This is a genomic window from Polynucleobacter sp. JS-Polo-80-F4 (assembly GCF_018881965.1).
In the GTDB taxonomy this organism is placed as follows: Bacteria; Pseudomonadota; Gammaproteobacteria; order Burkholderiales; family Burkholderiaceae; genus Polynucleobacter.
Window position 1 is genome coordinate 708,137 of record NZ_JACVPI010000001.1, and the last position, 114,919, is coordinate 823,055.

Genomic DNA, 114,919 nt, shown 5'->3' on the forward strand with positions numbered 1-114,919 from the left:
TTAAGGCCGTCAGGCCCTACTCTAAAGACTCCCATGCCGCCCATACCATCAAGGGGCTTAATGACAATATCGTGATGGGCTTGATGGAAACGCTCCACTGCGGCCAATTCACGCGTAACCAAGGTTGGGGGAATGAGCTCCGGAAATTCCGTAATCGATAATTTTTCTGAGTGGTCACGAACAGCGCTTGGTTCATTAAACACTTTGGCGCCCTGACGAACTGCGGCCGATAGTAACCAGGTGGTATTGAGGTACTCAATATCAAACGGAGGGTCCGTACGCATTAAGACTGCAGAAAAAAACTTTAGTGCTCGAGGCTCGATTTCACCCAACTCAAACCAATTTGTAGAGCTTGGTGTCATTGCCAAGGACTGACAATCTGCAACTACTAAATCATCCCTCCACAACACGTTTCTACTTTGGCAAAACCATAAGCGGTGTCCTGCTTCTTGCGCGACTCGCATCATTGCGTACGTCGAGTCTTTTTGAATCTTGAAAGATTCAAGAGGGTCCGCAATAAAAAGAAGGTCCATTTTTTTCTATTGAGAGATTATTAATTTATTTATGCAACTTCTGCATTGGGATCGGTACGCTCTAGCTCCAACGATGAGGCAAGCAGGGCAAGACGGGCAACTACGCCATATAGATAGAAGCGATTAGGCGCAGCACTACCTGGCTTAGCCCCTAGATCAGGCATAGAGTTTTGCTCAAAGGCCAGCGGCACAAAGTGCATGCCTGGCGCATTAAGATTCTCATCTGGACCACGATCAGTGTGAACGCGATAGAAACCACCAATCACGTAACGGTCGATCATGTACACCACTGGTTCTGCTACAGCCTCGTTAACCTTCTCAAAGGTATAGACACCCTCTTGAATTAATACATCACTAACTTCAAGACCTTCTTTAACAACACTCATTTTGTTGCGGTCTTTGCGATTCAAACCCTTTAGCTGCGCAGGATCATTGACCACCATCACACCCATGCCATAGGTGCCAGCATCTGCTTTTACAACAACATATGGTTTCTCTTTAATGCCGTACTCGCGATATTTTTTAGCAGTCTTCTTCAAGACTTGCTCTACTGCAGTTTGCAACTCGTCCTCGCCCTTACGCTCGTGGAAATTAATATTCGAGCAACTTGTAAAGTAAGGATTAATCATCCATGGATCAATATCGACCACTTTGGCAAACTTCTTAGCAACCTCTTCATAAGCGGCAAAGTGATTTGATTTACGGCGCACATGCCAGCCAGCGTGCAAGCCAGGCAACAAGTACTGCTCGTAGATATTTTCCAGAATCGGGGGAATGCCGGCAGATAAGTCGTTGTTCAACAAGATTGAGCAAGGATCAAAATCTTTTAAGCCTAGGCGCTGCTTCTTTAGACCCAATCGAGAAAGTGGCTCCATTAACAATCGATTGCCATCAGGCAAATCAATCCAGGTTGGCTTCTTAATTTCTTCAGAGAAAGTGCCCAAACGAACATTTAATCCAGCTTGACGCAAAATTGAAGACAGGCGCGCAATATTCTGTAAATAGAAAGTATTGCGAGTGTGACGTTCTGGAATCAACAGTAAGTTTTTAGCTTCAGGACAAATCTTCTCGATTGCGGCCATAGCAGCTTGCACGGCAAGCGGTAGCATCTGTGGCGAAAGGTTATTAAACCCTCCAGGAAAGAGATTGGTGTCTACTGGAGCTAACTTAAAGCCCGAATTACGCAAATCGACCGAACAATAAAAAGGCGGGGTGTGCTCTTGCCACTCCAACCTAAACCAACGTTCAATCGTTGGGGTCGCTTCTAGAACCTTTGACTCTAATTCGAGCAAGGGGCCGGTAAGTGCAGTGATGAGATGTGGAACCATTTCACCATTGTAAGATTATTAAAAGAAAGACGCGGAATCCGAGGATTCCGCGCTTAAAACTAGGCGACCAACCAGGGCCGCCCAGTGAGGGGTAAATCTACTGATTAAGACTCGTATGCAGTCTCACCGTGTGAGCTGATATCCAAGCCTTCGCGCTCTTCTTCTTCCTTAACGCGCAAACCAATCACGATATCGATCAATTTGAAGGCTACGAAAGAAACTACGCCAGACCAAATTACAGTGGTAATCACGCCTTGAGCTTGGATCCACAATTGGCTAGCAATAGAGTAGTCAGGAGCAACAGCATTAGCCACATAATCCCAAATACCAGAGCCACCTAAAGCTGGATCAGCAAATACACCAGTCAGCAATGCACCAGTAATACCACCTACGCCGTGAACACCAAATACGTCCAAGCTGTCATCTGAACCCAAAATCTTCTTGAGACCAGTCACACCCCAGAGGCAAACTACGCCAGCGATTAAACCGATAATGATTGAACCCATTGGGCCAGCAAAACCAGCAGCAGGAGTAATAGCAACCAAACCTGCTACGCAACCAGATGCAGCGCCCAACATTGATGGCTTACCTTTGAGAACCCACTCAGCAACTGACCAACCCAATACAGCAGCAGCAGTAGCTAAATATGTGTTCACGAATGCCAAACCAGCAGTGCCGTTTGCTTCGAGTGCTGAGCCAGCATTGAAACCAAACCAACCGAACCACAAGAGAGCAGCACCAGTCATTACATACACTAAGTTATGCGGCTTCATTGCTTCTTTGCCGTAACCCAAACGCTTGCCGATAACAAAGGAACCAACCAAACCAGCGATCGCAGCATTGATGTGTACAACAGTACCGCCAGCAAAGTCGAGAACACCTTTTTGCCATAACCAACCAGCACGAGCAGTAATTGCTTCGAGTGACGCAGCATCTTTGATGTCATCTGGACCAGGCCAGAACCAAACCATGTGAGCGATTGGCAAGTAGCTCAAAGTGAACCAAATCACCATGAATACCAAGATTGCAGAGAACTTAGCGCGCTCAGCAAAAGAACCAATGATCAAACAGCAAGTGATAGTTGCGAACACTGCTTGGAAAGCCATAAATACATACTCAGGAATCACAACGCCTTTACTAAAGGTTGCGGCTACTGATTCTGGATTCATTCCACCCAAGAACAAACGATCTAATCCGCCGATGAATGCTCCGCCTTCCGTGAATGCAAAGCTATAGCCATAAATAGCCCATAGCACTGTAATCAAAGAGAAGACCATGAAACATTGCATACAGATAGACAGGATGTTCTTACTGCGCGTTAAACCGCCGTAGAACAATGCCAAGCCAGGAAGGGTCATCAACAGCACTAATGCTGTACAAACCATCATCCAAGCGATATCTGCTTTATTGCACTTTTCAGAGCAAAGTACTGGAGCAGGTTCTGCAGCAGCAGGAGTTGCCGCAGGAGCTGTTACAGCAGGCTTCTTAACTTCATCAGCGTGCGCTGGCGAAGTAACTATTACACCAGTAGCGCCAATGGCCAAGGCCATAGCACCACCAGCAACGAGTCGTTTCATCCAAGTTAACATTTTGAACCTCTCTTTAAAGTGCTGACGCGCCGGTTTCACCGGTACGAATACGAATGACGTGCTCAACCGGTGAGACAAAAATCTTGCCATCACCAATCTTGCCTGTACGTGCAGATTTTTCAATTGCTTCAATCGCACGCTCCAAGATGCCATCTTCAACAGCAGCTTCAATTTTTACTTTAGGTAAAAAGTCGACAACATACTCAGCACCGCGATACAACTCGGTGTGACCTTTTTGACGACCAAAGCCTTTAACTTCAGTGACGGTAATGCCCGAAACTCCCACTTCTGAGAGAGCTTCGCGCACTTCGTCAAGCTTGAAGGGCTTGATGATTGCGGTAATTAATTTCATGTGTTTCTCCGTTCAGAGTGGAAATTAGAAAGTTTTTGTAAGGTTGAGTACGCCTGTTGAACCACCCAAGTTTTTACCTGCTGGACTCTGGTAGGCATATGTACTGCCACTCTTAGCTGCATTGGTACCAATGTATGCTGCAGAAAGAGATAAGCCTCCGCCGAAGTCTTTAGTTAGGCCTAACTTCCAGTCTGTGTAGCTAGCAGTTGGTGTGCCAGCAATAACTTGTTGACCAGCAATCTTCTGGTAACCAACGTGTGCATTTACTGCAAGGCCCCAAATTCCTGTGTCATAGTTTGCAGTCAAATCAGGATAGTAAGAACCACTACTTTGGTTGTATCCGAATGTATTAGTTACTGCATAAGAAAACTTGAAGAAACCTGTAAGAGGGCCGAATGTATAGTTCTGAGCAGCATAGATCTCAGTAGTATTTGGATTTACGTTAGGGCTTACAAAGTTGCCACTAGTTGGATAGTAGTATTGGAGTACGCCGATATCACTAGCAAAACCTTCTGCAATCAACTCTTTCTTAAAGCCGGCATAAAAGTCCATCTCGATACCTGAAGAAACTGAAGGGCTCAAGTTGTTAACCCAAGTAATGGAACTATTCCAGTTACCGATATAGAAGCCACTCTCATGCGCATAATCGAAGCCGCCTTGAATAGCTGGTCTTAAATTTGACTGGGAAATACCACGATAGCGATAGTCGCTCACTAAGGAAACGTTTGCAGTGATTGGGCTAACTTCTACTTCAGCCGCTGGCTCATCAGCAGCAAAGGCCGCTGAGGATGCAAGACCTGTCAACAAAGCTACTGCTGCTGCAGAGATTGCTGTCTTGTGAATGGTTTTCATGAACTACTCCTTGCTGGTTGTAATAAAAAAAGGGTTAAATGCTTAATGCATGGGGTGATATTGAATTGCCCAGCGCTCATGGCTTTGTCACAATTCCCCCAATTAATGCAAATGCACTTTATTGGTGCTTAATATTGCACCTGATGGGTGAATTTAGGGCTTTTTTCGGGTTTTAACCCATTTTGGAGCACTATTACCCGTACAACTTAAAATACGAATGTGTATCTTTTCTGCAACTTTCAATAGAACTGCGAATCCCCATCATGCAAAAACCAGGCGAAATCCTCGAGCAAATCCAGCGCATAGCAAACGATATGCAGAACAAGGTCGGCGATGCGATCCGCAATTCACCAGCTCAAGAGATTGAAAAGAATGTTCGCGCCATGATGAATCAAGGATTTCAGAAAATGGACTTAGTTACACGCGAAGAGTTTGAACTTCAATCTAAAGTGCTTGCTAAGACACGTGAAAAATTAGAAGTGCTTGAAGCTAAAGTAGCCGCCTTAGAAAAACAGTAACTACCTGAGGTTTATTTTCTTCAGACTACTCTGGAGAAAAATCACTAAAAAAGTTTTCGTACTCTTCTTTAGATAAAAAAGTCTTTGCATTATCTGAGCCTGCGCCACCATGCAATACCGAAATTTGATAAATCCAACTATCACCATTCGGTGCAACTCGATTAATCCAACGAACACGCATGAGTTGCTGCGTCTTACCGTTAGCCTTCAAATCCAGAAAGTAATCTTTGGTTGGTAAACGTTGCTTATCAGCTGCTTTATAAAAAGCATCCTCAACAGCGACATCGCCACCAGAAGCTTTTGCTCTATCAATTAAGTTGGCCTGCAATTGAGAAAGTAACTTACTCAGCGAGGCACTTTGATTGACTGGCAACTGAATGGCACTGATTGAATAAATATCATTATCTATTTTGACTGCTTCAAGAGTTTGAAGCAGCTCTTGATCAAGATAAGGGATGCGACGGTCTAATTTATCCGGCTTGCCAGGAAATAAAGCGGAGTATCTTTCTTGCGGTGACTGGACTGTGCGCCAATCCAATTTAGGGCTGCATGCAATGAGAAAAACTAAGGCCGCCAATACAGTAGCGACTTTTAAAAACCTTCTAAACAACCCCTGCTCCATGTGCTTGTTGATCTGCGTGATAGCTTGAGCGCACCATGGCGCCCACAGCCGCATGGGAGAAGCCCATTTCATACGCTTTTTCCTCAAACATCTTAAAGACGTCGGGATGAACATAGCGCGTGACAGGTAGATGATGTCCCGAAGGAGCAAGGTACTGACCAATAGTGAGCATGTCGATATTGTGTTCACGCATATCACGCATGACTTCCAAAATCTCTTCATCGGTCTCACCAAGGCCCACCATCAAGCCACTCTTAGTAGGAATATTTGGAAAGCGTTCTTTAAAGTCCTTCAAGAGCTTTAAAGAATGTAAGTAGTCAGCGCCCGGTCTAGCTTGTTTATATAGACGCGGCACAGTTTCAAGATTGTGATTCATTACATCCGGCAAACCGCTTGGTGAGTGCTCAGAAAAAATATCTAGCGCTTTATCAAGGCGGCCACGGAAGTCCGGCACCAATACCTCAATACGAGTATTAGGCGAAAGCGCGCGTGATTGAGAAATACAATCTACATAATGCATTGCGCCGCCATCGCGCAGATCATCACGATCTACGCTAGTGATGACGACATAGTTCAATTTAAGCGCAGCAATTGTGCGAGCTAGGTTAGCTGGCTCTTTTACATCCAGTGGATCTGGTCTACCGTGACCTACATCGCAAAATGGGCAACGACGCGTGCATTTGTCACCCATGATCATGAAGGTAGCAGTTCCCTTGCCAAAACATTCACCAATATTCGGGCAACTAGCTTCTTCGCAAACAGTCACTAATTCGTTCTCGCGCAAAATCTTTTTGATTTCAGAGAAGCGGGAGTTATTAGAAGCAGCTTTAACTCGGATCCAGTCAGGCTTTTTCAATACCTCTTGAAGAGGAATGATTTTGATTGGAATACGCGCAGTCTTCTCACTGGATTTTTGCTTACGTGATGCGTCGTAATTGAGGTCTTGGCGCGCCTCAATAGCAGGATTGGTGTCAGGCTTATTTGTTGTCATGATGGCATCAGTTGCTTTTGTAAATGCTGCAAAAGCCTTTGGCTAATAGTGTCCATATTGTCCTTGATCCCAAGGGTTTGCATATCAACAGTCTTTAAACCCTCATAACCACAAGGGTGGATGCGCTTAAAAGCCTCTAGATCTGTGGCCACATTTAAGGCGAGACCATGATAGGAACAGCTTTTAGAGACTTTAAGCCCTAGGGCTGCAATCTTGGCCCCAACCCACTCTGGGGGCACTCCAGACTGCTCAGAGACATAAATTCCGGGTGCGCCCAGCTTCCTCTCAGCTTTAATCCCAAAATCTGCCAGCGTATCGATGAGCGCTTGCTCTATACGAGAGACCAATTCTTTTACAAAGATTCCCAAACGCTTGAGATCTAACAATAGGTAGACAACAATTTGACCGGGTCCGTGATACGTAATTTCACCACCGCGATCTACTTGAACCAGTGGAATTTGATTGCTAGGCGCATGTAAGTTTGTTGCATCCCCTGCAAGACCCAAAGTAAACACCGGAGGATGCTCTAAGACCCAAATCTCATCAGGCGTTTCGCTAATACGCTCTTTAGTAAATATTTGCATTGCCTCATACGTAGATGCGTAATCTGCCAATCCAAGATGTTTTACTAAAGCTTGCATGAATGAAATTACAGAACCACACTAACCAATGGATGGGTAGATAGCGTTCTATATAACTCGTCCAGTTGCTCACGACTAGTAGCAGTAATTGGCAATGTGATGCCTAGATAATTTCCATCTTTAGAGGGCCGTTGCTCAACCTTACTCTCATCAAAGGTGGGATCGAATTGTTTTGCAATGTGCACTATCGCCGGCAGATATTCTGGATTTGCTTTACCCATTACCTTAATAGGAAATAGCGATGGGTATTCAATGAGTGATTTTTCTTCGGCCATATATTTTCTCTAGTTTTGATTATTTACGATGATCTGGCATACCTAACCAAGCGCCAGTGATGATGTTGCGAATGCAATGCAAGCGACGATGAAAAAAATGATCTGCGCCAGGTACCACTTGAACAGTAAGCTCTTGAGGACGCGCCCAATCCAAAACATCGATCAAGGGAATGGTTTCATCTAATTCACCATGAATCAAAATCGTATCTGCTGGCACCTGGGCCAATGTCCACTTGCCTGCAGCGCTACCCACCATGACAAGGCGCTCAGCTGGACGACCTAGTTCTGAAAGCCTTTGCACCAAGTGGCTACCAACAAAACTTCCAAATGAAAATCCCGAAACTACCAAAGGTAAAGTGTTCGCGTTTGCTACCCAAGATTGATTTGCAGTTGCTTCAAATTCACCCCAGCTTGAGGGTGTCCGCATCCAATCGGTAACGTGCAGCAAATCTTCTAACTCACCAACACCATCGTCATGAACACCTTCAGTTCCGCCTACCCCACGGAAATTGGGGCGCACACTAACGTAACCCAATTGGTTAAAAGCTCGCGCCATGGTTTGCGCAACTTTGTTATCCATTGTTCCGCCCATCAAAGGATGGGGATGTGCAACAAGTGCTATGCCACGCACTATGAATGCAGGGTCATTTTTTAATTCATCAGGAAGATCAATGGACATTTCCATCGATCCAACAATTCCCTGAATCTGAATTACTTTGGTACGGCTATTCATAAAAAACTTTCAATTCTTTAGATGACTATGTCAACTGCAAGCGCTCTACTGGGCGCCCTTCGATTAAATGGGATTGGATAATTTCTTCAACATCATCTGTATCGACAAAGGTATACCAAATACCCTCAGGATAAATAACCATCACCGGCCCATCAGAGCATCGATCCAAGCATCCAGCCTTGTTTACGCGAATCTTGCCGGGGCCTGCAAGACCAAGCTCTTTCACTCTTTTTTTGGCATAGTCAAACAAAGCAAAAGCATTGTGCTGATCGCAACACTCCTCACCATTACTGCGTTGGTTTAAACAAAAAAATAAGTGGTGTGAAAAACTCATAGAAAAATTATATTCATCAATGTTTTGGTTTAGGGTCAATGGCACTGCGAATCATCCAAATAAGAGCCAGAGGTAACCATACTACTGAAACCCACTGCATCAGCTCATTAAAGTGCAATAAACGACCTTGGTACCAGTGTCGTAGCGTCAAAATGAAATAAGGGTTATCAGGTAAAACATTGACGGCAATTGTGGTGCCAAGCAAGCAAATCAAAGCCAGCCAAAACCTAGCTCTTGGACCCAACTCTAAGGCCCACCTCAACAAGATACTGCCCAACACCATTCCCCATAGAGCGCCTGCAGTAAGCCAAATCAAACTAAACTCAGCACCAAATTGCAGAGCGGTAAACAAAATCTTGATCAAGACTGTCAAACCAAGAAGCCCATTGAGAATCCGCCACTGAGGAGCCTTGGTGCGCAAACCCAAGGACAGCAGTAAGGCAATACCAAGCCAACATAGGGAGGTAATGGCCGTCTCTTGAATAACATGATTAATAACTAAGGTACCCCAATCTACTGAACCAAATATGGCATGCCCCCAGACACCTGTGCCAAGCCAAGAGCTCTGAGGATAAATTTGCGACCAGGGAAATAAGAGGAACAATGCACATGCTGCCCAATTAAGGCCAAACCATTGATCAAAACGCCGACGAATGGCGCTTCCAGACAGCCATTGCGGTCCAAGAGGAATGGCCAATAAGCCTCCCAATAACCCTCCCAAGATATTGGCCCACCAATCCATCTGACTTGGTATGCGGGTAGGCAGCCAAGATTGCAATGTTTCAACCCCCAGCGCCAGGACAGCACTCAAACCCAGAGCCATTCCAAGCGCTACATAGTTACGCCATCTTGGGTAGGCAGCAAACATCACCAAAAATCCAAAAGGAATATAGGCCAAGATATTGACCGATACATCAAATAGGGTAATAAAACGCGGCAAGGGAGCATCCAACCATGCCCATGCGGCTATTCCATTCTGGAAATCAAAGTCGAAGGGGTTTAGGCTCACATAGAGGATCAAAAGCGCGTAACTTAAGCTCATAGCTCTAGCCAATGGCATCGCCTGCAGGGGCCATGCCAACTTTCGAGGTCTTTGATCTTTTTGATCCATCCCACAATTCTAGGTCAGACCTTTCTACAATGGCGGAATGACTGCAAATTGCATCCTTGAGCGCGTTACCGAGACCAAATCAACCAATGATGATCTTTTGGCACGCTGGCGTGCAGGAGAGCTTATTGACCCAGTCGCCCGCATCGCCCATAAGCAAACTGCAGGCAAAGGCCGGGCAGGCCGATCATGGCTTGCCAACCCAGAAGACTCCCTCTGCTTTTCTTTGGCATTTCCATTCAAGAGAACTGTCTCTGAACTTACTGGACTTAGTCTATTAGTTGGCTTAGCAGTTATTAATGGTATTGCGCAGGCTTGCGCTCTGAGCGAAGCAGAGCTTCAAGCAGCAGGCCTTCAGTTGAAGTGGCCTAACGATTTATTACTAAATCAAAACAAACTTGGCGGCATCCTCATTGAGGGCGGTCAAACAAAAGTAGGTGAGCCCACTTGGATGATTATTGGGGTTGGGATTAACTTGCGCAATACAGAAATGATCGAAGCAAACCTGGAAACTGGACTCAAAGTAGGTTCACTTTCTCAGCTTATCAAATCACCTCCTGATTCCGAATATCTCTGGCTCAAATTGCTGGCTTCACTTGAAGACGAGCTCGTCGAATTTGATCTCCATGGATTTAAACCGTGCAAAGAACGTTGGATGAAATGGGATGCCTATCGCAACCAAGCTGTTTGTATTTCTGGTGCTGGTAAAGATTCCATTTACGGCATTGCAAATGGCGTGGATGAAACTGGAGCATTACTATTGCAAGAAGATAACAAAACCATTGCCATTCATGCAGGCGATGTTTCACTACGGATTCAATCATGAGCCTTTATTTATTTTTTGATGTTGGTAATACACGTCTCAAATGGGCTGCGGTGGAGTCCACTCAGAATCCAAGTGCTCAACAAAAAAAATTATGGGCTTACTCTGGATCTATTAGCAGCAGGTCTTTGCAGTCCGCAGAACATCGAGCCGAGCTAGCAGACTATATTGCTAAAACACTACCAAAGCCTACAGCTATTGGCTTTTGCTGTGTGGCTGGCCCAGAGGCAATTACCAATCTCCAATCATTATTCCCTCAGTGGAGCGATGTTCAATGGAAGCAATTACAAGGTAATAGCACTTTTGCGGGGATGCGCAGCTTGTATCAAGAGCCCAGCAAGCTCGGTGCCGATCGATGGGCCGCGATGATAGGCGCACGTGCACTATCAAATAAAAACACTTTAATTGTGAACGCTGGCACTGCTACAACGATCGATTTACTTGGCTCTAATGGCATACATTACGGCGGCTGGATTTTGCCTGGTCTTGAATTAATGCAAACTAGCTTAGCGAACAATACTGCACAACTTGATTTAGCTACACGTTTAGAGCAACATGGTTTTGGCACCTGCACTAATGATGCAATGATTGGAGGCTGTGACGCAGCACAAATTGGAGCAATTCTTTATGGCATGCAGCACGCGAAAGAAATCAATATTCCAGTTGAAAAGATTTGGATCGACGGCGGTAATGCCAAAATCCTAGCAAAAGAAATTGCGCAAACGAATTTACCTGCCAAGCAGCTTTTGGAGACAACTGAAGGATTGGTACTACGTGGTATTTGGGCGTGGTTACTACAAAATCTTTAAGAGCGAATCTTGCCTAATAGGCTTGTAGTTGAACGCTCATACAGGAAAGGTATTGCAACTGCCTTGCCACCCCAACTTTTTACCAGATGGGTTTCGGCTAAGGTGTCGATTTCGTAATCTCCGCCTTTGACGTAAATATCAGGCCGAATTTTTTCAATTAAGCTCACTGGCGTTTGTTCGGTAAACAACACTGCCATGTCTACACTTTCCAGCGCAGCCAATAAAGCCTGGCGATCAGCCTCAGAATTGATTGGCCTGTCATCACCTTTACCCAACATCTTGACTGACGCATCCGAATTCACACCCACTACCAAACTAGCGCCCAAAGCACGTGCCTGAGCTAAATAACTGGCATGGCCACGGTGCAAGATATCAAAGACCCCATTGGTAAATACCAGGGGCCTTGGAAGGCCTGCTAAACGATCTGCAAGCTGCTCGGGCGAACAGACTTTGGCTTCGAAAGAGGGTGGTGGCAACTGACTCATAACTCAATATTAATGGCAATTTTGTAATGCCAGCGATATTACCCAGAATGTCTTAGACTTGGCCTCTATCCAGCGAAATTAAAAGGCGCAATATGCACCGCTATTTGATGAACTTCCTCTTTGGCTTATTTACCCTTTTATCGGGACTTCAGCTTGCTCATGCTGCGACCACTTGCAGCCCTCTGCTATCCCATACTTTTCCACGCTTACAGGATGAAGCCCCACAAAATCTTTGCCAATATCAAGGCAAGGTCATTCTAGTTGTCAATACAGCAAGTTTCTGTGGCTTTACGAGTCAATATGAAGGTCTTGAGAAGCTCTATGCCAAATACAAGGATCAGGGGTTTGTAGTTTTAGGTTTTCCTTCCAATGACTTTGGACAACAGGAGCCTGGTAGCAACAAAGAAATTGCCGATTTCTGCAAAAACACTTACGACGTGAAATTTCCGATGTTTGCTAAAAGTGTGGTTTCGGGCAACAACCCAAACCCCTTATTTAAGATGTTGATTGCCAAAACGGGCACAACCCCTAAATGGAATTTTTATAAATATTTAATAGATCGCAATGGCAATGTGATTGATTCATTTGGAAGCATGACTAAACCGAGCAGCAGCAGCATTACTGGTCCAATTGAAAAGCTTTTAGGAGAAAAAGCGCAGTGAGTAAAAAAAGAATTGCCATTATTGGCGCAGGCATATCTGGATTAGGCTGCGCATATGCCTTAAGACAACATCCTGAATTTGAAATTACCTTATATGAAGCAGGCGACCATATTGGTGGCCACAGCAATACAGTGGATTTCAATTACATCGTCGACGGCAAAGAGCTTGCCCATGGTGTAGATACTGGCTTCCTGGTATTTAACCGTAAGACTTATCCACGTCTCGTTCGACTATTCGAAGAAATTCAAGCGCCAATAGCCCCATCAGAAATGTCTTTTTCTGTATCCATTGATGCCTCTGGAAAATCTGGATTCAACCAAAAAATTGAATGGGCTGGCAATGACATTAATTCTTTTTTTGGACAAAGGTCTAATCTCTTATCTCCATCCTTCTGGAGAATGGCCTATGACATCTTGCGCTTTAATCGCCTTGCTACTCAGTTAGCGCATGAGCAAATTGAAGCCGGTCATCAATACAAAGAGCCTGATGAAAAAATTGCGGATTTTTTAAAGCGCCATCGCTTTAGCCAAAGCTTTAAAGAGAATTATTTTTTACCAATGATTGGTGCAATCTGGTCTTGCTCGGTAGAGCAGATGCTAGAGTTCCCTATTCAAACAATGGTGCGCTTTTGCCATAACCATGGTCTTTTACAAATCCAAAATCGCCCGCAATGGTTAACTATCAAAGGTGGATCACGAGAGTACGTCAAACGGATTGTTGCGGCCCTAGAAAAACATCGGATAGTGATTAAACGTGAGTCTGCCCTGCGCGTAAATACAAGTCACAGTGGCGAACAAGTTGAGGTTGTTAGTCAGTCTGGATCGAACCACTTTGACGAAGTCATCATGGCTTGTCACAGCGATCAAACACTGGATTTAGTGCACGGTATTGATCAACAGGCTAGAAATATTTTGGCAGCCATTCCATATCAAAAGAATCGGGCAATTTTGCACACTGATATCCGTTTCTTACCTGAGGCAAAGCGCTGCTGGGCTGCATGGAACTACACCGCTAAATCCGGTGACAAGCCCAATGTAAAACAACATGTCAGTGTAAATTATTTAATTAACCGCTTGCAGCCCCTGCCAAGCCAGCTACAAGATACACAAATCATTGTTAGCTTAAATCCCTCAGAAGAACCAGATCCAAAACTAGTTCACCAGGAAATTCATTATTCCCATCCCGTTTTTGATATGAGCGCGATACAGGCACAAAAAGAGCTGCCCTTAATTCAGGGCTCAGGGTCAATTTGGTATTGCGGCGCCTGGACTGGATTTGGATTTCATGAAGATGGCTTGCGTTCTGGAGAATTAGTTGCAGAAGCTTTAATTGAAAGCATTCGTCAGCCTATTAAATCTAAACAAGATGTCTAGTTAATGGCGCAAGCAAAGATTAACTTTGGAGTTGTAAAGCACCAGCGCTTGCGGCCGGCTAAGAATGCTTTTGGTTATGGAGTATTTACCGTCTCCATACCTATGCGTGCTCGAGGTGCTAATCCAACACTACTTACGCATCTGGGCTTAAGCGATAACCGTTGGGGTCTTTGTGCATTTTTTGATAAAGATCACGGCCTGGGTGAACCCAATAGCCTTGCTTGGATTGAAAAGATTCTGGCAGAAAATCATGTGCAGCATGTCGATGGCGAAATCTGGCTTCAGACCTTTCCGAGAGTGCTAGGCTATGTTTTTAATCCTGTAAGCTTTTGGCTCTGCACACGGGCTGATGGCAAAGTACAGGCCGTGTTAGCTGAGGTCAACAATACCTTTGGTGAACGTCACTGTTATTTGCTGTACAAAGATTCTGGCGAGGCGCTTCGTTCTGGCGAAACACTCACCAGCAAAAAGGTGTTTCACGTTTCACCATTCTGTGATGTGCGTGGTGACTATCATTTCCGCTTCCTATTTTCGCAAGATAGTAATAGCGGCAATAACAACGTCTGCCGCATCGAGCTGCACGAAGATGGTTTACCCCTCATTAACACCAGTATTAGCGGCACTAGCCGCCCACTAAGCCAAGCCAATGTCATGCTGGCGCTCATTCGCTACCCTCTAATGAGTTTAGGAGTGATTTTCCGGATACATTGGCAAGCATTGAAATTATGGGTAAAAGGTGTACCCTTTCACTCAAAGCCTAAACCACCTGAACTTGAAGTTAGCAGATGAATCGCCCCGGACAATCACTACTCTCTAGACTCAACTTTTCTCGCCCACATAAGCAAGTTGGCGCCTCACCGCAATATCAGATCAGCACTAAGACGCTTCTAACGCTACTGACCCAGCTAGGTAGCGGTCACTTGACGCTAACCATGCCGAACGGTGAAAAGCGAGAATTTGGTGACCTGAGTGATTCCTTACATGCAGAAATTCATGTCCTGGAATGGTCGGTATTCAAAGAGATCATGTCGCATGGCGATATTGGTTTTGCTGAAAGCTACATCCAAGGAAAGTGGAATACTCCCAACCTTAAAGCATTGCTTGAGCTGGCGATACGCAATCGAACTATCTTAGAAAAAGCCATTTATGGCAATTGGTACGGGTCCATCTTTTATCGCCTGAAGCACTGGCTGCGTGATAACAGTAAAGCAGGAAGTCGCAAGAACATTCATGCACATTACGACCTAGGAAATGCCTTTTATACACTCTGGCTTGACCCCACTATGAGCTACTCTAGCGCCTGGTTTTCAGAAGGCGATAAGCAAGCCCTAGTAGATGGTCAGCGTGCAAAGATTGGACGAATTCTTGACTCCCTAAATACAAAGCCGGGAGATCATGTTTTAGAAATCGGCTGCGGCTGGGGCGGCGTGATGGAAGAGTCCCTACGAAGCAATAGGTCGATTACTGGTTTAACACTCTCCACAGAACAAAAAGCTTTTGCAGAAAAACGCTTGCAAGAAGTTCAAGCAATGACCAAAAATTCATCGTCCTTTGAAGTGCGATTACAAGATTACCGTGATTGTCAGGAAAAATTTGATGGCATTGCTTCAGTAGAAATGTTTGAAGCAGTTGGCGAGAAACATTGGCCAGAATATTTTGAAACTATTGCTCATTGTTTAAAAGCTGGAGGCAAAGCATGCATCCAAACGATTGTGATTGCAGAAGATCTTTTTGATCGCTATCGTCGCAATACGGACTTTATTCAACAGTACGTCTTTCCTGGGGGCATGCTGCCATCAAAGGCAAGCTTTAAAGAGAGCGCAGCCAAGGCTGGCTTGCAAATTGAACAAGAATTTGCTTTTGGAGCTGACTACGCAAAAACGCTTTGCCTCTGGAGAGATAGTTTTAATCAAAAACTCCAAGAGGTACGTCAACTAGGATTTGATGAAGCCTTTATTCGCCTTTGGAACTTCTATCTTATGTATTGCGCTGCCGGTTTTACCGAGCGCAATATTGATGTGGTGCAATTCACTCTCAGCCATCAACCCCCACAAGCATCTTCTGATGCGCTCAGCGCATGAAACAACAGGGTATTGATCGCTTCTCCGGAAAAAGAGTCTGGGTTATAGGCGCCTCAAGCGGAATTGGCGAGGCCTGTGCACAGACCCTCCTAAGCAAAGGTGCCAAGGTAGCACTTTCTAGCCGCAGAGCAGAACGATTAAATCAAATTGCCCTGAATGCAAAAGATGGGCAGACTTTAGTTATTCCACTAGACGTTACTGATTACGCACAACTGCAAGAGGGCTACAACACCATTTTGAGCGCCTGGGGCGGCATAGATCTCCTTCTTTTTGTATCCGGAATGTACGTGCCTCTGCGCGCAGATAATTTCGATATCAAAGTTGCAGAAAAAACGATTGATGCAAACCTTTTGGGGCCAATGAGAGCAGTTGCTTTGGTAGTGCCAGAAATGTTGAATGCTCAATCAGGACACATTGCTATTGTTGGTAGTGTTGCAGGCTATAGCGGTCTTCCCAAAGCTTTGGCATATGGCCCAAGCAAGGCTGCCATCATCAATTTTTGCGAGAATTTGTATTACGACTTACTGCCCACTGGAGTCAGTGTGCATATGATCTCGCCGGGATTTGTGGCGACTGAAGCTACCGCTCAAAATGATTTTGAAATGCCAGCCCTCATTAGCGCAAAACAAGCGGCAGATGAGATATTGATGGGTATTCAGAAGGGGGAATTTGATATTCACTTCCCTAAACGCTTCTCAAGATTCTTAAAATTTCTCAGAATCTTGCCTTACCCAATTTACTTTTGGATTGTGCGCCGCTTCGTCAAAATTTAAGCAGCGCCAAAGCACAACCTCTGCTGAGGTTACTGCTTGTACTTGTCTTTACGGATTTTCTCTTCCAAATAATCCATTACAGCGATAGCTTTAGCTTTAGATCCAGCAATCGATGGTGAAGTTACATATTTGCCTTGCATCACAACCGTCGGCACTCCATCTATACGATAGGCTTCAGTCAATTGCTTGGCGGCACGTGCTTTAGAAACTACTGCAAAAGAGCGATAGGTTGCTAAGAAGGTATTGCGATCAACCCCTTGCGATGCAACCCAATCGGCAATTTCCGGCTCTGTTAGAAGACGCTTATTTTCTTTATGCATTGCGTACATCACTTTTTCATTCAGAGCATCACCTTTACCCATGGCCTCTAAGGCATAGAACAATTGGCTGTGCGGCATGAAGTCATCACGGAAAGCAACCGGGACTCTGCGAAAGACTACATCTTTCGGTTGACGCTTTACCCAGGCGCTGAGCTCAGGCTCGAAGTCGTAGCAATGCGGACAGCCGTACCAAAAGAACTCAATAACCTCAACTTTTCCTTTGGTTTCTACCGGTTGCGCAATAGGCAAAATGCGGTAATCAAAGCCCTCTTCAATTTTTTGACCCTGTGCACTAGCAAAGCCACTTAATGAAAGAAGTGCAAATAAAGTAATGAATCTTTTGCTTAATGAAATCATGATTTACTGGATTTAATCAAAGTTGGTTTAATTCCTATGCCGCTCAATTTGTCTCGCACTGAGTTGCTCTCATCAACACTGTTATATGGGCCTACACGAACGCGCCAGAGGGTATTGCCATCACTGGTAACTTCACTCAACTGAGCCTGTATTCCCTGAATAGCCAAATTGGCTTTTTGTGCATCTGCATCAGCACGCTTTGTAAATGCACCCACCTGCAAGAAATAGATAGAGTCTGATTTAACTGCAGGGGGTACATCTGCTGGCTTATCAGCAGCTTTCTTGCCATTTACCAAATCACCAATCGGATCTGCTGAAGCTGGAGGAAGCGTTTTACCCTGAAGTGGCTTATTTAAATCCACCGGCTCAGCAGGAGCGGCTGTCTCACCTTCTGCCGGTGCAGCTGAAGGCTTAATAATTAAAGGTAGATTAGGTGCACGCACCCCGGGTCTTTCTTGGGGGGTATTTTTAGACAGATAAAAGGCAATCACAAAGGCAACGCCGAGGCCAGCACCTAAACCCAAGATGAAGCCGAGAATAGTGCCGCCGTACTGGGAATTTTGCTGATTCGGTGTTTTCATCATTTCCTCATCTTACATCTTCACTTCATGCCTCGCTATTACATCTTAAAAGGTGCTGATACCCCGAGTACTTTTAAGCCATTTTGTAGAACCTGGCGTGTTGCCAACAACAGTGCAAGACGTGCTTGCTTTAAATGTTGATCGTCAACTAAGACACGATCAGCGTTATAGAAGGTATGAAAATCACCTGCTAAATCACGCAGATAAAAAGCCAAAGCATGCGGCGCCAATTCTTCAGCAGCAGCAGTAAGCACCTCTGGATATTCTGCTAAGCGACGCAGTAAATGATCGGATGCCTTGCTTTGTAGAAGTGATAAATCTGCTTTAGCCAATTCCGACGCTTGTCCGCCCCACTGCTGCAGGATTGAACTAATACGCGCATGCGCATATTGAACATAGAACACTGGGTTCTCATCATTTTGCTGCAAAGCTAAGTCAATATCAAAAACAAACTCAGTATCTGCTTTGCGTGAGATCAAGAAAAAGCGCACTGCATCACGGCCGCGCTGCAAAGCAAATTCTCTCTCTTCAGGCGTCATCTCTGGAGTAACGCCACCAGACCATTCAACCAAATCACGCACAGTCACATATGAGCCCGCGCGCTTGGAAATTTTCACTTCTTCACCATGACGCATCACGGTAACCATCTTATGCAAAACATATTCTGGATATGTTTTAGGAATATCCCAACCACGCTTCTGTGCCACGCCCTGTAAGCCTGACCGAACACGGGCAATCGTGCCATGGTGATCGCTACCTTGCACGTTAATAACTTTCTGAAAGCCACGATTCCACTTACTGGTGTGATACGCAACGTCAGGCACGAAGTAGGTAAAGCTACCGTCTGACTTACGCATTACGCGATCTTTATCGTCACCATCATCCGTGCTCTTCAACCAGAGAGCGCCTTCAGACTCATAGGTCTTGCCAATATTTTGCAAGTCGCCAACGATTTGAGCAACACTGCCATCGGTGTACAAAGAAGATTCTAAGTAATAGCAATCGAATTTCACACCGAAAGTTTTCAAATCAATATCTTGCTCATTACGCAAATACGCAACAGCAAATTGACGAATCGCTTCAATGTCATCTTTAAATTCTGGAGAGGCTTTGAATGCTGTAGCAATCTCCGCAATATATTCACCGTTATAAGCTTGCTCTGGCCACTTGGCATCGCCAGGTTTTAAGCCTTGCAAACGGGCTTGAACGGATAAGGCTAAATTCGCAATCTGCACACCAGCATCGTTGTAATAAAACTCGCGATGAACCTTAATGCCTTGTGTCGCCAACAAATTTGCCAAGGCATCCCCAAGGGCAGCCTGTCTTCCGTGACCAACGTGCAGTGGGCCGGTTGGATTGGCAGAAACAAACTCAATCATCGCACTGGTGGCTGACCCATCGCTGACTGCGGACTCACCAAAATGAGCGCCTGTAGAAAGTATCTCTTCTACTACAGCGGTCTTAGCCAAATTACTAAGGCGAAAATTAATAAAGCCAGGGCCGGCGATTTCACAAGATGCAATGAGTTCATTGAAGCCAGCTTGCTGCTGCAGGCGCTCTACCAAAGCTTGCGCTAACTCGCGTGGATTTAACTTCCAAGCTTTCGAAAGCTGGAGGGCGATATTACAGGCGACATCCCCATGATCAACAGCTTTTGGACGCTCTAGACGGGGGGCAGGGGCTTCGCCTAGGTCGCGCTCCTGGGCCAAGGCTGCAAGGGCAGCACTCAGCATTTCAATTAAACGATTTTTATTGGTAGACAACATAGATAAGTGAGTTTATCAGGTGGTAAGCTATCGAAATGATCTATCAATTTCGCTCCAAGGCTGGTCCAGATGTCATCATGCTGGCAGATCTGACTAAGCGAATTTTTGACATCTTAGGGCGCCCCCTAGAACCTCGGGGCATCCTGACGGTGGAACAGCTCCCAAATCTCATTACCGCACTAGAAACTGCCATTCTCAAAGATCTTGAAGAGCGGGCTAAAGCAAATGACGAGACCGAAAGTGGCGCTGAGAAGCCCAAGCTAGCAGATCGCCTTGGGCAGCGAGCCTACCCATTCCTAGAGCTCATGAAACAGGCTAAAGCCAAAGACGAACCCGTTATGTGGGGCGTTTAATCTAGCAAGCTCGCTAGCTGGCGACGGGTATCTTCAACGCTCTGACCACGGCGCTTTGCCAAGTCTTCAACCTGATCATCCGATAACTTGCCTACATTGAAGTAGCGCGCATCGGGATGGGCCAAATAGAAACCGCTTACGCTTGATGCTGGGTTCATCGCCATCGACTCTGTCAGCGTCATGCCAATATCTTCGGATCCAATCACTCTCAATAAATCTTCTTTGACCTCATGGGCCGGACAAGCTGGGTAACCAGGTGCTGGACGAATGCCACGATATTCTTCATTGATCATCTGATCATTAGTCAAAATCTCGTCAGTTGCATAGCCCCAAAGATCGGTACGAACACGATGGTGCATTAATTCAGCAAAGGCCTCTGCTAAACGATCTGCCAAGGCCTTCAACATAATGGCACTGTAGTCATCATGCTTTGCCTGAAATTCAGCAACTTTCTTTTCAACGCCATGGCCAGTGGTAACTGCAAAACAACCAAGGTAATCAGAAACACCAGAATCTTTTGGCGCAACATAATCAGCCAAACACCGGTTAGGTCTACGCACACCATCTACAACAGGACGTTCGGATTGTTGACGCAAGTTATGCCATACAAACAAAGGATGCTCGCGTGCTTCATCGCTATACAGAACAATATCGTCACCCACTGTATTAGCCGGGTAGAAAGCCACCACTGCATCAGCCTGTAGCCATTGCCCCTTAATCAGCTTATCGAGTAATGCTTGAGCGTCGGCAAACACCTTGCGAGCCTCAATACCAACCACTTCGTCATCCAAAATTGCTGGGAACTTACCGGCTAAGTCCCAAGTCTGAAAGAATGGTGTCCAGTCAATATATTTAGCAATATCACTCAATGCAAAGTTTTTAAATACGCGACGACCAATAAACTTCGGCTTCTCAGGAACATAAGCAGACCAATCAATCATCTCGCGATTCTTACGAGCAGCCGCCAAAGAAATGGTTGGTGCAGCTTTCTTATTGGCATGCTGTTCACGGATGCGCACATAGTCATCACGCATATCTTGAATAAATTTTTTGGAACTTTCATCAGAAAGCAGGCTAGATGCAACAGACACCGATCTGGATGCATCCGGAACGTACACCACTGGACCATCGTAGTGAGGTGCAATCTTCACGGCAGTGTGTACACGCGAAGTGGTTGCACCACCAATCATCAAAGGAATTTGACGTTCACGGAACCAATCATCACGTTGCATCTCTTGCGCAACATAAGTCATCTCTTCCAATGAAGGCGTAATCAGACCAGACAAACCAACAATGTCGGCATTCTCTTCCTTGGCACGCTTCAAAATCTCTGCGCAAGGAACCATTACACCCATATTGGCTACTTCAAAGTTATTGCATTGCAGAACTACTGTCACAATATTTTTACCAATATCGTGTACATCGCCTTTAACGGTGGCCATGACAATCTTGCCCTTGGCTTTTGCTTCGCCACCTGCTGCAATATGTTGACGCTTCTCTTCCTCAATGTAAGGAATCAAGATTGCAACGGCTTGCTTCATTACACGCGCACTCTTAACTACTTGAGGCAAGAACATTTTGCCGGCACCAAACAAGTCGCCAACAACGTTCATACCGTCCATCAGAGGGCCTTCAATGACCTCAATAGGTCTGCCACCCGCACCCATGATTTCAGCGCGCAACTCTTCAGTATCTTCTTCAATAAAGGTAGTAATGCCATGCACCAGGGCATGCGTTAGACGCTCTCGCACTGGGGCTTCGCGCCATACTAGGTTCTCAACCTGCTTAGCACCGCCGCCCTTGAATTGATCAGCAATATCGAGCAAACGCTCAGTAGGCGTTTTGCCATCTTTTTCTTTAAAGCGATTGAGAACAACATCTTCAACACGCTCACGCAACTCTGGATCTAAATCAGCATATACGCCCAATTGACCAGCATTCACAATACCCATATCCATACCAGCTTGAATAGCGTGATACAAGAACACCGTATGGATTGCTTCGCGGACACGATCATTGCCGCGGAAAGAGAAGCTCACATTAGAAACGCCGCCACTTACCTTGGCACCAGGCAAATTTTCTTTAATCCAGCGCGTGGCGTTAATAAAGTCCACCGCATAGTTGTCGTGCTCTTCAATGCCAGTAGCGATTGCAAAAATATTCGGATCAAAAATAATGTCTTCTGCTGGGAAGCCAATTTCATTTACCAAGATCTCGTAGCAACGCTGACAGATCTCTGTCTTACGCTTAAATGTATCTGCTTGCCCTACTTCATCAAATGCCATCACTACAGATGCAGCGCCATAACGACGAATTAAACGCGCCTGATGTCTAAAGGGCTCTTCACCCTCTTTTAAGGAGATCGAGTTAACAATAGGCTTGCCTTGAATACACTTCAAACCTGCCTCGATAACACTCCACTTAGAGGAGTCGATCATGATAGGAACACGTGCAATATCAGGCTCAGAGGCAATCAAGTTCAAGAAGCGCGTCATTGCCGCCTCAGAATCTAGCATCGCCTCATCCATATTGATATCGATGACTTGTGCACCATTCTCAACCTGCTGACGCGCCACTACGAGCGCTTCGTCAAATTGATTATTCAAAATCATGCGCGAAAATGCTTTAGAGCCCGTGACATTCGTACGCTCGCCAATATTGACAAAACCAACATTGGCAGTCACATTAAATGGCTCAAGCCCTGAAAGCTTCATTGCTGGTATTACTTTTTTCTCTATCTTGCTCATGACAAAGCCTCTGCATTCTCACGGTAGAAAACACGTGGCTTACGTTTGGCAACTGCGTTTGCAATTGCACGAATGTGGTCAGGCGTAGTGCCACAGCAACCACCAACTAAATTGACCAAACCATCTTTAGCAAATCCATCGACCAAGCTAGAAGTAATTTCTGGGGTTTCATCAAACCCGGTATCGCTCATGGGGTTAGGCAAGCCAGCATTGGGATAGCAAGACACTGCGGCATCGCAGATGCGTGCGAGCTCTGCAATATAAGGTCGCATTAGTGCGGCACCTAAAGCACAATTCAAACCGAATGTCAGTGGCTTAATGTGACGCAAGCTATTCCAAAATGCTTCAACAGTTTGACCAGACAAAATACGGCCAGATGCATCCGTCACTGTTCCAGAAATCATGACAGGCAAGCGTTCGCCAGTCTCTTCAAAGAATTCATCTAAAGCAAACAATGCTGCTTTGGCATTGAGCGTATCGAAAATGGTTTCTACCAAAAATAAATCTACGCCACCAGCAAACAATCCTTCGATCTGCTCACGATACGAAGCACGCAGGGCATCAAAGGTGACATTGCGTGCGCCTGGATCATTCACATCCGGTGAAATGCTGGCAGTCTTTGGCGTAGGCCCAATCGCACCAGCCGCAAAACGTGGCTTATCAGGGGTACTGTATTTTTCACAAGCTGCGCGCGCCAATTTTGCGGAGACTTCATTCATCTCACGGGCTAAGCCAGCCATTTTGTAATCTTCTTGCGCTACTGAAGTTGCACCAAAAGTATTGGTTTCAATAATGTCTGCGCCAGCATCTAAATACTGCTCATGAATCTTGCTAATAATTTGTGGCTGGGTCAAAACCAAGAGCTCATTGTTGCCTTTGATATCTCCAGGGTGATCAGCAAATCGGGTATTTCCTGGTAAGCCGCGATAGTCAGCTTCGGTCAACTTATATTGCTGAATCATGGTGCCCATGGCGCCATCCAAAATCAGGATGCGCTGCTTTAATAGCTCGGGAAGCTTTTGACCGCGGGTATAGGGCTGGGACAAACCATTAGATTGCATTGTTAAACCGGGAATAATCTCTAGAATCCCTTATTCTATTGGAAAAGCTACTTTTCATTTACCCCGGAGCCCTTATGTTTGGAACCATTCCAGAATTCAATCAAAGCCTAGATATGTTGAAAACCATGTGGGGACAAGGTGCCGCAGGTCAAGCTGGACAGTTTCCCTTCACGACAGACGCTTCTAAGGCTGCTGGCGGCTTTGCTTCGGCATTTCCCGGCCTAGATGTAGATGAGCTTGAAAAGCGGATTAAAGACCTTAAAAGCGTTGAAAACTGGCTCAATCTGAACCTCAATATCCTCAAGTCGACTATTCAGGGTCTTGAAGTCCAGCATGCCACCATGATGGCGCTCAAATCCTTTGGCGATGCTGTCTCAGCAGCTAGCTCAGCAGCCAGCTCACCAAGCGCCCCCAAAGAAGAATCTAAGACTAAAACGACTAGTGCTAAACCACGGAAAACCGCAACACGCCGTCCTCGCAAAGCTGGCGATGCAACTTTCCTCGACGAAGTAGGTAATTCAGATGAGCAATAGCCTCACCCATCGCAAACGTGAGTTGATGAATATCTAGTTCACGTTTAAATAAGACCGGCACAATCTCTCTAGCATGTGCTGGTTTTTTACATGCCCCCAAGGTATCGGCCAAGCGATCATCATGATGGGCTTTAAGTTGCGCAACACGCGGCCTGATTCCAGTAAATGGTTTGCCATGCGAAGGCAGTACCAATGCATCCTCAGGTAACGCTAAATATTTTTCAATCGAGTCCAGATATAACCCCAGAGGATCTGCATCTGGGTCAGCATCGTAGACGCTCACATTGGTTGAGATGCGGGGCAATAACATGTCTCCAGAAATTAATACTCCAAGCTCTTTACAAAACAGAGAAGCATGCTCTGGCGCATGTCCATAACCCATGATGACTTGCCAAGAGTGGCCACCAATCAAAATCAATTCACCATCAATGATGCGACGGTATTGACGCGGCACTCCGGGAACCATATTGCTGTAGTAATTAGAACGCCCCCGAATTTTTTCTAAATCTTCAGTGGTCGTTAAACCATGTCTTTGAAAATGATCTGCAGATCCGCCACTACCAGCGCGTGAACCAACTGCAGCACCACCCTCTTTGCAACTTAGCCATTGGGCAGTTAAGTAATCTGTCATGGAAATCCACATCGGGACATTCCATTTTTCACAGAGCCATTGCGATAAACCAACATGGTCAGGATGCATGTGGGTCACGATGACACGCAAGACTGGCATGCCTTCAAGCTGGGTGGCAAACACCTGCTCCCAAGAAGCCCTTGTCTCATCATTGGCAATACCGCAATCCACAATCGTCCAGCCCGTAACACCACCAATTTGATCGCGCAATAGCCAAAGATTAATGTGATCCAAAGCAAAGGGCAGGCGCATTCTGATCCAGCGAACTCCTGGCGCAACCTCAATACTGCTACCCACTTCCGGAAGCGCATCTCCTAATGGATAATGGACAGTAGCTTCTGCACTTGCTAGGTTTTGAGTGTTCATGGCTTCGTGTTATTAATTTATTTTTACTTCTAGGTTGGCTTTGACAACAGCTCCATCGCCCTGCATTAATTGGTGTGACATTGATCCTGAAAATGGTTACTGTCGTGGCTGCTATCGTACCTTGAATGAAATTGCTGACTGGTCAGAACTGACAAATTCTGAAAAGCTTGAGGTTTTGGCCGAACTACCTAGCCGCAATCCCCAAGCATCACAGTAAAACCGATCTTTATTTCTTTTTTATTTATTGACGTCTACGATTAAACGTCCACGAACATTACCTGCCATTAATTCTTGCGCGTATTTGATCGATTCCTCAAGCGTAATCTCATGAGAGATCTCATCTAAAGTTTTTAGATCTACAAGCTTGCTTAATTGCTCATAGGCAGCAATTCGTTTTGCACGTGGAACAGTTACGCTATTAATGCCATACAAAGTAACGCCACGCAAAATAAATGGTGCAACGCTTGATGGAAAATCCATACCCTGAGCCAATCCACAAGCAGCAACAGCACCATCGCTCTTCGTCTGTGCACAAGCGTTTGCTAATGTATGACTTCCTACGCTATCAACCACAGCAGCCCATCGCTCTTTTGCTAACGGCTTACCAGGAGCAGATAAAGTAGCGCGATCAATGACTTCAGCCGCGCCCAATTTCTTTAGGTAATCTGCCTCAGCTATACGGCCTGTACTAGCAACCACAGTGAAGCCCAATTTGCTAAGCAGCGTAATTGCAAAGCTACCAACACCGCCAGCTGCGCCAGTCACCAAAACCTCACCATCACTTGGCTTGAGACCATGCTTTTGTAGTGCCATGACGCAGAGCATGGCGGTATAGCCTGCCGTACCAATGGCCAATGCTTGTTTAGCAGTAAATCCCGTTGGCAGAGGAATCAACCAATCAGCCTTTACACGAGCCTGCTGACCTAAGCCACCCCAATGCCCCTCGCCAACTCCCCAGCCATTGAGAAGCACCATATCACCAGTTTTGAAGTCAGGGCTGGTGCTCTCCATTACTTCGCCAGCAAAATCGATGCCTGGCACCATCGGAAAGCTACGAACCACTGGGCCTTTGCCAGTAATTGCCAAGCCATCCTTGTAATTGAGGGTGGAATATAGGACCTTTACACGAACATCGCCTTCTGGGAGGCTAGCCTCATCCACTTGGGCCAATTCTGCGCGATATCCTTGATCATCCTTATTTACCAATATTGCTTTAAACATGTCTCTTCCTTTTAGAACGAGGTATTTCCCCGCAGCAATTGCTTAATAGGTTTATCCTAACGAGCATTGCTGATTATGGAGGTTTCCATGAAAAAAATTCTACTATTAACTACGATTTCTGGCTTGCTGCTAGCTGGTTGCTATTCCACCCAAATTAATATGTCCATGGGCAATATGCGCTTGATCACTTCCAGCGCCGCACCACAGGATGTCATGGATTTCGCTACCAAGACCTGCAAAGACGATTTCTATGAAGGCGCTAGCTTTCTATCAAAGGCAGGCAAAGAATATCGCTTCAAGTGCGTAAAAGCCGAAGAAAACGAAATCTTGACTCCTATTCCTGGCACAACAATTACCGCTGCAGCAAAAGCTGAAGCCAAATAAGCAAAGACTAATGACCCCATTTACTTCACAAGAGCTACGTAAAGGTTTTGCATCATTTGCAACTGGGGTCACCGTCATCACCTGTTTAGATGAAGAAAATAATCCTCACGGTATTACGATTAGCTCATTTAATACTGTATCGCTTGAGCCGCCACTCATTCTCTGGAGCCTAAAGAAGCATTCCCGTCTTATGCCTTGGGTTGAGCTTGGTAAGAAACACCTCATTCACGTTCTAGAGCGCTCCCAAGAGAATTTGGCAATGCATTTCGCCACAGTGAAGACAGACCAATTTAAGGAGGTCGATCACAAACTGGCGGCCAGCGGACTTACCCAGATTGATCACTGCGTTGCTTACTATGAATGTGAAACTGTTTGCGTTCACATTGGCGGTGATCACAACATCATTGTTGCCAAGGTAATTAACTTAAAAAATCATCCTGAACGAGAGCCGCTCATTTTTGCGCGCAGTCAATTTATTGGCCTTGATTTCACGGAAACTAAAGCCAGCTAATTCGAATTAATTTCACAAGGAAATGCCATGATGCGTTTATGGGGTCGTAAAAGTTCTATTAACGTTCAAAAGGTATTGTGGTGCCTTGCTGAGCTTGGACTAAAAGAAGGCAAAGACTTCGAGCGTGTCGATGCCGGTCTGCACTTTGGCCTTAATGACACACCCGAGTTTCTCAAAATGAATCCGAATGGGCTTGTACCCACCCTTGAAGATGGGGAACTGACACTCTGGGAATCCAACACCATCATGCGTTACTTGGTTTCGCAGTACGACAAAAATGGACGATTCCCAAAAGGTGTTTCAGCTCAATACAACTCTGAAAAAATGATGGACTGGCAATTAGCAACCTTTTGGCCTCCATTGCGCACTGTTTTCTTAGGCCTTACTAGAACACCTGAAAAAGATCGTGATTACGATGTCATCTTCAAGGGCTATCAAACAACAAATAGCACCCTCGGCTTGCTCGATAACATCCTATCAACACAAGATTACTGTTCGGGCAATCAATTTAATATTGGCGATATCGTAGTGGCTCTGGGCGTTCATCGCTGGGTTTTACTAAACGATGCCTTTCCAGAAAAAACTGGCCCACGCAGCGAACTCAAAAACGTTGAGCGCTGGTTAAAGCAGTTGAGATCTGAAACCCATTTTGGTGAGTTTGCCGACAAAGAACTCAATATCGTTAAATAGGTTTTTGTCTAGTTGTTACTGCTGCTTAAATTTTTTGGAATGGTGATCGGCGCCAATAAATAAATACATCGCAGGCACCACAAAGAGTGTGAACAGCGTACCGATTGATAGTCCAGTGAAGATCACGATACCCATGGATTTACGCCCAGCAGCACCAGCACCTGAGGCAATCACCAAGGGCAATACGCCCAACACCATCGCGGCAGTTGTCATCAAGATAGGTCGCAAACGAACACTACTCGCCTCAACAATAGCGTCAAGCTTGCTACGACCGGCTTCTTGGAGCTCATTAGCAAACTCCACAATCAAAATACCGTGCTTACTAATTAGGCCCATCAAAGTAACCAAGCCCACCTGGGTGTAGACGTTTAAGGTCGTGAAACCCAAATTGATAAAGATTAGGGCACCGAATAAGGCCAGCGGCACAGAAACCAAAATCACAATCGGATCGCGGAAGCTTTCAAACTGTGCCGCTAGAACTAAGAACACAATCAGAATTGCGAAGAACATAGTGACTAAGAAGCCGCCAGACTCCGCCATAAATTGGCGGGAAGGTCCGGCGTAGTCCATGCTATATCCATTAGGCGCAACTTCTTTCAAAGTCTGACGCATGAACTCCAATAAATCAGCTTGCGAGATAAATGGAGTACTCACACCAGAGATCGTCGCAGAGTTTAATTGCTGGAAGTGATTAATAGACTGCGGTACTACTCTTTGCTTGATTGTTGCGATAGTGCGTGCCTGAACCATGGCGCCACTTGGAGTGCGAATATAGTAGTCCAAGATTTGGTCTGGGTTCAAACGGTCAACTTGTTTGACTTGTGGAATCACGCGGTAAGAGCGCCCAGCTACTGAGAAGTAATTAACGTAACCACCACCTAGTGCTGCAGAGAGTGCAGCACCAACTTGTTGCTGAGTCATACCTAGTGCCGCTACTTTTTCTCGATCAATTTCTAATACATCTTGTGGTTTATCAATTTTGAGATCGGAATCAACAAAGAAGAAGTTGCCACTACGTCGGGCTTTATCTAGCACTGCTTGCGAGACTTCATTTAACGCCGTATAAGATTCAGTCGTATTAATGACTACCTGTACTGGTAAGCCTTGCGCACCCGGTAAGGCGGGGAACTGAAAGGCTGCCACACGTGCACCTGCAATTGAGTTCCACTTCTGCTGCATATCCTCTTGGAACTTGGTTGCATTGCGATTGCGCTCACCCCAGTCCTTAAGCAAGATACCGCCAAAACTAGAAGTTGGACTCGTAATCTGAAATGCTTGCTCGTACTCTGGTTCTGCAGCGGCAATCGCATAGATTTGATCGGCATAAGTCTGCATTTGATTAACCGTACTATTAGGAGGTCCTGATGCCTGCATCAAAACAATCCCCTGGTCTTCTGTTGGCGCTAATTCTGCCCGCGCTGTTGCATACAAATAGGCAACGCCGCCCAGTAGAATGACGCCCATCACGATGATGACCTGCCAAGTGCTTAACAAATCACGCAAAGTTGTTTGATAGCTGTGATGTACCTTATCAAAAATGCGATCAATCTTTTGCACAAATGGTGAGGCCTCTTGCTCTTCGGTAAAAATTCTGGAGCACATCATAGGTGACAGCGTTAACGCAATTAATCCCGAGACGGCTACCGCACTAGCCAAGGTAAAGGCGAACTCAGTAAATAGTGCACCCGTAAGGCCGCCCTGGAAGCCAATGGGGATATATACCGCAATCAACACTACCGTCATCGCTAAAATAGGGCCGCCTAATTCACGGGCAGCAATTAAAGAAGCCTCTAGCGGAGATTTGCCCTCTTTCATATGTCGGTCAACGTTTTCTACCACGATGATCGCATCGTCCACGACCAGTCCAATAGCCAATACCAGCGCTAAAAGGGTGAGCAAGTTAATTGAATAACCTAGAACTTGCATCAGGAAAAAGGTGCCAATCAACGACAATGGCATTGCAATCACTGGCACAGCAACGGCACGAGCGCTACCCAAGAAGAGGTAGATCACCACAGTCACAATGACCAAAGCCTCTAATAAAGTAGAAACTACTTCGTCAATAGAGCTGGTAATAAATTTAGTTGAGTCATAAACAATCTTGCCAGTCATACCAATTGGCAATTGTTTCTGAATATCCGGCACCACATCACGTACACGCTGGGCTACATCCAATAGGTTGGCTTGGGGCGCAACCTTAATTGCAATGAAAACCGACTTCTTGCCGCTGAAGGCAACGTTAGTGTTGTAGTCCTCAGAGCCCAAAGTAACCGTAGCCACTTGATCTAAGTAAACAATGTTTACGCCATCTTTTTTAATGACCAACTTACGGAATTCTTCAAGCGTATGTAAATCGGTGCCAGCAACCAAGTCAACTGACACCATGTCACCCTTAGTGCTGCCAACTGCAGATAAGTAATTGTTGGCTGACATAGCGCTATAAACATCATCAGCGCCCACACCCAGACCAGCCATCTTCTCGCGATCCAGCCAGGCACGTAAGGCAAATTTTCGACCGCCAGTGATCTCCGCGTTTTGAACACCCTCGACAGAGTCCAGCTTTGGCTTTACAACACGCAGAAGATAATCGGTAATAGCATTGTTAGGAATTTCATCGCTGTAGAAACCCATGTACATCGCAGCAGTCGATTGGCCAACCTGTACTGTCAAAATAGGTTGCTGCGCCTGAGGTGGTAATTGATTCTTTACTGCACTAATTTGAGTCTGTATCTGCGTTAAAGCTGCATTGGAGTCGTAGTTCAACTTTAGCGTTGCAACAATAGTTGAAACCCCACTCACGCTGGCGGACGATAGGTAATCAATGCCCTGTGCCTGAGCTATAGAGGCCTCTAGGGGTTGGGTAATAAAGCCAGCAATTGTTTCAGGATCAGCGCCATAGTAGGCCGTAGTAATTGTCACAATCGCATTTTGCGTTTGCGGATATTGATTAACTGGCAAAGAACCAATCGCCTTCAAACCAAAAATCAATACCAGGGCGCTCACTACCATGGAGAGCACTGGCCTACGGATGAATACGTCAGTCCAATTCATCTGCTATTTATTCCTGCGGCTTTGGATCGGGTGAGTTTGCTGGCTGCACCTTATTATTAATAATCAGTGGCGTGCCATTCTTAAGCTTAAGCTGACCACTGGTAACAACTGTTGCACCTTCATCAACACCCTTCAAAATGGCTACTTGATCGCCACGAGTTAATCCGGTGGTGACAAACACCTGTTGCGCCTCAAGAGCGGGATTACCTTGCTTGTCTTTTTTACCAGTAGGTTTAGCAATAAAGACTGTTGATCCATAGGGGTTATAGGTCACAGCCGTCTGGGGTAAGGTCAAGTACTTCACTTGATCGCCCAGCTTGATATTCACATTAGCAAACATGCCTGGCAGAATTTTCTTATCTGGATTGGCAAGTTGCGCCTCAACCTGAATATTACGAGTATTGGTATCCACCTTTGGACTTACGGCTGTAATCTTGCCAGTGAAACTAGCGTCCTTAAATGCATCCGTTGTCACAACAACTTCTTGGCCAACCTGAATTTGCTCAGCATTATTTTGTGGCAAGTTGAAATCTACAAAAATTGGATCAAGCGTTTGCAATGTGAGCAGCTTATCGCCTGGATTAACGTACTGACCTGGATTAATCGACACAATACCAACACGCCCACTAAATGGGGCTTTGAGATTTTTCTTTGCTACTAATGCTGTTTGCTGCTCAACCTGCGCTTGCTTGGATTTTGAATCTGCGGCACTTGTGTCAAATACATTCTTACTAATGGCCTGTATCGCTAACTGCTGTCTATCACGCTCATTAATGACTTTGGCTAAATCAGACATTGCCTTTAGGGAGTTCAGCTGTGCAACGTCTGAAGCATCATTCAACTTAATTAGGAGTTCGCCTTCTTTAACGTCCTGACCAGACTTTACGGGCACCGTCTGCACCAAACCACCTAGCTCCGTACTGAGTTCAACGCCTCTAAATGCACGCACATTGCCCACACTGGTTAACTTTGGCTGCCATTCAGCGGTCGTAATGACTAGCGTAGAGACTGTTGCTGGCGGCAAACCCATGCCGGCAATGAAAGTCTTAATCATGAACGTCTTCAGCTGATTGAAGGCGAAGATTAAACCCAATAATAAAAATACCCCGCAAAGCATGATGGTCATGCGACGTTGCAGTGGCTCCATTGCCATTAACTTTTCGTGCGCCTTAGTAGTCCGCCACTTTTGACCCATGCGTGACCAAAAGGCTTTTACTTTTGCCCAAAGAGCAATCACTCTCTCACGCAATTTCCATTCAATGGTCTTGCGCTGCATCCATGCCCATAGGGCAAGAATCAAGAGAATGAGCTTGTTCTTAATTTTTTCCAGAAGTTTCATTTTGATCTTTGTTCGCTATGTCTTTTGGTTTAAATGCAGGGCCTTCACGATTCCACCAGCCACCGCCGAGCGCTGCAAATAAAGCTGCCGTATCCGAGAAGCGGGTTGCTTGTGCTGCAACGGATTTCACTTTTGCTTGTTGATACTGATTTTGGTAATAAAGAACTGCCAGATAACTTGCTGTACCAAGCTTATATTGCTGCTGCACTAAATCTAAAGTCTCATATGCATAACGCTCAGCATCAGATGCTGCCTTGAGTGCTTGGGCACCAGTCTCGAGTGCGCGCAATGCGTTTGCCACCTCCTGGAATGCACTTAAGACTGTTGCTTGGTATTGAAATGCTGCTAACTCATAGTTGGCAATCGCACCGCGACGCTGTGCCAATAAAGCGCCACCCTGAAACAGTGGCTGCAAGATTCCACCACCAAGAGTCCATAGAGCAGAGTTCGGCCCAAATAATCCATTCGAAGTTAATGCAGCAGCGCCAATCGATCCAGTGATATTAAATTGCGGTAATAAGTTTGCTGTTGCAACACCCACAAAAGCATTCTGCGCCTTTAACTGGGCTTCGGCAGCGCGGACATCAGGACGTTGGCGTACCAAGCTAGATGGAACGGATAGAGGTAACTTTTCTGGCAATTGTAAATTTGCAAGGTCAAACTTAGCGATGTTGGCATTGCTTGGAATCTCACCTACCAATACCGCCAATTGATTGCGGGCAAAGGCGAGATTTCTTTCATAGTTAAATAGGTCTACTTGAGAATTGGATACCAAGGTTCGCTGTGAAGTGACATCGACCTTAGAAACCGTACCGATAGCCAACTGCTTTTCAGTCACTTCGGCAAGATTGGTTTGGGCTTTCAAAATCTCTTCTGTGGCCTGCATCTGCGCTCGTAGCGCAGCTTCCTTAACAGCGCTCGTCACTACGTTAGCAGTAAGCGAAAGATAGGCGCCCTCTAACTGAAACTGCGCAACCTCTGCTTGAGCTCGAGCACCTTCAACCGCTCTACGAGCCCCACCAAAGACATCTAACCTATACGATACATTGACTGTAGCGTTATAAAGATTATAGGTATCAGACCCATAATTCATGCCATAAATGGCTGATGGCTGTTTCTGCCTGATTGCATTTGCACCAACCCCAATTGCCGGAAAATATTGGCTACCAATTTGTGCATTGACATTTTCTTGAGCGGCGCGCAGTGCCGCATCAGCAGCACCTAAATTCGGATTCTGCTCAAGCGCTCTTTTAATAAGTGCGTCGAGTTCAGGAGATTTATAGAGCTCCCACCATTGCGCTTCAATATCAGCGCCTTCAACAAACTCTTGATCACTACCCCCAGGGACTCCAGGTGCAGTGGCCAACTTTTTGGATAAGGAGGTTTCTGTATAAGAGGAGGTCTTTGGTGCTTCAGGTTGCTTGAAGTCTGGCCCAACTGCGCACGCAGAAAGTAACCCTGCACAAATTAGCACAAGCAAATGCGAACGGAGAAGCGGGAGCGTCGACAGAAACATGGGTTGCAACAAATATCCTCTTTTACTAGAGTTATTTGAACACAGAAATGCAATCAGGGCTTCGTAAAGCCCTGATTTATCTACTGAATTTTGTCCACAACTTGAGGTGAATGTCAAACGAATGAAAAATTATTCGACGGTAACGCTCTTTGCTAAATTTCTAGGCTTATCAACGTCTGTGCCACGTGCGCAGGCGGTGTGATAGGCCAATAGCTGCAAAGGAACTACGTGCAATATCGGCGAGAGGTTGCCATAGTGCTCGGGCAGCTTAATGACATTGATGCCATCACTGGTTGAGATATTGGTATCTTGATCAGCAAATACATAAAGTTTGCCGCCACGTGCTTTTACTTCTTGCATATTGGATTTCAGCTTTTCCAATAAAACATCATTAGGAGCAACGGTAACCACCGGCATCTTATCTGTTACTAAAGCAAGCGGTCCATGCTTTAACTCACCAGCCGGATAAGCCTCAGCATGAATATAAGAGATCTCTTTTAACTTTAATGCGCCCTCTAGCGCAATTGGATAGTGCATTCCACGACCTAGGAATAACGCATTTTCACATTTAGAAAAAGCATCGCTCCAAGCAATGATTTGCGGCTCAAGGGCAAGGACAGCATGAAGTGCTTTTGGTAGGTGACGTAATTCACGCAGTAGCTCTTTTTCTTTTTCAGAGGAAATTCTGCCATTGCGTTTTGCAACAGAAACTGCCAAAAGATAAAGCGCTAAAAGCTGCGTAGTAAATGCTTTGGTTGAGGCAACGCCAATTTCAGCGCCAGCCTTAGTCAAGAAATGCCAATCAGTCTCGCGAACCATGGCGCTACTCGCCACGTTACAGATTGCTAAGGTGTATTGATGACCTAAGCTCTTGGCATGACGTAATGCTGCGAGAGTATCTGCCGTCTCTCCAGATTGCGAAACCACAACAATCAAAGTTTTAGGATTGGGTACAGTGGTGCGATAACGATACTCACTTGCAATTTCTACTTGCGTTGGAATACCGGCAATATCTTCTAACCAATATTTAGCAACGCATGCAGAGTAGTAACTGGTACCGCAGGCCAAAATTAAAATTTGATCAAATGCTTTCCAGCCCTCTGGGTTAGCCTCGAATAGCTCTGGACCAAAATCAGTGATGTTGGCGAGTGTGTCGCCGATTGCTCTAGGCTGCTCAAAAATCTCTTTTTGCATGTAGTGCTGATAGGGGCCCAGATCAACTGAATCGGCCTGTGCCGGCATAGGCTTAAGCTCTCTTTGAGCAGATTTGCCCGCTTGATCAATCACTGCAATGCCATCTGCCTTAAGAATAGCAACATCGCCTTCTTCCAAATACATCATGGAATGAGCGCGCCCCGCCAAAGCTAAAGCATCAGATGCTAAGAAGTGTTCATGATCACCAATAGCAACAACCAAGGGAGATCCAACACGCGCGCCTACTAAGGTGCTTGGATTATCTTGCGCGATAACGCCAATAGCGTATGCACCATGCAATTTGGGAAGCACTGCTCTTACCGATGCCGCAATATCCTTCTGACCACTAGCCATATATTGCTGGTGAATTAAATGAGCAATGACTTCAGTATCTGTTTCAGAGGTAAATACATATCCAGCAGCTTTTAAATCTGAGCGGAGAACTTCATAGTTTTCAATAATGCCGTTATGAACAACAGCAACTAAATCATTGGAAGTATGTGGGTGTGCATTTTGTGTATCTGGCTTGCCATGGGTGGCCCAACGTGTATGGGCAATACCTAATGTACCGACAAAATCTTTGCCTTGTTCACCCAACTCTGAAACACGTGCAGTAGTTCGAGCTCTTTCAATGGTGTGCTTTGCATCATCGCCATTAATCACCGCAAAACCACAAGAGTCATAGCCACGGTATTCTAGGCGGCGTAAGCCCTCAACCAAAACATCAACAATATTCTTATGGGAGGCAGCGCCAACAATACCGCACATTATTTTTTACCCTTTGCGGATTTCTTGACTGCTTTCTTCACTACCTTCTTCGCGATTTTCTTTGCTACAGTTTTTTTAGCAGCAATCTTTTTCACTGCCGCCTTCTTTATTGGTTTCTTTTCTTGCTTTACAGGACGCTGCCACTGGAAAGAAATTTGCTTTGCCCTTGATACAGTCAGCTGATTTGCTGGCGCATCTTTAGTAAGGGTTGTACCCGCACCCAATGTAGCACCACGACCTACGCGCACCGGCGCAACTAACTGTGTATCAGAGCCAATGAAAACATCATCTTCAATAATAGTTTGGTGCTTGTTCACGCCATCGTAGTTACATGTAATGGTGCCGGCACCAATGTTGACCCTTGACCCAACAATGGAGTCACCAACATAAGCCAAGTGATTTGCTTTGCTATTGGCAGCAATTTTGCTGTTCTTCACCTCTACGAAATTACCAATATGCACGTCATTTGATAAATCAGCGCCAGGACGCAAACGAGCATAGGGGCCAATGACTGATTGATTGCCAACTTTTGCGCCATCGACATGGCTGTAAGCATGAATGGCGACACCCTTGCCAATTACGCTATTGCGAATAACACAATACGGGCCAATTTTTGTTCCGGCATCCAAGGTTACACAACCTTCAAATACGCAACCGACATCAATCGATACATCAGTACCGCACTCTAAGGTGCCACGGACATCAATACGTGCAGGATCTGCAAGCGATACACCTGCATCCATTAATTGGTTGGCAATATTAAGTTGATGCACGCGCTCTAGCGCTGCCAATTGATCGCGACTATTGACACCCACGGTTTCAAATTCATCATCAGCCTGAGTTGTACGAATAGGAACGCCATCTTTGACTGCCATAGCAATCACATCAGTTAAGTAATACTCACCTTGGGCATTACTTGCACGCAAAGCTTTCAACCATTTCCTTAATGAGTTGGTTGGCAACACCATGATGCCGGTGTTAATTTCTTGAATTGCTTTTTGAGCAGGCGTCGCATCCTTTTCTTCAACGATCTGCGCTACAGAACCATCGGCATCGCGCACGATACGACCATACCCGGTCGGATTGGCGAGATTTTGCGTAAGGAGTGCAAGGGCGCTATCTTGGCCGCGAACACCATCAGCTAACTTTGCTAATTTAGTCAGAGTCTTTTTTGTAGTGAGGGGTACATCGCCATACAAAACTAAGGTTGGCTCTTGAGTATCTAATTTAGGTAAAGCCTGCAGGAGTGCATGACCCGTTCCCTTTTGCTCAGCTTGCAGTGCAGTTACCACTTTCCCAAAACTGGGGTTTTCTTTAATGGCATCAGCCAAGAATATTTTGACGTCTGCTGCGCCATGACCAACTACTACAACAGGGCCAGATTTGGCTTTCTTATCTTGCAGTGAAAGAGCTGTATTGAGAACGTGTTGTAGCAGGGGTTTGCCTGCCAAAGTTTGCAGGACCTTGGGCAGAGCGGATTTCATCCGCTTTCCTTGCCCAGCAGCCAAAATAACGATATTCATAGAGAGGGATTATAAGTCCCCTGAATCACTGTTCCACAGGCTAATTCGTCTAATTCAGCCTCATCAATTGCCCTATCGCCAGATGATCTAGCGGCAATACCGGCTAACTCTGTAGAAATCTCAAGGTTTTTGAAATCGAAGGCCTCTCGATCCATCAAATGGGATGGAACGATGTGATGCATTGAGCGGAACAAATTCTCCACCCGACCTGGATGTTTCTTTTCCCACTCGCGCAGCATTTCTTTCATCACTTGGCGCTGGAGATTGGGCTGACTGCCACATAAATCACAAGGAATGATGGGGAAGTTCATGTCTGCCGCATAACGCTCAAGCAACTTCTCAGGTACATAAGCTAAAGGACGAATCACAATATGCTTGCCATCGTCAGAGCGTAACTTTGGCGGCATCCCCTTGAGCTTGCCCGCATAAAACATATTGAGCATCAAGGTTTCTAAAATATCGTCACGGTGATGACCCAAGGCAATCTTGGTAGCACCCAATTCATCTGCTACGCGATACAAAATGCCACGACGCAAACGTGAACACAATCCACAGGTAGTTTTACCCTCAGGAATCACGCGCTTCACAATGCTGTAGGTATCTTGCTCTTCGATGTGGTACTGAACGCCTAAGCTCTTTAAATAATTGGGCAATATTTCTGCAGGGAAATTTGGCTGCTTCTGATCTAAGTTCACTGCAATAATTTCAAAATGAATCGGCGCACGTTCACGCAACTTCATCAGAATATCGAGCATGGCATAACTATCTTTTCCGCCCGATACGCACACCATCACCTTGTCACCATCTTCAATCATGCCAAAGTCGCCAATAGCCTGACCCACCAAGCGACAGAGTTTTTTCTCTAGCTTGTTTTCTTCGAAGACAACTTTACGAATATCGCCCATCAGTTTTCTTTTCTAATTCTTTTTTTAGCGCATAAGGCCTTAATCTACCACTTCATCCAGCTGATCGCCCATAATGAACGGTAACATCCCGACTAGCCATTAAAACTACTTTTCTTTGCTGGATTAGGGGCATTGAACTAGGGTTCAATTAAATTCTCTTAGACTAGCGAGCTATGGATATTACCTTGACCAGCTTTGAAGCAGAGCATAGCGCTCTTTTAAAGGGCAAAATAGCCTCCCAAATCGCTTCAGAGGGCGGCTGGATGGCATTCTCTCGCTATATGGAGATGGCCTTATATGAGCCTGGAATGGGCTATTACAGCGCTGGAGCCCACAAACTTGGCGCAGGTGGCGACTTCACTACCGCCCCAGAATTAAGCCCCCTATTTGGCGCAGCTATTTGCTCTACCCTATTGCCCGTTCTTGAGGGGCTCAGAGAGAAGGGTCTACCCACTCAAATTTTAGAATTTGGCGCCGGCACTGGCAAATTAGCTACTTCCATACTGACTCGTCTCAATGATCTCGGCTTTCATTTGGATCTGTACGACATCATTGAAATTTCTCCAGATCTAGCTCAACGTCAACAAGAAAGAATTGGTGAAACGCTCAAGCAACTCAGTCTCGACACTCAATGTAGCTGGCTTACTCAATTGCCAGAAAATTTTAACGGCATCATCTTGGCAAATGAAGTGATTGATGCCATTCCATGCGATGCCATCATTTATCAAAATGGATTTTGGTATTGGTACGGTGTTGCATTTGTAAATGACAAACTCCTTTGGAAAGCAGGTTTGCCAGTAGAGCAAAAATTGCTTCCCGAATGCCTTCTTAGTGGCAACTTCTCAGAAGGATATGTCACCGAAATACACGCACCAGCAAATGCATGGATGCAACAAGTTGCTAAGCATTTAGATACTGGGCTGTTCCTCACGTTTGACTATGGATTTCCTGAGAGCGAGTACTACCACCCACAAAGGCTTGAAGGCACCCTCATGGCCCATCATCGCCATCACGCTATTCAAGATCCATTTCATTTGCCAGGTCTTTGTGATTTAACAACTCACGTGGAGTGGTCACAAATAGCTCGCAGTGCACTGACTCAAAATGTAGATGATGTTTATCTCACCAATCAGGCCGCCTACTTACTTGATGCGGGTATTGGTGATATTGCGTTAGAGATTGGCGATCCGAGTAATCCAGAAACCTTTCTACCGATTTCTAACTCTCTGCAAAAGCTATTATCTGAGGCAGAGATGGGTGAACTTTTTAAAGCTTTTGCATTCTCGAAAAAATTAGATGACCTGCTACCAGGCTATGTACTAGAAGATCTACCTGGATTGCGCGGTAGGAATAGGCTCTAGCCATTAACTAATTAAGCCTCTAGGGCTTTAGTGACCGCAGCTAATCTGGCGACCTCAAATGCGATACCGATACGCTCGCCATTAGATCGGTCTTCTGCTGCGACGCCAGAAATGATTTCTGCAGTATTAATTGCTTGCGCGTTTCGCATTGCATTCATTAATGTTGAAACATTTAACTCCAGTTTTTCTGCAAGATTCAAAATTGCTTGCGCTCGATCTGGCTTACGCCAGACATCTGCGCGGTTGAACCAATTCAAAACATCTACGGCTCCATAAGAGATGTCGCGATAAATATTGATTAACACCCTGAGGTCACTAAATATTTCACAGAAATCTCTAACATCAATTGGCATACGAACACACTCTGCCCATGAACGAATTTCACTTGCGGACAAATTCATCAAGGTAATTGCGCAGCGCTCTTCTAGACCATTGCCGACCAAAGAAAAACGTGAGATCAATTCATCACGGAATAGCTCCTCAGATAGCTTGGTAGCTAATTCAGTCGGCAATATAGTTCTAGCTGCACCAGTATTTAATAGGACTTGAAATAGGTGCATAGGCTTGGAAGCAACCAAGCCCCTGGCCAACTCCTGCCAAATACGTTCTGCTGATAAAGCATTTAACTCACCCGACTGAACAATCGCCTTTAAGGCGATCAATGTTTCATTGGCAACACTAAATTCTGGGAAGCGTGCAGCAAAGCGAGCGATTCTGAGTAGTCGCAATGGATCTTCTGCAAATGCATCTGACACATGACGAAATACTTTGGCAGCCAAATCTTCTTGACCATTGAAAGGATCAATAATGGGGCCAAATTGTTTGCCGTCAGCGCCCACTTCTTGCGCCATCGCGTTGATTGTTAAATCACGGCGCTCTAAATCTTGTTCTAGGGTGACGGAAGGATCAGCATAAAAATGAAAGCCTTTATAGCCCTTACCAGTCTTACGCTCAGTACGTGCAAGCGCATATTCTGCCTGTGTCTCTGGATGCAAAAACACTGGGAAATCTTTACCCACAGGCCGAAAGCCTTTGGCTAGCATCTCTTCTACGCTGGAGCCCACCACTACATAATCAATATCGTGCACGGGTAAGTCCATGAGGGTATCTCTAATGGCCCCTCCCACTGCGTAGATTTTCATTACTGCATGCCCTCAAGGCTGCGACGACTCATTTTGAATACTTCCATCAACGCATCAATGCCATTTACTGGCAAGGTATTTGGCAATTGCATGGAAGCAATATTGTCACGCGACATCAATGTTGGGCCTGGCAAAAATTCGAATGCCAATGCTTGTAAATAACCCACAAAGGCAGGCACGGGAATAATGGCACAAGAGGTTTTGGCCTTACGTGCAGCAAACTCAACAATCTCTTGCATGGTGTAAACCGTTGGGCCCACTAAGTCATAAGACTGATGAATGGTCTGGGGCATTGCAAGAGACTTAACAAATGCAGATGCAACATCATCCACGCTCACTGGCTGGAACTGCGCTTGATGATTTGCCAAAGGCATTGCTGGTAACAACTTTATCAATTTAGAAAACAGGTTAATAAATTGATCTTGAGCACCAAAGATGACTGAAGGCCTAAAGATAGTCCAATCTAAATTGCTTGCTTTCACTGCAACCTCGCCATCACCCTTGCTACGCTGATACATTGAGGGGCCATGAGAGTCGGCACCTAATGCGCTCATATGTAAGTAGCGCTTTAAGCCATGCAACTGCATCGCAGTAATAATATTTTTAGGAAGCTCTACATGCGCAGCCTTAAATACCTCCCCATAAGGCTTGGCCGGCTTATCGTGTAATACCCCAACTAAATTAATCACAGCGCCATTTGGCTTAATGCGGCCACAAAGACTCTGTAGCTCATCAAACTCGTGAACATCAGCCTCCTCTATATGGACTTTAGGCAACATGCGTAATTCACGCGCGGCAGACAAATGGCCGGTAGGTACCAATACGGAATAACCTGCTAGCTGAAGTTGCGCGGCAATTACTCGCCCCACAAATCCATTGCCACCGATCAGAAGAATGTCATATTTCATGGAAAGCTTTCTTTGCTTTGCGTAGCGATTAGTAGTTTAAGGAAGCTCGGATTGAGTTGCAGCCTTTGGTGTAATGACACCTAAGCGTTGTTTTAAGGATTGTGTCTGGCCGCTCATCACTGATGAATAGTAATTTGCATTTGAGAGCACATTCTTCACGTAGACACGCGTCTCGGTAAATGGAATAGTTTCAGCAAAAATTGCACCTTCAGTAGGGCCGGATAATTTTTCACGCCAAGCCTTTGATCGAGAAGGGCCTGCGTTATAGGCTGCAGAGGCCAAAACCCAAGAGCCATCCAGATCAATAAGAACCATATTCAAATAATTACTACCCAAGGTCAGGTTGGTGCTGGTATCGCTCAACTTGTCATTGGTGTAATTTGTCATTCCAATTTTCTTAGCCACATACTTTGCTGTATTCGGCATCACCTGCATTAATCCAGACGCGCCCACAGAAGAGGCGGCATTCATGATGAAGCGCGACTCTTGACGGATCAGTCCGTAAGCCCAAGCAAGATTTAAATCAATTTGTCTTGCAATTGGAGATAACTCTTCTTTGTATGGAGTTGGATAGCGCAAGCTAAAGTCATGTTCTTGCTTTGTACGATCGGCGGTATTGACAACACGGTCATATAAATTGACTCGCTTTGCATACTCTGCCGCAGCCAATAATTGCTTATCGGTCATGTTGCGTAATTCCCAATTCCACTCGCGATTACCTTCAAAGCGAAGATTCATGGCATACAAGCGCTCGCCGCGAATAAAGCCCTTGCGGCTCGCCATAGCATCAATCTCTTGGTCGGTCACTTTCGTTTTAGTTGGCGCACTATTGGATTTACCCAATTCTTCGCGTGCAAGCTGTCCATAAAAGTTATATTGATCTGCAATCATTTCAAAGCTGTCTTTAGCTTTTGCATCCTGACCTTCGGCCTTGAGTGCGCGGCCATACCAATAAGTCCATGCAGGATCTTTGGTACGAACCGCTGGGTTCATGCCATCAATCGCATTTTTAACCAGGGCCCAATCTTTGGCGCGCAAGCCTGCACGCACCTTCCATTCTTGCGACTCAACCGAAAGCAGTTCGTTGTAGCCCAGCTCTTGCTGCAAGCGATATGCATCATCTGCATTGGGATCTAATTTCTTGGCTAAAAATTGTCCAATCACGCCCCATGCAACAGCTTGATTTTCTTTGCTGTAGCGAGATGCGTTTTGAGAAAAATCACGATAGGCTTTGGATGGATCAGCCTTTGCAGCTTTCACAATATCCCCAATTGGATCTTCGCCACCAAGACGACGGGCCATGGTGTCGTACCCTCTCTCGCTAGCGGCACGACCAATGGCCTTAGCCTCACTGGGAGACATGCCACCAGCAGCAACCAATGAGGGAACCAATTCTTGGCAGGCCTGACCGAAATAACTTGGATCCAATAACACCGCTCGTGAATCAATCGCTAATTTAGTTGGGTTCTCACCTTGAGATAATTTGGATAACAAGGAGTAGCACTTCACTTGGGTATCGTCATCCAACACAAACTTCGCATACTCCACATCAAAGCGCGCCCAGTCTTTGCGTTTACCCAAAACCAAAAGCCAATCATTGCGCATGCGGTCAGCCAATGCAGTACCTTGGTATTGGTTTAAGAATGCAACTACCTGAGCATCTGCGCCGTAGTCATTGCGTGCACCACCGGCACTATCAAATAATTGCGGCTTGATGCGGAAGTAGGCTACATAGTCATCAAATGGGTAGTTGGCCAAATTGGATGAAAGTTGCTGAGTACGAAATACATCATTCTTTTTGGCAGCCTCGCGCAAATCAATGAACATCCGATCGGTATCAGTAATTTCAGCAGGGGCGGCCTTACTTTCATAAGACTTTGGTAAAGCGGTTTTTTTCGGCTTTTCTGCAAAAGATGTGGAGGCGCCTAGGGCTAGGCCCAAAACCAGGATTTTGGCCCACTGCAGGTATTTGCTATTCACTATTACAGACTTCATTATTGCGATCTAACCCTATCTTTATTTACAAGGCTCAAGCCCTGTAGCACTTGATTACTATATCCTTTAATTTTCGCCTGATAATGGTCGATATGCACGGTAATTCACCAAAATCTCTTCGCCAAGATTTATTAAAACAACGCAAAGAATTTGCTTCTGGGGATGGCTATGCCGTAGCGCAAGCCAGCTTGATTGCAGGTCTTCATCATTTTTTGGCCAATCAAGGCAAATCCATTCACGCAATTGCGCTTTATTGGCCCATTCAGGATGAAATTGATTTACGTCCAGCTTTATTAAACTGGGTAAAGAACAATGCTCAGCGTTGCTTAGCGCTGCCCTATGCGCGCCCAGACAAACATCTGAATTTTTATGAATGGCAAGAAGGGGATGCCTTAATTCCAAGCGCACATGGCATTCCTGAGCCCAACCCAGAAAATACTGCAAGATCCCAGCTGATTCCCGACTGCATCCTCATTCCCTGCGTAGGCTGGTCTAGCTCTATTGCTAATAACAAGAAGCATTATTGGCGCTTGGGATACGGCGGCGGGTATTTTGATCGAACCCTAGCCCAGATCCGAAAAGACAACCCAAACCTCATTTGTATGGGGATTGGGTTTGATTGGCAACAGTTGGATGATTCTCAGTGGGCGGCTCAAACTCATGATGAGCCTTTAGATTTACTCCTAACGGAGTCTGGTTTACTTAGCTAAGTTAATACCTTAGCTTTTCTTTGTTAAGCCTAAGTTATCTGCAATGGCTAAAACTGCATCAGCCTGATTTAACGAATAAAAATGAATTCCTGGTGCGCCAACGGCTAGAAGCTGGTCACACAGATCCGTGACAACCTCTTCGCCAAACGCACGAATAGAAGCGATGTCATCGCCGTAAGACTGCAGACGCAAACGGATCCAACGTGGAATCTCTGCGCCACATGCATCAGAGAATCTCAACAACTGGCTGCTATTGGTGATCGGCATAATGCCAGCAATGATCGGCTGTGTAACACCCAAGTCATATGCCTCATCAACAAAGCGGAAGTAAGCATCGCTATTGTAAAAATATTGGGTAACGGCAGAGTTTGCACCCGCCTTCATTTTTTGCACAAAGAAATCGACATCGCTAGCAGGTGATTTTGCCTGCGGATGCGTTTCTGGATAAGCGGCTACATCGATATGAAACCAGTCACCCGTTTCTGCGCGAATAAATTCTACTAATTCATTGGCATGATGAAACTCACCATACTGGCCCATACCAGATGGCAAGTCACCGCGCAAAGCCACAATACGCTTCACGCCTAATGCTTGATATTGCTTAAGCATCTCGCGCACGCTTTCACGTGAGCTGCCAACACAAGATAGGTGAGGAGCAACTGCTGCACCAGCAGCATGAATATCGCTCACCACTTTTAATGTGCCAGACTGAGTAGAACCACCGGCACCAAAGGTCACGGAATAAAAAGCTGGCTTGAGCGTTTCAGAAAAACGCTCGCGCACTTGATGCAACTTACTCTCACCTTCAGGTGTTTTTGGAGGAAAGAATTCGACGCTTAATTCCATGATTTTGGGCCTAGGTATCTATTGAACAGTGTTTGGATTAATAACGATAGTGGTCAGCCTTGTAAGGGCCTTGCTTCGTTACGCCAATGTAAGAGGCTTGCTGGTCTGACAACACTGTTAACTCTGCATTGAGAGTCTTGAGCTGTAAACGAGCAACCTTCTCATCCAAATGCTTAGGCAATGTGTAAACACCGACTGGGTATTTATCTGTACCTACTGCATTCCATAATTCAATTTGAGCAATCACTTGGTTTGCAAATGAAGAGCTCATTACGTATGAAGGATGTCCTGTACCGCAACCCAAGTTCACCAAACGACCCTTAGCCAAAATGATGATGCGTTTTTCAGGCTTGCCATTGGCAGCCGGGAAAATCACATGGTCAACTTGCGGCTTGATTTCTTCCCATTTGTATTTCTCAATACCAGCAACATCGATCTCATTATCAAAGTGGCCAATGTTACAAACGATAGCTTGATTCTTCATCTTCGCCATGTGGTCATGTGTAATCACGTGGTAGTTACCAGTTGCAGAAACAAAGATATCTGCTTTATCAGCAGCATAATCCATTGTTACAACACGATAGCCTTCCATTGCAGCTTGCAATGCACAAATTGGATCTACTTCAGTAACCCAAACTTGAGCAGACAAAGCGCGCAAAGCTTGAGCTGAACCTTTACCCACATCGCCGTAGCCACAAACTACTGCAACCTTACCGGCAACCATCACGTCAGTAGCGCGCTTGATCGCATCCACTAAAGACTCGCGGCAACCGTAAAGGTTGTCGAATTTGCTCTTCGTAACGGAGTCATTGACGTTGATTGCAGGGAACTTCAACTCGCCCTTGGCAAACATTTGATACAAGCGATGTACGCCAGTAGTAGTTTCTTCTGTAACGCCCTTAACTTTTTCTAAGCGTGTTGAATACCAAGTTGGGTCTTGCACCAATTTCTTCTTAATGGCTGCAAACAAAATGGTTTCTTCTTCGCTAGTTGGATTACTCAAGCAAGCCTGATCTTTCTCTGCGCGCGCACCAAGGTGCAGCAACAAAGTAGCGTCGCCGCCATCATCCAAAATCATATTGGTAAAGCCACCATCAGCCCACTCAAAAATGCGGTGCGTAAAGTCCCAATACTGCTCAAGTGTTTCGCCCTTGATTGCGAATACTGGTGTGCCGTTCGCAGCAATTGCAGCAGCAGCATGGTCTTGTGTAGAGAAAATATTGCAAGATGCCCATTGAACTTCGGCACCGAGTGCTTCAAGCGTCTCAATCAATACTGCAGTTTGAATGGTCATGTGCAAAGAGCCAGTAATGCGTGCGCCACGCAATGGCTGTTGTGCAGAAAATTCATCACGAATGGCTATCAAGCCAGGCATTTCAGTTTCGGCAATAGCGATTTCTTTACGGCCAAAGTCAGCCAAAGTGATATCAGCAATTGCGCAACGTGTTGCAACAAAGTTATTTAAATCAGAAACGGTATTCATTAATGCTCCAGCTAAATACGATCCAATGCTGGAGTAGAAACTCGCTAGCCATTGAATCATGGGTTAGCGAGCGCGGTTGCAATTAGCAAACTCCGGGGGTAGCCTCAGAATCCACTCCCTTCAAGCCTGGGGAAGTGCTGGGTCACAGCATTCCTTGCAACGCTCCTTGAAGGTATGCCGTAATTGTAAACAATTACGGCATATTTCGCCTCAATACGCCTATAAACTGCGTATTTGCTGCTTACAGGCCTGCTGCAGCACGTAATGCAGCCGCTTTATCTGTTTGCTCCCAAGTAAATTCTGGCTCTTCACGACCAAAGTGGCCATAAGCAGCAGTCTTCTTGTAAATTGGGCGCAAGAGATTCAACATCTTCACGATACCTTTTGGACGCAAGTCAAAGTGCTCAGAAACCAATTGAGCAATCTTCTCATCCGAAATCTTGCCAGTACCAAATGTGCTCACCATCACTGAAGTTGGTTTAGCAACACCAATCGCGTAAGAGATCTGAATTAAGCACTTGCTTGCCAAACCAGCAGCAACCACGTTCTTCGCAACATAGCGACCAGCGTATGCAGCTGAGCGGTCAACCTTAGATGGATCCTTGCCAGAGAAAGCGCCGCCGCCGTGAGGGGCTGCACCACCGTAGGTGTCGACAATTATTTTGCGACCAGTTAAACCGCAATCGCCTTGTGGGCCGCCGATAACGAAACGACCTGTTGGGTTAACCAAGAAGTTAATTGCGCCTTTGATCAAATGCTTGGGCAATACTGGTTTGATGATTTCTTCAATAACTGCTTCGCGCAATTTTTCGAGAGAAATATTTTCATCATGCTGAGTAGACAACACCACAGTATCAATAGAGTCAGGCTTGCCATCCACATAACGCAAGGTCACTTGTGACTTCGCATCAGGGCGCAACCAGTTCAAACGGCCATCACGACGCAGTTGTGATTGACGCTCAACCAAACGGTGTGACAAGTGAATTGGCAAAGGCATAAGCTCTGCAGTTTCATCACAGGCATAACCAAACATAAGGCCTTGGTCGCCAGCGCCTTGATCTAAGCCATCATCATGGGCCTTATCAACCCCTTGAGCAATATCCGGGCTTTGCTTGTCATAAGCGACCAATACTGCGCAACCTTTGTAGTCGATACCGTAATCAGTATTGTCGTAACCGATTTCACGCAAGGTATTACGCGCAACCTGAATGTAGTCAACGTTAGCGTTAGTAGTAATTTCACCAGCCAAAACTACCAAACCGGTATTGCATAAAGTTTCTGCTGCAACACGTGCAGTTGGATCCTGAGCCAGGATGGCATCAAGAATCGAATCAGAAATTTGGTCTGCTACTTTATCGGGATGACCTTCAGAAACGGATTCTGAGGTGAAGAAGTAATCATTTGCCATTGCATATTCCTTTAATAATTAACACGATCATAGGGACAACTCGACGTGCCAGGAACTACAACGGCGACGCTTTAGCAGAATTTATGAATCGCCCTGCAAGTTGCCTTAACTCAGCGATGAAGCAATTTTATCTGAAAAACGCTTAATTCAGCAAGTTGTGCTGAAATCCACACACCGAGAGCGGCATTGAATATCATTAGGGGGTGCGAAAACTCCTTCTAAAGCTCTGCCTGAATACGATTGCCGTGCTTCCCCTTGCGCTAGTGCAGGTCATTGGGGCTTTTTTAGGCATGCTGGCATATATTGGCTCTAAGCAATATCGCTCGCTCTTTCGGCCCCAATACGAAACTGTAGTAAATACACGTGGCTTACCATTCAAGCTATGGGAAGCGGTGAGAGCCTCTGGAATGTTGTTTTCAGACAGCCTGTGGATTTGGCGCAACCCTGCAAAAGCTCTGAAGTTAGTTGAAGTGCAAGACTGGGGTGTAGTCGAAGCTGCAATCGGCGAAGGGCACGGCTTAGTCATGTTGACCCCTCACCTTGGGGGTTTTGAAATCATTCCACGCGTACTTGCCCAACATTTCCCCGCAACGATTCTCTATCGACCATCGCGCCAGGAATGGCTCAATGAAGTGGTGGAAGAGGGTCGCGCTTATCCCAATATGCATTTCGTACCGACCAACCTCAATGGCGTACGCCAAATGACTAGGGCGCTCACACGCGGCGAGGCTATTGGCATTCTTCCGGATCAGGTGCCCAGCGGCGGTGAAGGTGTGTGGGTTCCGTTCTTTGGTCGGCCAGCCTACACTACCCCACTACCGGCTAGGCTGGCTAACCGCAACAACACACCAGTAATCATGTTTACCGCTAAACGCAAAGGCATTGGTCAAGGCTGGCTCATGAAGGCAACTCGTCTTGTGCCTTTATCTGAAGATGCGAGCATTGCTGCCGCAGAATTGAATGTTGCAATTGAAAATGCAGTTCTCATTGCGCCAGAACAATTCATTTGGTCCTACAACCGCTACAAGCATCCTGCCGGCGCAGAATTACCTCCAGGCAATTAAATAAATTCATTATCATTTTTGAAATGACCTGGTTACAAAACCTCTTCAATTTCCTGGCGCTTAGTCTTTTGCGCCTCTTTGCCTTCCTGCCTTATACGATTACGGTCCATGTAGGCTATGGCCTAGGCTGGCTTGCAGCCCATATTCCCAATGGTCGCACTCATGTAGTGAAGACCAATTTACGCCTTTGCTTTCCCAATCTCAACGAAAAGGAAATTGACGATCTCGCAATAGAGCACTGGAAATTATTTGGCCGCAGCGTATTAGAAAGAAGTCGCATCTGGCTGGGTAGCGGCAAACAAATTACCGATATCGTCACCATCAAATCAGCTATCACCCTAGGTGATCGCAAACCGCGTCTACTCATTAATCCACACTTTGTTGGTCTTGAAGGCGGCTTCATGGCGCTGTCAGTATTGGCCAATCAACATGACTGGCCGCGTGGCGCAGGTCTCTACCAAAACATGAAGAACCCCTTCTTCAATCAAAAAATGATTGAGTGGAGAAATCGTTTTGGCGGAAAGTCTATTGAGAGGCAAAGTCGCTTACGTGATCTCATCCGAGAAATTCAAACGGGTAACTTCATCTTTATTGCCCCTGATATTGACTTAGGCCCTCGTGACTCTGTCTTTGTGCCTTTCTTTGGCATCCAAACAAATACCATTACCTCGGTATCTCGCCTTGCCAGGCTGAGCGGGGCTGAAGTATGTCTCATGACAACCACCTTAAATAAAGACCGTAAAGGCTATACCTGCCTCATCAGCGAGCCGTTACCGAACTTTCCTAGTGACGATGTTGAAAAAGATACAGCGCGTTTGAATCAATATATCGAAGAGCTTGTTCGCGAAAGACCAGCAGAGTACTATTGGGTGCATAAGCGCTTTAAACACAGACCCGAAGGCGAACCTAGTCTTTACGATTAAACGGAATCATTTTGAGCATCAACACAAACAATCCAGTGCGCAAGCTACGCTTCACCAAAATGCATGGTGCTGGCAATGATTTCATTGTGCTTAATGGCATAGATCAAGATCTCAGCGGTATTACCCGCGAGCAATGGCAAACATTAGCCCATCGTCAATTTGGAATTGGCGCAGATCAAATTCTCCTGGTTGAAAAGGCGACGCGCCCTGATGCGGACTTTAGATATCGCATCTTCAATGCTGACGGTGGTGAAGTAGAGCAATGCGGTAATGGCTCTCGCTGCTTTGTGCGCTTTGTACTGGATCAAGGTCTGTCCAACAAGAATCCTCTGCGCGTAGAGGTTGCTCACACCGTTCTCACACTCAAGTCTCATGCTGATGGTCAGGTAGAAGTGGATATGGGTGCACCCATTTTTGAGCACAGTCACATTCCATTTAATGCCAATGGCTTAGCAAGCATTCAAGAATTTCAAGAAACACTGTACGCACTTCCACTAAATCATCCTGGGACACATGACAGTTTTGTAGGCGTTCTATCCATGGGCAATCCGCATGCCGTACAGATGGTTGGAGACGTCGATAGTGCGCCCGTGCTTGAAGAGGGCCCTGAAGTTGAAAAGTTTGCAGCGTTTCCGAAAAAAGTAAACGCGGGTTACATGCAAGCCATTAATCGCAATGAAATCAAATTGCGCGTTTTTGAACGTGGTGCCGGGGAAACCTTAGCCTGCGGTACTGGCGCTTGTGCGGCTGCGGTTTCGGGGATTCGTCGCGGCCTTCTGGACTCACCAGTAAAAGTACATACGCGCGGCGGAGATTTACAGATTACTTGGGGCGGCGTAATTGACGGTGTTGTTCAGCCCGTCATCATGACTGGTCCAGCAGTTACCGTCTTCGAAGGCGAAACAACAATCTAAAAGCTGTTGCGCTTAAATTCCGTATTTATCACGGTAGGTTTTAACGGCAGGCAAATAATTGGTGAGTTGAGTATCACTTGACGCCGTCAAGAATGACATTAAGCCAGTTAAGTTCGCGATCGCAATTACTGGCAAACCAAATTCTTGTTCTACAGCCTGCACTGCAGACTGATCTCCAATGTCAACGGCGTTCCCCGACCGCTCCATACGATCCAAAGCAATAAGGACGGCGGACGGCTCTGCACCAGCCCCACGAATCAGATCAACTGATTCTCTTACTGAAGTCCCCGCAGAAATTACATCATCAATAATGACTACCCTGCCTTTGACAGGTGCGCCCACTAGCATCCCACCCTCACCGTGGTCTTTTGCTTCTTTCCGGTTGTAGGCATAAGGCACATTAATACCGCTGTCTGCCAAAGCAATTGCTGTGGCAGCCGCTAAAGTGATGCCTTTATAAGCTGGGCCATAGAGCATGTCGAACTGAACGCCCGACTCTTGCAAAGCTTTGGCATAGTAACGACCCAATGCGCTCAAACGTGCGCCATCATTAAATTCGCCAGCATTAAAGAAATAAGGCGAGAGTCTTCCCGCTTTAGTTTTAAACTCCCCGAAGGACAAAACCTTTGCCTCTAAGGCAAAACGAATAAAGTTATCTTGATTTGAATTATTTGAGCTCATAGGCCTATATGTTACGCATCATTTCCGCGAACCTCAACGGTATCCGTTCTGCAGTCAAAAAAGGCTTTCTGCCATGGGCTGTTAAGCAAAAGGCTGACTTCATTTGCATGCAAGAGCTCAAAGCTCAACGCGATGATCTGGAGGACGCCATCCTCAATCCTGATGGCATGCATGGCTTTTTCCATCATGCTGAAAAAAAGGGCTATAGCGGTTGTGGAATTTATACCCCCCATAAGCCAGATGAGGTCTTGTACGGCTATGGCAATGAAGAGTTTGATGCAGAGGGGCGCTATGTAGAGGCGCGCTTTAAAGGAATTTCTGTGATCTCGGTCTATATGCCCTCAGGCTCCAGCTCTCCTGAGCGACAAGAGGCTAAATACCGCTATCTCGATAGCTTCCTGCCACATCTCGTTTCTCTCAAAAAATCTGGTCGTGAAATCGTTCTATGCGGCGACGTCAATATTGCCCATCAAGAAATTGATTTGAAGAACTGGAAGGGCAATCTGAAAAATTCTGGCTTCTTACCTGAAGAGCGCGCATGGCTGACGAACCTCTTTAGCAAGGTAGGTTACGTGGATGTCTATCGACAACTCGAACCAGAGGCAACTGAAACTTGCTACACCTGGTGGAGCAATCGAGGGCAGGCCTATGCAAAGAATGTTGGATGGCGTATTGACTATCACATCACCACTCCTGGCATTGCTGGTACTGCTCAGAAAACCGCCGTATACAAAGATGAAAAATTTTCAGATCACGCACCACTTACCGTGGATTACGACTGGAAGATTTAACAGGTCACTGGGGCCATTTACTTCGGCTTTACTCGCCTTCTTTTTTGATCTGAACAATTTTGAAATGAATCGTTGCCCAAATAAGAAGTAGAACCGGGGCACCAATGATCGCAGTGCCATAGAAGAATGCTTGGTATCCGAAGTTGTCGACAAATACTCCCGAGAAGCCCGCCAACCACTTGGGTAGGAGCAACATCATGGAACTAAACAAAGCGTACTGTGTTGCTGAGTAGCGGATATTGGTTAATGAGGATAAGAAAGCGATAAAGGCTGCACTGGCAATTCCCGAACTTAAGTTGTCTGCAGATATCACCCAAATCAAACCATGCAAGTCATGTCCTTGGGTGGCCAACCAAGCAAACAACAAATTACTTACTGCTGAGAGGACCGCGCCCACAAATAGAATTCGTAAGACACCAAAGCGCAGTGTGAGCACACCACCAACAAAGGCGCCTACCAAAGTCATCACCACGCCGAATACTTTACTCACTGCAGCCACTTCATCCTTGGTGTAGCCCATGTCGACATAAAACGGGTTGGCCATGATACCCATCACGACATCGCTAATACGATAGACGGCAATTAAAGACAAGATCAATACGGCGTGCCAGCGATAGCGCGTAATAAATTCAGCAAAAGGCTCAACTAGGGTTTGATAAAGCCATGCCTTGGCTGTACGTACTTTAGCTAATTCATATCTTGCCGGCTCTTTACTCAAGAGGGTAGTAATCACACCTACGCCAATAGAAGCTGCCATACAGAGGTAGGCAAATTGCCATGCCCCAGCATCGTAGCCACTGCCCGTTTCAGCACGAGCAGCAAGCCAAAGAACGCCAGCACCAGCCCATATCAATGCCAATCGATAGCCCGTTTGATAAGTAGCCGCCAAGGCTGCTTGATGATCGCTATTGGCCGACTCAATACGAAATGCATCTAAAGCGATATCTTGAGTCGCAGATCCAAAAGCAACCAATAATGCACACCAAACAATAGAGTTGAGTGCAAGCCTAGGATCTAAAGTCGACATGCCAACAAGCCCCAAAATGATGAGCGCTTGAGCAAAGAGTAGCCAGCTGCGGCGGCGGCCAAACAACTTGGTTAGAAGCGGAATCTGTAATCGATCTACCAGTGGTGCCCAAACCCACTTAAAGGCGTAGATCAAACCCACCCAAGTCAAGTAACCAATGGTGCTGCGATCAATGCCAGCCTCACGCAACCAAAAACTGAGAGTGCCAAGAATAAGCAATAAAGGAAGGCCTGCTGAGAAACCCAAGAACAGCATGCGTAAGCAGGGCCATTCGAGATAAACCCGAAAGTCTTGAAGCCAGGACTTCACTACATTGAGTTGTTTGTTAGGCACGACGAATACGGAACAATGCAAGGCTGCCAAAGAGATTTGGCATCAAAGTGACTTGTCGCCCCTCATGCAAGATGCATTGATCGATTACCTTTAGGCCAAGGCTTGATGCCAACTTCTCAAAGTCGGCGACAGTAAGCACACGTACATTTGGTGTGTTGTACCACTGATAAGGCAAGCTTTTAGATACTGGCATGCGTCCAAGACCCACGGCCAAGCGATGCGACCAATGCCCAAAGTTTGGAAAAGAGATGACTGACTCCTTACCCACGCGAACCACTTCACGCAAAATCTTTTCAGTTTGGTGAATAGTTTGCAAAGTTTGTGACAAGACGACCGTATCAAAACTGCTATCTTCAAAGAGCGCTAGGCCGCCCTCTAAATCTTGCTGAATGACATTCAAGCCTTTTTGCACGCAAGAGAGTACGCGAGAATCATCAATCTCAACGCCATAAGCGTGAACCGGTTTTAATTTCTGCAAGAACTCTAAGAAGCTGCCATCGCCACAACCCAGATCTAACACCTGGGTATTTGGTGCAATCCAATTGGCTATGGAAGCAAAGTCAGCGCGCTTAGTGAAATTACTCATGCTTGAGCCTCACGCATTTGCTTAAAGTAAGCTCTAACGAGATTATGGTACCGCTCATCATCTAGCAAGAATGCATCGTGTCCATGCGGCGCATCGATCTCCGCATACGTCACCTGACTCTTATTGCTCAGCAAAGACTGCACAATCTCGCGACTGCGGTCAGGCGGGAAGCGCCAATCAGTTGAAAAACTCACAACCAAAAACTTGGCCTGCACTTCTGCCAGCGCACGATTTAGACTGCCATCGTAACGACGTGCAGGATCAAAATAATCCAGTGCGCGCGTAATCAGTAAATAGGTATTGGCATCAAAGTAGGTGGAAAATTTATCGCCTTGATGACGTAAGTAACTTTCAACCTCAAACTCGACATCAAAACTAAAGCGGTAGTCATTAGATTCACCGTTAGGGCGCTGTAATTCGCGGCCAAACTTTTCCGCCATGTCATCATCAGACAGATAGGTAATGTGACCAACCATACGGGCTAAACGTAAACCGCGTTTTGGAACAACACCGTGCTCGTAGTAGTTGCCACCATGAAAATCAGGGTCAGACAAAATGGCGTTGCGGGCCACTTCATTAAAAGCAATATTTTGTGCGCTTAATCTTGGGGTAGATGCAACCACCACGCAATGATCTATACGCTTTGGAAATTGAATGGCCCAAGCCATAGCCTGCATTCCACCTAAGCTACCGCCCATAACCGCAGCAAACTTCCGTATGCCTAATTTATCGGCCAAACGGGCTTGAGTGTTGACCCAATCCTCTACCGTGATAACAGGAAAGTCGGCACCATATGGCTTGCCAGTATCTGGGTTAATGCTCATCGGACCAGTCGAGCCAAAACAAGAGCCCAAGTTATTTACGCCAATAACAAAAAAGTGGTCGGTATCTACCGGCTTGCCTGGGCCAATCATGTTGTCCCACCAACCGATGTCTTCTGGATTTTCTGGGCTTGGGCCTGCTACGTGATGAGATGCATTGAGGGCATGGCAAACAAGCACAGCATTGCTTTTATCAGCATTGAGCTTGCCGTAGGTTTCAATCACTAAATCGTAGCCAGACAACATAGCGCCACTCTGCAAAGGCAGGGGCTCGGCAAAATGGATGGTATTTCTAGAGAGGTGTAGCTCGCTCATTCTGACAAGAGCAGGCGCAAACTAACATCAGAGGCTTCAGTCGGCAATTTCTTAAAGCCGCTACGGGCAAAGCGATGCCAACGGCCCAACACAAAACTCATCAACATAGCAGCGCGGATGCTGACCTCTTCTTGGCCCAACTGCCCCCAGTTACCGCCTTGGGTTTGGGCAATACGCAGAGCTTGCTTCAGAGATGCTTCAACACGATCTAGTACTTGAGTAATGCGCTCTTGCAGACGATCATCTTCTTGCAACAAAGCATCGCCCAATAAAACACGAGTCATACCAGGGTTCTTCTCGGCAAAGAATAAAAGCATTTGTAAAATGCCACGGGCTTGGGCTAGGCCAGACTCTTCCTTTTGATTAATCTGATTAATCAATCCAAAGACAGTTTGCTCAATAAAAGAAATAAGGCCCTCAAACATCTGCGCCTTACTAGCGAAATGGCGATATAGGGCTGCTTCTGAAACTTCAATCTTGGCCGCTAACGCTGCTGTAGTAACACGCTCAGCCTTAGGATTTTGCAGCATCTCAGCAAGCACTTGCAGAATCTGCAAACGTCGCTCACCTGGACGTGGTCGCTTACGAGCCTTACCAGCGTCAGCGTTGCTGTCGTTGATGTCTGCTGGCTGTAAAGATTCGCGCATGCTTATTTACTTACCCACTTATCTAGAACGGATCATCGTACCGAACGCTTGCTCGGTCAGAATTTCTAACAACAAAGAATGCTCAATGCGGCCATCAATAATGTGCACTGAATTCACACCGCTCTTAGCGGCATCTAATGCAGAAGAAATCTTAGGCAACATACCGCCAGAAATTGTCCCATCGGCAAAGAGCGCATCAATTTCTCGTGCAGTTAAATCTGTCAGCAACTTTCCGTCCTTATCCATCACACCCGGAATATTCGTCATCATGACCAACTTCTCAGCATGCAGAATTTCAGCCATCTTGCCAGCCACCAAATCTGCATTGATGTTGTAGGCCTGACCTTCTGCACTAAAGCCAATAGGAGAAATCACCGGGATAAAGGCGTCGTCCTGCAATGCTTTAACGACTGCAGGGTTAATTGCTTCAATTTCACCAACAAATCCGATATCTATTTTCTTGCCCGGCTCTGTGTCGCTAGGAATCATCATTTTCTTGGCGTGAATCAGCCCGCCGTCTTTGCCAGTCAAGCCAACAGCTTGACCACCAAAGTGGTTAATCAACATCACAATATCTTGCTGGACTTCGCCACCCAGAACCCACTCCACTACTTCCATGGTTTCTTCGTCGGTTACGCGCATACCCTGAATAAAGGTACCAGTTTTGCCGATTTTCTTGAGGGCTTCATCAATCTGTGGACCGCCACCGTGAACCACTACTGGGTTCATGCCAACCAACTTCAACAAAATGACATCACGTGCAAACGACTCTTTCAAGCGCTCCTCAACCATAGCATTTCCACCGTACTTAATCACGATCGTTTTGCCGTGATATGCGCGGATGTAAGGCAAAGCCTCAGCCAGAATCTCTGCCTTCAATAAAGGAGAGATATCACTAATAGTTGGTAAATGCTTAGTCATTGCTACTTAAAATTTATTCGCCAAATAATTTTTGACGGAGTTCACGACGCTCTTGAGCCTCAAGAGATAAATTGGCTGTAGGCCTTGCAATTAAACGGTTCAAGCCAATTGGCTCGCCAGTTTCTTCGCACCAACCGTAATCACCAGATTCGATGCGAGCCAATGCTTGCTCTACTTTTTTAAGCAACTTGCGCTCACGATCACGAGTACGCAATTCCAATGCATGCTCTTCTTCAATCGTTGCACGATCAGCAGGATCAGGCACCAAAATATTTTCACGTAAATGTTCTGTAGTCTCAGAAGCATTTTTCAGAATGTCGTTTTTGAGAGTGAGTAATTTTTGACGGAAAAAATCTAACTGGGCAGCATTCATGTAGTCCTTATCGGACATCTTGAGCAATTCTGCTTCAGTGAGTGGAGCGCCTTTTGCAACTTTAGTGCTCGCAGCTTTGCTACTCGCTTTTGCAGTAGTCGCTGGCTTTGTTGCTGTTTTTACCGTCATTTCATTCTTCCTAGGTTTGAAGCATTATTGCCTCATTCTGCCAAACTTTTACAGCCCTTGAACCAATATTTTTCAATATCCATAATATTGACCGTGGCGGCGGATTGTACCCGAATCTAGCTAGGCCAAACATCCCTCAAGCCCAGCCAATAGGGTGTCCTTAGGCAAATCGATGCCTATGAAGACCATTCGGGTTTGCTTGTGCTCTGTACCCCACGGACCGGCTAAATCGCTGCCCATCATCTGATGAACGCCCTGGAACACTACTTTTCGGCTACTTCCCTTCACATAGAGCACGCCTTTATAGCGCAACATCTTCTCCCCAAAGACCTCTAGAATGCCCCCAAGAAAGTCTTCCAGTTTTTTGTGGTTAAAGGGTTTATCACTACGAAAAACAAAGGATTGAATGCGGTCTGTGTGACCTGCGTGGCCATGGTGATGGTGTTCGTGATCATGACTGTGATCGTGTCCGCAGGTACTGTGATCATGATCGTGGCTATGGTCATGGCCGCAATCCGCATGATCGTGGTCATCCTGCTCTAAGAAATGTGGGTCAATATCGAGCTTCGCATTTAAGTTGAAACCCTTGAGGTCCAAAACAGCGCTCAAAGGCACAACGCCCTTGGAGATCCCCGCAATAGGCGCCCTCGGATTCATATGCATCAGGCGATTGCGCAAAGCATCTACTTCAGCTGGGGTCACCAAATCAGTCTTAGTAATAAAAATTTGATCCGCAAAACCAACCTGGCGTTGAGCCTCTTCATGCTCATTAAGCTGCTGCTGACCGTGCTTGGCATCTACCAAGGTCACCACCGCATCTAAAACATAATGGTCTGCCACATCATCATCCATGAAGAATGTTTGGGCAACCGGACCAGGATTGGCTACACCGGTGGTTTCAATAACGACGCGATCAAAGCTAATCTTTTTATCTTTACGCTGCTCCCAGAGCTCATTCAAAGCATCTACAAGGTCGCCGCGAATGGTGCAGCAAATGCAGCCATTACTCATTTGCACAATATTCTCTTGGTTGTCTTGCACCAAGATGTCGTTATCAATATTTTCTTCGCCGAATTCATTCTCGATCACAGCAATTTTTTTACCGTGTTCTTCAGTCAGAATATGTTTTAGCAAAGTGGTTTTGCCGCTTCCTAAGAAGCCCGTCAAAATCGTTACCGGAATTAATGCCATGGATGTTCCAATCAAAATCTAAAAGCCAAAGTTTCCCAAAGCGGGAAACCTTCTATCTTACCGAGTTCCTCAGCCTTTGCCAGCCTTTGCGCGTGGATGCGCTTTATCGTATGCCTGAGCTAGGTGCTGAAAATCTAGGGATGTATAAATCTGGGTGCTGGCGATACTGGCATGACCCAACATCTCCTGGACGGCACGTAAATCCTGGGAGGATTGCAAAACATGGCTCGCAAAGCTGTGGCGCATCATATGAGGGTGCACATGGGTAGGTAGACCAGCACGCATAGCCAAAGTACGCAGTCTTGCTTGCACAGTGCGCGGTGACAAACGCTTGCCGGTTGCAGATAAAAACAAGGCGATGGATTCTTCTGAGTAATCTCCAGCATCCCGCATCTCTCGCCATGCAGCCAGTGATTTCATTGCTGGCACACCCACCGGCACTGAGCGTCGCTTGCCGCCCTTACCCAAAACCGTTACTTCAGCAGAATCCCAATCCAACCATCCAGCAGACTCATGCTGGCGATCTTTGCTTTGCATCACATCGATCCCCAAAAGCTCTGAAAGACGTAAACCCGAGGAGTAGAGCAAATCAATAATCGCAGCATCCCGGATTGATTCCAAATCTTTCTTTTCTTCAGCCTCTTTGACCGCCTGATTTACCAAGGAAAGTGCCTGCTCAACGGATAAGGCTTTAGGCAAAGACTTCAAACGCTTTGGCGCCTTAACGTCATCGACTGGGTTGGCCACTAAGTTGCTAGTTACCTTGCCAGCGCGTGCATCGCGTCTTGCATCTTTTTCGGTAAGCCAGTCGTACCAACCGCGCCATGCAGAGAGCGCCCTTGCAATACTTCTGGAGGATTGCCCCTTGGAATGCAAACGCCCGGCCCAACGACGTACATGGCCATTGCTAACTTTTAGCAGCTCAATTGAATCTTCGAGGGCAAAATTTTGGAGGTCACTCAAATCCATACCGTACGCTTTGAGCGTATGCGGCGAGAGTTGACGCAGTACATGCAGCTCATGCAAATACTCTTGCATGAGCGGATCGAGATCAGTCGACTTTAATTTCATAAGCCTGGATACGATCCAAAGCTGCAGCGGTTAATTCAGCAATTTGACGCAAGTAGAAGGCGCCCATATCGGCTGTAAAGCGAGACTCATCCTTACTTGCAAGCAACAACACTGCTGGCGATTGATTGGCGCCAATGCTCTTACCTAAAGGCAGGCCAATTGCCACCATACTTTGCCATTCAGAATCAATGGTTGTTTGACTTGCTAATAGATCCACGCTAGCAGCTGCCAACTCTTTGGCTGAGCCACATAAAGGCGTATCCACCCAAGGGCCAAACGCAGAATTAGGCGATAACAATTGCGCAGACTCCACCTCAAATACTTCAGCCAAGCCAGCTGTGATTGCGGCTTCTACGTCAGCTTTATTGTTGGCCTTCATTAAACGCAGCAACCAAGCGACCAAACTTTGTTGGGTTTTATCGTTACGGCTACCAAAGTGCAGCATCTCACTTAAGCGACGATTGAGCTCTTGATTTTGTGTTCGCAATACCGTCATCTGACGTTCTTGCAAAGAAATCGCGCGATCCTCATGTGGGTGCTTAATCCGAATCTCATTAAAAAGATCGGCGTAGCGCTCAAAGAAGCCCGGGGTTGCACGTAACCACTCTGCAACTAATTCTTCTTGCTCGGCTTGCTTTGGATCAATTGCGCTCATGTATCTCTTTCTAAATATGTTCTTTGATTAACCAAGCTTTTTACGCAAGAGCTCATTGACCTGACCAGGATTTGCTTTGCCTTGAGAAGCTTTCATAATTTGGCCAACAAGGGCGTTGAATGCCTTCTCTTTGCCAGAGCGGAATTCCTCAACGGATTTCTGGTTAGCCGCCAAGACTTGATCGATGATGGCTTCAATTGCGCCGCTATCACTAATTTGCTTCAATCCTTTGGCATCAATGATCTGATCAACTGTACTGATGACCTTACCTGCAATAGCCTCTTCCCAAAGAATGGCAAAGATATCTTTTGCAATCTTGTTAGATATAGTCCCATCGGCTACGCGCGTCAGTAATGGCGCCAAATGGTCGGCCTTTAACGGCGCATCTGCAACTGCAATGCCCGCACGATTTACAGAGGAGGCAAATTCACCGGCAATTAAATTAGCGGCTGCTTTTGCTAATGGCTTGCCTACGATTGCTAACAGCTCTTCAAATACTTTTGCAGTATCGCGGTCTTGCGTAAGCAACTGTGCATCGTATGCGCTTAAACCAAATTCACTTTGCCACTGCTCACGCAGCTGGGCCGGCAGTGCAGGCATCTTGCTACGTACATCTGCAATCCATGCGTCATCGATCACTACTGGCAATAAATCGGGATCCGGGAAGTAGCGATAGTCATTAGCATCTTCTTTGCTGCGCATGCTGCGCGTTTCACCACGATCAGGGTCATATAAGCGCGTCTCCTGAACAACGATGCCACCATCTTCAATGAGTTCGATTTGACGACGCACTTCATATTGAATGGCTTCCTCTAAGAAGCGGAAAGAGTTTAAGTTTTTGATTTCGCAACGGGTGCCAAATTCAGCCTGACCTTTGGGGCGAACTGAAACGTTCGCATCGCAACGGAAAGAGCCCTCTTGCATATTGCCGTCACAAACTCCCAGCCACACCACCAGGCTATGTAAAGCCTTGGCATAGGCAACGGCCTCAGCAGCACTACGCATCACTGGCTCAGTAACGATCTCGAGGAGTGGCGTACCAGCACGATTTAAATCGATACCGCTAGATGGTTCGCCATGAGGGCCCGTAAAACCCTCCTCATGGACCGACTTACCAGCATCTTCTTCCATGTGGGCGCGTGTGAGCTCAACTACCTTCACTTCGTCGCCCACCAAGATTTCAAGATGACCGCCAACAACGACTGGAATTTCCATCTGGCTGATTTGATAACCCTTAGGTAGATCAGGATAGAAATAGTTCTTGCGGGCAAAGATGCTCGCTGGCGAAATCTTTGCATTTACTGCTAAACCAAAACGAATCGCATGCTCCACTGCTTGACGATTTAGCACCGGCAATACTCCTGGCAACGCTAGATCCACTGCACATGCTTGTGTATTTGGCGCTGCGCCAAATCGTGTGCTTGCGCCACTAAAAATCTTGGATTGGGTTTGTAACTGCGCGTGGGTCTCTAGACCAATAACGACTTCCCATTGCATCATGCCACCTCGCTTGCTTGACGCAAATGCCAATCACTGGCTTGCTGATATTGATGGGCGACCTGTAATAAGCGCGCCTCAGAAAAATAATTGCCAATTAACTGCATACCGATAGGTAGGTTGTTTGCATTAAATCCGCACGGCACACTCATCGCAGGCAAGCCGGCTAAGTTCGTTGAGAGCGTATAAATATCTTCTAAATACATTTGCACCGGATCTTTTGACTTCTCACCTAAACGCCAGGCCACATCAGGGGCTACAGGGCCGAGGATGACATCGCATTGATTAAATGCAGCTTGAAAATCCGCCGCAATGATGCGACGAATCTTTTGTGCCTGAAGATAGTAAGCGTCGTAGTAACCATGGCACAGAACATATGTGCCAATCATGATGCGGCGCTTCACTTCTGCACCAAAACCTTCAGTGCGTGACTTGGCATACATATCATTGAGATCACGATATTCATTGGCGCGATACCCATAACGCACACCATCAAAGCGGCTCAAGTTACTCGATGCTTCTGCTGGAGCTAAAACGTAATACACCGGAATGGATAACTTCGTTTTTGGCAAACTCACTTCAATTAATGTTGCGCCCAAATTTTCTAACTGCTTCGCTGCCTCGTTAACGGATTTCGCAATATCACTCGCCAATCCCTCAGCAAAAAATTCTTTTGGTAAACCAACACGTAAACCTTCTAATGGTTTTGCAGCGTTTGCATTACCTTCTTTCCAATTCTGATTGAGATAGCGGCCATAGTCTTCGCCTGAATCGGCCAATGAGGTGGAATCACGTGGATCATGTGAAGACATGGCGGATAGCAACAAGGCGCAGTCTTCAGCAGTCTTGCCCATAGGACCTGCTTGATCAAGCGAAGAGGCATAGGCAATCATGCCGTAGCGTGACACGCGCCCATAACTGGGCTTAATTCCAGTTAAGCCGCAAAAAGCCGCAGGCTGACGAATTGAGCCGCCCGTATCGGTACCAGTAGCGATAGGAGCTAGCCCTGCAGCAACGGCTGCTGCTGAACCACCAGAGGAACCGCCGGCTACGTGAGCAGCATTCCAGGGGTTTAGAACTGGCCCAAAGGCAGAGTTTTCGTTGGAGGAGCCCATGGCGAATTCATCCATATTGGTTTTACCCAAACAGACCATTCCAGCCCCATGGGGATTGTTTTCATCAGGAATTCCCAGATTGGCGACCACGGTGGCATCGAAAGGGCTCTGGTATCCAGACAAGATTTTGGAGGCTGCTGTCGACTTCCAGCCGCGCGTTACGAAGACATCTTTGTGGGCTACCGGGATACCAGTTAACTTACCAGCTTTTCCAGAAGCAATGAGCTTATCTGCTTTATTTGCTTGCTCTAAGCTTAAGTGAGCATTCACATCAAGATATGCATTCCACTGTTTTCCAGCCTCAATACGGTCTAAAAAGTACTGGGTTAACTCGGTGCTGGAAACCTCTTTAGCAGCAAGCGCTTTTGCCATTAAGGCGATGGGGGTGTTGTGCCAACTCATTCGATCACCCTTGGCACCAAGAAATAGCCGTCGTGCTCTGCAGGGGCTGATTGCATGTTTTCAGCACGATGATCCGACTCGGTAACCTGGTCAACACGCATGGGTTGTGCCAAATCACGCAAAAAGAGGATTGGGTGTGCCAAAGGCTCAAGACCAGTTGTATCAACGGCCTGCATTTCCTCAACCAAGGAAAAAATAGCCTGCAATTGAGGCAAAACTGCCTCTGCTTCTGCCTGATTTAATTCAAGCCTAGATAGGTGCGCAATGCGCTGGACATCATCAAGTTTCATGGGACGAGAGTATCATTCCTATATATTTTCATTAACACTTTCTATTTTCCCACTACATCATGTTTGGTTTTTTCCGCAGCTACTTTTCTAATGACCTAGCAATCGACCTAGGAACCGCCAACACCTTAATTTATATGCGTGAGCGGGGCATTGTCCTTGATGAACCTTCTGTTGTGGCAATTCGCCAAGAAGGTGGTCCAAACGGCAAAAAGACCATTTTGGCCGTCGGAAAAGAGGCAAAAGCGATGTTGGGTCGTGTTCCGGGGAATATTGAGGCAATCCGCCCAATGAAAGACGGTGTGATCGCCGACTTCACAATTACCGAACAAATGCTCAAGCAATTTATCAAGCTTGTGCACGAAAGCAAATTATTAAAACCAAGCCCACGCATCATCATTTGCGTTCCATGTGGATCTACTCAAGTTGAGCGTCGCGCGATTCGCGAATCCGCATTAGGCGCTGGTGCATCGCAAGTATTTTTGATTGAAGAACCAATGGCAGCTGCAATTGGTTCTGGCTTGCCAGTTTCTGAAGCTGCTGGCTCGATGGTTGTAGACATTGGCGGCGGCACAACTGAAGTTGGCGTGATGTCATTAGGCGGCATGGTTTACAAAGGCTCTGTTCGTGTTGGTGGCGACAAATTTGATGAAGCGATTACCAATTACATTCGTCGTAACTACGGCATGTTGATTGGCGAACAAACTGCTGAGTTAATTAAGAAAACAATTGGCTCTGCTTTCCCTGGTGCCGAAGTGCGTGAGATGGAAGTAAAAGGTCGCAATCTTTCTGAAGGCATTCCACGTAGCTTCACTGTTACTAGCAATGAAATTCTGGAAGCGTTGACTGATCCATTGAATCAAATTGTGACTGCAGTAAAAGCAGCTCTAGAGCAGATTCCACCTGAGTTGGCGTCCGACATTGCTGAGCGCGGCATGATGCTCACAGGCGGCGGCGCCTTATTGCGCGACCTTGATCGCCTCTTGCTAGAAGAAACTGGTTTACCGATTCATGTTGCTGAAGATCCATTAACTTGTGTGGCTCGTGGTTGCGGTATCGCACTTGAGCGCATGGATAAGTTAGGCGGAGTGTTCTCGCACGAGTAAGCGACATACACGTCGAACAGGGAATTGCAACATAGCGCTCCACCACTTTTCAGACAGGGCATTCCGGCCTTACTTAAACTGATTGTCTGTCTGTCGATCAGCATCGCTCTGATGCTGATCGATTTTCGCTTCAAGGCGCTCGACCCCATTCGCAATAACGTCAATTGGATTTTGCGTCCACTTGAATATGTCATGATGGCTCCACGAAATGCATTCGAAGCGACATCAGAATATTTCACAACAAGATCAACTCTTGATCAAGAAAACCAGGTAATGAAGGTTCGTCAGGCAGAACTCTCTTTGCTAGCAAATCAATCTGAATTTTTAATGGTGGAAAACCAAAACCTGCGCGAGCTAATGACTTTGCAAAAACAGGTTCCCTTCAAAACATTGCCAGTAGAAATTCTGTTTAATCCACCTAATCCGATTTCGCAACGTATCGTCATTAATCGCGGCAGTAACGATGGGCTTAAGCTTGGCAACCCGATTGCCAATGATTCCGGCATCTTGGGTCAGGTGGTTCGCCTGTATGAGCGCTCAGCTGAGGCCTCCCTTTTAGAAGATCGTGATTTTGCAGTTCCTGTCCAAGTTGCACGTAACGGACTTCGTGCTGCTGTATTTGGCGCAGGGCGCGGCAACCCTCTGGAGTTGCGCTATTTACCAGTAGCCAGCGACCTAGAGGTTGGTGATATTTTGCTGACCTCGGGAATCGACGGTGTTTATCCCCCGGGTTTTGCTGTGGCGGTGATTAGCAAAATTGAGCGTAATGCTGATAAAAATTCTTCCAATGTATTTTGCGTGCCAGTTGCCGCAGTCAATCGCTATCGTCAAGCGCTTGCCTTGTTGTATGACCCACAGTTTGACGCCAAGGCACCAGCAAGCAACAAATCACCTACTGGCACTCCTTTGACCAATACACCAGGTAGACGGCAAACTCGCGCGCGGGGAATGCAATGATCGATTTCCAGAGCGGCTACATTCTGCGTCCGGTAAATCCGGTTTTCATTTATTTCAGCTTGTTTTGTGCGCTGCTATTAAACCTATTGCCGATTGGCAATTATGGTTGGGTGCCGGACTGGTTAATTTTGTGCATCGTGTTTTGGAATATTCATCAACATCGCTATGTGAGTGTGATCACTGCCTTCATTTTGGGCTTGATGATGGATGTTCATAATTCAGACTTATTGGGTCTGCATGCCTTTAGCTATTCCCTAGTGGCTTACGTAGCGATCTCGTGGCATCGGCGCATTGTGGCCCTTACCGTTCTGTCGCAAGCTCTACACCTGCTGCCTATTTTCTTATTAGTGTCACTGTTTCCCGTATTGGCGCATTGGTTGCTCAGCGGAGAGCTCTATTGGTGGGCCTTAACAGGCGCAATTCAGGCCTTGATTGAAGCAATGCTATGGCCATTCGCTACACGTATTTTGCTTGCGCCGCAGCGTCGTCCTATAGATGTTGATCACAATCGACCCCTCTAAGAAGTAGCATGGTTTCTTTTAAAAAACCGGATCTCGACTCATTTCAAGAGCGCATTCATATTGCGACTTTATTTGTCACGTTTTGCTTTTTACTTCTGATCACACGCCTGGTTTGGCTGCAGCTAGTTAGCCACGGAAAATATGCGCTCCTAGCAGAGAGCAATCGCATTGCTTTAGTGCCGGCACCTGCAAACCGCGGCCTTCTAATAGATCGCAATGGCATCGTCATTGGCCGAAATTATTCCGCGCTCACCTTGGATGTCAATGCCGAAGAGGTAAAAGGGAATGTAGATCAGCTCATTAACGATCTTTCCGAAATCATTGCCATCTCCCCCAGGGATCGTCGCAATTTCAAGCGATCGCTAGAGGATTCCCGCAATATGGGTACTTTTCCTCTACGTTCTATGCTCAACGAGACCGAAACAGCCCGTTTTATGGCCAATCGCTACCGTTTCCCTGGGGTTGAGATCCGCGCTAGAAGCTTTCGGGAGTACCCATATAACGAATTGGCATCCCATCTGATTGGCTATATTGGGCGCGTTTCCCAAAAGGATAAGGAGCGCATGCAGGCCGAAATTGAGGGCGCCAAAGCAGACGATCCCGATGCATTACAGACCTCTTTTTTGCCAGGCATTCAGTACGTTGGCAAGATTGGCCTAGAGCAAAGTTATGAAACTGTTTTGCGTGGCGTGCCTGGATATGATCAAGTAGAAATTACTGCGGGTGGAAAACCAGTGCGCACCCTTTCAAGCTCGCCATCAGTTCCAGGAAAAAACGTTGTTCTGTCTGTTGATATCAAGTTGCAATATTTAGTTGAGCAACTGTATGGCAATTTCCGTGGCGCGTTTGTAGCGATTGAACCAGAGACAGGCGATGTATTGGCATTTGTCTCTAAGCCTAACTTCAATCCCAATGACTTTGTTGAGGGCATTGATTCAGTTACCTGGAAAGAGCTTAATGACTCTCCACAGAAACCGCTTTATAACCGCCCACTAAAAGGGATCTACCCACCGGGCTCAACTTATAAACCCTTTATGGCGCTTGCGGCTTTAGAAAACAAAAAGCGTACGCCATCACAAACAATTTCTGATCCTGGTTTCTTTGATTTTGGCAATCATACTTTCCGTGATGATAAAAAAGGTGGGCACGGAATTGTCGATATGCAAAAGTCGATCGTTGAATCTTGCGATACCTACTACTACATGCTTGCACGCGATATGGGCGTGAACATGATGCATGACTTTATGAAGCCTCTAGGCTTTGGCCAAATTACTGGCATTGATTTACAAGGTGAAGCAAGAGGTGTTCTGCCATCCACCGAGTGGAAGAAAAATACCTTTAAAAAACCAGAGCAGCAAAAATGGTATGAAGGCGAAACAATCTCCCTTGGCATTGGCCAGGGTTACAACGCCTTCACTATTTTGCAACTAGCTCACGCTATGGCTAACGTTGCCAATAACGGCATTGTCATGAAGCCCCACCTCGTTAAAGCAATTGAAGATCCTTTTACTCGGAATAGAGTGCTTACTACGCCGAAAGAAAGTTATCGCATTGATCTGAATGCTGAAAATATTGAAGTGATTAAAAAAGCCATGCTTGAAGTAAATATTTCGGGCACCTCTGCAGCAGCATTTAAAGGTACCGGATATCAAGTGGGCGGAAAAACTGGCACAGCCCAGGTCTTCAGTTTGAATTCAAAAGAATATAAGCATGGCTCCACTGCAGAATTTTTACGTGATCATGCTTTGTACATTGCATTTGCGCCAGCAGAAAAGCCAACCATCGTGATTGCAATGGTTGTAGAGAATGCAGGCTTCGGCGCGCAATATGCAGCCCCGATTGCACGCAAAGCGCTGGACTTTTACATAGAGGGCAAGTGGCCTAAGGAGATTCCTGAATGGAAAAGAGCCCCTTAATAAAAGTTAAAGGATTTTTCTTCAGCCTATTTTCTGGCCTAGACCGCCAGCTAGGCCTTATTTTACTTGGCTTAGCAGCTGTCGGCTTTTTTACATTTTTATCTGCCGGTCAAAATACTCCTGTGCAAATTGGAGATGAGCTGCGCAATCTTGCGCTCTCTTTTGTAGTGATGTGGGTTGTCTCACGCATTCCACCCAAGTGGTTAGAGATGGGGGCAGTTTGGATTTATGGCTTTGGTGTTGCCCTTTTAATTGCGGTGGCTGTATTTGGATTAATTAAAAAAGGTGCACGTCGCTGGCTCAATATCGGCGTTGTAATTCAGCCATCTGAAATTATGAAGATCGCAATGCCATTAATGCTCGCTTGGTACTTTCAAAAGCGCGAAGGCATTCAAAAATCTTGGGACTATGGTGTTGCTGCAATCATCTTGGCAATTCCCGTCTTTTTAATTGCGCGCCAACCAGACCTAGGAACTGCACTGCTTGTTTTTGCCGCAGGGCTCTATGTCATCATTTTGGCGGGCTTGCCTTGGAAGTGGATCCTGCCGTTTGTAGGGCTGGGTGTTATTGGTATTTTGTTAATTATTATTTTCGGCAGAACGATTTGCGCTCATGACGTGGTGTGGCCATTTGTTCATGACTATCAAAAACATCGTATCTGTACTTTGCTTGACCCTACCAGCGACCCATTAGGAAAAGGTTTTCATACAATTCAATCGATGATTGCAATTGGATCTGGCGGGTTCTTTGGAAAAGGTTGGTTTCAAGGAACTCAAGCGCACTTGGAATTTATTCCGGAAAAACATACCGACTTTGTATTTGCTGTTTTTTCAGAAGAATTTGGCTTACTAGGCAACCTAGTATTGTTGGGGCTTTTCTTCGCATTGATTAAGCGCGGTCTTGCGATCTCTGCAAGCGCCCCAAATTTATTTACCCGATTACTTGGTGCAGCAGTTACTTTAATTTTCTTCACCTATGCATTTGTGAATATTGGCATGGTGAGCGGTCTGTTGCCAGTAGTTGGTGTCCCATTGCCATTCATTAGCTATGGTGGCACTGCATTAGTCACACTTGGATTTGGCGCAGGAATCTTAATGAGTATTCATCGTCACCGCCGTTTGGTACAAAGCTAACTTAACGAGAGACTGTGTATTTGTTTATTTAGATTCTGAGGAAATAAAAAAGCCCGGCATGCCGGGCTTTTTTATCAACAAAGGAAGAATTACTTCTTACGCTTGTTAACTGAATCTTTAAATGCTTTACCAGCAGAAAACTTAACAGTTTTTGCAGCAGCAATTTTGAGTGGCTCGCCAGTTTTTGGGTTACGACCCATACGTGCAGCACGTTTGCCAGAAGCAAAAGTACCAAAGCCGATCAGTTGTACTGAGTCACCTTTAGTAACAGCTTTAATGATTGTCTCGATAGCAGAATTCAATGCGAATTCAGCTTTGGCTTTAGAAATCTCCGCGTCGTCAGCAATCGCTGCGATTAGTTCGGCTTTGTTCAAGTGAAGCTCCTTATAGATATTGATGTCAGCGCACATTACGCTTACATGATTTTAACCACAAAAAATTACAAAAATAAAGTTGCGTTACAGCAATTTTTTACAACGACTACAAATTACTCATCTAAAACGGTGATATCAGAAACAAAATACTCGGTATCGCCAAAACAAGAGGTTGGCAAGCCAATGTGTTGCTCATACTTTAAGGCAACTTTTTTGCCTAAATTAGCATTTATTTTCTGCGCCACAGCATCTTCACGCACCGTAAAGAGGAATTTTTCAGACATCGTGCCCGGCATAGAAACCATCGCCAATTCACCTTCCCAGGTTTTGCATACATAGCCACGATTGGAGAATTTCTGCACATATCCTGCGCGCTCACCACTTCCGTAGCTCCAAGTTAGCATTCCCCATGTATAGACCGAAATACCCACTAACCCAATTAAAACAAGGCTTAAGAGCCACTTTATAAAGCTATTCATCAGAATTTCCTTGGTAAATCTACACATAAACCCTTAGCGGGTCCTGATATCTTCTATACGCAGTATATGTGCATCCCAGCGGAAGAAATAGTCTAATTAGCAGCGACATACAAATTAAAATACTAGCAATTACCTCACTTAGACAAAGCCCATGGAAATTCGCCACATCATCTTTTTTATTTTTGTAGCCTCCGCGGTCTATGTTTATTTTCGTGGAAAGGTTCGTTTTGGGGTTGTCAGATCTCTTACCGACTATCAAGTACTTTTGGCGCCAGTAAATGCGCTTTTATATCTATTCTCGAAAGTGAAGCCTGGCGCCTATATTCCAGTAAATCAATTTCCAGAGATGAAACCCATCCAAGATAACTGGGAAATGATTCGCCAAGAGGCTCTTTCCTTACAAGAAGGTGGCTCGATTGCAGCGGCCACTGGTTATAACGATATTGGCTTTAATTCCTTCTTTCGCACTGGCTGGAAGCGTTTTCACCTTTGCTGGTACGGAAAAGAGGTGCCATCAGCCCAAGCAAAGTGTCCTAAAACAGTGGCGCTCCTAAAATCCATCCCCTCCGTCAAAGCCGCTATGTTCGCCTCCCTGCCGCCCGGCGCAACGCTTGTACGCCACCGCGACCCCTATGCCGGCTCTTTGCGCTATCACATTGGCCTGGTGACGCCCAATGATCCTAAGTGCTTTATTAATGTGGATGGGGAACGTTATTTCTGGAAAGATGGCGAAGCAGTCATGTTTGATGAAACCTACATTCATTTCGCCGCCAACGAAACAGATCAGCAAAGAATCATTTTGTTTTGCGATGTAGAGCGCCCCGTATACACCAAAGTAGTTGAGCTATTTAATCGCTGGTTTGGGCGCTATGTCATGAGCGCCGCTGCATCCCAAAATGTTGAAGGTGAAAAAATAGGCTTTGTAAATGTTCTGTTTACCTACTTCTACCATCTTCGTGCTCAAGCCAAAAAGTTAAAAGCAAAACATCGCTCCGTTTATTACGTAGGCAAATGGGTTCTCATTCTGGGAATTTTGTGGGCAATTTTCTGGTAAGCCCAAACTTCAGTTTTATGGGCTCAATAACTGAACAATTTGTTCAGGACTAATGGGGCCCCAGATTTCCACTCGTTTCTGACGGCTATTTTGACCAGAAACAAATTGAATCTGCTTTTGTGGCACTCTTAATTGCTTTGAAAGCCACGCCAATAAAAGCTCGTTGGCCTTATTTTCGAGGGCCGGCGCCTTGAGAGAAATTTTGAGGCAGCCATCATGAAGGCCAACGACCTTGGTTACCTTTGCTCCTGGTTGGCAATGTAAATTTAAGATAATTCCAGTGGGGGTTTGTTTTAACCAATTCGGTGTCATTAAAGTACTTTAAACTGAAAGCATGACGATGAAGAATTCTCAAGCTTTAGAACAGCTATTTTCCAATAATCGCGCTTGGGCCGAAAGCATGGTGGCAGAAGATGCCGATTTCTTTAAGCGCCTAGTTTCACAACAAGCCCCTGAATATCTATGGATTGGCTGCTCCGATAGCCGGGTTCCAGCAAATGACATTGTGAATTTATTGCCTGGTGAATTATTTGTTCACCGCAATGTTGCAAACGTAGTGGTTCACACTGATTTGAATTGCTTATCGGTTATTCAATTTGCCATTGATTTGCTTAAGGTGAAGCACATCTTAGTAGTAGGCCACTATGGTTGCTCTGGCGTCCATGCCGCTCTAACAGATAAGCGTGTAGGCCTAGCTGACAATTGGTTGCGTCATGTGAAAGACGTTCATCAAAAACATGAACGTTATTTGGGCGATGCGATTCCAACGCCCAAACGTCAAGATCGACTCTGCGAACTCAATGTCATTGAGCAAGTTGTTAACGTATGTGAAACAACTATCGTGCAGGATGCCTGGGCACGCGGCCAAGATCTGACTGTACATGGCTGGGCTTACCGCCTAGAAACTGGCTTAGTAAATGATTTGGGAATGTCGTGCAGCTCTATTGAAGAGATGACAGAGCGTTATGCCAAATCCGTAAAGCGCTACGAATCAGAACACAACTAATTTGCTTAAGTCATTTTTGAACTACCTAGGAGTTGGTTTTCTTGCGCTCCTTTCGATACTCCCATATAAGCTTTTAGTTTCTATTGGCTATGGCCTAGGCTATATAGCTGCACGTATTCCGAGCGATAGAAATCGAGTAGTCAAAACCAATCTCCATTTGTGTTTTCCAAAATTAAACGCAACTGAAATCGATGATCTTGCCAAGGAGCATTGGCGATTACTTGGGCGTAGCCTAGTAGAAAAAAGTATTATCTGGTGCGGCAGCTCAAAACAGCTAAGCAACATGATTGAAGTGAGATCAGCAGTAGATCTCTCCAGCAAAAAACCGCGCATCCTCGTCAACATGCATTTCACAGGCATTGAGGGGAGCATTATTTTGAGTGCGCTTTCTAAAGAAAAACATTGGCCACGCACTTCTGGTTTTTTTCAAAGAATGAAAAATCCATTCTTTAATAAAAAGATTATTGATTGGCGCAATCGTTTTGGCGGTAACTCAATTGATCGACAAGGCAATGCGAAAGCAATCATTCGAGAAATTCGCAATGGAGACTTCATCATCATTGCACCCGATATTGATTTAGGTCTTAAGGATTCTGAATTTGTACCCTTCTTTGGAATTCAAACTAACACCATTACCACCATCTCCCGTTTAGCAAAAATTACTGGTGCAGATGTATGTCTGATGACCACCACATTAAAGCCGGATGAATCAGGCTATCTTTGTGAAATTAGAAAGCCCTTAGAAAACTTTCCAGGGACAGATCCCAAGGAAGATACGGCACGACTGAATCAATATTTCGAAGCTGAAATTCGGCTGCGACCGGCTGAATACTACTGGGTGCACAAGCGCTTCAAAAACCCGCCAGATAGCGGCCCAAGCCCCTATAACCCTTCTAAATAAAGGTCATTTGTCCTATCATTAAGGGATGACCGAACGTATTGGGCTATTTGCCGATCTCCACAGTAATTTAGAAGCTTTTGAAGCCTGCATGGCTCGTGCGGAAGATCTCGGCGTTACACGCATGGTATTCATAGGCGATCTTGTCGGATATAACGCTGACCCGGCAGCAGTCATTGATCGCATCGCATCGCTTGTGGAGGATAAAAAAGCGATTGCTATCCTTGGCAATCACGATGAGGCTATTTTTAAAGATAGTCGCGATCAAATGAACGCAAATGCTAACGCCGCAATTGAGTGGACCAAGTCACAACTCAAGAATCATCATGTGGATTTCCTTAAAAATCTCCCGCTCATAGTTCAAGAAGAAAAGATCTGTTTTGTTCATGCCTCTGCACACAATCCAGCCGATTGGAATTACATTACCGACAGCATGAGTGCGTGGCGTTGCGTACAAAACTCTGGGAAAAACTATACCTTCGTTGGTCATGCGCATGAGCAAGCGCTTTTTTATCAAAGCGCTGTTGGAAAACTCATTCGCTTTGCCCCGCACCCTGGCGATGAAATACCCGTACTGCACCATCGCCAATGGGTGGGTGTTGTAGGTTCGCTTGGTCAGCCTAGAGATGGAAATCCTGAAGCATGCTTCGCAGTATTTGAGCCTGAATCTGAGATTCTGACTTTTCATCGTGAAGCCTACGACTACTTTACCGCCGCAGATAAAGTGCGTCGCGCTGGCCTGCCAGAAGAGTTGGCAAATCGCCTTATCACTGGCAAATAAAATCAATGGCCATCAATACCGATATTGAAGCAGTAGACGACATATTTCAAGAAGGAAAAGTAGTAGACGGCTTTGTCTTGGGCAAGGAAGTGCATCGCGGCGGGATGGCTAGCCTCTTTTCTGCAACCAAAGAAGGTATAGATGTCCCCATTCTGCTAAAGATTCCCCGCGTTGGCAGAGATCAGCCTGTAGAAAGTTTGATTGGCTTCGAAACCGAGCTTACGATCTTGCGCTCACTAAAAAGCCCTTATGTTCCTAAATATTTAGGCTCCGGCAATATGGCCACGCGCCCTTATATTGCAATGGAAAGAGTCGAAGGTCGTCCACTAGAGGACTATATCAAGGAAGGAAAAGTCTTTACGATTGATGAGGTCGTTCGGATCGGCGCAGATCTTGCGCAAGCCGTTCAGTCTTTGCACTCACAAGATGCCATCCACTTAGATATCAAACCTGAAAATATTTTGATCGATGACAAGGGCAAGCTAACACTCATCGATTTTGGTTTATCGCACCACGCTCGGTATCCAGATTTACTTGCAGAAGAAATGCGCAAAGGCATTGGGTCAGCTCCATACATTTCTCCAGAGCAAGTGGCTGGTATTCGGTCTGACTCTCGTAGTGATATTTTCTCTATCGGCGCAATCATGTATGAATTGCTGACGGGCGAGCTACCCTTTGGCAACCCCCAAACCATGAGTGGTCTGCGCAAAAGAATGTGGGCTGAACCATTTCCTCTGCGCGCTATTCGTAGAGAAGTCCCTCGCTGGCTTCAAGAAGTTGTTCTTAGATGCTTAGAACCTCGCGCTGCAGATCGCTATCAAAGTGCCGCACGTTTACGTCAAGTATTGCGAGACCCAGAGGGTGTTACGCTTACTGAGCGTGCAGACCGAGTTGAGCCCCCGAGCTTTTGGCAAAACCTCAAAGGGATGTTCAAGGCTGCGGGCTATGAGCCCTCTCCAAGCCCGCGCCCCAGCATGGGCAATTTTGATGCACCCCTCATGATTGCTGCGATCGATACACGTCAGTCAGATGAGGACTTGCGTGAACGTATGCAAATCACTGCAAAGAATTTATTGCAGGCCTATCCCGAAAGTCGCCTAGTCTGCTTGAGCACTATCAGCAGCACACCCACCTTCGAGGGTAATCAAGAAAATGAAACCGCTAGCGGAATTGTGCGTGGCCATTTAGTGCAGCTGATGGATTGGGCCAAACCCCTGAAGCTACCACCCGAAAGGATTTCTTATCACGTGCTAGAGGCCCTTGATCCTGCCTCCCGAATCGTAGAGTTCGCCAAAGACAATGATGCGTCCCTCATTTTGATTGGCGCATCACATAAATTACCAAACAAGGTAACACCCTGGAGAACCTCCATGACGAAGATCGTCGAGGAAGCCCCCTGTAGCGTACATATTGTCCGAACTTAAACTCAGCGCATTTTGTCTTGCTTTTGATCCAAGATAAGCTCAGGTTCTTGTGCCTCAATCCAGTTATCTCGATTGAGCACGCTAGTTAATTGCTTTTGGTCTAGTTCGCCAGTCCACCTAGCAACCACAATAGTGGCCACGCCATTGCCAACCAAATTAGTTAATGCCCGTGCCTCGGACATAAAGCGATCAATGCCCAAGATAATCGCCAATCCTGCAACTGGAACATCTCCGACAGCAGAAAGAGTGGCTGCCAACACAATAAATCCGCTACCGGTTACACCTGCAGCCCCTTTGGATGTAAGCAACAGCACTAACAAGAGAGTAACTTCCTGCATGAGGGTCATGGGCGTATTGGTTGCTTGTGCAATAAATACTGCAGCCATAGTCAGATAAATAGAGGTGCCATCTAGATTGAATGAATACCCCGTTGGAATGACGAGACCAACACAGGTTTTCTTGGCGCCCAACAGTTCCATTTTTTCCATCATGCGCGGCAAGACGGATTCAGAAGATGAAGTCCCTAAAACAATTAATAACTCTTCTTTAATGTAGCGCACGAATTTAAAAATATTAAATCCATTAAATCGCGCAATGAGCCCTAAGACAATAAATACAAAGAGGAAGCAAGTTAAATAAAACGCACCCATTAATTTGCCCAATGAAAATAAAGAGCCGATGCCGTATTTGCCAATAGTGAATGACATTGCGCCAAAAGCGCCAATAGGCGCAAACTTCATGATGACGCCAATCATGTCAAAAAGAACATGTGATGTTTTTTCAATTAAATCAAACACCATTGTTCCGCGACCACCGAACTTATGCAGCGCAAATCCAAACAATATTGCAATGAAAAGGACTTGCAAGATTTCGCCCTTAGCAAATGCATCTACTGCGCTGCTTGGGATGATGTTCATTAAGAAATCAGTAGTGGTGCCCATCTTCCCGGGTCCGGTATATGCAGCAATTCCTTTAGTGTCCAGACTTGCTGGATCGATGTTCATACCCGCACCAGGCTGGAGCAGATTAACCACGACCAACCCCACTACTAAAGCAATGCTACTCACGATCTCAAAATACAAAAGTGCTAGTCCGCCCGTTTTACCAACCTTCTTCATATCTTCCATGCCGGCAATACCAAGCACTACCGTACAGAAAATAATGGGGGCAATTAACATCTTGATGCCTTTAATAAAGGCATCGCCAAAAGGCTTCATTTCCGTACCCAGACTAGGGTAAAAATGACCCAGTAAAACACCAATTACAACTGCTGCAAGTACTTGAAAATAAAGGATTTTATAAAAAGGTGGTTTTTTTAATATGACGGTCATTTCGAAATCCTTTATTTAATAATTAGCAGGTATTTTTCATTTCGGCTGATTACATATTAACTCTAGGCTAGGAAATGGCCTTCATGCCGGATAATGCAGGCATGGAAGAAAAAGTACGCGTCTCAAAATTACTCTCTGAGCTTGGCCTTTGCTCACGTCGTGAAGCAGACTCTTATATTGAGCAGGGTTTAGTGACTGTAGACGGTGAAGTGGTCAATGAGCTGGGTACGCGTGCATTCCGTCATCAAAAGATTGAATTGCAATCAGGCGCTAAAGCGCAACAAGCCTCTCGCATCACCGTCATTCTCAACAAGCCTGTTGGTTATATCTCTCACTATGACGATGAACAGGAATACCAGCCAGCCGCTTCCTTAATCACACCCGAGAACTACTTTGCTAGTCCCATGGATAAGGGAAGAAATCCCCGCTTTAATACCAAAGGATTGGCGCCTGCAGGTCGCCTAGATATTGATTCCACCGGCATGCTAGTGCTCACTCAAGATGGCCGTATTGCCAAACTATTGATTGGTGAAAATAGCCCCATCGAAAAAGAATATTTAGTACGTGTTGAGGGCTTACTTTCTTTCGAAGATTTAGATCGCCTGCGCCATGGCCTCTCGCTTGATGGCGTAGAGCTAAAGCCTGCACAAGTGAGTTGGCAAAATGAAGATCAGCTGCGCTTTGTATTGCGCGAGGGCCGCAAACGTCAGATTCGCAGGATGTGTGAGATGGTTGGCCTCAAAGTAATAGGTCTCAAACGCGTCAGAATGGGCCGTATCTCATTGGGCCCACTTCCCCCGGGCCAATGGCGCTATGTAAGGCCTGAAGAGCAGTTTTGAGTCGCCTCGCACGCTTATAATTGCGTCCGAACCTAGATTAATCAGCGCAGAATTCCCATCGAAACTCTTATCTCCAGCACTCCAGGCGCAGAAGTACTTAGACGCCGTAGCTTTGCCATCATCTCTCACCCAGATGCGGGTAAAACCACGCTTACAGAAAAATTATTGCTTTACGCTGGAGCAATTCAAATTGCGGGGAGTGTTAAAGCTCGCAAAGCAAGTCGTCACGCTACATCTGACTGGATGGAGATTGAAAAGCAGCGAGGCATTTCGGTAGCGAGCTCGGTGATGCAGATGGAATATCGCGATTGCATCATTAACTTATTGGACACCCCGGGACACCAGGATTTTTCAGAAGACACCTATCGAGTTCTAACTGCTGTTGATTCGGCGCTCATGGTGATCGATGCTGCTAATGGCGTTGAATCTCAAACGCTGCGCTTGCTTGAAGTTTGTCGCGCCCGCAACACACCTATCGTCACATTCATTAACAAGATGGATCGCGAGGTCAAGCCTCCGATGGAGTTAATGGATGAGATTGAAACCGCGCTAGGCATTGAAGTAGTTCCATTTACCTGGCCAGTTGGTATGGGTAAATCTTTTGCTGGCGTTATCGATATTGCCAACATGCATATGCGAATGTTTAAGGCAGGCGAAGATCGTGTCACCGAAGATTCTCATGCTGTAGTTGATGTGAATGACCCAGCCCTTAAAGAGCGTTTAGGCACCGACCTAGAAAATGCTTTGTCTGAGGTGGAGTTAATTAAAGAAGCAATGCCTGCCTTTGATCTTGAGGCCTTTCTGGCTGGGCGTCAGTCGCCCGTATTCTTTGGCTCCGCAATTAATAACTTTGGTGTACGCGAGATTCTCAACACATTAGTTGAGCTTGCACCATCGCCAGGATCACGCAAAGCTCTACAAAGAGAAGTTAGTCCCGCAGAAAATAAATTCTCAGCAGTGGTATTCAAGATTCAAGCAAATATGGATCCAGCACATCGTGACCGTGTTGCATTTTTACGCATCTGCTCTGGGCATTTTCAGCGTGGCATGAAATTGAAGATTTGCCGCAACGGCAAAGAGGTCCGGACAAATAATGCGCTGTCCTTCTTGTCACAAAGGCGCGATATTTTGGATGAGGCCTTTCCCGGTGACATCATCGGCCTCCCCAATCATGGCTTGCTGCGCTTAGGCGACACGTTGACTGAAGGGGAGCAATTGCAATTTACTGGCTTGCCATTCTTCGCACCAGAAATTTTCCGCATGGTTGAGTCTGCAGATCCACTACGCTCAAAACAATTGCGCACTGGGCTGATGCAGTTGGGTGAAGAGGGCGCGATTCAGGTCTTTAGGCCAATGGCAGGCGGCACCATGCTGCTTGGCGCATTTGGTCAGCTCCAATTTGAAGTAGTAAGCCATCGTCTCCAAACTGAATATGGCGCAGAAGTACGCCTTCTGCCAGCCCGCTACAGCTTGGCACGGTGGGTTAGCTCGGATGATCCTGTAGCACTGAAAAAATTTACTCAAGAAAATATCCACCGCATGGCTGAAGATGTAGTGGGTGCATCAGTATTCTTAGCCTCACATAAATCAGAACTAGATGTTGCCCAACAGCGCTGGGAGTCGATTCAATTCCACGCCCTTAGAGAACATGCCGGCTTAATTTACCAATCCGATTTAGCGGGCTAATAAGCGTATTTTATTTACTGCATTAAAGAATTGATTAACGCGCGGCCTTGCAATCAAAGACGGCAACCAACTGAGTATCGCTACTTCTAAATGAGGCAACCTTGCCATACTGGGCACAATAAGCGCTAGCTTTCTGAGTTAACTGGTCAATCGACTCACCGCTACTGTTTAGAAATGTCACATGGTTTGCATCCGATCCATCGGTGTACACCGCGGCACAGGAACTCAATACAGAGATACAGCCTATGCTCAGGATAAAAGACTTCATCAATACATTCATTTAAAGATCCTTCGTTTGTAAATTAGGATTCATTCAGCCTTAACTTTTTTAGAACTTTTACAGTAATGTTGCTAGCAAAGGGCTTGTATATCAAAATGCCGGCAATCGCAACGGGATAAGCGACCAACCACACCTCAAACCATAACCAAAGGAAATTTTCTGCAAAGCCAAGGCGCGCAAATGTAGTGGCAAACGTAATGGTTGCAGACATTAAGAAGCCCATTAAGAGGGCAAAAATGAGATTTGGTAAATTCGTCATGGTTACATCATAGCGTCCGGACTTGTTAACTGTTATTCTGGACTGTGATCACTATTGTGCGCCCTAGACAGGGGAATCTCTTGAGAAAGTCTTTGAGATTCATCATTCCATTACTCTAGGAAAACTCCATGGCTGTTGGCCAAAATCAAAGAACCAGAAAAAACGACTCTATGCTCACCAAGACAGGAAAAGCCCGCTTAGGCCCCCTGAATGCAGCGCAACTTACCAAGTTATTAGAAGCAAGCACCAAGCCTAAAGAAAAAGGCAAAATTCTACGGGCACTTAGCAAGCATCCAGCAGTTGCCGCATAATTAAAAAGCCCCGCCAATTAAATGAGCGGGGCTTTTTAATTTCAGCAGGCCAAACATTTAGGCGCCTCTAGACCCTTTTTACCAGCATTCTTTTTCCAAGAATCACTGTCGATACAACTAGCACCGCAAAAATTAAATTCATTGCCGTAAGGGAATCGCCCAGCAAAATGCTAGCAGCCACTAGTGTGCAAAAAGGCTGAATCAACTGCACTTGACTCACCCTTGCAATGCCACCGATCGCTAGGCCTTCATACCAAAAGAAGAAGCCCAAAAACATGGGGAATAGACTCAGGTAGATAAAACTAGTCCAGGCAATAGCACCTGCACCCATGTAATCTGCGCTGTAGGTAAAACAAGTCATCAAAATATTTATTGGCAATGAAATGACCAGAGCCCAAGAAATGACGGCGCGAGGATTCATTTTTCGAGAGAGCTCACCGCCCTCTACATAACCAATGCATGCACTGATTCCGCCAAGGACCAGAAGGCCGTCAATGTAAGTAAAGCTGCCGGAATTTTTTAGCAAGGCATACATCACCACCAAGCCAGCACCCAACAGAGAGACCAACCAAAATCCTAATGAAGGACGCTCTTTAAAGCGCAGAACTCCAATTACCGTTGTAGCCAACGGCATCATCCCCAAAATCACGGCGCCATGCGAGGAAGAGCCATTGGCCATCGCTACCGTAGTAAAGATGGGAAAGCCGAATACCACCCCCAAAGCTATGACTACAAATTTTACAAAATCAACTTTGCTAGGAATGGCCTCTTTTTTATAAACAAGGTAGGCCAATGCAACTAGCCCGGCTAATGTTGCCCTGCCGAAAGCAATGAAATAGGGGTTAAAGCTTAAGACAGCAATCTTGCTCACCGGCAGCGTTAAGCTAAAAATCAGGATGCCGATAAACCCAATCAGCATTCCCTTGCTTTCTTTATTCACCATCACCCTTTATCTAATATTGGATTAATTGTATTAACAATCCTCAATGAGTGGGCTGTAATATGTCAGCAATCCTTATGAAATCAAACGCCCATATTCAAGCCATCTATCTTGCACCATCTGCAGGCGCACCGATGCAATCTGTCGGCCATGCCAAAGTCAATGCTGGCTTTGGTATTGAAGGTGATCGTTATGCTATGGGTATGGGTGCATATTCAGACGTCCTACCAATAAAAGTCCGTCACATCAGCCTAATAGCCTTATCAGGCATTGAGACAGCAAATGACTGGCTATTAGCAGGAGATGAGCCCACCTTTGATGGAGCAGAAACCCGCCGCAATGTCGTCCTTAAAGACATTACCGCTGACGAGCTAAATGCACTGGTAGGGCAGTCATTCCAACTGGGTAGCCTACAACTACTGGGAACAGAGCTTTGTACCCCCTGCGAAAGACCTGCTCAACTGTTGAATAGACCCAGCTTCATGGAGGCATTTGAAAATCGAGGTGGCATTCGAGCTGAGATCCTCAATTCGGGAACTCTTGTTGTCGGCGACGAACTATTCCTAGAAAATGGAAAGTGACATGATTGAATACCGCAACGATGCCTTAATTACTGCTGAGCAAGCCATAGACCTCTATAAGCGCTCCACTCTCGGCGAGCGGCGCCCCATACATAATGTTCAGACATTTGAGGCCATGCTCAAAAATGCAAATCTCACAATTACCGCCTGGGATGGAGCAAAGCTCGTAGGTATTTCTCGCTCATTAACTGATTTTTCTTATGTAGCCTATCTTGCCGATTTGGCGGTTGATGAACAATATCAACGCTCGGGTATCGGCAAAATGCTCATCGAAGAAACCAAAGCGTTACTTGGCCCTGAATGCATGATTGTGCTTTTAGCAGCACCCAAGGCAAATGATTACTATGAGCACATTGGTTTTGAGCACAATCCACGTGCATGGACTCTCAAAAAATAATTAAGTCTTTATCATTGCCACATGACTATCACTCAATTTTGTTTAGTGCGCCATGGTGAAACAGACTGGAACGCAGCGCACCGCCTTCAAGGCCATACAGACATTGATTTAAATGCCAGAGGCCTTGCCCAAGCAGATCAAATGGCGCGCGCTCTCAAAAAAATTAATCTGCAGTTTGATGTTTTATATACGAGTGATCTTCAGCGCGCAGCTAAGACAGCCGGGGCTATCGAGAGATTATTTAAAACTTCTGCAATCAGCAATTCAGCACTAAGAGAGCGTCATCTTGGCGCACTACAAGGCCTGACAACTGATGAAGCCCCTCTACTTGAGCCAGAACTTTGGAAATCTCACCTCAGCAGAAATATTGAAGAACGCTTGCATGACGGCGAGAGCATTCAACAATTTGCAGATCGCATTCAAACTGCGCTTGAACAAATTCGATTGCAGCACTTAGGAAAAACTATTTTGCTAGTAAGTCATGGCGGCGCATTAGACATGATGTATAGAATTGCAAGCAATCAGCCCTTAAATGCCGCAAAGGCTGTGGCAGTGCCCAATGCTTCGCTCAATTGGATTAGCCACAATGGACATGCGTGGAAGGTAGATAGCTGGAGCGACATAAGCCATCTAGAGGATTTAGCGCTAGATAATCTAGATCTCTGAGGGCTAAGTACGCATAAGTTTATGATGAGCATATGAAATCAATTATTCGCATAGCGGCTCTTTTAATTGCTTTTGCACTAGCTATTCCAGCCTTTGCGGTTGAAGACGTTCCCGATGGGCTGCCTGATCGCATCGTGGGCGATATCGGTGCAGCTGTTTACACCTCCAACTTACACATTGGAACTGAGGGCACTCAATCCCTGGTATTGCCTTATGCCTTTTTTGACTATCAACGCTTCTTTGCGCGCATTGATGAAGTGGGCATGAAGACTTTTAAAATGGGCTATGGCTACTTTGAAGTAATTGGAAAAATAAATTTAGATACTTACAAAGTGAAGTCCTCCATTAATGGAAATTCCATTAATCGAAGCGATCCAATTCCTCTGGGACTGGGCACTTTTCAAGAAACGCCCATCGGTGGATTTTTTGTAAATGCGTATCACGACTTTGGAAAGTCAAAAGGTGCGCTTTATGAATTTTTATACTTTGCTGAAATAGAAACGTTCAAAAAGGTGGTGATCTACCCTCAAGTAGGGGTAGAGCGACAGTCAAGTCAATATGCCAATTATTACTATGGCATCAACCCTGGAGAGTCCACGCTTACTGGCTATACGGCCTATACGGCTCCAGCAACAAATAATCTCTTAGCAGGCCTCATGGTAGAAATTCCGGTGGTGGATAACTGGTATGTCAATATTTATGGCAAACGCAAATGGCTGGGTGGGGGAATCAATAACAGCCCGGTCATGAATCGCTCATTTCAAGACAATATTTTTATGGCGCTAGCCTATCGGTTTAAGTAGGCATTCAAAAAGACATCGCCAGGATGGAAAGTCCTGAAATCAACATTACCAACTCCATCAGCAATAAAAATTTCTTTTCTGGCAACGCCAAGACAATTTTCTTAGAGAAAATAGAGCCGACCAAAACGCAGCTCCCAATCAGAAGGCCCTGAATAATGGCAGTTGTATTCAGAAACCCCAGCTGGTGAAAAGTAATGCCTTTAGTAAACAAGATTGACAATGTGCTGGCTGCCTCAGTACCCAAGAAAGCCCCTTTGCTTAAGCCATAAGCCAAAAAGAAAGGCGTGTTGATGGCGCCCGTCGTTGCAACAATCCCAGTCAAATAACCAATGCCAGCTCCGACCAAAGCCATCTGCCAAAGCTTTAAATAAAAATTCTTGTTGCGCATCCAACGGCGAATCGGGATGAGTAATATTAAAAATATTCCCAAAGTTATTTCAATTAGGCGCTCGTCTAGCTGCACTAAGGTGTTAACGCCCAATACTGTGAATGGAATCGCCGCCAGGCTATAGACAAAGCAAGCTCGCCACTGAATAACGTTCCACCATAAAAAAATACGCGAGAGATTTGCTACGGTGGCTACCAAAGCTATTACTGGAATTGCCTGTATGGGCCCATAAAAATAAACTAGGGCGGGCATCAATATGATGGTCGTACCAAAGCCAATGACGCCACCTAATACACCGGCACCCAGACCAAGAGATCCCAGGACCGCGGCCTGCAAAATAAGGTCAGACAAATTTATGCGCCTTGATTAATTTGATTGAGAATATCAGCGCCCCTGGCAGGCTACAGGCATTTCCCATAGCGGCTTATCTAGTGAGTAGTTGCAGTTCACCCCGTCTGGAGAAGTGGAACTAGCCAGGCAACCATTCAACATCAGGGCTAATAAAGTAACAGTTAAAGTTAAATAAAGCTTTTTCATCTTTGATATCTCAATTGAATTGCTGTTTTTAAATAAAAATGCCTATGCGTCATATTCTCTTTAAGACCAAAAGGTCTTCATCATTGCCACATCGGCGATGCCTCTATCATTTCCATATTTTAAATATGGTGCAATCCATTTTGGATCCATCAGATTCTCTACTTTTGCCAAGCCCGGCGGAAGACCCACAACAATATGTTTTGTTTTAGTGCCGCCAGCCTCTAAATCTTTTACCTCTTGATTGATCGTATTTGGCAAAGAGGACAAACGCAGACCTTGCTTTTGCTCATTAATTGTTCCGTCGCCTAAAGAAATAACAATCGCTCGCTTAACGCCTGCAATCACATCTCCGTGGGTGCTACTTTGAGACATGCCGCCATCCATACAGAGACGGTCTTTTATGAAGGTTGGCCCCACCTGCCCTGGCGCAGAAGAGCTTGCAGCGCAGGCAACATTGATAGGAATATTGCTCGCCCTTGATACAACAACGCGTTGGCCTGTATAACAATCAATCGCTGTAGTAAATAGTCCATCGGAGGGCCAAGCAGTGGCTGTTAATAACTTTTTCATTACCTTGTAGTGATTGGCCACACCATCTGGATTCAAAGAAGCCATTGCAGCTTTTCCAATGTGCCGAATAGACGTGAGTGATCCATCGCGAACTGACAGCTCTGCACGCTGCGCTCTTAATTGAGATGCATTAAATTGAATTGCGGGCATCATTTCTGCAAGCAATTTTGGAAAATCTGCAAAAAGATCCATCTCATCCAAAAGCCGCCAAAAGTGTCCGGAGCTTAACATCGCACCAAAGATGGAGCCTGCAGAGGTACCAACGACAACGTCTGCGCTACCCAAGTCCACTCCAGCCTTCTTAAGCGCATTGCAATAGCCGGCATACCATGCAATCAATGGGGTTCCGCCTCCGCCCAAAGCCAAGCCTCGCTCCTTACCTTGCGCAAAGGGATTCTTAAATGGGGCGGGGTGAAATAAACCGTCATTCCAACTTGCTGTTGTATCGACATCTCGCTGCGCCTCCAGGGCCTGCACAGCAGCAATTGTCTTTGGAGATAAATTTGCGCTTTGCGCTAATGCGCCAGTACTAGAAACTGTGGCGGCACTAATTGCAGAAACTTTTAAGAAATTACGGCGAGAGGAATGCGTCATATTGCCTCCATAGGTTTTTTCTAATTTATAACAGAGATGCCTTACATTAATCTACGGCTATTTTTCCGCTCTTCACCAACTTTGCCCACTCAACCATTTGGGCCTTAATAAATTTATCCGCTGCTTCTGAATTTCCTTGGAATGGCTCTCCGCCTAAGCTCAGAACTTTATCCCTGACTTCGGCTGACTGCATCACTTTTGCAATAGCATCCGATATCTTAATAAGGATTACAGCAGGAGTAGCAGCCGGGGCAAAAATACCGTTCCACTCATAAACCTCATAACCTGGAACGCCTGCCTCAGCCATCGTTGGGACATTAGGCATAGAGGATGCACGCTTCTTCCCAGTAACGGCCAATGCATTTAACCTGCCTGAATCAACATATTGCTTGGTTGAAGCAACGCTTCCAAAAAACACTGGCACTTGTCCGCCAACAACATCGTTCAAGGCTGGGCCACCGCCCTTATATGGAATGTGCTGCATTTCCACTCCGGCCTTTACTTCAAATAAAGCTCCCGCCAAATGCTGGGCCGACCCATTGCCAGAAGATGCGTATGAAATGCTGTTTGGCTTAGCCTTTGCTATCGCAACCAACTCTTTTACAGACTTTGCCGGAAAACTAGGATTCACTAACAGGACATTGGGGTATTGAGCCAAAACAGCCAAGGTCTTGAAATCTTTGTTTGGGTCATACGGTAGCTTTGGGAATAAAGATGGATTAACCGAATAGGAAGAGGCATCGAGCATGAGTGTATAGCCATCAGCGCTAGCCTTGGCTAAATAAGAGGCGGCGATTTGACCACTTGCTCCAGGCTTATTTTCTACAACTATAGAGGTGCCAAGAATTTTTCCTAACGGTGTCGATATCGTTCTAGCCATTAAATCTGCCGTACCGCCTGGTGGATAACTCACAATTAAATTGATGGGTCGATTAGGCCACTCTTGTGCATGAGCCAATCCCACTGTTGCAAGCAATGCAACCAATAAAGCTTTTACAAAGATCTGCATCTTCTCTCCTTAGTTAACTTCCGCTGAATATTGGAATGCCATAGCATCCCCAACCGAGCTGCGATATTCCACTGGCTTACCACTTAAATCAAATGCGATGCGGTTTACCCTGACAGCTGGATGACCCTCCTTCATTAGCAGTGCTTTTGCATCTACTTTCTTCATCAACTCAAAACCAACCTGATCTTTAGCCTTGATCACCGCGACCCCACAAACCTTTGCATACATTGGATAAAACAAATCTTCAAAATCTTTGGGCTTGTAGTCAATCAACTTTTTAAACTTTGGCAATGGTAAATAGATCGTTTCATATAACACTGGCCTGCCATCAATAAAGCGGAGCCGATGAATTCTCATCAGCGATTTACAAGCCCAGCCCGTTAACTTTCCAATTTCTTTATCTAATGAAACTTCTTTAAAATCTAAAACCTTAGCTTGTGGAATCAACTGCTCTTGACCATCAAGCTGATAGCGAAAAAATCTGAGCATAGATTGCCCATGAAGCCCGCTACTAACCACCGTGCTTTTACCGTGACGCTTAATCAGTACGCCGTCGTCTGCAAGCAGGGCAATTGCCTGCCGAATGGTCCCAACAGCTACGCCATACTCTTTAGCAAGACTTGCCTCTGATGGGATCGCCTCTGAGATTCGCCATAATCCGCCCTCCACCTTGCCCCTAAAGGCCGATGCTAAGGCTTGGTAACCCATCAATTCTTTACTCATACGGTTTTTTCAACTCATATACTCATCTAGATGAGTTATGCTACCATATTTCCTATGAATGTCGATGCCCACTTCCATGTTTTTAATAACCGTCTTATAGATGAGGCTCAGGCTCGATATTCAGTTAATTACAGCGCCTCGATAGACGATTGGCTCAAAGTCGCAAATAAACAGCAAATCTCGCGAGGCATTGTTGTACAACCAAGCTTCTTAGGCTTTGACAATAGTCTTTTACTTGAAACCATCAAACAAAACCCAGAGCGCCTAAGAGGTGTTGCTGTTGTTGACCCCAATACCCCTAGAAATGAGTTGCTTGAACTTAAGCAGCAGGGAGTGCGTGGAATTCGATTGAACCTATATGGCGATCAAGATCCGTTTGGGACGATTCAAAAATATGGCGGCGTCATTCATTTTTTAAAAGGCCTCAATATGCACCTGCAAATTCATCATGATGATGGTTTGCTTAATGATGTCCTATTGGCTTTACCTGGTGGAATTAAGATAGTCATTGACCATTTTGGCAGACCGCTAGTAAATGATGAGTTTGAAAAACAAAGTGATGGTATTAATAAACACCAAAGCAATCTTTGGATAAAGCTCAGCGCCCAGTACAGAACTGCAAAGCTAAATCATCAAGCTCTTTTTGAATATTGGCTTAAGAAAATTGGAGTCTCCAAGCTACTATGGGGCAGTGATTGGCCACATACAAGATTTGAGACAACCCAAACTTATGAGGCTCAAATGAAGGAATTTGTATGCTTATCTAACTCTGCAGAGCTTAGAAAAAAAATTCTTTCAAGCAATCCCGTCAGCCTCTACTGGGCAGAATAGTCCAGCATCAGCTTCATGGGACTCTTTTGGCAGAAGTCTTTAATTACTAGCCAAGCAACGCATACAGGACCCAACCCAAGTTCAAGGCAACCAAAGCAATGAGCGTGTAAAAGGTAAATTTCATGCCTAATACGCGCTTACTGAAATCTGGCGGGGGAGTGTTAATGCCTTTTGCATGAATCAAGCGACCAATAATGAGTGCGATACCCGGAATAGCAACCAGCAACCATGGGGCGTCATTTAGCTCTAGACATGCAATTAAGATGATCCCAAATGGCACATACTCAGCGAAGTTACCCTGAGCACGAATAGCCCTTTCCAGATCATCGTGACCACCGCTTCCTAGGCCAACTTTATTTTTTCTTCTTAGCCCAATAACAGCAAAAGAAAGCTTGATAAAAATAATTGTTAAAGCAGATGCAATAATTGAGGTAATTAAAAGCATGGATTTTCCCTTAGATAACTTCTAACACTTCACTTAAAGATTTGCCCTCAAAGTTTGGTTTTTCACCAATCTCTTCAAAAGGGTGTCCTAGACGATTTACCCAAAAGACATCAAAGCCATACCACTTGGCTGCCAGAGCATCCCAAGCATTACTCGACACAAAGAGAACGTCTTTTTTCTGAACGGGAAATGCTTTTAGTAGCAACTCATAGGCTTGTGGGGCTGTTTTAAATAAGCGCACGTCTTCAATAGTGACCACTTTATCCAAGAAAGGATCTAAGCCATTGCTCTGTACCACTGTAGCCAACATCTCTCTGCTGCCATTGGATAATATCGCCGTAGCAATACCTTTCTCTTTGATAGCTTTAAGTACATCCAGGCTATCTTCAAAGCCCGTAAGCTTTGCATACTGATCCATTAGGCGCGCTTCGTTTTGTGCAGTGAGATCCAAACCCATCCGCTTACAGACATAACGCAATGAACGAATCGTTAACTCCCAAAATGGTAGGTAATGCTTGCTACCACCTGGATTGGGGTCGCTCATGGTTACAAGTCGGGTGTATTCAATTTGGCGATCGCGCCACATTAAAGCAAAGGCCTGTCCATGGCCCGGAAATAATTCTTCTGCCAACTGCCCCATGGAATACACATCAAATAATGTGCCATAGGCATCAAAAGCTATGAGCTTATACATTCTGTCTCTTACCTAACCCTGATGGCTCTTCAAATAATCCATTACCCAGGCTGGATCGCTATCACTTGGGAAGATGGGGTAATGAACTGCCTCAATCACGCCATTATTCGCAATTAAGGTAACCCGCTTTAATAATGTCATTCCAGCAGCTACAAAGGTGGGCATATTCAATGCCTTCTGAAATTCATAGCTCACATCACTCACCACTGGAAATGGCAGGTGCAGCCTATCAGCCATCTCTTTTTGATATTCGGTAGATTGCACGCTTAAACCTACAACCTCTGCGCCTAATGCTTGAAGCTCTTGGTAGTGGTCTCTAAATGAACAGCTTTGCGGCGTGCAACCTCTTGCTCCAGGAATTTGATCCCAGCCATCAGGTAAAGCAACATTTGGCTGCCCAGTCATGGGATAGCAGTAGATAACTAACTTACCCTTAATATCGCCAAAATTAACGGCCTTGCCATTGGTGGCGTCTAAAGAAACATTGGGTAGTTTCATGCCCTTCAAATGATTGGTTGAGCCATCATCTTGAGGAATGGGTAGATCGGTGGGGAGCTGGTTTAGATTTGTCATGGTTAATTCTATACAAAAGAAAGCTACCTGAGGTTGATTTGGGCACTTATCTCGCCCTAATGAGCCTTTTAATATCAAACTCCGTCACCAATGCCGTACCGGCAACAATGATCACCATACCAATGGCGGCATTTAATGTCAGGTGCTCTCCCAAAAATAATGTACCCCACAGGGTTCCAAAAATAGGAATGAGAAATGTCACCGTTAAGGCTGAGGCAGCTCCCACATCCTTAATCAATCTAAAGTACAACAAATATGCAATGCCGTTACAAACAATTCCGATAGCAACAACAGATCCCAATACCAAAGGTGTTGGCTCACTCCGAATAGGTATAAAAAATAGGGCAGGGATCAATAAGAGGGCGGCGGCCCACATGCTGCCATGTGCGTTATCAAAGGGCTCGACGCTTTTTGCTTTCTTAGCGTAATTGGTTGCAATGGCATACGAACAAGCGGCGCCCAGACCCAAGGCAATTGATTCATACGTGCTTACATCTATCGAGGTTGATGAAGTGCCAAACAAAACCCCAACGCCGATTACGCCTAAGAGCAATCCTAGCCCCCGCTTAATTTTAAATTTTTCATTCCCAATGAGAAGGCCAATAACAAATGCCCATATGGGTGCCGTTGCATTCAAAATCGATAGCTGGAAAGTGGAGAGGTTTAATGCAGCAAAACCAAAAAGCACAAATGGGAATGCTGAATTGAAGAAGCCCATAATTAAATAGTGCTTCCAATGGGCCAAAAGATTTCTATTCTTTTTTAAGTAGAGGGCCAAACAATAAAGAAAGATTGCGGCTAATACCACGCCCCCCTCAGCCAAATAAGCGGATCCCAGAACAGGTGAAGCAATTCGCATGAATAAAAAAGTGCTGCCCCAAATAGCGCCCAGGGTGACAAGTCGAATGATGTCTGAAGAATTCATCGTTTCATTCTATCAACCAACGTTATTGCCATTGGTCAAGAGCAGCATTGATAGAGATATCAATCCTTATCAGCATATTGCATTTGGCCATTCCCAAATGACCAATTTTCCTTGCTTACTTCAAGCAAATTGATAAAGACATCTTGAGGCCTGACTTTAAGATTTAGTACCAAAGCTTCGCAAATCGCTTTATATAAATTCTTTTTCAGATCCACGGACCTACCAAAGCTGATGGTTGCCTGAATAAAAATAATCTCATCTGAATATTCAATTCCTAAATAACTTTTCGGAATATTGAATTCTGATGCGTCATGTCTAGTGATAATCTGAAACTTGTCGTCTTCAGGAACATTGATTTGCTCGCGCATCACGTTATAGACAATATTCCCGACTTGCTGCGCAAAGCTTTCCGGGTGTTTTTTACTTAAATCGATTCTGACTAATGGCATCACTATTCTCCTTGGCTCTAGCCATCTTATAGAGGTCTAGTAACTAGCGTCTAACTTGACATGCCCCATAGAAAAAACCACCCGAGGGTGGTTTTATTTTTGAGCAGTTTTTATAAAGACTGTTTCACTAATTTTGTCGAAAGCATTTTGATAGACGACTGGGTCTAATATCGGAGTGTCGTTATCGCCGGAGCCAAACATACCTCCACCACGCGTTTTATCAACAAAATTTAAACGGACGCGGGATTTCTTGGGGCCCACCGCTTCTACCGCTACCGTCACAACCGTTTTTTGCTCTGAGCCTGAAACTGGAATGGGTAGCATGCCTATGAAATAAACACTACCGCTAGTACCCTTTGCAGGTGACTGCGCGGTAATGAATCCCGTTTCAAAACTGGCAGAGCCAATGATGTAACCCAAATCTTGAAGAACTGACAAAGAAGAATCAAACGTAGTTTTTTTATCTACATCAAAGTTTTTCGCCTGAATTGCCTGAATTTCAAGCGAGGTCAACTGGGGCTTAGCTGGCCCTGAAGAGCAAGCTCCCAATAATGAAAGTAAAACAATGCTGGTGATGGTCGATAAAAACTTCATTCTGATGCCTTAGAAAGAAGAGGTTCTTGAGGAAAAGTCGCTCACAATTTTTACCCCTTTAAGCTCTTTAAATTTGATGATTAAAGTCATTGTTCGACTAGACTGCTCGAACCCAGAGCTGGTGGATGAGGTTCCTGCCAAAATAATGGTGGCATATCCAGAGCTAGAGCTTCCACTCGAAACTGTGGCATTTTTTTGGTAAGTCCAAATCTCTTCGCCATCGCCATTGGCGGTGACAATATTCGGAGCACCAAAGGTTTCTACGACCTCAGCTTGAGTTGTGACATTCTTTTTTAAGGTAAGGCTAACTTGGCCTGCCGTCAAATTACTGTTGGCCATCGGCTGACCTACGGGCTGTTGATTAACACACCCCGCTCCAAGCATAAGCACAGTGAGGGATATTGCTGAGTAAATAATTGTTTTCATAATGAAGTGTTTATAACAACTAATAGCAAATAAAGATTCCATTATCCATGAATCTTATTGCCAATACTAATGATGAAAATTAGCAGTTTTCTGCAATAAATACTGCCTGAAGACGGTTTAGAGTTTCTTGGGGGCCAATTAACCAGTGCCTCAGAGCGTCCGACTCTACTTTTTGGACTTATATTTTTTTACAGCCTCTTTTAAATCCGAGTATTCCTCGCATCCAAAGGTACAAGCTTTATCCAATCTTGCCAATAACGCCTCTGCGCCGGGCAAATCATTATTAATTAGCTTCAGCTTTCCGTAATACTCAAGAGCACCACGATGATTAGGGTCTATTTTCAATGCAGCTTGATAATATTTTTCTGCCCCAACTAAATCAGGTGGCTGTTTTTTTCGAAGGCTATAGCCAAGCAAATTATTCCAATCAGCAGAGCTTGTGTCATTAGCGGACTGAAGTTGCTGAATTGCCTGATCAAATTTTTCGGCCTTAATACTTGCCCTAGCTTGCGTTAGCCATGTCGGATCTTGCTTGGCGGGAGTACTATCTGCCGCGTGAGATAAGCCAGCAATCGAAAGTAGCAGAAGGACTGTTGAAAGTATTTTTTTCATTTAAGGGCCTTTGGTTAACAATCTGTCTTTTATATAACGTTTAGCCAATTCTTGCTTAAACAGAGACCAAATGAAAAAACCACCCGAAGGTGGTTTTGGTGTTTCTTGGTGGCCCGGGGCGGAATCGACCAGGGCCGAGGATGTCTGATCCTAGCTAGCTTGCTTGTGCCACTTCTGCTTTTCCTCGGGACTCATATTTTCCCATTTGGCTTTACGGGCTTTCATCTCAGCCTGCTCTTCAGGCGTTAATCCATCAAAGAAAGCCTTTCTCTCGGCTTTCATTCTTTCTTTTTGCTCAGGAGTAATTGATTGCCATTGAGCCTTCATTTTCTCGTGAACCAACTTGCGATCTTCAGGGCTTAAAGCCTTCATTTGATCGCGCATCTTATGCCAATATTCTTTACGCTCTTCTGGAGTTGCCTTAAGTAATGCGGCATCAGTTTGTTTCATTTGCTCAAGGCGTTGATCAAATGTCAGGTTGCTGTTTGCCAATGGATTTGGTGGTTCAGGTATCGCCGCACCAGCCAAGGAAAATATAGATATGCCAAATAGCAGTCCCAGTACAAATTTCTTAGAACTCATAACGCCTCCTCTTGTTGGTTATGGTTCATTCTAATCCCTCGTTTAGTGACTATTACCAATTGAGAGTCATTCTCAATTATATGCTAAGATGAGAATAATTCTCATTAAGTATATTTGGCATTTACGATGTATTTTTCACTTAACCCCAGCCGCAGATCCATCTTCTGCCTAGTCAGCGCCTTTTATTTGGCTGGATTGTCATTACCCGTATATGCCGAATCCCCCGTAAGTGATGCTCCTATTGTTATCGCTGAATCGCCCGTAAGTGACTCACCTAAAGTTGACAGCGCAGTTTCTGTAGAGGGCGAAACTGAACAATGGAGTATTCATGGGCAATCAACTTATATTGTTCAACAAAAAAATAACTTCAATTCGCCTTACTATGGACAGAACAGTCTTCTTAATAAATCCGAAGGTAGCGGCGGGAAAAGTTATACCTTAAGTGCCACTGCTTTTTTAGGAGCAAGACTTTGGGAAGGCGCTGAAGTTTATTGGAACCCAGAGATGTTCGAGGGAACACCTTTTAATGGACAGCTTCTTGGTCTAGGTGGATTTCAGAATGGTGAATTACAAAAGGGCGCATATGCTCCACCTATTTACTACACGGCTCGCGCGTTTATTCGACAGACCTTTGGCCTAGGCGGCGGCAAAGAACATATTGAAGGTGGGCCTAATCAGCTTGCGGGCAATCTCGATAAAAATAGAATTGTGGTGACCTACGGTAAGTTCGCCACATTAGATTTCTTTGATCAAAATAGTTATAGTCACGATCCTCGTACACAGTTTCAGAACTTTGCTCTTTTCTCTATGGGCGCCTATGGATATGCGGCTGATAGCAAAGGCTATACCTATGGTGTTGTAGCCGAGTGGTATCAAGACGACTGGATTTTGAAGGCGGCAAGATTAGCGATGCCAACTATTCCGAATACCGCCCAGCTTGACTACAGCATGAGCCAAGACTACGGCAATCAAATTGAATTAACTCATGAACATGAGCTATGGGGTAAGCCTGGCGCAGTAAGGGCCCTGTATTACCAACAACATGCCTATATGGGCAACTACCAAAATGCGATTAACCAGGCTCAGCAGTCTGGTGGCACTCCTGAGATAACTGGTGTGCGCAAAGCGGCACAGAGTTCGTGGGGCTATGGTTTCAATATTGAGCAGGCCATCAATGATTATGTTGGTGTCTTTGGTCGCTGGAGCTGGAATCCAGGCACAACCGAAGCGCAGACTGTAGACATCAGTAGATCACTATCGGGCGGTGTGAGCATCAAAGGCTCTAGTTGGTCGCGCCCCAAAGATACGGTAGGCATAGGTTATGCGGTCAATGGAATCTCTTCATCGCAGATTGCCTACCTTCAACAAGGCGGTATGGCGGCATTTATTGGTGATGGCGCACTTAGCTATAAGAAAGAACAAATATTGGAAACTTTTTATAGCGCAAAAGTTTACAAGGAGCTGTTCATATCTGCCGACTATCAACGCATTGCTAATCCCGCCTACAACTCAGCTCGTGGTCCAGTTAATTTCTTTGGCTTAAGAGCACATATAGAAATGTAATGTCGTTTTAAACGACATCGACTGACGCAGGGATGAATAGTCGATTTGTCCTTTTAAAGGACAGCTCTTGATGGGGATATCCGAGACTAATGGCATATACACCTGCCAAGCCATAAAAGAAAATAGCCCAGCAAGTGGGCTATTGAGATTCTTGGTGGCCCGGGGCGGAATCGACCCAGGGCCTAGGATGCCTAAATTTTTTAACTACTTCACATTGGCCATAATAAACTGACTGACGATAGCCGAAGCCTCATCATATGAGCCAGCATACATATGTCGACCGCTTGTCTCGGGCCTACCTTCATCATATCCGCCATGGACATACATTAATTCCGTTTTCTTTGCGTTTAACTTTGCGATATCTGCATATATCCTCTGAGAGCTATCGGGCCTAGTCCAGTGATTGGGATCGTTTTCATGAACCATAATTAGGACTGGAAGGGCTATTTTTACATCGAGCTCTGTTTCATTTCTACTACCGCTAAAAATAACGCCGTTAATAAGCTCACCACTATTGGGAACTTTATTCAGAAAGCTAGCGAGGCTTATTGCGCCATTACTATGGCCAATTAGAAAAATAGGTTTTTTAGTTTTATCTTTATAAAACTTGATAACTTCAACTATATTTTTAATATGCTCTTTTGTATATCGCGGGCCAACAGTATTCCAACCCAAGCTAACCTTGCTGTCTAAAAATACAATGTCTGGGCTAATAGGAGAATCATATAGCGTAGAGAGAATCCAGTTTGGCTTGGGGGGATTTTTCGATGCGATATTAAAGCTACCATCGCCACCAGGTACGAAAATTAAGACTGCTTTAGATTTTTCCTTTGGCCAATACGCCGTTTGGATTTCATCACTATCAGCGGGAATGGTGATTATTTCAGCAAATGAAAATAATGGCGCCATTCCAATAAGCAACATTAGTAGTATTTTCATGGCCCCATACTATCAAAACTAGGCCCATGCCTTATCCAATGTCTTTATAGTAGTTTTGGCCTCAAGGTAAGGCAGATGGCTGTTCTTTATAGAATATCTCGAGCACTAATTTTGGCTCATTGGTTATGTATAGCCCCTGAAATAAAAAACCACCCGAAGGTGGTTTTGGTGTTTCTTGGTGGCCCGGGGCGGAATCGAACCAGGGCCTAGGATGTCTAATCCAGCAAAAGCCTATAAGGCATCATCTTGGATTTCACAAAACCCTTCTTTTGATAAAAAGACTGGGCTTTGGTATTTTCAATATCAGTTAATAAGGTAATTCGTTTACAGCCCTCTTTTTTGGCTTCGCTAATCGCATAGTCAATTAACTCAGAGCCGATACCTTCCCCTCTAGATTTAGCTAGAACAACCATATCTTCAAGAATGGCGACTTTGGAGCCTAGAGCAGTAGATTCAGTAAACAGTAAATTAATCATCCCTAATATTTTTTCATCATCTCTAGCAACCAAAATGATGCCAATCGTTGGATCAAGAATAATTTTGCTAAGGGCTTTTCTTTGGGCTTCTGAATTAGGCTCAAACTCTGTCTCTTGCTCAAAGAGGGTCCTCAACAACTCAACGAGTTCGGGAATATCAGAGTGGGTAGCCTTAGTTAATTTCATTGGTCAATTTTAATGGGCTTGTGATCCTAGCTAACGGAACCTCATCCGCCAGACCAAATGAAAATAGCCCAACAAGTGGGCTATTGAGATTCTTGGTGGCCCGGGGCGGAATCGAACCACCGACACAAGGATTTTCAATCCTCTGCTCTACCGACTGAGCTACCAGGCCAAGACTAGGAATTATAAATGAAACTGCCGGGGAGCTCTCTAAATCTGCCTGCTGTAGCTAACTCTGCTGGTTTATTAGGAAATCCCAGGTGGGTGGGCCCGAACGATCTTGTTAAGCAGCACTTCGCTTTTACTGCTTACTCAGAAAGCCATGGTACTAACGAGTATCGGGAAAATGCTGATATTGAATTAGTGGCGAGGGGAGATAAAATACTTATAGTTATTAAAACTATCAAGGGTCTATTTTGAAGCTATTCCTAACGTTAATATTTGTGGGCCTTCTATTCGCTTGTTCGAAAAATCCTGAGAGCCTAACACTGAGTTGTTATGGTGCCGCTATAAAGCTAGAAGCAAAACAAGAGGTCATTACCAGTCAGGTGACGCGAACTTACAAGTTTCAACATAATAAGATTGATGACTATGATTGTGCTCAGCAGTCCAACATCATTAGCTGCAATTCAATCACAGAAGCAAATGGAACAAGACAACGTAAGCGCATCATTTACGACGCCAGTACGCAATCATTCGCAGAAATTGATGCTATTTGGGCTATTGGTGAAAAGGTAAATAGCAACGAACGCACTATAGCTAGAACAGAATTTATTGGCAGGTGCCAAAAGCCCATCCTAAACTAAACCGAACGATTAGCTTTCGCTCTTATTGCGGGAGGTATCAATACCTAAGGCCTTCAACTTGCGATACAAGTGTGTTCTTTCTAGGCCCGTGTACTCTGAAATCTTGGTCATGCTGCCGCCCATGATTTGCATTTGATGCTCAAAATACGCTTTCTCAAACAAATCTCTTGCTTCCCTTAGGGGGAGGTCATAGTAAGTTTTTGCAATTCCGCTGATGTACTCGCCCTCAAGAGGCGTATTCACTGGCTCAATAGCAGCCTGCTTTGGTACGGCCATAGCGCCAGGGTTTGACTGCACAGCCCGCTCTTGTTCTGGCTCCACGTACTTAGGAGAGCTTTCTAAAGCCTTGCTAACTGTCTTCAAAAGTTTTTGTAAGGCAATTGGTTTTTCTAAGAAGTTAAGCGCGCCAATGCGCGTAGCCTCCACAGCAGTATCAATTGTTGCGTGGCCAGACATCATGACTACAGGCATCGTGAGCTGGCCCGTGTTGGACCACTCTTTTAATAAAGTAATGCCATCAGTGTCAGGCATCCAAATATCTAGCAAGACAAGATCAGGGCGCATTTGCTCGCGAATAGTGCGCGCTTGGATGGCGCTCTCTGCAGAGTAGACGGTGTGGCCTTCGTCGGTGAGAATCTCATTGAGAAGCTCACGAATTCCCATCTCGTCATCAACAACCAAAATACTAGCCATGCTTAGACTGCCTCTTTTGCTAGATTCATAAACAATATCGATACTTGCGCACCAACTACTTCTTCGTTCTGCATACGGTTCCGAATTTCAATTCTGGCAGCATGATCATCAATGATTTTCTTAACCACCGCCAAACCCAATCCGGTACCTTTACTCTTGGTAGTTACATAAGGCTCAAATGCTCTTGCCAATATCTTAGCTGGAAATCCAACTCCACTATCACTTATTGTTAATCGCACGGCGTTTTGAAGCACGCCATTGTGTTCCCCGTAAGGCACTAACTCAGTTTTAACCTCCACCGGACTGCTTGGATGGGGGCCCTCTAGGGTGGCATCTTGAGCATTTTGTAAGAGGTTATGAATAACTTGTCTTAACTGCGTAGGGTCGCCCATGATCTCTTGACAATTTGGATCTAACTGCGTTTTTAGGGGGCTGCCCTCATAAAGACCCAATATTTCTGAAGTGAGCGTGTTGATGGAGACCGGTTTTAGTTGCGGTGTTGGCGTCTTCGCAAAATCCCTAAAATCATTCACCATTTCTTTCATGGCTTGCACCTGTCCAATAATGGTTTCAGTGCTGCGATTAATCATTTCCTCTTGTTCTGGACTCAACTTCCCTGCAAGCTTATGTTGCAATCTTTCGGCTGAAAGCTGGATTGGGGTCAAAGGATTCTTAATTTCATGCGCAAGACGCCTTGCCACTTCGCTCCATGCAATTGATCTTTGCGCGCTCACCACGTCTGTAATGTCGTCAAAAACCACCATGCGTAGATCGCCGGTAAGCTCTGTGCCGCGCACAAACAATGTCACACCTAGTTCGTTTTCAAATTCATTCGTGCTGTGTAATTGAATTTGTTTTTGCCACACTGGTGCACTATTTTGCGTAGATTTTTGCTCGCCCTCGCCAACTACTGCGAGCTTCATGGTTGCAAAACCTTCCCTAATAGCTCCCTCGAATTCCAATAAAGCAGGATTGTTGCTGAGGGGTTTTCCATCAAGCAGAGTAAGGTCTTGTTTAAAGATTCTGTCTGCTCCAGCATTGCTGGATACCACGTTGTAATTTTTATCAAAAATACATACGCCTGCAGTAAGGCTTCCCAATACGCGCTCTAAGAATGCCTTGGACTCCTGCAAAGATGTGCGAGTGTCTGCCAGCTGCCTAGTCATGACATTAAATTGCCGTGTAAGCATGCCAAGCTCATCCCCAGTATCAAGCTCCGGTTTAGGCGACAAGTCACCCTGAGCAACCGCCTGAGTGCCTCTCAATAGCATCAACAGAGGTCGGGCAAGCTGTCTACCCAGCATGAGGGCTAAAGTTATCGCCACGAATACCGCAAAGAAAAGCGTCAACGTTAAAGTCCCCACAAACATCTTGCGTAGACCGGTGCGCCCCAAAGACTTCTCTTGATATTCGCTGTACGCAGATTCCACTGCGTAAATATTCTTAGCCAGGGGAGCTGGAATGTAGCGCACCAGCTGCAAGAAATATTTATCCTCTGCATCTTTGCCATTAATGGGTTTTTTACGAACAATCGGAACAATGGCTCTGATTCGATAGCCGCGCTGCCCACCGTCCATCTCAATTTGATCTAGAAAGGTAATTCCTTTCTTCTTAAATGCATCTGCAACTACATCAGCACTGGGCGCAGGAAAGTATTTTTTTGGCTTTACCTCGCTAGTTAAGATCAAATTACGCTGCATATTAAAGAGGCTGACCTCTTGAATACCAAACTGATTGCGAATTTTCATCACATTAGCGGCAACCTGTTCAGAAGTTGTACCCGAAGGCGTCTGCACAATCTGCTCTGCAATGAAATTGCCCTCACCTAAGATCTCTTCTTGGGCTACGCGCAAAGTAACGCGCCCTAATTCCAGGCCCGAGTTAAGTGCTGTCTCTACTTTTACGTCAAACCAAGTCTCAATACTCCGAGATACGAACTGTAATGAAACGCCATACAAAATTAAGCCTGGAACAATACCAACCAAAGCAAAAATCATGGCTAGCTTTGCTATCAAACGCGTACCAAAGTGCCCTCGATACCATCGCACAGCAATTACGGCCACCAAAATCAAGATGACTAAAGTTAAGCAAATTCCAATCACCACATTAGCGGCGTATAACCAAATAAAGTAGTTATCAAAAAATTCTGTGTTGGATGAGGCAATGGCCAATAGAACCAAAAGCAATAAGGCAAAGGCACCAATTACCCCAATCGTGATGGGAATGATTTTTTTACTCCAAGCCTTGGATGTAAAAAAACCTGGGTCTAGCATGGCTGCTATCGATCTCATCGCTTGATTAGATTGGGGCCGGTAGAGGAAAATGGAAAACGATACCAATCGCTTGATACATTCCAATCGCGGTTGTTCAGCGCATTTACTTGGAATGGTTTTGGTAGCTTACTGAGATCAAGGTTCATGCGCATGCTGGCTATGTACGATTTGCTTGGATCTAGTTGGGAGCCCTCCATGACTCGCCATCCACCAATACTGCCTACCGCTTGCAACGCCTCAGACATCGTTTTGGCAGAAAAAGTAAATCCTTCTGAAGCAATTCGATACTGCTGTGTCAGGGGCTGGTAAGACAAGCGTGTTTGCCTTTGTGCTAACGCGGGTTTTTCATCAAACCAATACCAACGCGATCTCGTTAAATCAAACTCCGTTTGGAAATATAAAACTACGCCTTTTTGAACTGCGTCCTCTAACCCTGGGGATAGCTCAATCTGAAAAGAAGCATTGAGAAGCCAGTCGTTATCCGCCTTCTCTAATTCAAAGGATTTGAGCTTGATACCTTCCGCACTAACGGTTGTTGAAAAAATGCCCAACGCCATTAAGAACAAAAAGAGGAATTTTTTAATGCTTTGGCTCATGGCCTATTTTTTCTTAAACAAAGCATAGTAAAAACCGTCATTTAACTCGCCAGGCAAAAGCTGGCCTGGAGCGTCTAATCGTACCGCATCGGGGTGCTGCTCAGCAAACCAAATGGCCTGCTGCTCGCCTTCTTCAGGGAATATTGAGCAAGTAACATACAAAAGGTCGCCTCCAACCTTGAGCATTTTCCATGCTTGCTGCAAGATCGCGCGCTGTCTTTCTTGAAGGGCTCTAATATCTGCTTCGCGCCTGAGAAAAGGAATATCAGGATGGCGAGAGACTATTCCGGAGGCTGAGCAGGGGGCATCCAGCAGAATTTTGTCAAAAAGAATGCCGTCCCACCAAGCAGCTTTTGAAGCATCTCCACGCAACACTTGTACCCCATCAGAATGCAAACGCAGACGATCTAAGTTACCCCCAATTTTTCCGATTCGCTCGCCGTCTAACTCTAGAGCCCTCATTGAGCAGTCAGCGAGCTCCAATAGATGTGCGGTTTTTCCACCAGGAGCAGCGCAAGCATCCAGCACCAAGTCTTCCCTCTGGGGATTTAATAACACTGCGGCTAGCTGCGCACCCGCGTCCTGAACTGATACAGCGCCACTATAAAAACCTGGCAGATCAGATACAGGGACTGCTTCGGGCAATAAGAGAGCAAAAGGCAATTGAATGCCCGCCAACCCATCAATTGGCTTAGATGAAATTCCAGCATCAGACAACAAAGATTGATATTGCTCGCGCGTGTATTGCCTCTGGTTCACACGCAAAATTAATGGCGCGCGCTTGGCTTGTTGAAACAAAATCGATTGCCATGCCTTGGAATAGTTGCGCTTGAGATTTGCTCGCCACCAAGCAGGTACGTACATTGGGATTGGATCGGGTGGAAAACGTTTTTCACCCTCTGGCGGCTGAACTAATAGGCTTACCTTGCGCAGAACCGCATTCACCAAACCTTTGGCATACATAGTGGGATCATATTCACCACACGCCCTCACGGACTGATCAACAATCGTATGCGCCGGATAACCTTTGCCATCAGAGGTGTCTTGCAAAAATAAAGCAATCGCAACGCTCAACAAATGGTCAACCTCAGGAGGTGGCGTCTTCGGAATAAATTGCTTCATCAATTCGTGAGAGCGCACCCATTTGCGAAGAGCATCAAAGGTCAAGCTCTGCACGATGGGCCTCTCATGGGCCTCTAGTTGATCCAACACTTCCGTGAGCGATCTTCCGCTCATCACCTCGCTAATCGCTTGTGCAGCAATGGTGATTGCTTCAGAAAGCGGGAGACTGCGTGGTGTTTTTTGATCAGTCAAATTAATTTGCTCCGGGATAAGTCCCGTTTTTAGCCATGCTCATTAAGCGTGCAACACGCTCTTCAGTGGGCGGGTGAGTAGAAAAAAGTTGCGCAAGACCGCCGCCACTCAAGGGATTAAGAATCATCATCTGCGCTGTTTCAGGATGTTGTTCAACAGCTTGAAATGGGATGCCTTGCGCATAGTTATGAATCTTCTCTAATGCATGTGCGAGCGCCTCTGGATCAGAGCTGATTTCTGCGCCACCACGATCAGCCTCATATTCCCTGGCACGCGAAATACTCATCTGAATCAAGCTTGCTGCGATCGGCGCCAAAATTGCCACCATCAAGCTAGCGATTGGATTATTGGGCCTACCCTCTGAGTCCCGCCCGCCAAAGAACATGGCAAAGTTAGCCAAGGCCGAAATCGCTCCAGCCATAGTGGCGGCAACGGTTGAAATCAAAATATCACGATGACGAACATGCGCCAGCTCATGCGCCATGACGCCACGCAACTCACGATTCGAGAGAATTTTCAGAATGCCCGTGGTTGCAGCAACAGAGGCATTGTCTGGGTTGCGCCCAGTTGCAAAAGCATTGGGGGCATCTTCGTTAATCAAAAATACCTTTGGCATTGGTAAGCCAGCCTTCTCCGACAACTCTTTCACTACGCCATAAAACTGCGGCGCGGATCTTTCGTCAACTTGCTGCGCGTTGGTCATTTTCAACACCATGGTGTCAGAAAACCAATAACTAAAAAAGTTCATTCCAACAGCCATAAGCAAGGCCAGCACCATACCTTGCTCACCACCCAACATGCCGCCAACTACAATAAATAAAGCAGTAATCGCTGCCATCAAAACAGCAGTCTTTGCAAAGTTAAACATTTCTACTCCTTTGATTGAAAGCGCAACTGTTTTTCACCAATCGACTGCACACATGTTTTGGCATCTATTTTTTTTCCGCCAGGTTTTTGCATTTCCAAAACCTCAACCACCCCCGCACCACATTGAATATATACGCCATCACCGCTAAATCCCAGAACGTCACCCGGGCTTCCAGCCGGGCTTATAGCCTCGCTATTAGCGGGTCTTGAGTGCCAAAACTTCATCGCCAGGCCATTAAGCTTGCTGCTAGCCCCTGGAAAGGGATTAAAGGCCCGAATGCGTTGATCTATTTCTTTAGCGTCAAGGGTCCAGTCAATTTCCGCTTCGTTCTTTAGTATTTTTTCAGCATAGGTAATGCCGTTTGTTTCTTGTGGCACTCGAGTTAATTCTTTGCCTTGCTGTAATACATTTAAAACATTAACGATCAATTTAGAACCAAGTAGTGCTAACCGATCATGCAAGCTTGCACTAGTTTCGTCACTAGCAATTTCAAGGTCGGCAATTAAAACAGTGTCTCCAGTATCTAAGCCCGCATCCATTTGCATGATGCATACGCCCGTCTTGGTATCACCTGATTCAATGGCTCGCTGAATCGGCGCTGCACCACGCCAGCGAGGCAACAATGAGGCGTGAATATTAAAGCTGCCGTGTCTGCCCAGCTTCTCACTAATATCCAAAATTTCTTGGGGCAGGATGAGGCCATAAGCAACTACCACCATTGCATCAAACTCGATTGAGGATAGATGCTCATAAGCTGCCTGTGCTTGGGCAGTTTTTAGTGGATCAACGCCATTGCGCCTCAAGGTTTCCGGCTGAAGTACCGGGATATTGTTTTGTAAGGCAAACTCTTTAACAGGGCTCGCCTGAAGGTGCATGCCTCTTCCGGCGCGACGATCCGGCTGCGTTAAAGCCAGCACAATTTCATGACCAGCATCAAAGATCGCACGCATTGCTTGCGCAGCAAACTCAGGCGTTCCAGCAAAGACAATTTTCATTAGTGCGCTTAGCGCTGACCCTCTAACTCTTTGGCGCGCTTCTTCATTTTTTGTGAAATACGGGTTCTTTTAAGTATGGATAAATACTCAACAAATACTTTTCCTTGCAAATGGTCTAACTCGTGCTGCAAGCAAACGGCCAGTAATCCATCGGCATTGATTTCAAACTCTTTGCCATCAACATCCAAAGCTTTCACTCGGATCTCAGATGGCCTTTCAACTTCATCGTAAAAGTCGGGAACAGATAAACAGCCCTCGCGCCAAGATTTGGTTTCAGGGCTTGCCCAAATAACCTCTGGATTGATAAAAACCATCAATTCGTTTTGTTCATCAGAGACGTCAATTACAACGATGCGCTCATGAACATCTACCTGTGTTGCTGCTAAGCCAACGCCGGGTGCTTCGTACATCGTGTCAGCCATATCGGCAACAATTTTTTTAATGCGAGCATCAACCTGCGCCACAGGTTTAGCAACCTTGTGCAAGCGTGGGTCTGGGTAGCAAAGGACAGTTAACAAAGCCATATAAGAATTATCCAACAGAGCTATCAGTCTGTCCTGATTGTTGCAATTCCCCTAAAGAACGAAATTGGATTATGCAAACATTACACGCGTCGAACCCTATCACCCAAATTGATCGTGGAAGCCCCCACTACCCACCCCGTCTTTGGGATTTATATGACCCCCCAGCCTCGCTCTATATATATGGCGATATCGCCCTTCTAAAGATGCCGATGATTGCTATCGTAGGCTCTAGAAGCGCCAGCCCAGAAGGTTTGAAAAATGCCCGCCTGTTTGCGCGGGCACTCTCCAAAACAGGTGTGCTGGTCCTTTCTGGCCTCGCAAAAGGGGTTGATAGTGCTGCGCACCAGGCCACAATTGAGCTTGGCCCCAATCACCATACCGCAGCCATACTTGGGACAGGCATAGACGTTGTATACCCCCGTGAAAATATCGCCCTTTCCAGGGCCATTAGCCAGCAAGGCATCTTAATATCGGAGCTTCCCCTGGGCGTGGGGCCAAAACCTTGGCACTTTCCGAGGCGGAATCGCATTATTGCTGCCCTAGCGGTAGGTGTGGTGGTGGTAGAAGCAGCAGAAAAGTCTGGCTCCTTAATTACTGCTCGCTTAGCCGCTGATCTCGGTAGGGAGGTATTTGCAGTTCCTGGGTCTATTCATAGCTTAAATTCTGTCGGCTGCCATCTGCTTATTCAGCAGGGGGCAAAACTAGCCTTTCGACCCGAGGACATTCTTGAGGAGCTTTGTTTTTAAGCAAAAACTGCATTTAAATGGGCTAAAAGCGGGTTTTTATACCAAAACTGGTAATGTTGACAGGCTCAAAACTGGCAAAAAATAGGGGTTTTTGGACTTTTCCTAATTTATCGGTTAATAATAAAAAAGGGGTGAGCAATTGGCCAAGCCTGATTTTGGTTTAAATTGACCATCCGTTTTACCCCAAAAAACATCATTTCTAGCTCAAATTTAGGCAAAACGCGTGGCAACTAAAGCAACTACCAAAAAAAGCAGCCCAAAGACTACCGCCGGGGATCATCCTAAGGCACTCATCATTGCGGAGAAACCTTCTGTTGCTAATGACATTGCCAAGGCCTTGGGTGGCTTTACGAAATATGAAGATTATTTTGAGAGCGACGAATTCCTAATCTCTTCTGCTGTGGGCCATTTATTAGAAATCGCTGCCCCCGAAGAGTTTGATGTAAAGCGCGGCAAATGGTCATTTGCCAATTTGCCAGTGGTACCCCCTTATTTTGATTTGCGTCCGATTGCAAAAACAGAATCGCGCCTAAAAGTGTTGCAAAAACTCATTAAACGCAAAGACGTGACTGCGCTCATTAATGCTTGTGACGCGGGGCGTGAAGGTGAACTCATTTTCCGCTTAATTGCACAGCATGCAAAGGCATCACAGTCTATTAAACGTCTGTGGCTGCAATCGATGACGCCTGCAGCAATTCGCGATGGCTTTACCAACCTTCGTTCCGATGAAGATATGAAGCCACTCGCAGACGCTGCGCGTTGTCGCTCTGAAGCAGACTGGTTAGTCGGCATCAATGGTACGCGTGCCATGACGGCCTTTAATAGCAAGAGCGGCGGGTTCTTCTTAACGACTGTAGGCCGCGTGCAGACGCCAACTCTTTCTATTGTGGTGGAACGTGAAGAGCTCATTCGTAAATTTGTCTCTAAAGATTATTGGGAAGTGAAGGCTGAATTTATTGCTGCCGCTGGCATCTATGAAGGCCGCTGGTTTGATCCGAAATTTAAAAAAGATGTTGCCGAACCTGATGCTCGTGAAAATCGTCTTTGGAGCGAGGCCGCAGCCCAAAGTATCGTAGCGGCATGTCGAGGCAAAAAAGCAAACGTCACTGAAGAGGCTAAGCCCGCTACACAACTTGCTCCTCAGTTATTTGATTTAACCAGCTTGCAACGTGAAGCAAATGCCCGCTTTGGTTTCTCGGCAAAAAATACATTGGGTCTTGCACAGGCTTTGTACGAGCGCCACAAAGTATTAACCTATCCGCGTACTGATGCAAAAGCACTGCCAGAGGACTACCTCGATACCGTCAAGCAAACCATGGAAAATCTTGCTGAGAATTCGCAAGACTATCGTGCTTTTGCTCAGCAAATTCTCAAGGGTGATCCCAAAGACCCTAAAGCCAAAGCAGGCTACGGTTGGGTCAAGCCAAATAAACGTATTTTTGATAACTCCAAAATTTCTGATCACTTTGCGATCATTCCAACATTAGAAACACCGAAGAACTTAAGCGAGCCTGAAGCTAAGTTGTATGACTTAGTTGTACGTCGGTTCTTGGCAGTGTTTTATCCTGCCGCGGAGTTCCGTGTCACCACACGTATTAGTGAAGTATCTGGACACCACTTCAAAACGGAGGGGCGCGTTCTTGTAATCCCTGGTTGGTTAACGGTTTATGGCAAATCTAATCAGTCAGATGATGAGCTGGTTGCAGTTCAAGAGGGCGAGTCAGTACAAACTGAATCTATTGCCGCCGTGCCTTTAAAAACAAAACCTCCCGCACGCTATACGGAAGCAACCTTACTCTCCGCGATGGAGAGTGCCGGTAAATGGGTTGATGATGATGAGATGCGCGAAGCGATGGCTGAAAAAGGACTGGGCACGCCAGCAACGCGCGCTGCGATCATTGAGGGTTTGTTGGCTGAAAAATACATGGTGCGCGAAGCCCGTGAACTGATTCCGACTGCAAAAGCGTTTCAGTTGATGACATTATTGCGTGGCCTAGATGTTGAAGAATTAACGCGTCCTGACTTAACCGGCAGCTGGGAAAACAAATTGTCACTCATCGAGCAAGGCAAGATGAACCGTGACACCTTCATGCAAGAAATTGCACAGATGACTCAGCGTATCGTCAAGCGCGCTAAAGAATACGACAGCGACACCATTCCAGGCGACTACGCCACAATGACCACGCCATGCCCGCACTGTAAGGGCCCGGTGAAAGAGAACTATCGCCGCTTTGCTTGTGAAAAGTGTGGCTTTACCATCAGCAAAACGCCTGGTGGCCGCGCCTTTGAATATCCTGAGGTTGAAGAGTTATTGCGTGAAAAAACCATTGGACCTCTACAAGGATTCCGCAGCAAAATGGGCCGTCCGTTCGCTGCAATTATTAAGTTAAGCGAAATTCCAGAGGACGATAAAGATTATCCAAACGCAGGTTTCAAGCTTGAGTTTGATTTTGGTAACACACAAGATGATGAAACTGAAGCAGTAGATTTCACGGGCCGTCTGGCACTAGGTGTTTGTCCAAAATGCTCTGGTGCAGTGTATGAAGATGGCATGCGTTACGTGTGCGAGAACAATACTGGCCCTAGTAAGACGTGCGATTTCAAAACTGGAAAAGTCGTTTTGCAGCAGGAGGTTTCGGCAGAACAAGTTCAGAAGTTATTAAAAGAAGGTAAGACAGATCTGCTGACTAACTTTAAATCGAACCGCACTGGGCGTGGCTTTAAGGCCTATTTAGCCTTGGATCCTACTGGCAAAATCGGTTTTGAATTTGAGGCTAAGGCCCCTAAAGCTGAAGGTGCTGCCCCAGCAAAGAAACGCGCTGGCGCTAGCGCAGCGACCAAGTCTGCAGCAAAACCAAAGCGCGCAAGCAAAGCAAAATCATCCTCTAGTAGCTGAGCAGTAACCAGCTTAGCCGCTAGAGCGGACCATAATATCCCTCGCGATCCCAAGGCAGTTGCTAGAAATATTCCTGGGCGCTGAGTGAGCGCGCCAATAATGGGTAAACGGTCTCCGGCAACACAGCGAATACCAACAAATTCTCCAGCCTTTGTTAGTGCTCGAAGATCGCCTTCTGGATAATTCACCAAACCTCTCGCTTGCTCACGATTGAAATCATCACTTGTTTCTCGTGGAGTAAGTTCATCCTCGCCCTCATCAAAACTCGAGCCCACAATCCATTGATAACTACCGTCTTCAAACTGTTTGGCGGGCAGGCAGTACCCATCACCTGAAATGCCAACACGCGGCAACTTATTGATCCAGGCGCCGCCCTGCTCAATAGAGAAAATACTAAGCTGGCCGCGTACGGGCTTTAAGGGTAGGCGTATGTCGATAGAGGCAAGCAGGGCTTTAGCATCCATGGCACAAGCCACAATCACTTTATTTGCAGTAACGATAAGCTGGTTTGAGGAGTCAAATAAATGCCATTGATTGCCGCACTCCTCTAAACGCACAATGCGCGTATTCCAAAGATAAGTTAGGTACTCGTGATCTTGCAGCAGCTGCTTACTTGTTTCATGCAAATTTAAGCAGGCGCCACGCGGCAACCAAACACCGCTTTGCTCAATTCCACAAACCCTAGCGGCCTCTTGAGCATCCATGGCAATGGCCATATCTTGATCAAGGCCCAAGGAACAAAGGTGCTCCGTCATTTCGGCGCGATTAAAAATCTTATCTTTTTTAGTCGGCTGAAAAATTCCATGTTGTTGCCATACATTTTTCCAACGGGCTTCTGCAAGCAAAAATGCAATGCGTGTTAGGCGCAATAAACGGGGAGATCCTTTGCCAATATGCGGATGTGCAATCGCATAAGCATGGCTTGAACAGCCTGTGGCTGGCGATGGGGCGGCATCGATGATGCATACCGCCTTACCGCGCTCGAGCAACTCATTTGCAATGGTTGCCCCACAAATGCCTGCCCCAATCACCACTAATTCATGGTGTTGGGGTTTAGTCATTTAAATAAATCTAGATGGATATAGGTGTTACTAAAACTTAGGCGTTCAAGCGTTTTTCAATCTTGGTCCGCATCTCTGCTAATTCCTTAGGCAGACGATCGCCAAGGTGCTCAAACAACTCTGTATGCAACTTGAGTTCGTTTTTCCAGTCATCTACCTTAGCAGTAATGACTTTCTCGAACTTCTCAAGAGAAAAGTCTAAGCCCTTCCAATTCAGATCAGCGTGCTCTGGTGAAATACCAAATACGGTTTCAACACCCTTAGCTGTGCCATCTGCACGACCCAAAATCCAAGCAAGAACACGCATGTTTTCGCCATAACCAGGCCATACAAACTTGCCGTCATCACCCTTGCGGAACCAGTTCACACAATAGATCTTAGGCAATACAGCGCCTTCAGCTTCAAGCTTCTTGCCGATATTGAGCCAATGCTGGAAGTAATCACTCATGTTGTAACCAGCAAAAGCAATCATCGCGAATGGATCGCGGCGAACCACGCCCACCTGGCCTGTGATAGCGGCAGTTGTTTCAGAGCCCATTGTTGCGGCCATATAAACACCCTCCACCCAATCACGCGCTTCGCTAACGAGCGGTACTGTTGTCGAGCGGCGACCGCCAAACAAGAATGCGTCGATAGGAACACCTTCTGGATCATCCCACTTAGGATCAACAGCTGGGTTGTTTGTAGCCGCCATTGTGAAGCGAGAATTTGCATGAGCAGCTTTACGACCAGCAGCGCCGTCAGCCGGAGTCCAATCCTTGCCTTGCCAGTCAATCAAATGTGCTGGTGGTGTTTCTGTCAAACCTTCCCACCAAACATCACCATCATCAGTTAAGCCAACGTTGGTGAAGATGACGTCTTGATTTAGAGAGTCAATGCAATTTGGGTTAGTTTGACGGTTTGTTCCTGGAGCAACGCCAAAGTAACCAGACTCAGGATTGATCGCAAACAGGCGGGTCTTGCCTGTGACCGGATCTTTGCGCGGCTTAATCCATGCAATGTCATCACCGATCGTTGTTACCTTCCAGCCATCAAATCCTGCTGGTGGAATCATCATTGAGAAGTTGGTTTTGCCACAAGCTGATGGGAATGCTGCAGCTACGTGATATTTTTTTCCTTCAGGTGACGTAACACCCAAGATCAACATGTGCTCAGCCAGCCAACCTTGCTCGCGCCCCATGTTGGAGGCAATACGCAAGGCGAAACATTTTTTACCTAACAATGCATTGCCGCCATAACCAGAACCAAAGGACCAAATTTCACGGGTTTCTGGATAGTGAACGATATATTTAGTTTTGTTGTTTGGCCAAGCCATATCTTTTTCGCCTGGGCTCAAAGGCTTGCCAACTGTGTGGACACATGGGACAAACTCACCGTCAGTACCAAGTTGATCAATTACCGCCCTGCCCATACGAGTCATCAAGCGCATGTTGATCGCAACATAAGGACTGTCAGACAACTCAACGCCAATGTGAGCAATTGGTGAGCCAATCGGGCCCATAGAAAACGGCACGACGTACATAGTTCTACCGCGCATAGAACCATCAAACAGCGGGTTCAATGTTGCACGCATTTCAACTGGATTTACCCAGTTATTAGTTGGGCCAGCATCTTCTTGTTTGGCCGAACAAATATAGGTGCGGTCTTCAACGCGCGCGACGTCGTCCGGATCAGACAAAGCCAAAAATGAATTTTTACGTTTAGCTGGGTTAAGGCGCTTGAAAACACCCGCCTTCACCAACAATTCACACAACTCGTCATACTCGGCCTGTGACCCATCACACCAGCGAATGGCATCTGGCTTTGTGAGAGCGGCGACTTCGCCAACCCACTCAATTAACCGCTTGTTTTTTACATAAGCTGGCGCATTTACATTGATCTGGCCGCTGGTAGTTGAAGTCATATGTTTCCTTATGAAAATTGAATTTTTTAATCCAGCAATTTTATCATTTTGGGTGAATTTTTATCTCCACCCCGACAGGGCACAAACCCTTTACTTGCCAATACAGAATTGGCTAAAGATTTTTCCTAAAAGGTCGTCTGGCAGAAGCTTTCCGGTAATTTCACCCAGCTGTCTTTGAGCCAAAGAGAGCTCTTCTGCAAATAATTCAAGGGAATTGTTGCCATTTGCAGCAAATTGCTCTGATTTTTCAATATGTTCAGCTGCCCGCTCAATGCAGTCCAAATGCCTTCTGCGGGCCAAAATTGCGCCCTCTTGAGGCCCAGCCCAGCCCACGAGCTCTAAAATTTTCTGCTTTAACTGGTCAATGCCGGCACCGGTTTTGGCAGAAATCAATAAAGCCTCGCCTTTCGCAGCTTTTGGTGATTCCAGCAGCAAATCTGCCTTATTAACAACCTCCAGAACGGCGCATTTTGGGGGTAATTCTTTCAAAATCTGGTTTTTTAGGTCATCTTGTAGCCCACTCACTTGGGAGTCGGTTAAAAAAATCACTAAATCCGCTAAACGAATGGCGTCCCATGATCTCTCTATGCCTTTTGCCTCTACAACGTCCGTTGTATCGCGCAAGCCTGCTGTATCAATAATGTGCATAGGCACACCCTCGATAGTGATGCTTTCCTTAACCCGGTCTCGGGTTGTTCCAGCGATAGGGGTAACGATAGCCACATCTTCACCAGCCAAGCGATTTAAGAGGGAGCTTTTTCCGACATTGGGCGCACCAGCGAGCACCAACTGAATTCCGTCACGCAAAATTTTTCCCTGTTTGGCGCCCGCACGCAGGGTCTGTAGTTTTTCTTTGACTGCATTTAGGCGCTGGCGCGCTTGGGCATTTTCTAAAAACTCGATTTCTTCTTCAGGAAAATCCAAAGTCGACTCAACCAATATCCTGAGCTGGGTAATTTCTTCAATCAACTGATTGATGTCATCAGAAAAAGCGCCCTGCAATGAACGAGCCGCGCCTCGCACTGCAGCCTCACTTTGGGCATCAATTAAATCGGCGATTGCTTCTGCTTGAGTTAAATCAATCTTGTTATTTAAGTAGGCGCGGAGGGTAAATTCCCCAGGCTCTGCAATCACAAGGCCTTCATCCTTGCCCAACTCAAGGCAACGCTTCATCACCAACTCAAGAAGCTGTGGGCCGCCATGACACTGAAGCTCTAAAACATCTTCGCCGGTAAAGGAGGCGGGGCCAACAAAGTAAATTGCAATGAGTTGATCAATGGCTTGGCCGTGTTTGTCACACAGCGTTAAAAGATTCGCCTGTCTTGGTGAAAGCTTTTTTTGAAAGAGGGCGCTTGCAAGATTTTTTAAATTTTGTCCACTGATGCGAACAACGCCTACGCCAGCTTTACCTGGGGCGGTTGCGACAGCAATGATTGGCAATTTTCTCGTCATCATTGCTGTCAACTTTTACAAGCTTTTACGCGGCACGCAAATTACTTAGCGGGCTTTTTTCCAAACATCTGATTAATCTGCCACTGTTGTGCAATAGATAGAAGGTTATTAGTAACCCAATATAAAACCAAGCCGGCAGGAAAGAAAAAGAACATGATTGAAAAGACAATCGGCATGTACATCATTACTTTTGCCTGAATTGGATCTGGTGGCGTTGGGTTTAGCTTAGTTTGTACAAACATGGAGACAGCCATGATGACCGGCAAAATGTAATATGGGTCAGGCACTGAAAGATCGTGAATCCACAAAACCCATGGTGCTCCACGCATCTCTACTGATGACAATAAAACCCAATACAAAGAAATAAATACTGGGATCTGAATCACAACCGGCAGGCACCCACCCAATGGGTTTATCTTTTCCTTGCGATACATCTCCATCATGGCTTGATTGAGCTTTTGTGGCTCGCCCTTGTACTGCTCCTTCATAGCTACCAGGCGTGGCTGAACTTCCTTCATGCGGGCCATTGATTTGTAGCTAGCAGCCGATAGAGGGAAGAAAACAAGCTTAATTAAGATGGTCAAAAGAATAATTGACCAACCCCAGTTGCCAACGTAACCGTGAATTTTTTCAAGCAGCCAAAAAATAGGCTTAGCGATGATGGTCAGATAACCGTAGTCCTTGAGTAATTCAAAACCAGGAGCAATTGTTTCCAAAACTTTTTCTTCTTGAGGCCCAACAAATAATCTGGCTTTTTCTACAACGGTTGATCCTGGTGCAACTACACCAAGTGGTGTTTGCATACCAATGCGATACAAGCCGCCATCTATTCTTCCGGCGTAAATATCCCGCGCATCTTTGTCCCCTGGAATCCAGGCGCTAGCAAAATAGTGCTGCACCATGGCGATCCAAGCAGGCTCACCAGCGGCAACTTGCGTTGGAATAGTAATTTTGTTTTTATCTATTGCTGAGAATTCGAGCTTATTGAACTTTTCTTTATCTGTATAGGCTGCGGGCCCAGTAAAGGTGCTGGCTGAGAAAGCGCCACCAAATGGGCCAATTTTTTGCTCTTGCGTAGCGTCGCGCACAATTTCCGTGTAAAGAACAAGAGGATTTGGGTTGTTTGTTGTTTGTGTAACGCGATGGCTAACATCAACAACATAACTGCCAGGATTCAGAATGAATGTTTTTTCAAGCTTGACACCATTACGCTCACTAGCTAAAACAGCAAAAGGTCTACCCGAACCATCTTTTCCCGACTGTACTAATTTGAATGTACTTGTGTGATTTGGAAGATCGTTGTTGTTTAAGGAAATTAAACCGGAGCGTGCAAAATATTTATGTGTCGGGCTGTATTGAAAAAGTTCGACTGGGTTTTTCTCAGCAGTTAGCTCTTTTAACAACTTGGCATCAATTACGTTTGCTCCGCTAGCGCTGATTTCCAATGCCAAGACATCGTTTTGTAAGGTGAATTTTTCTGCGCCCTCAATCGCGCCTCCACTGACCGCTGGAGTGGAAGTATTAGCGGGTAAACCGGAGACCTGGGTGGGCACATCAACTTTATTGCTCGTGGTAGCTTTGTCCGCAACCACTTGTGTATTTGCTGGAGCCCCACCAAACAAGGATGGCTTGCCTTCATGAA

Annotated in this window: 118 protein-coding genes, 1 tRNA gene, 1 pseudogene and 1 riboswitch (2 of these 121 cut by a window edge); of the genes and pseudogenes, 41 read left to right on the forward strand and 79 right to left on the reverse strand. The window is 45.8% G+C overall.

The annotated features are described in order from the left end of the window. From gshB to ICN20_RS03535, 5 genes are all read right to left on the reverse strand, one after another. Positions 1–533: the 5' portion of a glutathione synthase gene (gene gshB / locus ICN20_RS03515; RefSeq protein ID WP_216238122.1), read on the reverse strand. 409 nt of this gene lie to the left of the window's left edge; only the first 533 of its 942 coding nucleotides appear in the window; its start codon is at positions 531–533; its stop codon lies off the left edge, out of view. A gap of 29 nt (positions 534–562) precedes the next feature. Beyond that, complete coding sequence (gene gshA, locus ICN20_RS03520) at positions 563–1,861, reverse strand: glutamate--cysteine ligase (RefSeq protein WP_216238123.1); 1,299 nt, start codon at positions 1,859–1,861, stop codon at positions 563–565. Positions 1,862–1,965: 104 nt separating this feature from the next. Further along, positions 1,966–3,450 carry an ammonium transporter gene (locus ICN20_RS03525; RefSeq protein ID WP_216238124.1) on the reverse strand — a complete coding sequence of 495 codons (1,485 nt, stop codon included), beginning with the start codon at positions 3,448–3,450 and terminating at the stop codon, positions 1,966–1,968. 13 nt (positions 3,451–3,463) lie between these two features. After that, on the reverse strand, positions 3,464–3,802 hold the full coding sequence (locus tag ICN20_RS03530; protein WP_011903792.1) for a P-II family nitrogen regulator: 339 nt from the start codon (positions 3,800–3,802) through the stop codon (positions 3,464–3,466). A 24-nt stretch (positions 3,803–3,826) separates the two neighbouring features. Further along, positions 3,827–4,654 carry a TorF family putative porin gene (locus ICN20_RS03535; RefSeq protein WP_216238125.1) on the reverse strand — a complete coding sequence of 276 codons (828 nt, stop codon included), beginning with the start codon at positions 4,652–4,654 and terminating at the stop codon, positions 3,827–3,829. Between the two features lie 263 nt (positions 4,655–4,917). Between ICN20_RS03535 and ICN20_RS03540 the strand changes: the two genes are divergently transcribed. Continuing rightward, positions 4,918–5,172: an accessory factor UbiK family protein gene (locus tag ICN20_RS03540; protein ID WP_216238126.1), complete on the forward strand. Its 255-nt coding sequence runs from the start codon at positions 4,918–4,920 to the stop codon at positions 5,170–5,172. Positions 5,173–5,197: 25 nt separating this feature from the next. Here the strand turns inward: ICN20_RS03540 and ICN20_RS03545 are convergent, their stop codons facing one another. From ICN20_RS03545 to ICN20_RS03575, 7 genes are read right to left on the reverse strand one after another with little or no spacing between them, the layout of a single operon-like run. Continuing rightward, complete coding sequence (locus tag ICN20_RS03545) at positions 5,198–5,782, reverse strand: hypothetical protein (RefSeq protein ID WP_255534630.1); 585 nt, start codon at positions 5,780–5,782, stop codon at positions 5,198–5,200. Continuing rightward, a complete protein-coding gene (gene lipA, locus ICN20_RS03550) occupies positions 5,775–6,785 on the reverse strand; it encodes a lipoyl synthase (RefSeq protein ID WP_216238128.1) in 1,011 nt (336 codons plus the stop codon). The genes ICN20_RS03545 and lipA overlap by 8 nt, the downstream gene beginning before the upstream one ends. Further along, a complete protein-coding gene (gene lipB / locus ICN20_RS03555; RefSeq protein ID WP_216238129.1) occupies positions 6,782–7,426 on the reverse strand; it encodes a lipoyl(octanoyl) transferase LipB in 645 nt (214 codons plus the stop codon). The genes lipA and lipB overlap by 4 nt, the downstream gene beginning before the upstream one ends. 8 nt (positions 7,427–7,434) lie before the next feature. Further along, the gene (locus ICN20_RS03560) at positions 7,435–7,701 is read right to left on the reverse strand and encodes a DUF493 family protein (protein ID WP_072582654.1); all 267 of its coding nucleotides are present in this window, start codon (positions 7,699–7,701) and stop codon (positions 7,435–7,437) included. Positions 7,702–7,720: 19 nt separating this feature from the next. Next, positions 7,721–8,434 (reverse strand): alpha/beta hydrolase, encoded by a 714-nt coding sequence (locus ICN20_RS03565; RefSeq protein WP_216238130.1) that lies wholly within the window; start codon positions 8,432–8,434, stop codon positions 7,721–7,723. Positions 8,435–8,459: 25 nt separating this feature from the next. Next, positions 8,460–8,768, reverse strand: a complete 309-nt coding sequence (locus ICN20_RS03570) for a ferredoxin (RefSeq protein WP_216238131.1) — start codon at positions 8,766–8,768, stop codon at positions 8,460–8,462. A gap of 16 nt (positions 8,769–8,784) precedes the next feature. Continuing rightward, positions 8,785–9,879 carry a VanZ family protein gene (locus tag ICN20_RS03575; RefSeq protein WP_216238132.1) on the reverse strand — a complete coding sequence of 365 codons (1,095 nt, stop codon included), beginning with the start codon at positions 9,877–9,879 and terminating at the stop codon, positions 8,785–8,787. Between the two features lie 37 nt (positions 9,880–9,916). Here ICN20_RS03575 and ICN20_RS03580 point away from each other — a divergent pair, with 37 nt between their 5' ends. Both ICN20_RS03580 and ICN20_RS03585 read left to right on the forward strand, forming a co-directional pair. After that, positions 9,917–10,702, forward strand: coding sequence for a biotin--[acetyl-CoA-carboxylase] ligase (locus tag ICN20_RS03580; RefSeq protein ID WP_216238133.1), 786 nt, complete (start codon positions 9,917–9,919; stop codon positions 10,700–10,702). Beyond that, positions 10,699–11,508 (forward strand): type III pantothenate kinase, encoded by an 810-nt coding sequence (locus ICN20_RS03585; RefSeq protein WP_216238134.1) that lies wholly within the window; start codon positions 10,699–10,701, stop codon positions 11,506–11,508. The genes ICN20_RS03580 and ICN20_RS03585 overlap by 4 nt, the downstream gene beginning before the upstream one ends. Here ICN20_RS03585 and rfaE2 read toward each other — a convergent pair. Then, a complete protein-coding gene (rfaE2, locus tag ICN20_RS03590) occupies positions 11,505–11,993 on the reverse strand; it encodes a D-glycero-beta-D-manno-heptose 1-phosphate adenylyltransferase (RefSeq protein WP_216238135.1) in 489 nt (162 codons plus the stop codon). The genes ICN20_RS03585 and rfaE2 overlap by 4 nt on opposite strands. Positions 11,994–12,100: 107 nt before the next feature. On the opposite strand from rfaE2, the gene ICN20_RS03595 reads away from it, so the two are divergent. The 5 genes from ICN20_RS03595 to ICN20_RS03615 are packed head-to-tail and all read left to right on the forward strand — an operon-like array spanning position 12,101 to position 16,882. Next, entirely contained in the window at positions 12,101–12,655 is a 555-nt protein-coding gene (locus tag ICN20_RS03595) for a glutathione peroxidase (protein WP_370624554.1), read from the forward strand. Further along, positions 12,652–14,028, forward strand: coding sequence for an FAD-dependent oxidoreductase (locus ICN20_RS03600; protein ID WP_216238137.1), 1,377 nt, complete (start codon positions 12,652–12,654; stop codon positions 14,026–14,028). Before ICN20_RS03595 ends, ICN20_RS03600 begins: the two co-directional genes overlap by 4 nt. 3 nt (positions 14,029–14,031) lie before the next feature. Further along, entirely contained in the window at positions 14,032–14,817 is a 786-nt protein-coding gene (locus ICN20_RS03605; protein WP_216238138.1) for a DUF1365 domain-containing protein, read from the forward strand. Then, positions 14,814–16,109 (forward strand): cyclopropane-fatty-acyl-phospholipid synthase family protein, encoded by a 1,296-nt coding sequence (locus tag ICN20_RS03610; RefSeq protein WP_216238139.1) that lies wholly within the window; start codon positions 14,814–14,816, stop codon positions 16,107–16,109. Before ICN20_RS03605 ends, ICN20_RS03610 begins: the two co-directional genes overlap by 4 nt. Beyond that, positions 16,106–16,882, forward strand: a complete 777-nt coding sequence (locus ICN20_RS03615) for an SDR family oxidoreductase (RefSeq protein WP_216238140.1) — start codon at positions 16,106–16,108, stop codon at positions 16,880–16,882. The genes ICN20_RS03610 and ICN20_RS03615 overlap by 4 nt, the downstream gene beginning before the upstream one ends. Positions 16,883–16,911: 29 nt before the next feature. Here the strand turns inward: ICN20_RS03615 and ICN20_RS03620 are convergent, their stop codons facing one another. The 3 genes from ICN20_RS03620 to argS are packed head-to-tail and all read right to left on the reverse strand — an operon-like array spanning position 16,912 to position 19,906. Beyond that, positions 16,912–17,559, reverse strand: a complete 648-nt coding sequence (locus ICN20_RS03620) for a thiol:disulfide interchange protein DsbA/DsbL (RefSeq protein ID WP_216238141.1) — start codon at positions 17,557–17,559, stop codon at positions 16,912–16,914. Continuing rightward, complete coding sequence (locus ICN20_RS03625; protein WP_216238142.1) at positions 17,556–18,143, reverse strand: SPOR domain-containing protein; 588 nt, start codon at positions 18,141–18,143, stop codon at positions 17,556–17,558. Before ICN20_RS03625 ends, ICN20_RS03620 begins: the two co-directional genes overlap by 4 nt. Before the next feature lie 35 nt (positions 18,144–18,178). Then, positions 18,179–19,906: an arginine--tRNA ligase gene (argS, locus tag ICN20_RS03630; protein ID WP_216238143.1), complete on the reverse strand. Its 1,728-nt coding sequence runs from the start codon at positions 19,904–19,906 to the stop codon at positions 18,179–18,181. A 35-nt stretch (positions 19,907–19,941) separates the two neighbouring features. Between argS and ICN20_RS03635 the strand changes: the two genes are divergently transcribed. Continuing rightward, positions 19,942–20,259 (forward strand): DUF1840 domain-containing protein, encoded by a 318-nt coding sequence (locus ICN20_RS03635; RefSeq protein ID WP_216238144.1) that lies wholly within the window; start codon positions 19,942–19,944, stop codon positions 20,257–20,259. Here ICN20_RS03635 and metH read toward each other — a convergent pair. After that, on the reverse strand, positions 20,256–23,006 hold the full coding sequence (gene metH / locus ICN20_RS03640) for a methionine synthase (protein ID WP_216238145.1): 2,751 nt from the start codon (positions 23,004–23,006) through the stop codon (positions 20,256–20,258). The two genes, ICN20_RS03635 and metH, sit on opposite strands and share 4 nt — an antisense overlap. Continuing rightward, the gene (locus ICN20_RS03645) at positions 23,003–24,067 is read right to left on the reverse strand and encodes a homocysteine S-methyltransferase family protein (RefSeq protein WP_216238146.1); all 1,065 of its coding nucleotides are present in this window, start codon (positions 24,065–24,067) and stop codon (positions 23,003–23,005) included. Before ICN20_RS03645 ends, metH begins: the two co-directional genes overlap by 4 nt. A 74-nt stretch (positions 24,068–24,141) precedes the next feature. Here ICN20_RS03645 and ICN20_RS03650 point away from each other — a divergent pair, with 74 nt between their 5' ends. Continuing rightward, on the forward strand, positions 24,142–24,600 hold the full coding sequence (locus tag ICN20_RS03650; protein ID WP_216238147.1) for a PhaM family polyhydroxyalkanoate granule multifunctional regulatory protein: 459 nt from the start codon (positions 24,142–24,144) through the stop codon (positions 24,598–24,600). Here the strand turns inward: ICN20_RS03650 and ICN20_RS03655 are convergent. Further along, positions 24,512–25,597: an MBL fold metallo-hydrolase gene (locus ICN20_RS03655; protein ID WP_216238148.1), complete on the reverse strand. Its 1,086-nt coding sequence runs from the start codon at positions 25,595–25,597 to the stop codon at positions 24,512–24,514. The two genes, ICN20_RS03650 and ICN20_RS03655, sit on opposite strands and share 89 nt — an antisense overlap. A 40-nt stretch (positions 25,598–25,637) precedes the next feature. Between ICN20_RS03655 and ICN20_RS03660 the strand changes: the two genes are divergently transcribed. Further along, the gene (locus ICN20_RS03660; protein ID WP_216238149.1) at positions 25,638–25,814 is read left to right on the forward strand and encodes a DUF1289 domain-containing protein; all 177 of its coding nucleotides are present in this window, start codon (positions 25,638–25,640) and stop codon (positions 25,812–25,814) included. A 20-nt stretch (positions 25,815–25,834) separates the two neighbouring features. Here the strand turns inward: ICN20_RS03660 and ICN20_RS03665 are convergent, their stop codons facing one another. Then, a complete protein-coding gene (locus tag ICN20_RS03665) occupies positions 25,835–26,818 on the reverse strand; it encodes an MDR family oxidoreductase (RefSeq protein WP_216238150.1) in 984 nt (327 codons plus the stop codon). An 87-nt stretch (positions 26,819–26,905) separates the two neighbouring features. Here ICN20_RS03665 and ICN20_RS03670 point away from each other — a divergent pair, with 87 nt between their 5' ends. The 3 genes from ICN20_RS03670 to ICN20_RS03680 are packed head-to-tail and all read left to right on the forward strand — an operon-like array spanning position 26,906 to position 28,403. Beyond that, positions 26,906–27,202, forward strand: a complete 297-nt coding sequence (locus tag ICN20_RS03670; RefSeq protein ID WP_216238151.1) for a hypothetical protein — start codon at positions 26,906–26,908, stop codon at positions 27,200–27,202. 10 nt (positions 27,203–27,212) lie between these two features. Beyond that, entirely contained in the window at positions 27,213–27,713 is a 501-nt protein-coding gene (locus ICN20_RS03675; RefSeq protein ID WP_216238152.1) for a flavin reductase family protein, read from the forward strand. Positions 27,714–27,740: 27 nt separating this feature from the next. Beyond that, entirely contained in the window at positions 27,741–28,403 is a 663-nt protein-coding gene (locus tag ICN20_RS03680) for a glutathione S-transferase family protein (protein WP_216238153.1), read from the forward strand. Between the two features lie 15 nt (positions 28,404–28,418). On the opposite strand, the gene ICN20_RS03685 is transcribed toward ICN20_RS03680, so the two are convergent. From ICN20_RS03685 to ttcA, 6 genes are all read right to left on the reverse strand, one after another. Further along, complete coding sequence (locus ICN20_RS03685; RefSeq protein WP_216238154.1) at positions 28,419–31,454, reverse strand: efflux RND transporter permease subunit; 3,036 nt, start codon at positions 31,452–31,454, stop codon at positions 28,419–28,421. A gap of 7 nt (positions 31,455–31,461) precedes the next feature. Continuing rightward, positions 31,462–32,601, reverse strand: coding sequence for an efflux RND transporter periplasmic adaptor subunit (locus tag ICN20_RS03690; RefSeq protein ID WP_216240203.1), 1,140 nt, complete (start codon positions 32,599–32,601; stop codon positions 31,462–31,464). Positions 32,602–32,770: 169 nt separating this feature from the next. Next, positions 32,771–34,267, reverse strand: coding sequence for an efflux transporter outer membrane subunit (locus ICN20_RS03695; RefSeq protein WP_370624522.1), 1,497 nt, complete (start codon positions 34,265–34,267; stop codon positions 32,771–32,773). Positions 34,268–34,438: 171 nt separating this feature from the next. After that, entirely contained in the window at positions 34,439–36,271 is a 1,833-nt protein-coding gene (gene glmS / locus ICN20_RS03700) for a glutamine--fructose-6-phosphate transaminase (isomerizing) (RefSeq protein WP_216238155.1), read from the reverse strand. Further along, positions 36,271–37,794 carry a bifunctional UDP-N-acetylglucosamine diphosphorylase/glucosamine-1-phosphate N-acetyltransferase GlmU gene (gene glmU / locus ICN20_RS03705; RefSeq protein WP_216238156.1) on the reverse strand — a complete coding sequence of 508 codons (1,524 nt, stop codon included), beginning with the start codon at positions 37,792–37,794 and terminating at the stop codon, positions 36,271–36,273. The genes glmS and glmU overlap by 1 nt, the downstream gene beginning before the upstream one ends. Next, positions 37,791–38,699 (reverse strand): tRNA 2-thiocytidine(32) synthetase TtcA, encoded by a 909-nt coding sequence (gene ttcA / locus ICN20_RS03710; RefSeq protein WP_216238157.1) that lies wholly within the window; start codon positions 38,697–38,699, stop codon positions 37,791–37,793. Before ttcA ends, glmU begins: the two co-directional genes overlap by 4 nt. A 173-nt stretch (positions 38,700–38,872) precedes the next feature. Here ttcA and ICN20_RS03715 point away from each other — a divergent pair, with 173 nt between their 5' ends. Next, the gene (locus tag ICN20_RS03715; RefSeq protein ID WP_216238158.1) at positions 38,873–40,060 is read left to right on the forward strand and encodes a class I SAM-dependent methyltransferase; all 1,188 of its coding nucleotides are present in this window, start codon (positions 38,873–38,875) and stop codon (positions 40,058–40,060) included. Positions 40,061–40,071: 11 nt separating this feature from the next. Here the strand turns inward: ICN20_RS03715 and ICN20_RS03720 are convergent, their stop codons facing one another. Genes ICN20_RS03720 through ICN20_RS03730 form a run of 3 tightly spaced genes read right to left on the reverse strand, consistent with a single transcriptional unit; the run spans position 40,072 to position 44,105 of the window. Then, the gene (locus tag ICN20_RS03720) at positions 40,072–41,202 is read right to left on the reverse strand and encodes a polynucleotide adenylyltransferase (RefSeq protein WP_216238159.1); all 1,131 of its coding nucleotides are present in this window, start codon (positions 41,200–41,202) and stop codon (positions 40,072–40,074) included. Continuing rightward, positions 41,202–42,110: a complex I NDUFA9 subunit family protein gene (locus ICN20_RS03725; protein WP_216238160.1), complete on the reverse strand. Its 909-nt coding sequence runs from the start codon at positions 42,108–42,110 to the stop codon at positions 41,202–41,204. Before ICN20_RS03725 ends, ICN20_RS03720 begins: the two co-directional genes overlap by 1 nt. Positions 42,111–42,146: 36 nt before the next feature. After that, positions 42,147–44,105 carry a lytic transglycosylase domain-containing protein gene (locus ICN20_RS03730; protein WP_255534633.1) on the reverse strand — a complete coding sequence of 653 codons (1,959 nt, stop codon included), beginning with the start codon at positions 44,103–44,105 and terminating at the stop codon, positions 42,147–42,149. Between the two features lie 92 nt (positions 44,106–44,197). On the opposite strand from ICN20_RS03730, the gene ICN20_RS03735 reads away from it, so the two are divergent. Beyond that, the gene (locus ICN20_RS03735) at positions 44,198–44,815 is read left to right on the forward strand and encodes a 5-formyltetrahydrofolate cyclo-ligase (protein WP_255534635.1); all 618 of its coding nucleotides are present in this window, start codon (positions 44,198–44,200) and stop codon (positions 44,813–44,815) included. A gap of 9 nt (positions 44,816–44,824) precedes the next feature. On the opposite strand, the gene metF is transcribed toward ICN20_RS03735, so the two are convergent. The 3 genes from metF to metK all read right to left on the reverse strand — a co-directional run bounded on the left by metF (position 44,825) and on the right by metK (position 48,552). Next, the gene (gene metF / locus ICN20_RS03740; RefSeq protein ID WP_216238162.1) at positions 44,825–45,661 is read right to left on the reverse strand and encodes a methylenetetrahydrofolate reductase [NAD(P)H]; all 837 of its coding nucleotides are present in this window, start codon (positions 45,659–45,661) and stop codon (positions 44,825–44,827) included. A gap of 37 nt (positions 45,662–45,698) precedes the next feature. After that, on the reverse strand, positions 45,699–47,144 hold the full coding sequence (gene ahcY / locus ICN20_RS03745; RefSeq protein ID WP_216238163.1) for an adenosylhomocysteinase: 1,446 nt from the start codon (positions 47,142–47,144) through the stop codon (positions 45,699–45,701). Positions 47,145–47,205: 61 nt separating this feature from the next. Further along, a riboswitch (S-adenosyl-L-homocysteine riboswitch) is annotated at positions 47,206–47,318 on the reverse strand. A 67-nt stretch (positions 47,319–47,385) separates the two neighbouring features. Next, entirely contained in the window at positions 47,386–48,552 is a 1,167-nt protein-coding gene (gene metK / locus ICN20_RS03750) for a methionine adenosyltransferase (protein ID WP_216152593.1), read from the reverse strand. 203 nt (positions 48,553–48,755) lie between these two features. Here metK and ICN20_RS03755 point away from each other — a divergent pair, with 203 nt between their 5' ends. From ICN20_RS03755 to dapF, 3 genes are read left to right on the forward strand one after another with little or no spacing between them, the layout of a single operon-like run. Continuing rightward, on the forward strand, positions 48,756–49,616 hold the full coding sequence (locus ICN20_RS03755) for a lysophospholipid acyltransferase family protein (protein WP_216238164.1): 861 nt from the start codon (positions 48,756–48,758) through the stop codon (positions 49,614–49,616). 23 nt (positions 49,617–49,639) lie between these two features. Continuing rightward, a complete protein-coding gene (locus ICN20_RS03760) occupies positions 49,640–50,539 on the forward strand; it encodes a lipid A biosynthesis acyltransferase (protein ID WP_216238165.1) in 900 nt (299 codons plus the stop codon). Positions 50,540–50,598: 59 nt separating this feature from the next. Further along, the gene (dapF, locus tag ICN20_RS03765; protein WP_216240216.1) at positions 50,599–51,453 is read left to right on the forward strand and encodes a diaminopimelate epimerase; all 855 of its coding nucleotides are present in this window, start codon (positions 50,599–50,601) and stop codon (positions 51,451–51,453) included. Positions 51,454–51,465: 12 nt separating this feature from the next. Here the strand turns inward: dapF and pyrE are convergent, their stop codons facing one another. Next, positions 51,466–52,134 (reverse strand): orotate phosphoribosyltransferase, encoded by a 669-nt coding sequence (pyrE, locus tag ICN20_RS03770; protein ID WP_216238166.1) that lies wholly within the window; start codon positions 52,132–52,134, stop codon positions 51,466–51,468. A gap of 8 nt (positions 52,135–52,142) precedes the next feature. Between pyrE and ICN20_RS03775 the strand changes: the two genes are divergently transcribed. Further along, entirely contained in the window at positions 52,143–52,925 is a 783-nt protein-coding gene (locus ICN20_RS03775; protein WP_216238167.1) for an exodeoxyribonuclease III, read from the forward strand. Between the two features lie 28 nt (positions 52,926–52,953). Here the strand turns inward: ICN20_RS03775 and ICN20_RS03780 are convergent, their stop codons facing one another. The 12 genes from ICN20_RS03780 to gatC all read right to left on the reverse strand — a co-directional run bounded on the left by ICN20_RS03780 (position 52,954) and on the right by gatC (position 64,298). Next, complete coding sequence (locus tag ICN20_RS03780; RefSeq protein WP_216238168.1) at positions 52,954–54,285, reverse strand: MFS transporter; 1,332 nt, start codon at positions 54,283–54,285, stop codon at positions 52,954–52,956. Further along, the gene (gene metW, locus ICN20_RS03785; protein ID WP_216226677.1) at positions 54,278–54,871 is read right to left on the reverse strand and encodes a methionine biosynthesis protein MetW; all 594 of its coding nucleotides are present in this window, start codon (positions 54,869–54,871) and stop codon (positions 54,278–54,280) included. The genes ICN20_RS03780 and metW overlap by 8 nt, the downstream gene beginning before the upstream one ends. Further along, positions 54,868–56,007 carry a homoserine O-acetyltransferase gene (locus ICN20_RS03790; protein ID WP_216238169.1) on the reverse strand — a complete coding sequence of 380 codons (1,140 nt, stop codon included), beginning with the start codon at positions 56,005–56,007 and terminating at the stop codon, positions 54,868–54,870. Before ICN20_RS03790 ends, metW begins: the two co-directional genes overlap by 4 nt. Further along, a complete protein-coding gene (gene slmA / locus ICN20_RS03795; protein WP_216238170.1) occupies positions 56,004–56,654 on the reverse strand; it encodes a nucleoid occlusion factor SlmA in 651 nt (216 codons plus the stop codon). Before slmA ends, ICN20_RS03790 begins: the two co-directional genes overlap by 4 nt. Before the next feature lie 18 nt (positions 56,655–56,672). Beyond that, positions 56,673–57,575: an acetylglutamate kinase gene (gene argB / locus ICN20_RS03800; RefSeq protein ID WP_072582606.1), complete on the reverse strand. Its 903-nt coding sequence runs from the start codon at positions 57,573–57,575 to the stop codon at positions 56,673–56,675. 13 nt (positions 57,576–57,588) lie between these two features. Then, a complete protein-coding gene (dksA, locus tag ICN20_RS03805) occupies positions 57,589–57,966 on the reverse strand; it encodes an RNA polymerase-binding protein DksA (protein ID WP_216240218.1) in 378 nt (125 codons plus the stop codon). Between the two features lie 231 nt (positions 57,967–58,197). Next, positions 58,198–59,268, reverse strand: coding sequence for a GTP-binding protein (locus ICN20_RS03810; RefSeq protein WP_216238171.1), 1,071 nt, complete (start codon positions 59,266–59,268; stop codon positions 58,198–58,200). 69 nt (positions 59,269–59,337) lie between these two features. Then, positions 59,338–60,339, reverse strand: a complete 1,002-nt coding sequence (locus tag ICN20_RS03815; RefSeq protein WP_216238172.1) for a tyrosine recombinase XerC — start codon at positions 60,337–60,339, stop codon at positions 59,338–59,340. Next, positions 60,320–60,994 (reverse strand): DUF484 family protein, encoded by a 675-nt coding sequence (locus tag ICN20_RS03820; protein WP_216238173.1) that lies wholly within the window; start codon positions 60,992–60,994, stop codon positions 60,320–60,322. The genes ICN20_RS03815 and ICN20_RS03820 overlap by 20 nt, the downstream gene beginning before the upstream one ends. A gap of 27 nt (positions 60,995–61,021) precedes the next feature. Next, the gene (gene gatB, locus ICN20_RS03825; RefSeq protein WP_216240227.1) at positions 61,022–62,491 is read right to left on the reverse strand and encodes an Asp-tRNA(Asn)/Glu-tRNA(Gln) amidotransferase subunit GatB; all 1,470 of its coding nucleotides are present in this window, start codon (positions 62,489–62,491) and stop codon (positions 61,022–61,024) included. Further along, positions 62,491–64,008: an Asp-tRNA(Asn)/Glu-tRNA(Gln) amidotransferase subunit GatA gene (gene gatA, locus ICN20_RS03830; RefSeq protein WP_216238174.1), complete on the reverse strand. Its 1,518-nt coding sequence runs from the start codon at positions 64,006–64,008 to the stop codon at positions 62,491–62,493. The genes gatB and gatA overlap by 1 nt, the downstream gene beginning before the upstream one ends. Next, a complete protein-coding gene (gatC, locus tag ICN20_RS03835) occupies positions 64,005–64,298 on the reverse strand; it encodes an Asp-tRNA(Asn)/Glu-tRNA(Gln) amidotransferase subunit GatC (protein WP_216238175.1) in 294 nt (97 codons plus the stop codon). The genes gatA and gatC overlap by 4 nt, the downstream gene beginning before the upstream one ends. Positions 64,299–64,357: 59 nt before the next feature. Between gatC and ICN20_RS03840 the strand changes: the two genes are divergently transcribed. The 5 genes from ICN20_RS03840 to rodA are packed head-to-tail and all read left to right on the forward strand — an operon-like array spanning position 64,358 to position 69,928. Continuing rightward, positions 64,358–65,401: a rod shape-determining protein gene (locus ICN20_RS03840; RefSeq protein WP_068319852.1), complete on the forward strand. Its 1,044-nt coding sequence runs from the start codon at positions 64,358–64,360 to the stop codon at positions 65,399–65,401. 24 nt (positions 65,402–65,425) lie between these two features. Next, on the forward strand, positions 65,426–66,358 hold the full coding sequence (gene mreC, locus ICN20_RS03845; protein WP_216238176.1) for a rod shape-determining protein MreC: 933 nt from the start codon (positions 65,426–65,428) through the stop codon (positions 66,356–66,358). Continuing rightward, a complete protein-coding gene (gene mreD / locus ICN20_RS03850) occupies positions 66,355–66,879 on the forward strand; it encodes a rod shape-determining protein MreD (protein ID WP_216238177.1) in 525 nt (174 codons plus the stop codon). Before mreC ends, mreD begins: the two co-directional genes overlap by 4 nt. Positions 66,880–66,887: 8 nt before the next feature. After that, on the forward strand, positions 66,888–68,795 hold the full coding sequence (mrdA, locus tag ICN20_RS03855; protein WP_216238178.1) for a penicillin-binding protein 2: 1,908 nt from the start codon (positions 66,888–66,890) through the stop codon (positions 68,793–68,795). Further along, positions 68,777–69,928 carry a rod shape-determining protein RodA gene (rodA, locus tag ICN20_RS03860; RefSeq protein ID WP_216238179.1) on the forward strand — a complete coding sequence of 384 codons (1,152 nt, stop codon included), beginning with the start codon at positions 68,777–68,779 and terminating at the stop codon, positions 69,926–69,928. The genes mrdA and rodA overlap by 19 nt, the downstream gene beginning before the upstream one ends. Before the next feature lie 89 nt (positions 69,929–70,017). Here the strand turns inward: rodA and ICN20_RS03865 are convergent, their stop codons facing one another. Together ICN20_RS03865 and ICN20_RS03870 are read right to left on the reverse strand one after the other, a co-directional pair. Further along, positions 70,018–70,338: an HU family DNA-binding protein gene (locus tag ICN20_RS03865; protein WP_150114176.1), complete on the reverse strand. Its 321-nt coding sequence runs from the start codon at positions 70,336–70,338 to the stop codon at positions 70,018–70,020. Between the two features lie 77 nt (positions 70,339–70,415). Further along, positions 70,416–70,781 (reverse strand): hypothetical protein, encoded by a 366-nt coding sequence (locus tag ICN20_RS03870; RefSeq protein WP_216238180.1) that lies wholly within the window; start codon positions 70,779–70,781, stop codon positions 70,416–70,418. Between the two features lie 157 nt (positions 70,782–70,938). On the opposite strand from ICN20_RS03870, the gene ICN20_RS03875 reads away from it, so the two are divergent. Beyond that, positions 70,939–71,835, forward strand: coding sequence for an aspartyl/asparaginyl beta-hydroxylase domain-containing protein (locus ICN20_RS03875; protein WP_216240229.1), 897 nt, complete (start codon positions 70,939–70,941; stop codon positions 71,833–71,835). A 15-nt stretch (positions 71,836–71,850) separates the two neighbouring features. Here the strand turns inward: ICN20_RS03875 and ICN20_RS03880 are convergent, their stop codons facing one another. After that, positions 71,851–72,147, reverse strand: a complete 297-nt coding sequence (locus ICN20_RS03880; protein WP_216238181.1) for a DUF167 domain-containing protein — start codon at positions 72,145–72,147, stop codon at positions 71,851–71,853. Positions 72,148–72,169: 22 nt separating this feature from the next. On the opposite strand from ICN20_RS03880, the gene can reads away from it, so the two are divergent. From can to ICN20_RS03900, 4 genes are read left to right on the forward strand one after another with little or no spacing between them, the layout of a single operon-like run. Further along, the gene (gene can, locus ICN20_RS03885; protein ID WP_216238182.1) at positions 72,170–72,841 is read left to right on the forward strand and encodes a carbonate dehydratase; all 672 of its coding nucleotides are present in this window, start codon (positions 72,170–72,172) and stop codon (positions 72,839–72,841) included. Between the two features lie 16 nt (positions 72,842–72,857). Then, on the forward strand, positions 72,858–73,742 hold the full coding sequence (locus ICN20_RS03890) for a lipid A biosynthesis acyltransferase (RefSeq protein ID WP_255534637.1): 885 nt from the start codon (positions 72,858–72,860) through the stop codon (positions 73,740–73,742). A gap of 25 nt (positions 73,743–73,767) precedes the next feature. Then, on the forward strand, positions 73,768–74,520 hold the full coding sequence (locus tag ICN20_RS03895; protein ID WP_216238184.1) for a metallophosphoesterase: 753 nt from the start codon (positions 73,768–73,770) through the stop codon (positions 74,518–74,520). A gap of 5 nt (positions 74,521–74,525) precedes the next feature. Continuing rightward, a complete protein-coding gene (locus tag ICN20_RS03900; RefSeq protein ID WP_216238185.1) occupies positions 74,526–75,944 on the forward strand; it encodes a protein kinase in 1,419 nt (472 codons plus the stop codon). A 2-nt stretch (positions 75,945–75,946) separates the two neighbouring features. On the opposite strand, the gene ICN20_RS03905 is transcribed toward ICN20_RS03900, so the two are convergent. Then, a complete protein-coding gene (locus ICN20_RS03905) occupies positions 75,947–77,275 on the reverse strand; it encodes a dicarboxylate/amino acid:cation symporter (protein ID WP_216238186.1) in 1,329 nt (442 codons plus the stop codon). 101 nt (positions 77,276–77,376) lie between these two features. Between ICN20_RS03905 and ICN20_RS03910 the strand changes: the two genes are divergently transcribed. Both ICN20_RS03910 and ICN20_RS03915 read left to right on the forward strand, forming a co-directional pair. Further along, the gene (locus ICN20_RS03910; protein WP_216226857.1) at positions 77,377–78,114 is read left to right on the forward strand and encodes a pseudouridine synthase; all 738 of its coding nucleotides are present in this window, start codon (positions 77,377–77,379) and stop codon (positions 78,112–78,114) included. 69 nt (positions 78,115–78,183) lie between these two features. Beyond that, a complete protein-coding gene (locus ICN20_RS03915) occupies positions 78,184–79,800 on the forward strand; it encodes a peptide chain release factor 3 (RefSeq protein WP_216240231.1) in 1,617 nt (538 codons plus the stop codon). A 34-nt stretch (positions 79,801–79,834) separates the two neighbouring features. On the opposite strand, the gene ICN20_RS03920 is transcribed toward ICN20_RS03915, so the two are convergent. Both ICN20_RS03920 and ICN20_RS03925 read right to left on the reverse strand, forming a co-directional pair. Beyond that, positions 79,835–80,080: a hypothetical protein gene (locus tag ICN20_RS03920; protein WP_216238187.1), complete on the reverse strand. Its 246-nt coding sequence runs from the start codon at positions 80,078–80,080 to the stop codon at positions 79,835–79,837. Between the two features lie 22 nt (positions 80,081–80,102). Then, on the reverse strand, positions 80,103–80,339 hold the full coding sequence (locus tag ICN20_RS03925) for a DUF2798 domain-containing protein (protein WP_216238188.1): 237 nt from the start codon (positions 80,337–80,339) through the stop codon (positions 80,103–80,105). A gap of 128 nt (positions 80,340–80,467) precedes the next feature. Here ICN20_RS03925 and ICN20_RS03930 point away from each other — a divergent pair, with 128 nt between their 5' ends. Then, positions 80,468–80,650 (forward strand): hypothetical protein, encoded by a 183-nt coding sequence (locus ICN20_RS03930; protein WP_216238189.1) that lies wholly within the window; start codon positions 80,468–80,470, stop codon positions 80,648–80,650. 67 nt (positions 80,651–80,717) lie between these two features. Here ICN20_RS03930 and ICN20_RS03935 read toward each other — a convergent pair whose 3' ends face one another. Further along, a complete protein-coding gene (locus ICN20_RS03935) occupies positions 80,718–81,593 on the reverse strand; it encodes a DMT family transporter (protein WP_216238190.1) in 876 nt (291 codons plus the stop codon). A gap of 59 nt (positions 81,594–81,652) precedes the next feature. Here ICN20_RS03935 and ICN20_RS03940 point away from each other — a divergent pair, with 59 nt between their 5' ends. The 4 genes from ICN20_RS03940 to ICN20_RS03955 are packed head-to-tail and all read left to right on the forward strand — an operon-like array spanning position 81,653 to position 84,037. Then, positions 81,653–82,171 carry an MOSC domain-containing protein gene (locus ICN20_RS03940; protein ID WP_255534638.1) on the forward strand — a complete coding sequence of 173 codons (519 nt, stop codon included), beginning with the start codon at positions 81,653–81,655 and terminating at the stop codon, positions 82,169–82,171. A gap of 1 nt (position 82,172) precedes the next feature. Beyond that, a complete protein-coding gene (locus tag ICN20_RS03945) occupies positions 82,173–82,568 on the forward strand; it encodes a GNAT family N-acetyltransferase (protein WP_216238191.1) in 396 nt (131 codons plus the stop codon). A 21-nt stretch (positions 82,569–82,589) separates the two neighbouring features. Then, positions 82,590–83,234 (forward strand): histidine phosphatase family protein, encoded by a 645-nt coding sequence (locus tag ICN20_RS03950; protein WP_216238192.1) that lies wholly within the window; start codon positions 82,590–82,592, stop codon positions 83,232–83,234. Positions 83,235–83,266: 32 nt separating this feature from the next. Then, positions 83,267–84,037, forward strand: a complete 771-nt coding sequence (locus tag ICN20_RS03955) for a MipA/OmpV family protein (RefSeq protein ID WP_216238193.1) — start codon at positions 83,267–83,269, stop codon at positions 84,035–84,037. A 4-nt stretch (positions 84,038–84,041) separates the two neighbouring features. Here the strand turns inward: ICN20_RS03955 and ICN20_RS03960 are convergent, their stop codons facing one another. The 4 genes from ICN20_RS03960 to ICN20_RS03975 form a co-directional block, all read right to left on the reverse strand. Further along, the gene (locus ICN20_RS03960) at positions 84,042–84,776 is read right to left on the reverse strand and encodes a sulfite exporter TauE/SafE family protein (RefSeq protein ID WP_216238194.1); all 735 of its coding nucleotides are present in this window, start codon (positions 84,774–84,776) and stop codon (positions 84,042–84,044) included. Positions 84,777–85,022: 246 nt separating this feature from the next. Further along, positions 85,023–86,126 carry a patatin-like phospholipase family protein gene (locus tag ICN20_RS03965; protein WP_216238195.1) on the reverse strand — a complete coding sequence of 368 codons (1,104 nt, stop codon included), beginning with the start codon at positions 86,124–86,126 and terminating at the stop codon, positions 85,023–85,025. A 46-nt stretch (positions 86,127–86,172) separates the two neighbouring features. Further along, entirely contained in the window at positions 86,173–87,135 is a 963-nt protein-coding gene (locus ICN20_RS03970) for a tripartite tricarboxylate transporter substrate binding protein (RefSeq protein ID WP_216238196.1), read from the reverse strand. 9 nt (positions 87,136–87,144) lie between these two features. Continuing rightward, positions 87,145–87,858, reverse strand: coding sequence for a GntR family transcriptional regulator (locus ICN20_RS03975; protein WP_216238198.1), 714 nt, complete (start codon positions 87,856–87,858; stop codon positions 87,145–87,147). A 30-nt stretch (positions 87,859–87,888) separates the two neighbouring features. On the opposite strand from ICN20_RS03975, the gene ICN20_RS03980 reads away from it, so the two are divergent. Then, positions 87,889–88,689: an amidohydrolase gene (locus ICN20_RS03980; RefSeq protein WP_216238200.1), complete on the forward strand. Its 801-nt coding sequence runs from the start codon at positions 87,889–87,891 to the stop codon at positions 88,687–88,689. Positions 88,690–88,735: 46 nt separating this feature from the next. Here the strand turns inward: ICN20_RS03980 and ICN20_RS03985 are convergent, their stop codons facing one another. From ICN20_RS03985 to ICN20_RS04025, 9 genes are all read right to left on the reverse strand, one after another. Further along, on the reverse strand, positions 88,736–89,134 hold the full coding sequence (locus ICN20_RS03985) for an MAPEG family protein (protein WP_216238202.1): 399 nt from the start codon (positions 89,132–89,134) through the stop codon (positions 88,736–88,738). 10 nt (positions 89,135–89,144) lie between these two features. Next, entirely contained in the window at positions 89,145–89,828 is a 684-nt protein-coding gene (locus ICN20_RS03990) for a haloacid dehalogenase type II (protein WP_216238212.1), read from the reverse strand. Positions 89,829–89,840: 12 nt separating this feature from the next. Then, positions 89,841–90,401, reverse strand: coding sequence for a peroxiredoxin (locus tag ICN20_RS03995; protein ID WP_216238214.1), 561 nt, complete (start codon positions 90,399–90,401; stop codon positions 89,841–89,843). A gap of 46 nt (positions 90,402–90,447) precedes the next feature. After that, positions 90,448–91,326, reverse strand: coding sequence for a DMT family transporter (locus ICN20_RS04000; protein ID WP_216238216.1), 879 nt, complete (start codon positions 91,324–91,326; stop codon positions 90,448–90,450). 59 nt (positions 91,327–91,385) lie between these two features. Further along, complete coding sequence (locus ICN20_RS04005) at positions 91,386–91,775, reverse strand: tautomerase family protein (RefSeq protein WP_216240235.1); 390 nt, start codon at positions 91,773–91,775, stop codon at positions 91,386–91,388. A gap of 93 nt (positions 91,776–91,868) precedes the next feature. Further along, positions 91,869–92,369: a hypothetical protein gene (locus ICN20_RS04010; protein ID WP_216238217.1), complete on the reverse strand. Its 501-nt coding sequence runs from the start codon at positions 92,367–92,369 to the stop codon at positions 91,869–91,871. 9 nt (positions 92,370–92,378) lie between these two features. Further along, entirely contained in the window at positions 92,379–92,795 is a 417-nt protein-coding gene (locus ICN20_RS04015) for a hypothetical protein (RefSeq protein WP_216238219.1), read from the reverse strand. Between the two features lie 165 nt (positions 92,796–92,960). Then, on the reverse strand, positions 92,961–93,407 hold the full coding sequence (locus ICN20_RS04020) for a tetratricopeptide repeat protein (protein ID WP_216238227.1): 447 nt from the start codon (positions 93,405–93,407) through the stop codon (positions 92,961–92,963). Positions 93,408–93,557: 150 nt separating this feature from the next. Then, a complete protein-coding gene (locus tag ICN20_RS04025; RefSeq protein WP_215283759.1) occupies positions 93,558–93,989 on the reverse strand; it encodes a DUF3106 domain-containing protein in 432 nt (143 codons plus the stop codon). A gap of 126 nt (positions 93,990–94,115) precedes the next feature. Here ICN20_RS04025 and ICN20_RS04030 point away from each other — a divergent pair, with 126 nt between their 5' ends. Next, on the forward strand, positions 94,116–95,552 hold the full coding sequence (locus ICN20_RS04030) for a carbohydrate porin (protein ID WP_216238229.1): 1,437 nt from the start codon (positions 94,116–94,118) through the stop codon (positions 95,550–95,552). Positions 95,553–95,756: 204 nt separating this feature from the next. Here the strand turns inward: ICN20_RS04030 and ICN20_RS04035 are convergent, their stop codons facing one another. The 10 genes from ICN20_RS04035 to def form a co-directional block, all read right to left on the reverse strand. Continuing rightward, positions 95,757–96,491: a hypothetical protein gene (locus ICN20_RS04035; protein WP_216238231.1), complete on the reverse strand. Its 735-nt coding sequence runs from the start codon at positions 96,489–96,491 to the stop codon at positions 95,757–95,759. Positions 96,492–96,706: 215 nt separating this feature from the next. Next, complete coding sequence (locus tag ICN20_RS04040) at positions 96,707–97,153, reverse strand: GNAT family N-acetyltransferase (RefSeq protein WP_216238233.1); 447 nt, start codon at positions 97,151–97,153, stop codon at positions 96,707–96,709. Between the two features lie 93 nt (positions 97,154–97,246). Next, positions 97,247–97,322, reverse strand: a tRNA-Phe gene (locus ICN20_RS04045). A 643-nt stretch (positions 97,323–97,965) separates the two neighbouring features. Beyond that, positions 97,966–98,649, reverse strand: coding sequence for a response regulator (locus ICN20_RS04050; protein WP_216238236.1), 684 nt, complete (start codon positions 98,647–98,649; stop codon positions 97,966–97,968). A gap of 2 nt (positions 98,650–98,651) precedes the next feature. Continuing rightward, positions 98,652–100,940, reverse strand: coding sequence for an ATP-binding protein (locus tag ICN20_RS04055; RefSeq protein ID WP_216238237.1), 2,289 nt, complete (start codon positions 100,938–100,940; stop codon positions 98,652–98,654). Then, positions 100,937–101,518, reverse strand: a complete 582-nt coding sequence (locus ICN20_RS04060; RefSeq protein WP_255534641.1) for a DUF4390 domain-containing protein — start codon at positions 101,516–101,518, stop codon at positions 100,937–100,939. The genes ICN20_RS04055 and ICN20_RS04060 overlap by 4 nt, the downstream gene beginning before the upstream one ends. A 3-nt stretch (positions 101,519–101,521) precedes the next feature. Next, positions 101,522–102,832: a 16S rRNA (cytosine(967)-C(5))-methyltransferase RsmB gene (gene rsmB, locus ICN20_RS04065; protein ID WP_216238239.1), complete on the reverse strand. Its 1,311-nt coding sequence runs from the start codon at positions 102,830–102,832 to the stop codon at positions 101,522–101,524. 1 nt (position 102,833) lies between these two features. Then, positions 102,834–103,700, reverse strand: a complete 867-nt coding sequence (gene htpX, locus ICN20_RS04070) for a zinc metalloprotease HtpX (RefSeq protein ID WP_216238247.1) — start codon at positions 103,698–103,700, stop codon at positions 102,834–102,836. A gap of 2 nt (positions 103,701–103,702) precedes the next feature. Next, positions 103,703–104,695 (reverse strand): methionyl-tRNA formyltransferase, encoded by a 993-nt coding sequence (gene fmt / locus ICN20_RS04075; protein ID WP_216238249.1) that lies wholly within the window; start codon positions 104,693–104,695, stop codon positions 103,703–103,705. Between the two features lie 8 nt (positions 104,696–104,703). After that, the gene (gene def / locus ICN20_RS04080; RefSeq protein ID WP_216238252.1) at positions 104,704–105,219 is read right to left on the reverse strand and encodes a peptide deformylase; all 516 of its coding nucleotides are present in this window, start codon (positions 105,217–105,219) and stop codon (positions 104,704–104,706) included. A 71-nt stretch (positions 105,220–105,290) separates the two neighbouring features. On the opposite strand from def, the gene dprA reads away from it, so the two are divergent. Then, entirely contained in the window at positions 105,291–105,965 is a 675-nt protein-coding gene (gene dprA, locus ICN20_RS04085; protein WP_216238254.1) for a DNA-processing protein DprA, read from the forward strand. A gap of 223 nt (positions 105,966–106,188) precedes the next feature. Further along, on the forward strand, positions 106,189–108,861 hold the full coding sequence (locus ICN20_RS04090; RefSeq protein ID WP_216238256.1) for a DNA topoisomerase III: 2,673 nt from the start codon (positions 106,189–106,191) through the stop codon (positions 108,859–108,861). Between the two features lie 59 nt (positions 108,862–108,920). Here ICN20_RS04090 and mnmC read toward each other — a convergent pair. The 4 genes and pseudogenes from mnmC to yidC all read right to left on the reverse strand — a co-directional run. Beyond that, positions 108,921–109,922 (reverse strand): annotated as a pseudogene (mnmC, locus tag ICN20_RS10270) (FAD-dependent 5-carboxymethylaminomethyl-2-thiouridine(34) oxidoreductase MnmC); the annotation flags it as partial. Between the two features lie 37 nt (positions 109,923–109,959). Then, positions 109,960–111,825 carry a phosphoenolpyruvate carboxykinase (GTP) gene (locus ICN20_RS04095; RefSeq protein WP_216238258.1) on the reverse strand — a complete coding sequence of 622 codons (1,866 nt, stop codon included), beginning with the start codon at positions 111,823–111,825 and terminating at the stop codon, positions 109,960–109,962. Between the two features lie 90 nt (positions 111,826–111,915). Further along, positions 111,916–113,277 (reverse strand): tRNA uridine-5-carboxymethylaminomethyl(34) synthesis GTPase MnmE, encoded by a 1,362-nt coding sequence (gene mnmE, locus ICN20_RS04100; RefSeq protein ID WP_216240244.1) that lies wholly within the window; start codon positions 113,275–113,277, stop codon positions 111,916–111,918. A 41-nt stretch (positions 113,278–113,318) separates the two neighbouring features. Next, positions 113,319–114,919, reverse strand: the 3' portion of a protein-coding gene (gene yidC / locus ICN20_RS04105) for a membrane protein insertase YidC (protein ID WP_216238261.1). The gene runs 73 nt beyond the window's last position; only the last 1,601 of its 1,674 coding nucleotides appear in the window; its start codon lies beyond the right edge, outside the window — the gene reads right to left on this strand; it ends in the stop codon at positions 113,319–113,321.

Bases quoted from the DNA above. Each gene is read 5' to 3' on its own strand.
- gshA (WP_216238123.1), bottom strand. From the start codon at position 1,861: ATGGTTCCACATCTCATCACTGCACTTACCGGCCCCTTGCTCGAATTA.
- ICN20_RS03525 (WP_216238124.1), bottom strand. From the start codon at position 3,450: ATGTTAACTTGGATGAAACGACTCGTTGCTGGTGGTGCTATGGCCTTG.
- ICN20_RS03530 (WP_011903792.1), bottom strand. From the start codon at position 3,802: ATGAAATTAATTACCGCAATCATCAAGCCCTTCAAGCTTGACGAAGTG.
- ICN20_RS03535 (WP_216238125.1), bottom strand. From the start codon at position 4,654: ATGAAAACCATTCACAAGACAGCAATCTCTGCAGCAGCAGTAGCTTTG.
- ICN20_RS03540 (WP_216238126.1), top strand. From the start codon at position 4,918: ATGCAAAAACCAGGCGAAATCCTCGAGCAAATCCAGCGCATAGCAAAC.
- lipA (WP_216238128.1), bottom strand. From the start codon at position 6,785: ATGACAACAAATAAGCCTGACACCAATCCTGCTATTGAGGCGCGCCAA.
- lipB (WP_216238129.1), bottom strand. From the start codon at position 7,426: ATGCAAGCTTTAGTAAAACATCTTGGATTGGCAGATTACGCATCTACG.
- ICN20_RS03560 (WP_072582654.1), bottom strand. From the start codon at position 7,701: ATGGCCGAAGAAAAATCACTCATTGAATACCCATCGCTATTTCCTATT.
- ICN20_RS03565 (WP_216238130.1), bottom strand. From the start codon at position 8,434: ATGAATAGCCGTACCAAAGTAATTCAGATTCAGGGAATTGTTGGATCG.
- ICN20_RS03570 (WP_216238131.1), bottom strand. From the start codon at position 8,768: ATGAGTTTTTCACACCACTTATTTTTTTGTTTAAACCAACGCAGTAAT.
- ICN20_RS03575 (WP_216238132.1), bottom strand. From the start codon at position 9,879: ATGGATCAAAAAGATCAAAGACCTCGAAAGTTGGCATGGCCCCTGCAG.
- ICN20_RS03580 (WP_216238133.1), top strand. From the start codon at position 9,917: ATGACTGCAAATTGCATCCTTGAGCGCGTTACCGAGACCAAATCAACC.
- ICN20_RS03585 (WP_216238134.1), top strand. From the start codon at position 10,699: ATGAGCCTTTATTTATTTTTTGATGTTGGTAATACACGTCTCAAATGG.
- rfaE2 (WP_216238135.1), bottom strand. From the start codon at position 11,993: ATGAGTCAGTTGCCACCACCCTCTTTCGAAGCCAAAGTCTGTTCGCCC.
- ICN20_RS03595 (WP_370624554.1), top strand. From the start codon at position 12,101: ATGAACTTCCTCTTTGGCTTATTTACCCTTTTATCGGGACTTCAGCTT.
- ICN20_RS03605 (WP_216238138.1), top strand. From the start codon at position 14,032: ATGGCGCAAGCAAAGATTAACTTTGGAGTTGTAAAGCACCAGCGCTTG.
- ICN20_RS03610 (WP_216238139.1), top strand. From the start codon at position 14,814: ATGAATCGCCCCGGACAATCACTACTCTCTAGACTCAACTTTTCTCGC.
- ICN20_RS03615 (WP_216238140.1), top strand. From the start codon at position 16,106: ATGAAACAACAGGGTATTGATCGCTTCTCCGGAAAAAGAGTCTGGGTT.
- ICN20_RS03620 (WP_216238141.1), bottom strand. From the start codon at position 17,559: ATGATTTCATTAAGCAAAAGATTCATTACTTTATTTGCACTTCTTTCA.
- ICN20_RS03625 (WP_216238142.1), bottom strand. From the start codon at position 18,143: ATGATGAAAACACCGAATCAGCAAAATTCCCAGTACGGCGGCACTATT.
- argS (WP_216238143.1), bottom strand. From the start codon at position 19,906: ATGTTGTCTACCAATAAAAATCGTTTAATTGAAATGCTGAGTGCTGCC.
- ICN20_RS03635 (WP_216238144.1), top strand. From the start codon at position 19,942: ATGATCTATCAATTTCGCTCCAAGGCTGGTCCAGATGTCATCATGCTG.
- metH (WP_216238145.1), bottom strand. From the start codon at position 23,006: ATGAGCAAGATAGAGAAAAAAGTAATACCAGCAATGAAGCTTTCAGGG.
- ICN20_RS03645 (WP_216238146.1), bottom strand. From the start codon at position 24,067: ATGCAATCTAATGGTTTGTCCCAGCCCTATACCCGCGGTCAAAAGCTT.
- ICN20_RS03650 (WP_216238147.1), top strand. From the start codon at position 24,142: ATGTTTGGAACCATTCCAGAATTCAATCAAAGCCTAGATATGTTGAAA.
- ICN20_RS03655 (WP_216238148.1), bottom strand. From the start codon at position 25,597: ATGAACACTCAAAACCTAGCAAGTGCAGAAGCTACTGTCCATTATCCA.
- ICN20_RS03665 (WP_216238150.1), bottom strand. From the start codon at position 26,818: ATGTTTAAAGCAATATTGGTAAATAAGGATGATCAAGGATATCGCGCA.
- ICN20_RS03670 (WP_216238151.1), top strand. From the start codon at position 26,906: ATGAAAAAAATTCTACTATTAACTACGATTTCTGGCTTGCTGCTAGCT.
- ICN20_RS03675 (WP_216238152.1), top strand. From the start codon at position 27,213: ATGACCCCATTTACTTCACAAGAGCTACGTAAAGGTTTTGCATCATTT.
- ICN20_RS03680 (WP_216238153.1), top strand. From the start codon at position 27,741: ATGATGCGTTTATGGGGTCGTAAAAGTTCTATTAACGTTCAAAAGGTA.
- ICN20_RS03685 (WP_216238154.1), bottom strand. From the start codon at position 31,454: ATGAATTGGACTGACGTATTCATCCGTAGGCCAGTGCTCTCCATGGTA.
- ICN20_RS03690 (WP_216240203.1), bottom strand. From the start codon at position 32,601: ATGGAGCCACTGCAACGTCGCATGACCATCATGCTTTGCGGGGTATTT.
- glmS (WP_216238155.1), bottom strand. From the start codon at position 36,271: ATGTGCGGTATTGTTGGCGCTGCCTCCCATAAGAATATTGTTGATGTT.
- glmU (WP_216238156.1), bottom strand. From the start codon at position 37,794: ATGAATATCGTTATTTTGGCTGCTGGGCAAGGAAAGCGGATGAAATCC.
- ttcA (WP_216238157.1), bottom strand. From the start codon at position 38,699: ATGGGCGATATTCGTAAAGTTGTCTTCGAAGAAAACAAGCTAGAGAAA.
- ICN20_RS03715 (WP_216238158.1), top strand. From the start codon at position 38,873: ATGGATATTACCTTGACCAGCTTTGAAGCAGAGCATAGCGCTCTTTTA.
- ICN20_RS03720 (WP_216238159.1), bottom strand. From the start codon at position 41,202: ATGAAAATCTACGCAGTGGGAGGGGCCATTAGAGATACCCTCATGGAC.
- ICN20_RS03725 (WP_216238160.1), bottom strand. From the start codon at position 42,110: ATGAAATATGACATTCTTCTGATCGGTGGCAATGGATTTGTGGGGCGA.
- ICN20_RS03730 (WP_255534633.1), bottom strand. From the start codon at position 44,105: ATGAAGTCTGTAATAGTGAATAGCAAATACCTGCAGTGGGCCAAAATC.
- ICN20_RS03735 (WP_255534635.1), top strand. From the start codon at position 44,198: ATGCACGGTAATTCACCAAAATCTCTTCGCCAAGATTTATTAAAACAA.
- metF (WP_216238162.1), bottom strand. From the start codon at position 45,661: ATGGAATTAAGCGTCGAATTCTTTCCTCCAAAAACACCTGAAGGTGAG.
- ahcY (WP_216238163.1), bottom strand. From the start codon at position 47,144: ATGAATACCGTTTCTGATTTAAATAACTTTGTTGCAACACGTTGCGCA.
- metK (WP_216152593.1), bottom strand. From the start codon at position 48,552: ATGGCAAATGATTACTTCTTCACCTCAGAATCCGTTTCTGAAGGTCAT.
- ICN20_RS03760 (WP_216238165.1), top strand. From the start codon at position 49,640: ATGACCTGGTTACAAAACCTCTTCAATTTCCTGGCGCTTAGTCTTTTG.
- dapF (WP_216240216.1), top strand. From the start codon at position 50,599: ATGCATGGTGCTGGCAATGATTTCATTGTGCTTAATGGCATAGATCAA.
- pyrE (WP_216238166.1), bottom strand. From the start codon at position 52,134: ATGAGCTCAAATAATTCAAATCAAGATAACTTTATTCGTTTTGCCTTA.
- ICN20_RS03775 (WP_216238167.1), top strand. From the start codon at position 52,143: ATGTTACGCATCATTTCCGCGAACCTCAACGGTATCCGTTCTGCAGTC.
- metW (WP_216226677.1), bottom strand. From the start codon at position 54,871: ATGAGTAATTTCACTAAGCGCGCTGACTTTGCTTCCATAGCCAATTGG.
- ICN20_RS03790 (WP_216238169.1), bottom strand. From the start codon at position 56,007: ATGAGCGAGCTACACCTCTCTAGAAATACCATCCATTTTGCCGAGCCC.
- slmA (WP_216238170.1), bottom strand. From the start codon at position 56,654: ATGCGCGAATCTTTACAGCCAGCAGACATCAACGACAGCAACGCTGAC.
- argB (WP_072582606.1), bottom strand. From the start codon at position 57,575: ATGACTAAGCATTTACCAACTATTAGTGATATCTCTCCTTTATTGAAG.
- dksA (WP_216240218.1), bottom strand. From the start codon at position 57,966: ATGTCCGATAAGGACTACATGAATGCTGCCCAGTTAGATTTTTTCCGT.
- ICN20_RS03810 (WP_216238171.1), bottom strand. From the start codon at position 59,268: ATGGCATTAATTCCGGTAACGATTTTGACGGGCTTCTTAGGAAGCGGC.
- ICN20_RS03815 (WP_216238172.1), bottom strand. From the start codon at position 60,339: ATGAAATTAAAGTCGACTGATCTCGATCCGCTCATGCAAGAGTATTTG.
- ICN20_RS03820 (WP_216238173.1), bottom strand. From the start codon at position 60,994: ATGAGCGCAATTGATCCAAAGCAAGCCGAGCAAGAAGAATTAGTTGCA.
- gatB (WP_216240227.1), bottom strand. From the start codon at position 62,491: ATGCAATGGGAAGTCGTTATTGGTCTAGAGACCCACGCGCAGTTACAA.
- gatA (WP_216238174.1), bottom strand. From the start codon at position 64,008: ATGAGTTGGCACAACACCCCCATCGCCTTAATGGCAAAAGCGCTTGCT.
- gatC (WP_216238175.1), bottom strand. From the start codon at position 64,298: ATGAAACTTGATGATGTCCAGCGCATTGCGCACCTATCTAGGCTTGAA.
- ICN20_RS03840 (WP_068319852.1), top strand. From the start codon at position 64,358: ATGTTTGGTTTTTTCCGCAGCTACTTTTCTAATGACCTAGCAATCGAC.
- mreD (WP_216238177.1), top strand. From the start codon at position 66,355: ATGATCGATTTCCAGAGCGGCTACATTCTGCGTCCGGTAAATCCGGTT.
- mrdA (WP_216238178.1), top strand. From the start codon at position 66,888: ATGGTTTCTTTTAAAAAACCGGATCTCGACTCATTTCAAGAGCGCATT.
- rodA (WP_216238179.1), top strand. From the start codon at position 68,777: ATGGAAAAGAGCCCCTTAATAAAAGTTAAAGGATTTTTCTTCAGCCTA.
- ICN20_RS03865 (WP_150114176.1), bottom strand. From the start codon at position 70,338: ATGTGCGCTGACATCAATATCTATAAGGAGCTTCACTTGAACAAAGCC.
- ICN20_RS03870 (WP_216238180.1), bottom strand. From the start codon at position 70,781: ATGAATAGCTTTATAAAGTGGCTCTTAAGCCTTGTTTTAATTGGGTTA.
- ICN20_RS03880 (WP_216238181.1), bottom strand. From the start codon at position 72,147: ATGACACCGAATTGGTTAAAACAAACCCCCACTGGAATTATCTTAAAT.
- can (WP_216238182.1), top strand. From the start codon at position 72,170: ATGACGATGAAGAATTCTCAAGCTTTAGAACAGCTATTTTCCAATAAT.
- ICN20_RS03895 (WP_216238184.1), top strand. From the start codon at position 73,768: ATGACCGAACGTATTGGGCTATTTGCCGATCTCCACAGTAATTTAGAA.
- ICN20_RS03900 (WP_216238185.1), top strand. From the start codon at position 74,526: ATGGCCATCAATACCGATATTGAAGCAGTAGACGACATATTTCAAGAA.
- ICN20_RS03905 (WP_216238186.1), bottom strand. From the start codon at position 77,275: ATGACCGTCATATTAAAAAAACCACCTTTTTATAAAATCCTTTATTTT.
- ICN20_RS03910 (WP_216226857.1), top strand. From the start codon at position 77,377: ATGGAAGAAAAAGTACGCGTCTCAAAATTACTCTCTGAGCTTGGCCTT.
- ICN20_RS03920 (WP_216238187.1), bottom strand. From the start codon at position 80,080: ATGAATGTATTGATGAAGTCTTTTATCCTGAGCATAGGCTGTATCTCT.
- ICN20_RS03925 (WP_216238188.1), bottom strand. From the start codon at position 80,339: ATGACGAATTTACCAAATCTCATTTTTGCCCTCTTAATGGGCTTCTTA.
- ICN20_RS03930 (WP_216238189.1), top strand. From the start codon at position 80,468: ATGGCTGTTGGCCAAAATCAAAGAACCAGAAAAAACGACTCTATGCTC.
- ICN20_RS03935 (WP_216238190.1), bottom strand. From the start codon at position 81,593: ATGGTGAATAAAGAAAGCAAGGGAATGCTGATTGGGTTTATCGGCATC.
- ICN20_RS03940 (WP_255534638.1), top strand. From the start codon at position 81,653: ATGTCAGCAATCCTTATGAAATCAAACGCCCATATTCAAGCCATCTAT.
- ICN20_RS03945 (WP_216238191.1), top strand. From the start codon at position 82,173: ATGATTGAATACCGCAACGATGCCTTAATTACTGCTGAGCAAGCCATA.
- ICN20_RS03950 (WP_216238192.1), top strand. From the start codon at position 82,590: ATGACTATCACTCAATTTTGTTTAGTGCGCCATGGTGAAACAGACTGG.
- ICN20_RS03955 (WP_216238193.1), top strand. From the start codon at position 83,267: ATGAAATCAATTATTCGCATAGCGGCTCTTTTAATTGCTTTTGCACTA.
- ICN20_RS03965 (WP_216238195.1), bottom strand. From the start codon at position 86,126: ATGACGCATTCCTCTCGCCGTAATTTCTTAAAAGTTTCTGCAATTAGT.
- ICN20_RS03970 (WP_216238196.1), bottom strand. From the start codon at position 87,135: ATGCAGATCTTTGTAAAAGCTTTATTGGTTGCATTGCTTGCAACAGTG.
- ICN20_RS03975 (WP_216238198.1), bottom strand. From the start codon at position 87,858: ATGAGTAAAGAATTGATGGGTTACCAAGCCTTAGCATCGGCCTTTAGG.
- ICN20_RS03980 (WP_216238200.1), top strand. From the start codon at position 87,889: ATGAGTTATGCTACCATATTTCCTATGAATGTCGATGCCCACTTCCAT.
- ICN20_RS03985 (WP_216238202.1), bottom strand. From the start codon at position 89,134: ATGCTTTTAATTACCTCAATTATTGCATCTGCTTTAACAATTATTTTT.
- ICN20_RS03990 (WP_216238212.1), bottom strand. From the start codon at position 89,828: ATGTATAAGCTCATAGCTTTTGATGCCTATGGCACATTATTTGATGTG.
- ICN20_RS03995 (WP_216238214.1), bottom strand. From the start codon at position 90,401: ATGACAAATCTAAACCAGCTCCCCACCGATCTACCCATTCCTCAAGAT.
- ICN20_RS04000 (WP_216238216.1), bottom strand. From the start codon at position 91,326: ATGAATTCTTCAGACATCATTCGACTTGTCACCCTGGGCGCTATTTGG.
- ICN20_RS04005 (WP_216240235.1), bottom strand. From the start codon at position 91,775: ATGCCATTAGTCAGAATCGATTTAAGTAAAAAACACCCGGAAAGCTTT.
- ICN20_RS04010 (WP_216238217.1), bottom strand. From the start codon at position 92,369: ATGAAGTTTTTATCGACCATCACCAGCATTGTTTTACTTTCATTATTG.
- ICN20_RS04015 (WP_216238219.1), bottom strand. From the start codon at position 92,795: ATGAAAACAATTATTTACTCAGCAATATCCCTCACTGTGCTTATGCTT.
- ICN20_RS04020 (WP_216238227.1), bottom strand. From the start codon at position 93,407: ATGAAAAAAATACTTTCAACAGTCCTTCTGCTACTTTCGATTGCTGGC.
- ICN20_RS04025 (WP_215283759.1), bottom strand. From the start codon at position 93,989: ATGAGTTCTAAGAAATTTGTACTGGGACTGCTATTTGGCATATCTATA.
- ICN20_RS04030 (WP_216238229.1), top strand. From the start codon at position 94,116: ATGTATTTTTCACTTAACCCCAGCCGCAGATCCATCTTCTGCCTAGTC.
- ICN20_RS04035 (WP_216238231.1), bottom strand. From the start codon at position 96,491: ATGAAAATACTACTAATGTTGCTTATTGGAATGGCGCCATTATTTTCA.
- ICN20_RS04040 (WP_216238233.1), bottom strand. From the start codon at position 97,153: ATGAAATTAACTAAGGCTACCCACTCTGATATTCCCGAACTCGTTGAG.
- ICN20_RS04050 (WP_216238236.1), bottom strand. From the start codon at position 98,649: ATGGCTAGTATTTTGGTTGTTGATGACGAGATGGGAATTCGTGAGCTT.
- ICN20_RS04055 (WP_216238237.1), bottom strand. From the start codon at position 100,940: ATGAGATCGATAGCAGCCATGCTAGACCCAGGTTTTTTTACATCCAAG.
- ICN20_RS04060 (WP_255534641.1), bottom strand. From the start codon at position 101,518: ATGAGCCAAAGCATTAAAAAATTCCTCTTTTTGTTCTTAATGGCGTTG.
- htpX (WP_216238247.1), bottom strand. From the start codon at position 103,700: ATGTTTAACTTTGCAAAGACTGCTGTTTTGATGGCAGCGATTACTGCT.
- fmt (WP_216238249.1), bottom strand. From the start codon at position 104,695: ATGAAAATTGTCTTTGCTGGAACGCCTGAGTTTGCTGCGCAAGCAATG.
- def (WP_216238252.1), bottom strand. From the start codon at position 105,219: ATGGCTTTGTTAACTGTCCTTTGCTACCCAGACCCACGCTTGCACAAG.
- dprA (WP_216238254.1), top strand. From the start codon at position 105,291: ATGCAAACATTACACGCGTCGAACCCTATCACCCAAATTGATCGTGGA.
- ICN20_RS04095 (WP_216238258.1), bottom strand. From the start codon at position 111,825: ATGACTTCAACTACCAGCGGCCAGATCAATGTAAATGCGCCAGCTTAT.
- mnmE (WP_216240244.1), bottom strand. From the start codon at position 113,277: ATGACGAGAAAATTGCCAATCATTGCTGTCGCAACCGCCCCAGGTAAA.